At 67.2% G+C, this 113,063-nt stretch carries 102 protein-coding genes and 1 pseudogene (2 of these 103 running past the window's edge); 60 read left to right on the top strand and 43 right to left on the bottom strand.

Annotated features, from left to right (window positions below; all coding sequences use genetic code 11):
- Positions 1-260: the end of a FadR/GntR family transcriptional regulator gene (locus tag AC07O3_RS28155; protein WP_093076867.1), read on the top strand. The gene continues 511 nt to the left of window position 1, outside the view; 260 of the gene's 771 nt are visible here — the last part of the coding sequence; its start codon lies beyond the left edge, outside the window; its stop codon occupies positions 258-260.
- A gap of 75 nt (positions 261-335) precedes the next feature.
- Here AC07O3_RS28155 and ssb read toward each other — a convergent pair whose 3' ends face one another.
- Positions 336-890 (bottom strand): single-stranded DNA-binding protein, encoded by a 555-nt coding sequence (ssb, locus tag AC07O3_RS28150; protein WP_093053835.1) that lies wholly within the window; start codon positions 888-890, stop codon positions 336-338.
- A gap of 108 nt (positions 891-998) precedes the next feature.
- Between ssb and AC07O3_RS28145 the strand changes: the two genes are divergently transcribed.
- Positions 999-2,378 carry a chloride channel protein gene (locus tag AC07O3_RS28145; RefSeq protein WP_495340855.1) on the top strand — a complete coding sequence of 460 codons (1,380 nt, stop codon included), beginning with the start codon at positions 999-1,001 and terminating at the stop codon, positions 2,376-2,378.
- 18 nt (positions 2,379-2,396) lie between these two features.
- Positions 2,397-5,519 (top strand): excinuclease ABC subunit UvrA, encoded by a 3,123-nt coding sequence (gene uvrA, locus AC07O3_RS28140; protein ID WP_495340854.1) that lies wholly within the window; start codon positions 2,397-2,399, stop codon positions 5,517-5,519.
- A gap of 36 nt (positions 5,520-5,555) precedes the next feature.
- On the opposite strand, the gene AC07O3_RS28135 is transcribed toward uvrA, so the two are convergent.
- The 5 genes from AC07O3_RS28135 to AC07O3_RS28115 all read right to left on the bottom strand — a co-directional run bounded on the left by AC07O3_RS28135 (position 5,556) and on the right by AC07O3_RS28115 (position 10,960).
- A complete protein-coding gene (locus tag AC07O3_RS28135) occupies positions 5,556-6,044 on the bottom strand; it encodes a type II toxin-antitoxin system VapC family toxin (RefSeq protein ID WP_495340853.1) in 489 nt (162 codons plus the stop codon).
- Positions 6,041-6,811, bottom strand: a complete 771-nt coding sequence (locus AC07O3_RS28130; protein WP_426391191.1) for a hypothetical protein — start codon at positions 6,809-6,811, stop codon at positions 6,041-6,043. The genes AC07O3_RS28135 and AC07O3_RS28130 overlap by 4 nt, the downstream gene beginning before the upstream one ends.
- 143 nt (positions 6,812-6,954) lie before the next feature.
- Positions 6,955-7,710 carry a GntR family transcriptional regulator gene (locus AC07O3_RS28125; RefSeq protein ID WP_093053825.1) on the bottom strand — a complete coding sequence of 252 codons (756 nt, stop codon included), beginning with the start codon at positions 7,708-7,710 and terminating at the stop codon, positions 6,955-6,957.
- Complete coding sequence (locus AC07O3_RS28120) at positions 7,707-9,476, bottom strand: glycerol-3-phosphate dehydrogenase/oxidase (protein WP_495340852.1); 1,770 nt, start codon at positions 9,474-9,476, stop codon at positions 7,707-7,709. Before AC07O3_RS28120 ends, AC07O3_RS28125 begins: the two co-directional genes overlap by 4 nt.
- On the bottom strand, positions 9,473-10,960 hold the full coding sequence (locus tag AC07O3_RS28115) for an FGGY family carbohydrate kinase (RefSeq protein ID WP_495340851.1): 1,488 nt from the start codon (positions 10,958-10,960) through the stop codon (positions 9,473-9,475). The genes AC07O3_RS28120 and AC07O3_RS28115 overlap by 4 nt, the downstream gene beginning before the upstream one ends.
- Positions 10,961-11,141: 181 nt before the next feature.
- On the opposite strand from AC07O3_RS28115, the gene AC07O3_RS28110 reads away from it, so the two are divergent.
- From AC07O3_RS28110 to AC07O3_RS28055, 12 genes are all read left to right on the top strand, one after another.
- Entirely contained in the window at positions 11,142-12,188 is a 1,047-nt protein-coding gene (locus AC07O3_RS28110) for a substrate-binding domain-containing protein (RefSeq protein WP_093076861.1), read from the top strand.
- Positions 12,185-13,708, top strand: coding sequence for a sugar ABC transporter ATP-binding protein (locus AC07O3_RS28105; RefSeq protein WP_495340850.1), 1,524 nt, complete (start codon positions 12,185-12,187; stop codon positions 13,706-13,708). The genes AC07O3_RS28110 and AC07O3_RS28105 overlap by 4 nt, the downstream gene beginning before the upstream one ends.
- Positions 13,705-14,742 (top strand): ABC transporter permease, encoded by a 1,038-nt coding sequence (locus tag AC07O3_RS28100; RefSeq protein WP_489014768.1) that lies wholly within the window; start codon positions 13,705-13,707, stop codon positions 14,740-14,742. The genes AC07O3_RS28105 and AC07O3_RS28100 overlap by 4 nt, the downstream gene beginning before the upstream one ends.
- An 11-nt stretch (positions 14,743-14,753) precedes the next feature.
- Positions 14,754-15,734, top strand: a complete 981-nt coding sequence (locus tag AC07O3_RS28095) for an aldo/keto reductase (RefSeq protein WP_495340899.1) — start codon at positions 14,754-14,756, stop codon at positions 15,732-15,734.
- Between the two features lie 46 nt (positions 15,735-15,780).
- On the top strand, positions 15,781-16,632 hold the full coding sequence (locus AC07O3_RS28090; RefSeq protein ID WP_093053811.1) for a class I fructose-bisphosphate aldolase: 852 nt from the start codon (positions 15,781-15,783) through the stop codon (positions 16,630-16,632).
- A gap of 190 nt (positions 16,633-16,822) precedes the next feature.
- Positions 16,823-21,532 carry an Ig-like domain-containing protein gene (locus AC07O3_RS28085; RefSeq protein WP_495340849.1) on the top strand — a complete coding sequence of 1,570 codons (4,710 nt, stop codon included), beginning with the start codon at positions 16,823-16,825 and terminating at the stop codon, positions 21,530-21,532.
- A 157-nt stretch (positions 21,533-21,689) separates the two neighbouring features.
- Positions 21,690-21,929 carry a F0F1 ATP synthase subunit C gene (atpE, locus tag AC07O3_RS28080; protein ID WP_012745530.1) on the top strand — a complete coding sequence of 80 codons (240 nt, stop codon included), beginning with the start codon at positions 21,690-21,692 and terminating at the stop codon, positions 21,927-21,929.
- 155 nt (positions 21,930-22,084) lie between these two features.
- The gene (locus AC07O3_RS28075; RefSeq protein WP_093053805.1) at positions 22,085-23,290 is read left to right on the top strand and encodes an ABC transporter substrate-binding protein; all 1,206 of its coding nucleotides are present in this window, start codon (positions 22,085-22,087) and stop codon (positions 23,288-23,290) included.
- 128 nt (positions 23,291-23,418) lie between these two features.
- Positions 23,419-24,339 carry a branched-chain amino acid ABC transporter permease gene (locus tag AC07O3_RS28070; protein ID WP_495340848.1) on the top strand — a complete coding sequence of 307 codons (921 nt, stop codon included), beginning with the start codon at positions 23,419-23,421 and terminating at the stop codon, positions 24,337-24,339.
- Positions 24,336-25,319 carry a branched-chain amino acid ABC transporter permease gene (locus AC07O3_RS28065; RefSeq protein ID WP_093053799.1) on the top strand — a complete coding sequence of 328 codons (984 nt, stop codon included), beginning with the start codon at positions 24,336-24,338 and terminating at the stop codon, positions 25,317-25,319. The genes AC07O3_RS28070 and AC07O3_RS28065 overlap by 4 nt, the downstream gene beginning before the upstream one ends.
- Positions 25,316-26,071 carry an ABC transporter ATP-binding protein gene (locus tag AC07O3_RS28060; RefSeq protein ID WP_495340847.1) on the top strand — a complete coding sequence of 252 codons (756 nt, stop codon included), beginning with the start codon at positions 25,316-25,318 and terminating at the stop codon, positions 26,069-26,071. The genes AC07O3_RS28065 and AC07O3_RS28060 overlap by 4 nt, the downstream gene beginning before the upstream one ends.
- On the top strand, positions 26,068-26,799 hold the full coding sequence (locus tag AC07O3_RS28055) for an ABC transporter ATP-binding protein (protein ID WP_495340846.1): 732 nt from the start codon (positions 26,068-26,070) through the stop codon (positions 26,797-26,799). The genes AC07O3_RS28060 and AC07O3_RS28055 overlap by 4 nt, the downstream gene beginning before the upstream one ends.
- A gap of 55 nt (positions 26,800-26,854) precedes the next feature.
- Here the strand turns inward: AC07O3_RS28055 and AC07O3_RS28050 are convergent, their stop codons facing one another.
- The 5 genes from AC07O3_RS28050 to AC07O3_RS28030 form a co-directional block, all read right to left on the bottom strand.
- Positions 26,855-27,466: a methyltransferase domain-containing protein gene (locus tag AC07O3_RS28050; RefSeq protein ID WP_495340845.1), complete on the bottom strand. Its 612-nt coding sequence runs from the start codon at positions 27,464-27,466 to the stop codon at positions 26,855-26,857.
- 160 nt (positions 27,467-27,626) lie between these two features.
- Positions 27,627-29,084: a SulP family inorganic anion transporter gene (locus tag AC07O3_RS28045; RefSeq protein ID WP_093076849.1), complete on the bottom strand. Its 1,458-nt coding sequence runs from the start codon at positions 29,082-29,084 to the stop codon at positions 27,627-27,629.
- A 236-nt stretch (positions 29,085-29,320) separates the two neighbouring features.
- A complete protein-coding gene (locus AC07O3_RS28040; protein ID WP_097200534.1) occupies positions 29,321-30,034 on the bottom strand; it encodes an SDR family oxidoreductase in 714 nt (237 codons plus the stop codon).
- A gap of 218 nt (positions 30,035-30,252) precedes the next feature.
- Positions 30,253-30,705 carry a lysozyme inhibitor LprI family protein gene (locus AC07O3_RS28035; RefSeq protein ID WP_143047744.1) on the bottom strand — a complete coding sequence of 151 codons (453 nt, stop codon included), beginning with the start codon at positions 30,703-30,705 and terminating at the stop codon, positions 30,253-30,255.
- Positions 30,702-31,193 (bottom strand): glycoside hydrolase family protein, encoded by a 492-nt coding sequence (locus AC07O3_RS28030; RefSeq protein WP_093175371.1) that lies wholly within the window; start codon positions 31,191-31,193, stop codon positions 30,702-30,704. The genes AC07O3_RS28035 and AC07O3_RS28030 overlap by 4 nt, the downstream gene beginning before the upstream one ends.
- Positions 31,194-31,241: 48 nt before the next feature.
- Here AC07O3_RS28030 and AC07O3_RS28025 point away from each other — a divergent pair, with 48 nt between their 5' ends.
- Positions 31,242-31,436, top strand: a complete 195-nt coding sequence (locus AC07O3_RS28025; protein ID WP_495340844.1) for a hypothetical protein — start codon at positions 31,242-31,244, stop codon at positions 31,434-31,436.
- A 23-nt stretch (positions 31,437-31,459) separates the two neighbouring features.
- Here AC07O3_RS28025 and AC07O3_RS28020 read toward each other — a convergent pair whose 3' ends face one another.
- The 9 genes from AC07O3_RS28020 to gtdA all read right to left on the bottom strand — a co-directional run bounded on the left by AC07O3_RS28020 (position 31,460) and on the right by gtdA (position 40,405).
- Positions 31,460-32,068 (bottom strand): glutathione S-transferase, encoded by a 609-nt coding sequence (locus AC07O3_RS28020; RefSeq protein WP_495340843.1) that lies wholly within the window; start codon positions 32,066-32,068, stop codon positions 31,460-31,462.
- 39 nt (positions 32,069-32,107) lie between these two features.
- On the bottom strand, positions 32,108-32,998 hold the full coding sequence (locus AC07O3_RS28015) for an acyl-CoA thioesterase (protein WP_093175377.1): 891 nt from the start codon (positions 32,996-32,998) through the stop codon (positions 32,108-32,110).
- 90 nt (positions 32,999-33,088) lie between these two features.
- Positions 33,089-33,778, bottom strand: coding sequence for a hypothetical protein (locus tag AC07O3_RS28010; protein WP_495340842.1), 690 nt, complete (start codon positions 33,776-33,778; stop codon positions 33,089-33,091).
- A 54-nt stretch (positions 33,779-33,832) separates the two neighbouring features.
- The gene (locus AC07O3_RS28005) at positions 33,833-35,188 is read right to left on the bottom strand and encodes an FAD-dependent oxidoreductase (RefSeq protein ID WP_495340841.1); all 1,356 of its coding nucleotides are present in this window, start codon (positions 35,186-35,188) and stop codon (positions 33,833-33,835) included.
- Positions 35,188-36,168 (bottom strand): Bug family tripartite tricarboxylate transporter substrate binding protein, encoded by a 981-nt coding sequence (locus AC07O3_RS28000; protein WP_093053766.1) that lies wholly within the window; start codon positions 36,166-36,168, stop codon positions 35,188-35,190. Before AC07O3_RS28000 ends, AC07O3_RS28005 begins: the two co-directional genes overlap by 1 nt.
- Positions 36,169-36,252: 84 nt before the next feature.
- The gene (locus tag AC07O3_RS27995) at positions 36,253-37,230 is read right to left on the bottom strand and encodes a Bug family tripartite tricarboxylate transporter substrate binding protein (RefSeq protein WP_495340840.1); all 978 of its coding nucleotides are present in this window, start codon (positions 37,228-37,230) and stop codon (positions 36,253-36,255) included.
- Positions 37,231-37,286: 56 nt separating this feature from the next.
- A complete protein-coding gene (locus AC07O3_RS27990; RefSeq protein WP_093053760.1) occupies positions 37,287-38,549 on the bottom strand; it encodes a 3-hydroxybenzoate 6-monooxygenase in 1,263 nt (420 codons plus the stop codon).
- Positions 38,550-38,573: 24 nt separating this feature from the next.
- Positions 38,574-39,278 (bottom strand): fumarylacetoacetate hydrolase family protein, encoded by a 705-nt coding sequence (locus AC07O3_RS27985; RefSeq protein WP_495340839.1) that lies wholly within the window; start codon positions 39,276-39,278, stop codon positions 38,574-38,576.
- A gap of 65 nt (positions 39,279-39,343) precedes the next feature.
- Complete coding sequence (gene gtdA / locus AC07O3_RS27980; protein ID WP_495340838.1) at positions 39,344-40,405, bottom strand: gentisate 1,2-dioxygenase; 1,062 nt, start codon at positions 40,403-40,405, stop codon at positions 39,344-39,346.
- A gap of 121 nt (positions 40,406-40,526) precedes the next feature.
- Here gtdA and AC07O3_RS27975 point away from each other — a divergent pair, with 121 nt between their 5' ends.
- From AC07O3_RS27975 to AC07O3_RS27950, 6 genes are all read left to right on the top strand, one after another.
- Entirely contained in the window at positions 40,527-41,423 is an 897-nt protein-coding gene (locus AC07O3_RS27975) for a LysR family transcriptional regulator (protein ID WP_495340837.1), read from the top strand.
- Positions 41,424-41,535: 112 nt separating this feature from the next.
- Positions 41,536-41,985 (top strand): acyl-CoA thioesterase, encoded by a 450-nt coding sequence (locus AC07O3_RS27970; protein WP_093053749.1) that lies wholly within the window; start codon positions 41,536-41,538, stop codon positions 41,983-41,985.
- Between the two features lie 97 nt (positions 41,986-42,082).
- On the top strand, positions 42,083-42,562 hold the full coding sequence (locus tag AC07O3_RS27965; protein ID WP_495340836.1) for a phasin family protein: 480 nt from the start codon (positions 42,083-42,085) through the stop codon (positions 42,560-42,562).
- A 146-nt stretch (positions 42,563-42,708) separates the two neighbouring features.
- On the top strand, positions 42,709-43,431 hold the full coding sequence (locus AC07O3_RS27960) for a TetR/AcrR family transcriptional regulator (protein ID WP_495340835.1): 723 nt from the start codon (positions 42,709-42,711) through the stop codon (positions 43,429-43,431).
- A 5-nt stretch (positions 43,432-43,436) separates the two neighbouring features.
- Positions 43,437-44,276 (top strand): hypothetical protein, encoded by an 840-nt coding sequence (locus tag AC07O3_RS27955; protein WP_495340834.1) that lies wholly within the window; start codon positions 43,437-43,439, stop codon positions 44,274-44,276.
- A 67-nt stretch (positions 44,277-44,343) separates the two neighbouring features.
- Positions 44,344-44,601, top strand: coding sequence for an acyl-CoA-binding protein (locus AC07O3_RS27950; protein WP_007835415.1), 258 nt, complete (start codon positions 44,344-44,346; stop codon positions 44,599-44,601).
- Between the two features lie 21 nt (positions 44,602-44,622).
- Here the strand turns inward: AC07O3_RS27950 and AC07O3_RS27945 are convergent, their stop codons facing one another.
- From AC07O3_RS27945 to AC07O3_RS27930, 4 genes are all read right to left on the bottom strand, one after another.
- Positions 44,623-45,537, bottom strand: a complete 915-nt coding sequence (locus AC07O3_RS27945; RefSeq protein WP_426391168.1) for a DNA/RNA non-specific endonuclease — start codon at positions 45,535-45,537, stop codon at positions 44,623-44,625.
- 55 nt (positions 45,538-45,592) lie between these two features.
- Positions 45,593-45,832 (bottom strand): hypothetical protein, encoded by a 240-nt coding sequence (locus AC07O3_RS27940; RefSeq protein WP_143042575.1) that lies wholly within the window; start codon positions 45,830-45,832, stop codon positions 45,593-45,595.
- Between the two features lie 8 nt (positions 45,833-45,840).
- Complete coding sequence (locus AC07O3_RS27935; protein WP_495340833.1) at positions 45,841-47,259, bottom strand: S8 family peptidase; 1,419 nt, start codon at positions 47,257-47,259, stop codon at positions 45,841-45,843.
- 297 nt (positions 47,260-47,556) lie between these two features.
- On the bottom strand, positions 47,557-48,795 hold the full coding sequence (locus tag AC07O3_RS27930) for a CaiB/BaiF CoA transferase family protein (RefSeq protein WP_495340832.1): 1,239 nt from the start codon (positions 48,793-48,795) through the stop codon (positions 47,557-47,559).
- 253 nt (positions 48,796-49,048) lie between these two features.
- On the opposite strand from AC07O3_RS27930, the gene AC07O3_RS27925 reads away from it, so the two are divergent.
- The 7 genes from AC07O3_RS27925 to AC07O3_RS27895 all read left to right on the top strand — a co-directional run bounded on the left by AC07O3_RS27925 (position 49,049) and on the right by AC07O3_RS27895 (position 57,146).
- Positions 49,049-49,939, top strand: a complete 891-nt coding sequence (locus AC07O3_RS27925) for a helix-turn-helix domain-containing protein (RefSeq protein ID WP_093076831.1) — start codon at positions 49,049-49,051, stop codon at positions 49,937-49,939.
- A gap of 110 nt (positions 49,940-50,049) precedes the next feature.
- Positions 50,050-50,970: an ABC transporter substrate-binding protein gene (locus AC07O3_RS27920; RefSeq protein ID WP_093053723.1), complete on the top strand. Its 921-nt coding sequence runs from the start codon at positions 50,050-50,052 to the stop codon at positions 50,968-50,970.
- Positions 50,971-50,995: 25 nt separating this feature from the next.
- Positions 50,996-52,507, top strand: a complete 1,512-nt coding sequence (locus tag AC07O3_RS27915) for a sugar ABC transporter ATP-binding protein (RefSeq protein WP_495340831.1) — start codon at positions 50,996-50,998, stop codon at positions 52,505-52,507.
- Positions 52,508-52,603: 96 nt separating this feature from the next.
- Positions 52,604-53,584 (top strand): ABC transporter permease, encoded by a 981-nt coding sequence (locus tag AC07O3_RS27910; protein WP_093053717.1) that lies wholly within the window; start codon positions 52,604-52,606, stop codon positions 53,582-53,584.
- 36 nt (positions 53,585-53,620) lie between these two features.
- A complete protein-coding gene (locus tag AC07O3_RS27905; RefSeq protein ID WP_093053714.1) occupies positions 53,621-54,751 on the top strand; it encodes an alcohol dehydrogenase catalytic domain-containing protein in 1,131 nt (376 codons plus the stop codon).
- A 13-nt stretch (positions 54,752-54,764) separates the two neighbouring features.
- Positions 54,765-56,291: an FGGY-family carbohydrate kinase gene (locus AC07O3_RS27900; protein WP_495340830.1), complete on the top strand. Its 1,527-nt coding sequence runs from the start codon at positions 54,765-54,767 to the stop codon at positions 56,289-56,291.
- A gap of 117 nt (positions 56,292-56,408) precedes the next feature.
- On the top strand, positions 56,409-57,146 hold the full coding sequence (locus AC07O3_RS27895; protein WP_426391158.1) for an SDR family oxidoreductase: 738 nt from the start codon (positions 56,409-56,411) through the stop codon (positions 57,144-57,146).
- A 12-nt stretch (positions 57,147-57,158) separates the two neighbouring features.
- Here the strand turns inward: AC07O3_RS27895 and AC07O3_RS27890 are convergent, their stop codons facing one another.
- From AC07O3_RS27890 to AC07O3_RS27880, 3 genes are read right to left on the bottom strand one after another with little or no spacing between them, the layout of a single operon-like run.
- Positions 57,159-57,476: a polyhydroxyalkanoic acid system family protein gene (locus AC07O3_RS27890; RefSeq protein ID WP_093053707.1), complete on the bottom strand. Its 318-nt coding sequence runs from the start codon at positions 57,474-57,476 to the stop codon at positions 57,159-57,161.
- Positions 57,469-58,593 carry an aminopeptidase gene (locus tag AC07O3_RS27885; RefSeq protein ID WP_495340829.1) on the bottom strand — a complete coding sequence of 375 codons (1,125 nt, stop codon included), beginning with the start codon at positions 58,591-58,593 and terminating at the stop codon, positions 57,469-57,471. The genes AC07O3_RS27890 and AC07O3_RS27885 overlap by 8 nt, the downstream gene beginning before the upstream one ends.
- Positions 58,590-60,653 carry a molybdopterin-containing oxidoreductase family protein gene (locus AC07O3_RS27880; protein ID WP_093053701.1) on the bottom strand — a complete coding sequence of 688 codons (2,064 nt, stop codon included), beginning with the start codon at positions 60,651-60,653 and terminating at the stop codon, positions 58,590-58,592. Before AC07O3_RS27880 ends, AC07O3_RS27885 begins: the two co-directional genes overlap by 4 nt.
- A 51-nt stretch (positions 60,654-60,704) precedes the next feature.
- Between AC07O3_RS27880 and AC07O3_RS27875 the strand changes: the two genes are divergently transcribed.
- Complete coding sequence (locus AC07O3_RS27875) at positions 60,705-61,832, top strand: ABC transporter substrate-binding protein (protein WP_093053698.1); 1,128 nt, start codon at positions 60,705-60,707, stop codon at positions 61,830-61,832.
- A gap of 22 nt (positions 61,833-61,854) precedes the next feature.
- Here AC07O3_RS27875 and AC07O3_RS27870 read toward each other — a convergent pair whose 3' ends face one another.
- The 4 genes from AC07O3_RS27870 to AC07O3_RS27855 all read right to left on the bottom strand — a co-directional run bounded on the left by AC07O3_RS27870 (position 61,855) and on the right by AC07O3_RS27855 (position 65,943).
- Complete coding sequence (locus tag AC07O3_RS27870; RefSeq protein WP_495340828.1) at positions 61,855-62,949, bottom strand: M14 family metallopeptidase; 1,095 nt, start codon at positions 62,947-62,949, stop codon at positions 61,855-61,857.
- The gene (locus AC07O3_RS27865; RefSeq protein ID WP_489014817.1) at positions 62,946-64,148 is read right to left on the bottom strand and encodes a M20 aminoacylase family protein; all 1,203 of its coding nucleotides are present in this window, start codon (positions 64,146-64,148) and stop codon (positions 62,946-62,948) included. The genes AC07O3_RS27870 and AC07O3_RS27865 overlap by 4 nt, the downstream gene beginning before the upstream one ends.
- An 87-nt stretch (positions 64,149-64,235) precedes the next feature.
- Positions 64,236-64,733 (bottom strand): nucleoside deaminase, encoded by a 498-nt coding sequence (locus AC07O3_RS27860; protein ID WP_097200559.1) that lies wholly within the window; start codon positions 64,731-64,733, stop codon positions 64,236-64,238.
- Positions 64,734-64,752: 19 nt separating this feature from the next.
- Entirely contained in the window at positions 64,753-65,943 is a 1,191-nt protein-coding gene (locus AC07O3_RS27855) for a glycerophosphodiester phosphodiesterase (RefSeq protein WP_495340827.1), read from the bottom strand.
- A gap of 105 nt (positions 65,944-66,048) precedes the next feature.
- On the opposite strand from AC07O3_RS27855, the gene argE reads away from it, so the two are divergent.
- The 11 genes from argE (at position 66,049) to AC07O3_RS27800 (ending at position 79,380) form a co-directional block, all read left to right on the top strand.
- Positions 66,049-67,215 carry an acetylornithine deacetylase gene (gene argE, locus AC07O3_RS27850; protein WP_093053687.1) on the top strand — a complete coding sequence of 389 codons (1,167 nt, stop codon included), beginning with the start codon at positions 66,049-66,051 and terminating at the stop codon, positions 67,213-67,215.
- Positions 67,208-68,473 (top strand): DUF445 domain-containing protein, encoded by a 1,266-nt coding sequence (locus AC07O3_RS27845; protein ID WP_495340826.1) that lies wholly within the window; start codon positions 67,208-67,210, stop codon positions 68,471-68,473. The genes argE and AC07O3_RS27845 overlap by 8 nt, the downstream gene beginning before the upstream one ends.
- Positions 68,474-68,586: 113 nt before the next feature.
- On the top strand, positions 68,587-70,239 hold the full coding sequence (locus tag AC07O3_RS27840) for a Vgb family protein (RefSeq protein WP_495340825.1): 1,653 nt from the start codon (positions 68,587-68,589) through the stop codon (positions 70,237-70,239).
- 140 nt (positions 70,240-70,379) lie between these two features.
- Positions 70,380-71,153, top strand: coding sequence for an MHYT domain-containing protein (locus tag AC07O3_RS27835; RefSeq protein ID WP_093053681.1), 774 nt, complete (start codon positions 70,380-70,382; stop codon positions 71,151-71,153).
- 99 nt (positions 71,154-71,252) lie between these two features.
- Positions 71,253-72,863, top strand: a complete 1,611-nt coding sequence (locus AC07O3_RS27830; protein ID WP_495340824.1) for an acyl-CoA carboxylase subunit beta — start codon at positions 71,253-71,255, stop codon at positions 72,861-72,863.
- A complete protein-coding gene (locus tag AC07O3_RS27825; protein WP_495340823.1) occupies positions 72,860-74,809 on the top strand; it encodes an acetyl/propionyl/methylcrotonyl-CoA carboxylase subunit alpha in 1,950 nt (649 codons plus the stop codon). The genes AC07O3_RS27830 and AC07O3_RS27825 overlap by 4 nt, the downstream gene beginning before the upstream one ends.
- Before the next feature lie 34 nt (positions 74,810-74,843).
- A complete protein-coding gene (locus tag AC07O3_RS27820) occupies positions 74,844-75,743 on the top strand; it encodes an SDR family oxidoreductase (protein ID WP_495340822.1) in 900 nt (299 codons plus the stop codon).
- 27 nt (positions 75,744-75,770) lie between these two features.
- The gene (locus AC07O3_RS27815) at positions 75,771-76,931 is read left to right on the top strand and encodes an acyl-CoA dehydrogenase family protein (RefSeq protein ID WP_495340821.1); all 1,161 of its coding nucleotides are present in this window, start codon (positions 75,771-75,773) and stop codon (positions 76,929-76,931) included.
- Positions 76,932-76,938: 7 nt separating this feature from the next.
- Entirely contained in the window at positions 76,939-78,114 is a 1,176-nt protein-coding gene (locus tag AC07O3_RS27810; RefSeq protein WP_093053669.1) for an acyl-CoA dehydrogenase family protein, read from the top strand.
- 107 nt (positions 78,115-78,221) lie between these two features.
- A complete protein-coding gene (locus tag AC07O3_RS27805; RefSeq protein WP_093054241.1) occupies positions 78,222-78,983 on the top strand; it encodes a slipin family protein in 762 nt (253 codons plus the stop codon).
- Between the two features lie 94 nt (positions 78,984-79,077).
- Positions 79,078-79,380 carry a Dabb family protein gene (locus AC07O3_RS27800; protein ID WP_307616018.1) on the top strand — a complete coding sequence of 101 codons (303 nt, stop codon included), beginning with the start codon at positions 79,078-79,080 and terminating at the stop codon, positions 79,378-79,380.
- On the opposite strand, the gene AC07O3_RS27795 is transcribed toward AC07O3_RS27800, so the two are convergent.
- Entirely contained in the window at positions 79,365-80,294 is a 930-nt protein-coding gene (locus AC07O3_RS27795) for a LysR family transcriptional regulator (protein ID WP_093076801.1), read from the bottom strand. The two genes, AC07O3_RS27800 and AC07O3_RS27795, sit on opposite strands and share 16 nt — an antisense overlap.
- 124 nt (positions 80,295-80,418) lie before the next feature.
- Here AC07O3_RS27795 and AC07O3_RS27790 point away from each other — a divergent pair, with 124 nt between their 5' ends.
- From AC07O3_RS27790 to AC07O3_RS27780, 3 genes are read left to right on the top strand one after another with little or no spacing between them, the layout of a single operon-like run.
- Positions 80,419-81,405: a Bug family tripartite tricarboxylate transporter substrate binding protein gene (locus AC07O3_RS27790; protein WP_093076799.1), complete on the top strand. Its 987-nt coding sequence runs from the start codon at positions 80,419-80,421 to the stop codon at positions 81,403-81,405.
- Positions 81,406-81,439: 34 nt separating this feature from the next.
- Complete coding sequence (locus AC07O3_RS27785; RefSeq protein WP_495340820.1) at positions 81,440-83,113, top strand: carboxylesterase/lipase family protein; 1,674 nt, start codon at positions 81,440-81,442, stop codon at positions 83,111-83,113.
- 28 nt (positions 83,114-83,141) lie between these two features.
- Positions 83,142-84,539 (top strand): dipeptidase, encoded by a 1,398-nt coding sequence (locus tag AC07O3_RS27780; RefSeq protein ID WP_495340819.1) that lies wholly within the window; start codon positions 83,142-83,144, stop codon positions 84,537-84,539.
- Between the two features lie 19 nt (positions 84,540-84,558).
- Here AC07O3_RS27780 and AC07O3_RS27775 read toward each other — a convergent pair whose 3' ends face one another.
- Positions 84,559-85,833, bottom strand: coding sequence for a DEAD/DEAH box helicase (locus AC07O3_RS27775; RefSeq protein ID WP_489014845.1), 1,275 nt, complete (start codon positions 85,831-85,833; stop codon positions 84,559-84,561).
- 41 nt (positions 85,834-85,874) lie between these two features.
- Between AC07O3_RS27775 and AC07O3_RS27770 the strand changes: the two genes are divergently transcribed.
- From AC07O3_RS27770 to AC07O3_RS27750, 5 genes are all read left to right on the top strand, one after another.
- Entirely contained in the window at positions 85,875-86,249 is a 375-nt protein-coding gene (locus tag AC07O3_RS27770; RefSeq protein WP_495340898.1) for a translation initiation factor Sui1, read from the top strand.
- Positions 86,250-86,256: 7 nt separating this feature from the next.
- On the top strand, positions 86,257-86,493 hold the full coding sequence (locus AC07O3_RS27765) for a DUF3820 family protein (RefSeq protein WP_093053658.1): 237 nt from the start codon (positions 86,257-86,259) through the stop codon (positions 86,491-86,493).
- 181 nt (positions 86,494-86,674) lie between these two features.
- The gene (rbp, locus tag AC07O3_RS27760) at positions 86,675-87,085 is read left to right on the top strand and encodes an RNA-binding regulator (RefSeq protein WP_093076793.1); all 411 of its coding nucleotides are present in this window, start codon (positions 86,675-86,677) and stop codon (positions 87,083-87,085) included.
- Positions 87,086-87,285: 200 nt separating this feature from the next.
- Positions 87,286-87,774, top strand: a complete 489-nt coding sequence (locus tag AC07O3_RS27755; protein ID WP_093053650.1) for a tripartite tricarboxylate transporter TctB family protein — start codon at positions 87,286-87,288, stop codon at positions 87,772-87,774.
- 12 nt (positions 87,775-87,786) lie between these two features.
- Positions 87,787-89,298: a tripartite tricarboxylate transporter permease gene (locus AC07O3_RS27750; RefSeq protein ID WP_495340818.1), complete on the top strand. Its 1,512-nt coding sequence runs from the start codon at positions 87,787-87,789 to the stop codon at positions 89,296-89,298.
- Between the two features lie 64 nt (positions 89,299-89,362).
- Here the strand turns inward: AC07O3_RS27750 and AC07O3_RS27745 are convergent.
- Positions 89,363-89,467 (bottom strand): annotated as a pseudogene (locus AC07O3_RS27745) (sulfite exporter TauE/SafE family protein); the annotation flags it as partial.
- Positions 89,468-89,842: 375 nt separating this feature from the next.
- Between AC07O3_RS27745 and AC07O3_RS27740 the strand changes: the two are divergent.
- Both AC07O3_RS27740 and AC07O3_RS27735 read left to right on the top strand, forming a co-directional pair.
- Positions 89,843-91,081 (top strand): ammonium transporter, encoded by a 1,239-nt coding sequence (locus AC07O3_RS27740; RefSeq protein ID WP_093053644.1) that lies wholly within the window; start codon positions 89,843-89,845, stop codon positions 91,079-91,081.
- Positions 91,082-91,099: 18 nt separating this feature from the next.
- A complete protein-coding gene (locus AC07O3_RS27735; protein ID WP_093053641.1) occupies positions 91,100-91,402 on the top strand; it encodes a hypothetical protein in 303 nt (100 codons plus the stop codon).
- A 35-nt stretch (positions 91,403-91,437) separates the two neighbouring features.
- On the opposite strand, the gene AC07O3_RS27730 is transcribed toward AC07O3_RS27735, so the two are convergent.
- The 5 genes from AC07O3_RS27730 to AC07O3_RS27710 form a co-directional block, all read right to left on the bottom strand.
- Positions 91,438-93,111 carry a thiamine pyrophosphate-binding protein gene (locus AC07O3_RS27730; protein ID WP_495340817.1) on the bottom strand — a complete coding sequence of 558 codons (1,674 nt, stop codon included), beginning with the start codon at positions 93,109-93,111 and terminating at the stop codon, positions 91,438-91,440.
- 25 nt (positions 93,112-93,136) lie between these two features.
- The gene (locus AC07O3_RS27725) at positions 93,137-94,366 is read right to left on the bottom strand and encodes a pyridoxal phosphate-dependent aminotransferase (RefSeq protein WP_495340816.1); all 1,230 of its coding nucleotides are present in this window, start codon (positions 94,364-94,366) and stop codon (positions 93,137-93,139) included.
- On the bottom strand, positions 94,363-95,262 hold the full coding sequence (locus tag AC07O3_RS27720) for an amino acid ABC transporter substrate-binding protein (RefSeq protein WP_495340815.1): 900 nt from the start codon (positions 95,260-95,262) through the stop codon (positions 94,363-94,365). Before AC07O3_RS27720 ends, AC07O3_RS27725 begins: the two co-directional genes overlap by 4 nt.
- Before the next feature lie 102 nt (positions 95,263-95,364).
- On the bottom strand, positions 95,365-96,903 hold the full coding sequence (gene amaB / locus AC07O3_RS27715) for an L-piperidine-6-carboxylate dehydrogenase (RefSeq protein ID WP_495340814.1): 1,539 nt from the start codon (positions 96,901-96,903) through the stop codon (positions 95,365-95,367).
- 127 nt (positions 96,904-97,030) lie between these two features.
- The gene (locus AC07O3_RS27710) at positions 97,031-97,450 is read right to left on the bottom strand and encodes an MAPEG family protein (protein WP_495340813.1); all 420 of its coding nucleotides are present in this window, start codon (positions 97,448-97,450) and stop codon (positions 97,031-97,033) included.
- A 95-nt stretch (positions 97,451-97,545) separates the two neighbouring features.
- On the opposite strand from AC07O3_RS27710, the gene AC07O3_RS27705 reads away from it, so the two are divergent.
- Positions 97,546-98,205, top strand: coding sequence for a hypothetical protein (locus AC07O3_RS27705; RefSeq protein ID WP_495340812.1), 660 nt, complete (start codon positions 97,546-97,548; stop codon positions 98,203-98,205).
- Between the two features lie 10 nt (positions 98,206-98,215).
- Here AC07O3_RS27705 and AC07O3_RS27700 read toward each other — a convergent pair whose 3' ends face one another.
- Positions 98,216-99,082, bottom strand: a complete 867-nt coding sequence (locus AC07O3_RS27700; RefSeq protein ID WP_093053620.1) for an IclR family transcriptional regulator — start codon at positions 99,080-99,082, stop codon at positions 98,216-98,218.
- 217 nt (positions 99,083-99,299) lie between these two features.
- Here AC07O3_RS27700 and AC07O3_RS27695 point away from each other — a divergent pair, with 217 nt between their 5' ends.
- From AC07O3_RS27695 to AC07O3_RS27665, 7 genes are read left to right on the top strand one after another with little or no spacing between them, the layout of a single operon-like run.
- Positions 99,300-100,373 carry an ABC transporter ATP-binding protein gene (locus tag AC07O3_RS27695; RefSeq protein ID WP_093053617.1) on the top strand — a complete coding sequence of 358 codons (1,074 nt, stop codon included), beginning with the start codon at positions 99,300-99,302 and terminating at the stop codon, positions 100,371-100,373.
- The gene (locus AC07O3_RS27690; RefSeq protein ID WP_093053615.1) at positions 100,370-101,233 is read left to right on the top strand and encodes an ABC transporter permease; all 864 of its coding nucleotides are present in this window, start codon (positions 100,370-100,372) and stop codon (positions 101,231-101,233) included. The genes AC07O3_RS27695 and AC07O3_RS27690 overlap by 4 nt, the downstream gene beginning before the upstream one ends.
- Before the next feature lie 4 nt (positions 101,234-101,237).
- Complete coding sequence (locus AC07O3_RS27685) at positions 101,238-102,032, top strand: ABC transporter permease (RefSeq protein WP_093053612.1); 795 nt, start codon at positions 101,238-101,240, stop codon at positions 102,030-102,032.
- 3 nt (positions 102,033-102,035) lie between these two features.
- The gene (locus AC07O3_RS27680; RefSeq protein ID WP_495340811.1) at positions 102,036-102,347 is read left to right on the top strand and encodes a (2Fe-2S)-binding protein; all 312 of its coding nucleotides are present in this window, start codon (positions 102,036-102,038) and stop codon (positions 102,345-102,347) included.
- Positions 102,344-103,747, top strand: a complete 1,404-nt coding sequence (locus AC07O3_RS27675; RefSeq protein ID WP_495340810.1) for an FAD-dependent oxidoreductase — start codon at positions 102,344-102,346, stop codon at positions 103,745-103,747. The genes AC07O3_RS27680 and AC07O3_RS27675 overlap by 4 nt, the downstream gene beginning before the upstream one ends.
- A complete protein-coding gene (locus AC07O3_RS27670; protein WP_426391136.1) occupies positions 103,744-104,886 on the top strand; it encodes an NAD(P)/FAD-dependent oxidoreductase in 1,143 nt (380 codons plus the stop codon). The genes AC07O3_RS27675 and AC07O3_RS27670 overlap by 4 nt, the downstream gene beginning before the upstream one ends.
- Before the next feature lie 27 nt (positions 104,887-104,913).
- Entirely contained in the window at positions 104,914-105,963 is a 1,050-nt protein-coding gene (locus tag AC07O3_RS27665) for an ABC transporter substrate-binding protein (protein ID WP_495340809.1), read from the top strand.
- Between the two features lie 4 nt (positions 105,964-105,967).
- On the opposite strand, the gene tet is transcribed toward AC07O3_RS27665, so the two are convergent.
- The gene (tet, locus tag AC07O3_RS27660; RefSeq protein ID WP_495340808.1) at positions 105,968-107,200 is read right to left on the bottom strand and encodes a Tet(A)/Tet(B)/Tet(C) family tetracycline efflux MFS transporter; all 1,233 of its coding nucleotides are present in this window, start codon (positions 107,198-107,200) and stop codon (positions 105,968-105,970) included.
- Positions 107,201-107,268: 68 nt separating this feature from the next.
- On the opposite strand from tet, the gene tetR reads away from it, so the two are divergent.
- Positions 107,269-107,958 (top strand): tetracycline resistance transcriptional repressor TetR, encoded by a 690-nt coding sequence (gene tetR, locus AC07O3_RS27655; RefSeq protein WP_093053596.1) that lies wholly within the window; start codon positions 107,269-107,271, stop codon positions 107,956-107,958.
- On the opposite strand, the gene AC07O3_RS27650 is transcribed toward tetR, so the two are convergent.
- Together AC07O3_RS27650 and AC07O3_RS27645 are read right to left on the bottom strand one after the other, a co-directional pair.
- Positions 107,900-109,537: a GMC family oxidoreductase gene (locus tag AC07O3_RS27650; RefSeq protein WP_093053593.1), complete on the bottom strand. Its 1,638-nt coding sequence runs from the start codon at positions 109,535-109,537 to the stop codon at positions 107,900-107,902. The genes tetR and AC07O3_RS27650 overlap by 59 nt on opposite strands.
- 8 nt (positions 109,538-109,545) lie before the next feature.
- Positions 109,546-113,063, bottom strand: partial view of an alpha-2-macroglobulin family protein gene (locus tag AC07O3_RS27645; protein WP_495340807.1) — the 3' portion only. It continues 2,185 nt past the right edge of the window; 3,518 of the gene's 5,703 nt are visible here — the last part of the coding sequence; its start codon lies off the right edge, out of view; its stop codon occupies positions 109,546-109,548.

Genomic DNA, 113,063 nt, shown 5'->3' with positions numbered 1-113,063 from the left:
TCGCCTTCATGTGCCGCTTTCTCAACGACCTGCTGCGCGACCTCATGGTCTACAAGAATGCGTGGGAGCACCGCCACTTCGGCGAAGCCAACCTGGGCTTTCACACCAGGCTGCTGCAGGCCTTCCGCGATGAGGATGCCGACGCCGTGCACCGCCTGATGACCGAGCACATGGTCGATGCCGAAACGCACATGCACGAAATGGAAGTGCACGTCGGCGTGCAGCAGTTGCTGATGCCCGCGGGTCGGCGCCACGCGTGACTGGCCTGCCCAAATAGAAAGAGCCGCTCCCTTTCGGGAAGCGGCTCTTTGCTTGTGAACCTGCGAAGGTCCGGATCAGAACGGAATGTCGTCGTCCATGTCGTCGAAGCCCGACGACGACTTGGCCGGTGCCTGGCGCGGAGCCGGCGCCGCAGCGCGCGGAGCGGCTGCCGGCGCGCGCGGGGCGTAACCGCCGCCACCACCACCGCCATTGCCGCCTTGCGAATAACCACCGCCGCCACCCTGCGAGTAGCCGCCGTCGTCCTCGGGACCGCCCGACGGGCCGCCCTGGCCCTGACGGCTGCCGAGCATCTGCATCTGGTCGGCGCGGATCTCGGTGGTGTACTTTTCGATGCCGTCCTTGTCGGTCCACTTGCGCGTGCGCAGGCTTCCTTCGACATACACCTGCGAGCCCTTGCGCAGGTACTGGCCGGCGATTTCGGCCAGGCGGCCGTTGAAGACGATGCGGTGCCACTCGGTGGCTTCGCGCATTTCGCCGCTTTGCTTGTCTTTCCAGCGATCGGTGGTGGCCACTGTGACGTTCGCGACCTGGTCGCCGCTCGGGAAGGTACGCATTTCGGGGTCGCGCCCCAGATTGCCGACGACGATGACTTTATTGACCGATGCCATATGCACTGCCCCTGATAAGTAGATGAAGGAGGAGGTTGAGAAGAACCCTCGATTGTGCCCCAAGGCGATCGGCCGCACTCCCGCCAAGTGCCAGAATGGGCCTCTCCGATGAACCGCGAACCAGACTTTTTCGAGCATCTGCGCGCCGAGCTGTCGAACGGCCGCGTCTGGCTCGACCGGGCGATCGTGCTGGGCTACGCCATCGCAGCCGGGCTGTTCGTGGTGGGCTTCACGCTGGCCAGCGACTGGGTCTTTGGCGAATTCCACCGCTTCTACGCCGCCTGGCCCTGGGCGGTGCTGCTGACGACACCGCTGCTCACGGCCGGCATCGTCTGGTTCACATTGCGCTTCTTCCCCGGCGCGGGCGGTTCGGGCATTCCGCAGATCAAGGCGGCCCTGAATCCGGCCCTGCCCGAAGAGCGGCGCTTCGTTTTTGCCTCGCTGCGGCTCACGGTCGCCAAGATCGGGCTGGGCGCGGCGGGCTTCGCGGCCGGCCTTTCGATCGGGCGAGAGGGGCCTTCGGTCCAGGTGGCGGCGGGGGTCATGCAGCATGCGCGCCGCTGGCTCTCGCCCAACACCACCATCGATGGGCGGGCGCTGCTGGTTGCCGGCGGTGCAGCGGGCATCGCGGCAGCCTTCAATGCGCCGCTGGCGGGCGTGGTCTTCGCCATCGAGGAGCTGTCGGGCCGGCTCGAGGCGCGCTCCAGCGGCCTGATCATCACGGCCATCGTGCTGGCGGGCCTGGTGGCGGTGTCGGCCTTCGGCAATACCAGCTACTTCGGCGTGATCCGTGTACCCCGGCTGGGCTGGGACGTGCTCGGACCCGGCCTGCTGGTCACCCTGCTGAGCGGCGCGGCCGGCGGGCTGTTCGCGCGGCTGCTGATCGCCTCGCTCACGGGCGCGTCCGGGCGCTTCAACCGCTGGCGGGCGCGCTTTCCGGTGCGGTTCGCGGCCTGCGGCGGGCTGGCCGTGGCCGTCATCGGGCTGGCGACGGGCGGCGTCACCTTCGGCGCGGGCTCCGAGGCGGTCAAGCAGATGCTGCAGGGCCACGACGAGCTCACGCCGCTCTACACCGTGCTCAAGTTCATCGCCACCTGGCTCACGGCCTGGTGCGGCGTGCCGGGCGGCATCTTCGCGCCGTCGCTGTCGATCGGCGCGGGCATCGGCGACGCTGTGGCCCGGCTGGCCAGCAGCGACCAGGGGCCGGCGCTCATCGCCATGGGCATGGCCGGCTTCCTGGCGGCGGTGACGCAGGCACCACTCACCGCCTTCATCATCGTGATGGAGATGGTCGACGGCCACTCGATGGTGCTGAGCCTGATGGCCGCGGCCATGCTGGCCAGCCTGGTCTCGCGGATGATCAGCCGCCCGCTGTACGACACGCTGGCCGAGCACATGGTCGGCCGGGCCATAAGCAGTACGGGCAGCAGGGGCAGCACCGAGCCGGTGCATCCGCCCAAGCCTGCAGAGCCCGGCCACTCGCCATGAAATGCGCGGCGGTCTATCATGTCCGGTTGCCCTCGGACGATCGCCCCCTTGAATTCAATATCCACTGAAGACACCGCAGCCGACGCCGAAAGCGCACGCGATGCGGAGCGCGAACGCGCCACCTACCTCGGCGCAGTGCTCGCACAGCAGCGCATCAGCATCCGCGGCGCGCGCACCCACAACCTGAAGAACGTCGATCTCGACATCCCGCGCAACAAGCTGGTGGTGATCACCGGCCTGTCGGGCTCGGGCAAGTCGAGCCTGGCCTTCGACACGCTGTATGCCGAAGGGCAGCGGCGCTACGTCGAGAGCCTGTCGGCCTATGCGCGGCAGTTCCTGCAGCTCATGGACAAGCCCGACGTCGACGTGATCGAGGGCCTGTCGCCCGCCATCAGCATCGAGCAGAAGGCCACCAGCCACAACCCGCGCTCCACCGTGGGCACCGTGACCGAGATCCACGACTACCTGCGCCTGCTGTACGCCCGCGCCGGCACGCCCTACTGCCCCGACCACCACCTGCCGCTGCAGGCGCAGACGGTCTCGCAGATGGTCGATGCCACGCTGGCATTGCCCGGCGAGCCGCGCCTGATGATCCTGGCACCCGTGGCGCGCGAGAAGAAGGGTGAGTTCCTCGAACTCTTCGCCGAGATGCAGGCGGCCGGCTACGTGCGCTTTCGCGTGGACGGGCAGACCTACGAATACAACGACCTGCCCAAGCTCAAGAAGACCGAGAAACACGACATCGACGTGGTCATCGACCGCCTGCGCGCGCGCGCCGACATGCAGCAGCGCCTGGCCGAGAGCTTCGAGGCTGCGCTGCGCCTGGCCGAAGGCCGCGCCATTGCGCTCGAACTGGGCGCCGAAGGTGCGGCTGATAAAGAGCACCTGTTCAACGCCAAGTTCGCCTGCCCGATCTGCCACTATTCGCTGTCGGAGCTGGAGCCGCGCCTCTTCTCGTTCAACTCGCCCGTGGGCGCGTGCCCCAGCTGCGACGGCCTCGGCCACCGCGAGGTGTTCGATCCGGCGCGCGTGGTGGCCTTTCCTTCGCTGTCGCTGGCCAGCGGCGCCATCAAGGGCTGGGACCGCCGCAACGGCTATTACTTCAGCATGATCGAGAGCGTCGCGAAGCACTACAAGTTCGACGTCGACGCGCCCTTCGAGTCATTGCCGGCCTCGGTGCAACAGGTACTGCTGCACGGTTCGGCCGCCGAGGAGATCAAGTTCAACTACACCATGGAATCGGGCAACTTCGCGGGCAAGAAGCTCACGAAGAAGCATCCCTTCGAGGGGATCATCCCGAACATGGCGCGGCGCTACCGCGAGACCGATTCGGTGATGGTGCGCGAAGACCTCGCGCGCTTTCGCAATCTGCAGCCCTGCCCCGATTGCGGTGGCTCGCGCCTTCGCCCCGAAGCGCGCAACGTGTTCCTGGTCGACGAATCGAACCGCCCGGCCGACGGCAGCGAACCGCCGCGCATGGCGATCTTCGAGCTCAGCCGCCTCACGCTGCGCGATTCGCTCGCGTGGTTCCATACGCTCAAGCTGCGCGGCGCCAAGGCCGACATCGCCGACAAGGTGGTGCGCGAGATCGGCCTGCGCCTGAAATTCCTGAACGACGTGGGCCTGAACTACCTGAGCCTGGACCGCAGCGCCGAGACGCTCTCGGGCGGCGAGGCGCAGCGCATCCGGCTTGCGTCGCAGATCGGCTCGGGCCTCACAGGCGTGATGTACGTGCTCGACGAGCCCAGCATCGGCCTGCACCAGCGCGACAACGACCGGCTCATCGGCACGCTGAAGCATCTGCGCGACATCGGCAACAGCGTGATCGTGGTCGAGCACGACGAGGACATGATCCACGCCGCCGACCACGTGATCGACATGGGCCCCGGCGCGGGCGTGCACGGCGGGCGCGTGATGGCGCAGGGCACGTATGCCGAGGTTTCATCCAACCCCGACTCGCTCACCGGCCAGTACCTGTCGGGCACGCGCAAGATCGAAGTGCCGAAGCACCGCACCGCATGGCTGCCCGTGGTGAACAAGCCTGCATTCAACGAAGGCAAGAAGGCCTCGCGCTTTCCGCCGAGCCCCGCAGCCGAACGCCGCGCCGCACGCGAGGCCGCTCACCTGGCCACGCAGACCGACCTGCAGGAAATTCGCGTCGTCGGCGCCACCGGCAACAACCTGAAGAACGTGAGCGTCGCCTTCCCGGTCGGCCTGCTGACCTGCGTGACGGGCGTCTCGGGCTCGGGCAAGTCGACGCTGGTGAACGACACGCTCTACACCGCCGTTGCGCGCACGCTGTACCGCGCGCACGAAGAACCGGCTGCGCACGAATCGGTCGAGGGCATCGAGTATTTCGACAAGGTCATCAACGTCGACCAAAGCCCCATCGGCCGCACGCCGCGCAGCAACCCGGCTACCTACACGGGCCTGTTCACGCCCATCCGCGAGCTGATGGCCGAGACCAACACCGCGCGCGAGCGCGGCTACGGCCCGGGCCGCTTCAGCTTCAACGTGGCGGGCGGGCGCTGCGAGGCCTGCCAGGGCGACGGCGTGGTGAAGGTCGAGATGCACTTCCTGCCCGACGTGTACGTGCCCTGCGAGGTCTGCCACGGTCAGCGCTACAACCGCGAGACGCTGGAGGTGCTCTACAAGGGCAAGAACATCGCGCAGATCCTCGAGATGACGGTAGAGACCGCGCACGAGTTCCTGAAGGCCGTGCCGACCATCGAGCGCAAGCTGCGCACGCTGCTCGACGTGGGCCTGAGCTACATCAAGCTCGGCCAGTCGGCCACCACGCTGTCGGGCGGCGAGGCGCAGCGCGTGAAGCTGGCGCTGGAGCTCAGCAAGCGCGACACCGGCCGCACGCTGTACATCCTCGACGAGCCGACCACCGGCCTGCACTTCGCCGACATCGAGCTGCTGCTGAAGGTGCTGCACCAATTGCGCGACGCGGGCAACACCATCGTCGTGATCGAGCACAACCTCGACGTCATCAAGACGGCCGACTGGCTCATCGACATGGGCCCCGAAGGCGGTGCCGGCGGCGGCATGGTGGTGGGCGAAGGCACGCCGGAAGACATCGCGGCGAACGAGGCGAGCCACACGGGGCGGTATCTGAAGCGGCTGCTGACAAACTGATTGAACGATGATTGAGCACTGACGCTCAATCACGACTCAAACGCGAAGGTCGCCCAGGAGTCCTCGTTGGCCATTGTCAAACCAGGCGGAGTCGAAGCCGTCGGCCAACAAGATCGGCTTCACGACGCTGGTACCAGCGTCGTTCAGTCTGCGTAGGTACTTCACCAAAGTTTGAGCATCCTCTGTGAGGATATGCGTCAACGATTCGCAGATTGCCTGGGCGATCAGCTTGATGTCGTCCTTGACGGCACTTCGATCATCGTTGCCATCTCTCTTGAGATCGCGCATCAGCAACCCTGCGGTCATGGCGTGGTCGATGTTGAAAGGGAGCACTTCGAAATTGCGCAAGGGCAAATCGGTCACTGCTTGCTTAACCTGGAATTCCGAAGCCGCAATTGCCGATAGATACAGCGGTACGCCGCGCTTCAGGGCTTCTCGAAGATAGCTGACCGCAGCTTGATGATGAGCACGCGTCGGATCGGCTAGCGAGATCAGGTAGCTCGTGTCGAGCAGAATCGCGCTCACTCCTTGCTTCCCCGAAGCTCGTCGATCCAAGCACCCGCATCAGGCACATCGCGCCATGCCTTGGCCCCGCGTTGAGTCAAACGATCCAGGTCTTTTTCATCGAGCCGGCTCTCGTGCTCGACGAACTCCAAGAGCTTGGCGCCTCGATACTCGCGTGTCATGACGTTGTATTCCGCAACGATCCGGATCATCGCTGGCTTGTAGAGACGATTGACTTTTTCATCTCGCAGCATTTCACGGGCTGCATCAACCAGCAATGCCTTGCCGTCCGGCAGACGAATGTGGGCGTTGGGCTTTGCATGGCCACCCATGTCTTCGATTTCACCGCGCACATAGCGCTCGACACGTACCCACTGATCCGCATCGTCGGCCCTGAAGTCGGATTCGGCACTGATCACGATGGCAGCGGGCAGAAAATCCGCTGCAATACTCACGCGCCATCGACGACCGCCGCGCGCGCCTTTTTGCCAGCGCTCGATCACCGCGCGTCGCTTCAAGCCGACGCCATCCATCTCTTGACCGTTGGCGAGCTTTCGCAGATCGTTCAGCAAGACAGGATTGGCCGTAGGCGCCGTGCGAATGGCCAGCGATCCTTTTTCGATAGAAATATCGAGCGCGTTGGTATCGACGTCATTGCCGTCGCCGCGAAGAAATTCATCCACGTCCCGGGTAAAGCTGCGCAGCACGGACAGGGGCACTCGGTCGGGCGAGATTTCATATCCAGCCGACTCATCGTGCAAAGCTATCAGCAACTCTTGGGCTTCCATCGGTTCATTCTAGGGGTCGAAGCAATTTCCTTGTAGGGGGCCGTCCAAGGCGCATGCGGCCAATCGAGGCACGAATACGCAGGCACCATCAGTTGTTCGCCCTCCCAGGCCTCGCGCAACGCCGCGAAGAGCTGAGTACCACCTCAGGTCGTCGTCTGCACGTGCAGGCGGCTGGTCTTGCAGCGGTGGAGCGCGCGGTAGTGTTCCAGCGGCCGGCCATTGGCACCGTAGGCGATCGATTCGATGCGCAGCAGCGGCTCGGGCTGCGGCAGGTTGAGCAGCTGGCAGGTCTCGGCGTCTGGCAGCACCGCATCGATCCAGCGTTCGGCGCGCACCAGGCGCAGGCCGTACTGGCGGCGCAGCACGTCGTACAGCGAGCGGTCGTCCAGGCGCGTGCGATGCAGGCCCGGCGCAAGGTCGGCGGGCACCACGGTTTCGACCAGCAGGCGCAGCTCGCCGTCCACGCTGCGCAGGCGCTTCAGCGCGACCACCTGCGTGTCATCACTCAACCCAAGTGACGCGGCTTCCTGCTCGGTGGGCGCGCGCAGTTCCTGGGTGAGGATCTGCGTGCGCACCGAGCGGCCCTTGCGCTCCATCTCGTCGGAAAAGCCGAGCACGGTCGAGACGAAATCCTCGTCGCGCTCGCGTGCCGACACGAACGCGCCGCGTCCCTTGATCTTGTAGATGAGGTTGTTGCGCACCAGGTCGGCCAGCGCCTCGCGCACCACGATGCGCGAGATGCCGAACTGCTCGCCGAGCTCGGCTTCGGACGGCAGCTTGGCGCCGATGGGCAGCGCGCCCTGCAGGATCTGCAGTCGAAGCGCATCGCGGAACTGGGCCCACAGGGGCGACTCGGAGTCGCGGTCGAGCACGGTCGAAGTTTCGGTCGAAGAGTTCACGTTGAGGGCTGGCCCAAGGCCTGAGGAGTCATCAATGATGCATCGAAAGACGGCGGCGCATTGGCCACCACCGGCGAAAGCCGCACGCCGTGGCGCTCGCGCAGGGCGGCGGAGCAGGCTTGCAGTTCGTGGTGTGCCTGCGCAGCGTCCCAGCCGAGCGCCTCGGCTGCGATGCCAGCCATTTCAGCCAGCGCGGCATCGGTGACGAGCCCGCGAATCGCCAGCAGCGTGCGGCGGATCACGAGGTCGTCGAGATGGACCACGCCGGTTTCGAGGCAGAGGAACGAGAGTTCGGCAACCGAGTAATCGGGCGCGTGCTGCAGCGGCACGTCGCCCGAGGCACCGAGGCGCTGCGCCAGCGGCAGCGCCTTCGATCCGTAGCGGCGCAGCAGCACCTGTGCGCGCGTGCGGCCCAGGCCGGAGGTGGCAACCATGCGCTCGACGAAGCGCTCCGTCGCCTGTGCATCGGCAGGCAGCTCCGCACCACCGCCGATGGGCAGCAGTTCGGTCGATGCGGTGCGCGGGCGGCCCAGCTGCTGCAGCACTTCGTTGGTGGCTTCTTCAGCAAGTGCACGAAAGGTCGTCCACTTGCCCCCGACGAGGCCGACGATGGGAATGTCTCGCGTCGCATTCGGCGGGTCGAGCACCACCGAGTGGTCACGCGAGATCTGCCCCGGCTTGTCGGCGTCGGAGCGTGCGAGCGGCCGCACGCCGACATAGGTGTAGACCACGTCGCCGCGCCCGAAGGAGAGGTTCGGGAACACCTCGGCCAGCACGTCGAGCAGGTAGTCGACCTCTTCGGGCTCCGTGCCGATCTGGTCGGGGTCATCCACCGGAATGTCGGTGGAGCCCACCAGCACGCGGTCGAGAAAGGGATAGACGATGCAAACGCGCCCGTCCACCGCCTCGAAGTAAGCCATGCGGCCTTCGAGTGCATCGCGCAGCGCGGGGTGGTCGAGCACGAGGTGCGAGCCCTTCGTGCCCATCACGCGCGAGCCCGCGCCGCCGAGCACGGCCGTGCTGCGGTCGAGCCACGCACCGCTGGCATTCACCACGGTGTCGGCCGTCACTCGCACCAGCGCGCCGGTGATCTCGTCGCGCAAGGTGAGGATGTTGCCCGCGCAGCCCATCACGCGGCAGTAGTTGGCGGCGGCCGAGCGCGGCTGGTCGCGGCAGGCGTCGCCGATGAGTTCGAGGATCAACCATTCGGGGTGGCTGATCCATGCATCGAAGAAGGTGGCGGTCCAGCGCACCGCGGCGCGGAACAGGCTGCGGTCGTTCTGCGGCACGCGGCTGATGCGGTGGTTGGGCATCACGCGCTGGCGGCGGCCCAGCAGGTCATAAAGGCGCAGGCCCGCCGCCACGGCCAGCAGGCCGCGCGTGCGTTGCGGCGGCGTGCGGCCGAAGAACTTGAGTGCACTGCTCATCAGGCCGCCGAAGAAGCTCGACAGCGGCACCACCGTCTTCAGCGGCTGCACCAGGTGCGGCGCGTTGCGCAGCAGCAGGTTGCGCTCGCGCGTGGCTTCGGCCACCAGCGAGAAGCTGCCGTTCTCCAGGTAGCGCAGGCCGCCGTGGATCATGCGCGAGGGCGCGCTACTGGCACCCGCGCTGAAGTCGCCCTTGTCGACGATGAGGCAATCGACGCGCTGCAGGCACAGGTCGCGGAACACGCCGACGCCGTTGATGCCGGCGCCGACGATCACTGTCGAGAAATGACGATCCGCCAGCGAAGCCGGACGCACGAAAGGCAGTTGCCAGGCGCTCATTTCGCAGCTCCCGACAGATGGGAAAACACAGGAGACATGGTGTCGATCAGTTCGTTGAAGCCGGCGTTGAAATCGGCATGGGCGCGTGCCTCGGCGGCATCGGGTTCGACCGTGTCGCAGGGCGCGAGCAAGGCGCTGCCCTGCGCGGCGTGGTCGATGCCTTGCGACATGGCTGCGTAGATGGCTGCGCCGCGCGCGCCGGTTTCGTCGTCGGCGCAGCGTTCGACCGGATGAGCCAGGAAGCCGGCGAGCAGGCGCACGAGGCGCGTGTCGCTCGCACCGCCGCCGAGCACGGTCGATGCGGACACGGGCAGGCCGCAGGCTGCAAGGCGCGCGGTGTGCCGCGCGTGCAGCGCGGCGACCGAATCGACCACCGCGCGCGCCATGTCGCCGCGTGTGTGGTGGCTCTTGAGCCCGACGAAGCCCGCCGTCACGCCGCCACCGCCGTTGACGAAGGGCAGGAAGCGCAGGCCGCCCGCGCCCAGCGGCACCGACATCGCCAGGTCGACGACAGCGCGCGAATCGGGCAGCCCGAGCACGCCGGCCAGCCATGCGATGTTGGCCATCGACGACGGACTGTTCTCCATGTAGAGCCGCTTGTCCTCGCGGCCGAAGTTCACGACGGCGGCAACGTCGGGCTTGGGCTCGATCACCGGCCCGATCACCGCGTTCACGCACCACGTGCCGAAGACCGACACCGCGCGGGCACGCCCTTCCGCGCAGATCGCGGTCATCGAGGCGAGCAGGTCGATGGCGCCCATCGCCACGGGGATGCCGGCGGGCAGGCCGCACAGCGCGGCTTCGGAAGGCCGCAGCTTGCCGACGACCTCGCCGCTCGGCACCAGCGGCCCGAAGACGTGCGGCCCGAGGTCCGCGATGCCCGATGCATCGAAGGCCGCCTGCGACCACGTGCCCGTTGCGATCGACACCAACCCGGCAGTGCTTGCATCACTGGCATCGGTCGCGATCTCGCCTGTCAGCAGAAAGCCGAGATAGTCCTTCGCGAACAGCAGCCGGCGCACCGCGCCGCGCTGCACGGCATCGGTGCCCAGCAACTCGGCCGCGATCACGGTGGGCTGCCCCGGCCACGGCCTGCAGCCGACATCCGCGAACAGAGCATCGCCATGGCCCAGTGAGAGCGAACGTGCACGCGCATCGGCGCGCTGGTCGGTCGACGCCACGGCCCGCCCGCCGACGAGCTCGTTGCGCGCATCGAGCGCATAGAGCCCCGCGCCGTGGCCCGTGCAGCCGATGGCGCGGACCTCGGCCGCGCGGGCGCCGAGCTGGTGGGCGACGTCGCGCAGCACGTGGGTCAGGGCCGCGCGGATCGCCGTCGCGGCCACTTCGCATCCCCCTCCAGGCAGCCGGTCGTGCGGCAGTGGCATTCGGGACAGGGCGATGGAGCGGCCGCTCCCGGCTTCGAGGGCCAGGGCTTTCAGGCTGCTCGACCCCATGTCGATGCCGATCAGTATGTTTGGCTTCATGTCATAACAGCTTCGGCGGAATAAAAGCGCGTTGCCAGTAGCGTTTCCCCTAGTTATCCCGTCAAACGGGCAGCGCGTACATTCTAGCCTGTCATAACAACTGTCGTGACGCAGAGGATCAAAGCGCTGCCCTGAAAAGCAGCATTGCAAGCTGAGCCCACCCAACGTGAGGAGACAAAAAATGAGGCGTAATTTCCTGAAGTCCGCCGCGGCAGCCGGCATCGGCCTGGCCGGCGCCAGCGCATTCGCGCAGCAGCAGGCCGCGGCACCCGCCGCGGGCGGCGGACTGCGTGGCAACCCCAGCGACGTCTACGTGATGAACGTGATGGTGTCGGGGGTCGAGTACTGGTTTCCGGTCTACGAAATGATGAAGCAGCTCGGCCGCACGCTGGGCGTTCGCACCCGCTACACCGGCACGCCGGAGTACGACGTGAACAAGCAACTCGCGTCCTTCGAGCAGGAGCTGGCGCGCAAGCCTGCCGGCATCCTGCTGCACCCGATGAACCCCGACCCGTTCATCGAGCCCATCAATCGCGCGGCGGCGATGGGCATCCCGGTCGTCACCTTCGCGGCCGACTCGCCGAACTCCAAGCGCACCTCTTTCATCACGTCCGACAACGACCGCGAAGGCACGCAGGCCGCTGACGCCATCGCCGCATCGCTGGGCGGCAAGGGCGAATACGCCGTGCTGGAGAACCCAGGCCAGGACAACCACGACCGCCGCATCGCCGCCTTCGTGAACCGCATGAAGGCCAAGCACCCGGGCATGAAGCTGGTCGGCCGCGCCGCCAGCAACCAGGACCCCAACAAGGCCTACCAGGCGGTGTTGAGCCTGGCGCAAGCCAACCCGAACCTGGGTGCCCTCTTCATGCCCGAGGCCAACTCGGCGCTCGGCGCGGCGCAGGCCAAGGTCGAGACCAAGAAGAACATCAAGGTGATGTGCTGCGACGTGAACGCCAAGATCCTCGACATGATCAAGTCGGGCGACGTGTTCGGCGCCATCAACCCGAACCAGGGCATGCAGGGCTACATGGGCATGATGATGCTGTTCCTTGCGAAGAACCCGACACTCATCGACCCGATGAACGACGCCAAGCGCAACGGCACCAACCCGATGGCCGTGCCCTTCCTGGACAACGGGCTCGCGGTGGTCAGCAAGGCCAATGCCGACGACTTCTACTGGGACAAGTACCTCGCCCGCCGCGGCACCAAGGGAATCGGCGAGTGAACGCAGTGAGCGCATTGCTCGAACTGAAAGGGATCAGCAAGCGCTTCGGCGCTTCGCGTGCTCTCTCGGGCGTGGACTTCTCGCTGCACCGCGGCGAGATCCACGCCCTGTGCGGCGAGAACGGCGCGGGCAAGTCCACGCTGATGAACATCATCGACGGCATCCACCAGCCCGACGAAGGCACGATCTCGCTCGACGGACAGAAGGTCGTCATCGACGGCCCGGCGCATGCGATGCGCCTGGGCATCGGCCTGGTGCACCAGGAGATCGCCCTGTGCGGCGACGCCACCGTGGCCGAGAACATCTTCATGCCGGAGATCAACGCCGGCAAAACAGCGTGGATGAACTACGCGAGCCTCAACGAGCGCGCCGCCAAGGTGCTGCAGCGACTGGGGCAGGACATCGATCCTTCCGCGCTGGTGAAGGACCTGAGCATTTCCACGCAGCAGCTCATCGAGATCGCCAAGGCGCTCACGCTGAACTGCAAGGTGCTGATCCTCGACGAACCGACGGCCGCGCTGACCGACAACGAATCGGCCGCTCTCTTCAGGGTGCTGCACGACCTCAAGGCGCAGGGCATCGGCATCATCTACATCAGCCACCGCATGGCCGAGATCTTTGCGCACGGCGACCGCGTCACCGTGCTGCGCGACGGGCACGACGTACACAGCGGCCCGCTCGCCGAGCTGAACGCCGACGACCTGGTGCGCCGCATGGTCGGGCGCGACCTGGGCAACTACTACCCGCCGAAGCAGGAAGACAGCAGCTCGAATGAACACGTGCTCGAAGTGAGCGACATCGCCGACGGCGAACGCGTGCACGGCGTGTCCTTCACGCTGAAGCGCGGCGAGATCCTCGGCATTGCGGGCCTGATGGGCGCCGGCCGCAGCGAGCTCGCCGAAACCGTGTGCGGCCTGCGCCCCGCGCGGCGCGGCACCGTGCGCCTGCGCGGCAAGCAGCTCACGATCCGCAAGTACAGCGACGCATTGCGCGAAGGCATCGCCTACCTCAGCGAAGACCGCAAGGCAGCCGGTGTGTACCTCGACTTGCCCATTGCGCAGAACATCGCATCGATGGCGCTGAAGCGCGTCAGCTCGCGCTTCGGCCTGCTTCAACGCTCGGCCGAACACAGGCTGGCAGTGGAGCTCGGCACCAAGCTCAAGCTGAAGTCCGACGGGGTCGACATCGACGTGGCGAGCCTGTCGGGCGGCAACCAGCAGAAGGTGGCCATCGCCAAGCTGCTGGCCACCAACCCCTCGGTGCTGCTGATGGACGAGCCCACGCGCGGCGTGGACGTGGGCGCCAAGTCGGAGATCCATCACATCCTGCGCGAGCTGGCCAACCAGGGCGTGGGCGTGATCGTGATCTCTTCGGAACTGCCCGAGATCATCGGGCTGTGCGACCGCGCACTGGTGATACGCGACGGCCGGCTGGCCGGCGAAGTGCAAGACAACGAAATGACGGAAGAGGTGCTGCTGCGGCTGGCCTCCGGACTTTGCGAAGAGGAAACGACAGCATGAACTACCCGGCACAACTCGATGCGGGGGCCGCCCCAGGCCTCCAGCCGCGACCACAGACTGGAGGAGGAGGAGGCCCCGTGAAACCCGCCAGCAAACTCGGCAGCATGCGCGAGATGGGCCTGTTGCTCATCATCGCGGCGCTGTGCGTGGGCATGAGCTTCGCGTCGCCCTACTTCCTCACCTGGGACAACGTGCGCGCGATGCTGCTGTCGTTCTCGATCGAGGGCATCGTGGTGGTGGGCATGACGATCCTGCTGATCGTCGGCGGCATCGACCTGTCGGTGGGCTCGGTCGTGTGCTTCGCGATGGTGGTCACGGGCAAGCTCTTCCTCATGGGCTTCGACCCATGGACGGCGGGGCTGGTGGCCATCGGCGCAAGCGCGCTGATCGGCGCGATGATCGGCGGCTGCGTCACGCGCATCGGCCTGAACCACTTCATCGCCTCGCTGGCCTTCATGGTGATCGTGCGCGGCCTGTGCCTGGCGCTCACGCAGGGCACGCCGCAGTCGCTGTTCTCGCTGCCGGCCGAGTTCAAGTTCATCGGCCAGGGCACTCTCTTCGGCATTCCGGCCGTGATCCTGATCTTCCTGGCGATCGTGGTGGCAAGCGACTTCGTGCTGCGCCGCTCGACCCTGCTGCGCCGTGTGTTCTACACGGGCAGCAACGAGAAGGCCGCGCTGTACTCGGGCATTCGCGTGGGCAACGTGAAGTTCTGGGTCACGGTGCTGTGCTCGGCCTCGGCCGGCCTGGCCGGCGTGATCTACACGGCCCGCTTCGGCGCCGCCACGCCCACCTTCGGCATGGGCATGGAGCTCAACGTGATCGCCGCCGCGGTGATCGGCGGCGCCAGCCTCAAGGGCGGCTCGGGCACGGTGCTGGGCGCGGTGCTCGGCCTGGCTCTGCTGTCGGTGGTGACCAGCTCGCTGATCCTGCTCGACGTGTCGCCTTACTGGCAGGACGTGATCAAGGGCCTGATCCTGCTCGCGGCCGTGACCATCGACCACCTCATGAACACGAGAAAGACCAAGCGATGAACAACGCATCGATGAAGAAGACCACGCTCGGCCCCTCGGGCATCGAATGCTCGGCCATCGGCCTGGGCACCTGGGCCATGGGCGGCTGGATGTGGGGCGGCGGGGACAACGCCGCCGCCGTGCTGGCCATACAGGCTTCGCTAGACGCGGGCGTGAACCTGATCGACACCGCGCCGGCCTACGGCCTCGGGCGCTCCGAGAGCATCGTCGGCACCGCGCTCAAAGGCCGCCGCCACGAAGCCGTGATCGCCACCAAATGCGGGCTGGTGTGGCACACGCAAAAGGGAACGCACTTCTTTGAAGAAGACGGCCACCCGGTGTACCGCTACCTCGGACGCGAGTCGATCATCCACGAGGCGGAAGAGAGCCTGAAGCGCCTGCAGACCGACTACATTGACCTCTACATCACGCACTGGCAGGACAGCACCACGCCGGTCGAGGAGACGATGAGCACGCTGCTCGAACTCAGGAAGCAGGGAAAGATCCGCGCCATCGGCGTGAGCAACGTGAGCCCCGAGACGCTCGCCGAGTACCTGCGCTACGGCCCGGTCGACGCGGCGCAGGAGCGCTACAGCCTGATCGACCGCGAGATCGAGCAGACGCTGGTGCCGCTGTGCAGCGAGAACAACGTGGCGGTGCTGGGCTATTCGTCTCTGGCGCTCGGCCTGCTCGCCGGCCCCATCGACCCCGAGCGCAAGTTCAACGGCGACGACCAGCGCGCGAGCAACCCGCGCTTCAGCGCCGGGAACCGCGGAAAGCTCAAGGCCTTCTTCGAAGAGATCGAGCCGCTGCGCAAGCAGCTCGAATGCTCGTTCGGCCAACTGATGATCGCGTGGACGCTGGCACGCGGCAGCGTCTCGGTGGCGCTGTGCGGCGCGCGCGTCAGCAAGCAGGCCATCGAGAACGCGGGCGCCGGCTCGGTGCACCTGCGCGACGACGCGCTGCAGCTCATCGACACGGCGGCCAGCAGGCATCTGCTCGCGCTGGCCTGACCCACCTTTTCTGTCCCACAACCAAACAAGCAAGGATCCCTTTCGTATGTCGAAGGACAAGACCGCACGCCTGAACCGGCTGCTGAACAACGGGCGCTGCCTGGACATCGCGCTCGACCACGGCGTGTGCAACGAGCCCTCGTTCCTCAACGGGCTCGAGGACATGCCGGCGGTGATCGACAAGCTGGTCGCCGCCGGCCCCGACGCCATCCAGCTCAACTACGGCCAGGCCGACCTGCTGCAGGACCGCCCCGGCCGTGACAAGCCCGCGCTGGTGCAGCGCATCGACATGGGCAACCCCTACAACGCCACCGCGCACCGCGTGATGTGGGCCGTGCTGCAGAACGAGCATGACCCGGTGCTGCCGGCCGTGCAGCGCGACGCCGCCTGCGTGGTCGTCAACCTGTTCATGCTGCCCGACGAGCCCGACCTGTTCCGCCAGTGCGTGCAGAACATCGCGCGCGTGCGCGCCGACTGCGACCGCTACGGCATGCCGCTGATGATCGAGCCGCTGGTGATGCAGTCGCCCACGCCCGGCAGCCGCTACATGGTCGACGGCGACGCAGAGAAGATCGTCACGCTGGTGCGCCTGGCGCGCGAGATGGGCGCCGACATCGTCAAGGCCGACCCGACCAGCGACCCGGCCGACTTCCACCGCGTGGTACAGGCCGCGCGCTGCCCCGTGCTCGTGCGCGGCGGCGGGCGCGAGGACCTGCAGCAGGTGTTCGCGCGCTCGCGCGTGCTGATGGACGAAGGCGCCGTCGGCATGGTGTACGGGCGCAATGTGTACCAGCACGCCAATCCGTCGGCGGTGGTCGATGCGCTGATGGCCATGATCCACCGCGGCGCGAGCGCCAAGGAGGCGTGGGACATCTATGAATCGGGCGGCGTGAAATGAGCTGACGCCACCCGACCAAGGAGAGAGCGAGAGAGGGAAGAAGAGGAAGCAAAGGCTGTACGGCGGGCGACGCATGCGTCGCCCGCCGGGGTGCGTCCTGCGCGCGAGCTTTTGCCAGAAGAAAAAAGACGGAGCGAGTTGGCCGAGAAAAAGGGTTCCCCTGCGGACTTCAAACAACCTGGAGGCAACGATGAAAATCCGGTATTACTTGATGGCGTTCCTGCTGCCGTTCGTCACGCTGCTGACGCACGCGGCAATCACCGGGGTCAGTCCGATGACGACCCTGAACAACATGGCGGCAGCGGTTTCCGCGGCCGTCGCCGACCCGCTCCCGCTGCAGGGGCCGGGCCTGGGCAACCTCACCTACACGTCGGCCGAGCTGTTCAAGCCGGTGTCGATGATCACCAGCCCCGCGCACCCGCTCGATCCGGCGCACAGCAGCGCCTACGAATCGCGCGAGGTGCCCGCCACCTACCCGGGCCGCAAGGACTACGGCATGAACGCGGGCATCATGGTCAACGGCTACTTCCTCACCTCCTTCGCGCCGGACAGCGGCCTGGGCCCGGGCGGCTTCCTGCTGTACGACGTGTCGAACCCGCGCCAGATCCAGCTGGTCAAGAAGATCTACGAACCCGAGGCCCGCACCAAGGAGTTCCGCGAAACGCACTCCTTCGGCACCGCGAAGATCGGCGGCAAGACGTACGTGGTGCTGCCCAGCATCAACGGCGTCGAGTTCTGGGACTTCACCGACGTCAACGACATCAAGCAGGTGAAGAAGCTGGCGCTGCCCGGCGTCAACGGCGGCGACTACGAGAACGTGGCCTGGCAGCTCTGGTGGCAGGCACCCTACCTGTACGTGGCGTCGGCGGGCCGGGGCATCTTCATCGTCGATGCCGGGGACCCCGCGAACGCCGTGATCGCGAACCGCGGCGCCGGCAAGCCCAATCCGGTACCCACCGGCGAGCTCGGCGGTTTCCGCATCGGCCCGATCTTCACGATGGGCAACCACATGGTGCTGACCGCGATGGAAAGCAACGGCGGCTTCGCGAGCCTGGACATCTCCGATCCGCTCAACCCCAAGGTGCTCGATTCCATCGTGGGCACCACGCCGTTCTACTACGCGACCTGCTTCGACGGCAGGAACCTGCATGCCTCCGCGCGCAACAGCGGCGCCAGGATGTACAGCTACGACCTGAGCGACCGCTCGCACTTCGTGGCCGAGGACAACCGGCTCGTCATCGACGAACAGCTGTACTGCGCCACGCAGGACAACTACGTCATCCAGGGCGCGCAAACCCGCATCCACAAGGTCGACGTGAGCAATCCGCTCAACCACGTGGAGGTGGGCCGAGGCAGCATCCTGCGCGAGGACGACCCGAACTTCACGCATTCGGACAACGGCCAGGTCGCGATGTTCGGCAATCTCGTCTTCGTGGGCAACGACCATGGCTCGGGCAGCGGCTTCGTCGTGCACTCGGTGGACCCCGACACCACGAAGCCCGAGGTCAAGCAGGTCTCGCCCGCCAACGGAGCGAAGCAGCAGGCGCTGACATCGCGCATCGGCCTGGGCATGACGGACAACATCCGGCCCGAGAGCGTGAACTCCAACACCTTCATCGTGCGCCCAGTCGGCGGCAACACGCTGGCCGGCACCTACAGCGTGCAGCTGGGCATCATCAACTTCCACCCCGACCAGCCACTCTCGCCCGGCACCAGCTATGAAGTGTTCCTGCCGGCCAACGGCGTGAAGGACTATGCGGGCAACGCCATCGGCGCGGACTACAAGTCGACCTTCAACACCGGCAACGCGACCGACATCAACCTGATGCACTACTGGACGCTGGCGGGCAACCTCTCCGACCAGATCGGCGCCAACAACGGCACGCCCGCCGGCGGCGACGCGTTCGAGAGCATCGGCATGAACTTCGCGAACCGCACCACCGGTGTGCCGCTGAAGAACGACAGCGTGGCCACCGTGCTCGGCGGCACCGCGTCGCTGAGCTTCTACATGAAGACCACGCAGGCGGGCGGACCCAACTCGTGGACCGCGCCCGGCATCTTCGGGCGCGACCAGTCCGGCGGCGCGGACGACGTGTTCTGGGGCTGGCTCGACAACGGCGGGCGCATCAAGCTGTCGATCGGCAACGATGCGGGCACCACCTCCACCGCAGCGGTGAACGACGGCGGCTGGCACCACGTGGTGATGACGCGCGACGCGGCCTCGGGTGCGCAGGCCGTGTACGTCGATGGGGTGAAGACCACATCCACAGGCCCCACCGGCAACAAGGGCCTGTCGAACAAGTTCAACCTGCTGGGCCAGATCCAGGGCAATGCCGCGCTCTTCAAGGGCACGCTGGCGGAGGTGCGCGTCTACGGCCGCGTGCTCAACGACAGCGAGGTGAGCACGCTGCGCGGCCAGGCCATCATCGGCGACCCCGGCATCGGCGGCGGACCGAAGATCGTCAACGGCCAGCTGGTGTTCAACCCGGCCACGCTGGGCAGCAGCGGCGCGCAGTTCCGCTGGAACTTCGGCGACGGCACGCAGACTGCCTATTCGAGCCAGCCGAACTACACCTACACCTACACGCGCCCCGGCCACTTCACGGTGACGCTGACGGTGAAGGACAGCAGCGGCCGCGAGACCTTCTACACCTACAACCTCACGGTGATCGTTCCGACCACGGCGCGGGCGCCCACGCACACCACCAACATCGCAGGCGACGCGAACTCGGTGTATTCGGTCAACCCCGACAGCGGCACGGTCGCCGCGATCAACGCGCAGACCCTGGCCAAGCTCTGGGAGACCCGCGTAGGCGATGAGCCGAAGACGCTGGCAGTAGGCCCCGACGGACGCATCTGGGTCACGGTGCAGGGCGAGGACAAGCTGGTCGCGCTCAACGCGGCAGACGGCGCCATCTCCGCCACCGTGGCGCTCGCCTACGGCAGCGGCCCCTACGGCGTGGCCTTCACGCCCGATGGTGCGAAGGGCCTGCTGACGCTGGAGAGCAAGTCGGTGCTGATGAGCTTCGACCCGAACAACGGCGCCACAACCGGTGCGGTCGCGCTCGATGGCGCGCTGCGCGGCATTGCCGTCAACTCCGACTCGCAGGTGGCCTACGTCACGCGCTTCAAGTCGAAGATGACGGGCGGCCAGCTGCACAGGGTGAACCTGCAGAGCATGAGCGCCATGACCACCATCGCGCTGCCGGTGGACACCACCACGGTGGACACGGAGAGCCGTGCGCGCGGCGTGGCCAACTACCTGAGCCAGGTCGTGATCTCGCCGGACGGCAAGCGGGCAGTGCTGCCTTCGAAGAAGGACAACATCGTGCGCGGCAAGTTCAGGGACGGCAACAACCTGGTGCACGACCAGACGGTGCGCTCCATCCTGTCGCAGGTCGACCTGCAGGCGGCGGCGGAGAAGTTCGACGAGCAGATCGACTTCGACGACCGCGCACCGGCGCGCGCCGCGCTGTTCTCCGCGTCGGGCGACTACCTGTTCGTTGCGCAGATGGAAGGCAACCGCGTCGCCATCGTCGATCCGTACAGCCGCTCGGTGCGCGGCGAGATCAACGCCAGCAGCGCGCCGCACGGCCTGTACCTGGACTCGGCGCGCAAGCGGCTGTTCGTCAACAACTTCCTGGCGCGCTCGGTGTCGGTGCACGACGTGGCCTCGGTGCTGAGTTCGGAGACCAATGCCCCGACCTTCCTGCAGAACGTGTCGACGGTGGCGCAGGAGCCGATGGCGGCCGCGGCGCTGCGCGGCAAGCAGGTGTTCTACAACGCCTCCGACCGACGCATGAGCAAGGACAACTACATCTCCTGCGCGAGCTGCCATGCGGACGGCGGCGACGACGGCATGGTGTGGGACTTCACCCAGCGCGGCGAGGGCCTGCGCCGCACCATCAGCCTGCAGGGCCGGCGCGGCATAGGCCACGGCAAGCTGCACTGGACGGCCAACTTCGACGAAGTGCAGGACTTCGAGAACGACATCCGCAACGAGTTCGGCGGCACCGGCTTCCTGACGAATGCGGACTTCGCCGCCACCTCCGACCCGCTGGGCGCGCCCAAGGCCGGCAAGAACGCGCAGCTCGACGACCTGGCGGCCTACCTGGGCTCGCTGAGCAAGTTCATGCGCAGCCCGGCGCGCAACGCGGACGGCAGCCTGAGCGTGGATGCGACGCGCGGCCAGACGCTGTTCAGCTCGGCGCAGTGCGTGACCTGCCACTCGGGCGGCACCTTCCGCGACGGCCTGCGACACGACGTGGGCACGATCCAGGCATCGTCGGGCAAGGGCATGAACCAGCCGCTGGCGGGCGTGGGCTTCGACACGCCGACGCTGTCGGGCACGTGGAACACCACGGCGTTCTTCCACAACGGCCAGGCGGCCACGCTGCAGGACGTGCTCACAAGCGGCCACGGCAACGCCAACAGCCTGCCGGGGGCCGACCAGGTGGCGATCCGCGAGTACGTGCGCTCGCTCGACACCGCACCGGCCGTCGTCGCGCGCATCCGCTCCGACCTGAACCCCACGATGTGCGTGAACATCAAGGGCGCGGCGACCACCAGCGGCACGACCGCCGTGCAATGGCCGTGCGGCAACGCCGGCAACGAGAAGTTCACGGTGAACAGCCTGACGGGCGGCTACGTGCAGTTCGTGGCAGAGCACAGCGGCCTGTGCCTGGCGCAGAACGGCACCGCGACGACGAATGCGCCGGTGGTGCAGCTGGCGTGCACCGCCGGCGACACGACGCAATGGAGCCTGGTCGGCGGGACGGTTCGCAACCGCGCATCGGGTTCATGCCTCGATGTGCCGAACGGCTCGACGACGCAGGACACGGCACTCATCACGTGGACCTGCAACGGCGGCAACAACCAGAACTGGACCCAGTTGCCCTGAGGCTCTGACGCTCCCCTGAAAGCCGGCCGCTTCTTGCGGCCGGCTTTTTTTCGTGCAGCCCATGACCTCCCACGTCATGGACCGTGCGCACCCTCTCTGGGAAAGTACCTCCATCGAATCAATCGATCAATCAACCAACCAACCAGGAGAAAACACCATGACCGGCTTCAACATCCTTCCCCTCGCAGTCGCCCTGCTGATCGGCGTCGCGGCCCTCGGCTCCTGCCTCGGCATCGGACTGGTCGGCCAGAAGTTCCTGGAAAGCACTGCGCGCCAGCCCGAGCTGGTCGACACGCTGCAGACCAAGTTCTTCCTGGTGGCGGGCGTGACCGACGGAGCCTTCATCATCGCCACCGGCATCGGCCTCTGGTTTGCCACCGCCAACCCCTTCGGCTGAGCAGGAACGAGACGGCGCACTGGCACCATTCGTGCTAGCACTGTTGACACCGAATTGTTTACAGTTAAAGTATTTAGCTATCAACGGTTTGATGTCGCCGGTGCCGCATGGGGCGGTACCGGTGCGTTGTTTCATCTTTCCCTGCCGGAGAACCCATGAGCCACCTGCCCCCGAAGTCGCCCGCGCTGCCGCGCACCCTGCTTTCGCTGCTGCTGTGCGGCGCAGCCCTCGGTACCGCGGTGTCGGCCGCTGCCGCACCCGTCAAGGTGGGCCTGGCCCTCGACATCTCGGGGCCATTCGCGGCATTGGGCGCCGAGGCGCGCGACGGCTTCGCGCTGGGCATCAAGCAGCTGGGCGGCAAGCTCGGTGGGCAGGACGTCGAATTCGTGCAGGCCGACATGGCCGGCAGCCCCGACCAGGCCAAGCAGCTGGTCGACCGCATGATCCAGCGCGACAAGATCGACATCTTCAGCGGGCCCATCGGCTCCAACGTGGCGCTGGCCGTAGGCCCCACGCTCTTCAACGCCAAGGTGCCGTACCTCTCGGCCAACGCCGGCCCGAGCCAGTTCGCGGGCGCGCAGTGCAATGCCTATTTCTTCGGCACCGCCTACCAGAACGACCAGTTCCACGAGGCCGCCGGCAAGTTCGCGCAAGACCGCGCCTTCAAGAAGATCGTGCTGATCGCCCCCAACTACCCGGCCGGCAAGGATGCCCTTGGCGGCTTCAAGCGCCAGTTCAAGGGCCAGGTGGCCGACGAGCTCTACACCAAGCTCGGCCAGATCGACTACGCCGCCGAGCTCGCGCAGCTGCGCGCGGCCAAGCCCGACTCGATCTATTTCTTCCTGCCCGGCGCGATGGGCATCAACTTCATCAAGCAGTTCGTGGGCGCGGGCCTGTCGAAGGACATCACGCTCGTGACCAGCGGCTTCTCGGCCGACGAGGACGTGATCGGCGCCGTGGGTGACCCGATGCTCGGCCTGTTCAACACCTCGCACTGGGCGCACGACCTCGACAACGCCGCCAACAAGGCCTTCGTGGCCGCGTTCCGCAAGGAATACAACGGCCGCTACCCGTCGGTGTACGCCGCGCAGGCCTACGACGCGATCCTCGCGATGGACGCTGCCGTGAAGCAGTCCGGCGGCAACGCGCAGAACCGCGAAGCCGTGGTGGCCGCGCTGAAGAAGGCCAACTACGCGTCGACGCGCGGCAACTTCAAGTACGCGAACAACCACTTCCCCATCGAGAACTTCTACCTGCGCGTGATCGGCAAGGATGCGCAGGGCAAGGTCACGAACAAGCTGATCAACACGGTTCTCACGAACTACGGCGACAGCTACGCAGACAAGTGCCCCCTGAAATAGGCTCGCCCCCAGGCTTCGCGCACTTCGTGTCGCTTCTCCTTCCCCCTACCGGGGGCAACACCTGAGGCCCGGCAAAGCCGGTTCCTCGGTGTTCCTCGAATGAAAACGCGAGCAATCCTTGTGATCCTATGAGTGGAATTCTTGTTCTCGAGCAGCTGCTCAACGGCCTCGGCTACGGGCTGATGCTGTTCCTGCTGGCTGCGGGGCTCACGCTGGTGTTCGGCATCATGGACGTGCTGAACCTCGCGCATGGCTCGCTCTTCATGGCCGGCGCATACGTGGCGGCCGAGGTGCACACGCGCACCGGTTCGTTCGCGGCGGCCATCGTCATCGCGGTGGCGGTCACCGTGGTGGTGGCGCTGCTGCTCGAAGTGCTGCTGATGCGCCGCCTCTACACACGCGACCACCTCGCGCAGGTGCTGGCCACCTTCGGCGTGATCCTGGTCGCCGACGACATCGTGACGATGGCCTGGGGCCCGTCGCCTGTGATGGCGCCGACGCCGGCCGCGCTCTCGGGGCCGGTCGAACTGATGGACGGCCTGCCCTACCCGGCCTATCGCCTCGTGATCCTCGTCGGCGGGCTGCTGGTGGCGCTGGCGCTGTACCTGCTGGTGAACCACACGCGCATCGGCATGCGGGTGCGCGCGGGCGCCTCCGACCGGCCGATGGCCGAGCTGATGGGCGTGCGCGTGGGCCGCATCTTCAACGGCGTGTTCCTGCTGGGTGCGGCGCTGGCCGCGCTGGCGGGCGCGTTGATGGGGCCGATCGTCGCGGTGCAGGTCGGCATGGGCGAGGCCATCCTGATTCCGGCGCTCGTGGTGCTGGTGATCGGCGGCATCGGTTCGGTGCGCGGCGCCTTCGTGGCTGCACTGCTCGTGGGCGTGGTCGACACCGTGGGGCGTGCCTTCGTGCCGATGCTGCTGCGCGCCACACTGCCGCCGGCTACTGCAGCCGACCTGGGGCCGCTGTTCGCCGAAGTCGCGATGTACGCGCTGATGGTGGTGGTCCTCATCTTCCGGCCCTCGGGCCTTTTCTCGGCACGCGCATGAAGTCCTCACGCTACATCGGCCTCGGGCTGCTCTTCGTGCTGCTCGCGGCGTTTCCGCTGGTCGCGCCTGTCTTCGGGCTCGAGTTCTACATCGGCTTCGTGCGGCGCGTGCTCATCGTGGCGCTGGCTGCCGCGAGCCTCAACTTCATCCTCGGCTTCGGCGGCATGGTGGCGCTGGGGCACGCGGGCTTCATCGGCGTGGGGGCGTACACGGTGGTCGCGCTCAGCGACGCGGGCGTGATGTCGGCGTGGGTGATGTGGCCGCTGGCCGCGCTCGTGGCCGGCCTCGTCGCGGCGCTGATCGGCACGGTGGCGCTGCGCACGCGCGGCGTGTACTTCATCATGACCACGCTGGCCTTCGCGCAGATGCTGTATTTCGTGGTGGTGTCGCTGCGCCGCTATGGCGGCGACGACGGCTACACGCTGATGTCGCGACCCACGCTGCTGCCGGGGCTGGACCTGGGCAATGAAGCCAACTTCTACTGGGTGGTGCTGGCGATCGTGGCGCTCGCGCTCTGGTGGCTGCACCGTGCGACGCAATCGCGCTTCGGCCATGCGCTGATGGGCATCCGCGACAACGAGACGCGCATGCGGGCGCTGGGCTATCCGGTGTTCCGGCTGCAGCTGGTGGCGTTCGCGATTGCAGGCGCCATCGCGGGGCTGGCCGGTGCGCTGCTCGCGGGCGGCAACGGATTCGTGAGTCCGGCGACGATGCACTGGACGCAGTCGGCCACGCTGCTGGTGATGGTCGTCATCGGCGGGCTGGGGCGCAGCTGGGGCGGGCCGGTAGGCGCTGTTGTCTGGCTGTTGCTCGAAGAGGCGTTGAAGCAGCACACGGAGCATTGGCATATGCCGCTGGGGTTGTTGCTGATCGCTGTTGCGTTGTGGGCACCCAAAGGGCTTGCCGCCCTCTACAAGCGCCGCTTGCCCCTCACCCCAACCCTCTCCCCGGAGGGGCGAGGGAGTAAGACGACACCATGAGCCTTTTCAGAATCGAAGGGTTGGTCAAGCGCTTCGGCGGACTGCTGGCGACCGACCATGTGAACCTCACCGTGGAGCGCGGCGAAGTGCATGCGCTGATCGGGCCGAACGGCGCGGGCAAGACCACGCTGGTGAACCTGATCACCGGCCTGCTGAAAGCCGATGCCGGCCGCATCCTGCTCGACGAAGCCGACATCACGAAGCTGAAGGATCATCAGCGCGTGGCCGCCGGCATGTCGCGCTGCTTCCAGGTGACGCGCGTGTTCCCCAAAGAAACCGTGCACGACAACCTCATGCTCGCAGCGCAGGCCCATGCGGGCACCAGCCTGCGCTTCATGGCGCCGCGCGCGAAGGAACGCGACCTCGTCGATCGTGCAGTGGCGCTTGCGGACCGCGTCGGCCTCGGCAGAGAACGCGAGCGCATCGCGGGCACGCTGCCGCACGGCGCGCAGCGCGCGCTCGACGTAGCGCTGGCGCTCGCGGCCGAGCCCAAGCTGCTGCTGCTCGACGAGCCGATGGCCGGCATGGGTCCGGACGAATCGGCGCGCATGGTGGAGCTGATCGAATCGCTGCGCGCATCGATGGCCATCCTGCTGATCGAGCACGACATGGACGCGGTGTTCCGCCTGGCCAACCGGCTCACCGTGCTGGTGCAGGGCAAGGTGCTGATGAGCGGCACGGCCGACGAAGTGCGGGGCCACCCCGACGTACAAGCCGTCTACCTCGGCACGGAAGCGGAGGGCCACTCATGAGCACGGCCAACACATTGCTCGAAGCGAAATCCATCGAAGCCGGCTACGGCGCGAGCCAGGTGCTGTTCGGCATCGACCTCGACATCCGCCCCGGCGAAGTGCTCGCACTGCTCGGGCGCAACGGCATGGGCAAGAGCACGCTGCTGAAGGTGTTGACCGGCACGCTCTCGCCGATACGCGGCAGCGTGCACTTCGGCGGCGCGGCCATCGGCGGCCCGAACAAATCGATGCGGCCCGACGCCATCGCGCGGCGCGGCGTGGCCATCGTGCCCGAAGGGCGGCATGTGTTTCCCAATCTCAGCGTCGATGAGCACCTGCGCGCCTTTGCAAGACCGCGTCCGGGCAGCGCGCCGCGCTGGACGCTCGACGCGCTGTACGGCCTGTTCCCTCGCCTGTCGGAGCGCAAGGCCAACGCGGGCAACCAGCTCTCGGGCGGCGAGCAGCAGATGCTGGCCATCGCCCGCGCGCTGTCGACGCACCCGCGCCTGCTGATCCTCGACGAAGCCACCGAAGGGCTGGCCCCGGTGATCCGCGAGGAGATCTGGCACTGCATTGCCACGCTCAAGGCCGAAGGCGAGGCGATCCTGGTGGTCGACAAGTACGTGCAGCGCCTGCTGCCGCTGGCCAACCGCCATGTGATCCTCGAACGCGGGCGCGTGGTGTGGCAGGGCGACTCGGCTGCGCTGGACGCCGACCGGTCGCTGTGGACGCGCTACCTGGGCGTGTAGGGCCTCCGTTCGCCCCCTGGTTCGCGCGGCTTCACGGCGTTCACGGCGCTGTGTCTCATTGCGGCCGAAGCGCGAGGAAGTAGACCCACGCTTCCTCGTTGCGGCCGATGCGCTCCATCTCCCAATGCGTGCGCAAGCCGGCCTCTCCAAGCTGCGCGGCGAACAGGTCTTTCGCCCAGTACACGGTGTGACAGTCGCCATTCGTCTCGCCTTCGCCGACTCGCATGGAGACCAGGAAGGCACCGCCGGGCTCGAGTGCGTCGAAGACCTTGCGCAAGATCGGGCCGATCTGCGCGCGATCGACATGAATCAGCACGCACATCGCGAGGATGGCGTTGTAGGGCCCGCCCAGCGCATCCGTGATGACGTCGAGCAGTTCGCCCTTCTTGCCGCGCTCCGCCTGCAGATCGAGAAATGCCTGTGCCGCATCGGTGCGCCTGACGACCCCGCCCAGGGACTCGATGAAGTCGGCGTCCCGCCCCGGACCGGAGCCGATCTCGAGCACGGTGCCGCCGGTGGGCACGAACTGCATCATCCGCCGCATCGCGTCCGCGATTTCGGGCTGCAGCGGGTGTTCGGCCACGATCGCGTTGTACTCGCGAGCAGAACCTTCGTAGGACTGGACGGTGCGGTGCGATTTCTCCAGCGCCTGTGCGGAGATTTTCATGAGCAGCCTTTCCGGCCCATCGGACATCCGGCGGGACCTGGATGGAAAGTCTAGGTCCAACGCGCCATCCGGCTCATGGGGAAAATTGCCTAGGCGCTGACCGGTGCCGTGGCGTGCGCGAGCCGCAGCGCGCGGGAAGGCACGGCGCCCGCCTGACCTTTCAGTCGGGCGCGGTATCGAGCTGCAGCACCAGGTCGCGGCTGGCCTGGTTCATGCCGGCCACGTCCACCACGCTGCCGTGCTTGCGCAATCGCTCGACCACTTTCTTCAGCGCGGCCACGGCGGTCACGTCCCAGAAATGTGCTTGCGACACGTCGATGCGCACCGCTGCACCGTCGATCTCGCGCACGTCGAAGGCGTCGACCAGCATGTCGGCGGAAGCGAAGAACACCTGGCCGGTGACGCGGTAGACGCGCGCGCCGTCGGCGTCCTGCGCTGCATGGACATGCAGCAGCCGCGCCACCTTGAATGTGAAGAACACGCCGCTGAGCATCACGCCCGTGGCCACACCCGCGGCAAGGTTGTCGGTGGCCACGGTGACGGCCACCGTGGCGAGCATCACCGCGCTCGACATGCGCGGATGCCGCACCAGCGTGCGCAGCGAGCCCCAGTCGAAAGTCGAGGCCGACACCATCACCATGATCGCGACCAGCGCCGCTACAGGCACCTGCGACACCCAGGGCTTGAGCAGCACCATGAGGATCAGCAGGAACGCGCCCGCGAAGAGCGTGGACAGCCGCCCGCGCCCGCCGTAGCGCACGTTGCTCACGGTCTGGCCGATCATTCCGCAGCCCGCAATGCCGCCGAAGAAGCTGGCCGCGACATTGGCCACGCCGAGGCCGCTGCACTCGCGGTTCTTCGAGCTCGGTGTGTCGGTCAGCTCATCGACCACGCTGGCGGTCATCATCGACTCAAGCAGCCCGACCATCGCGATGGCGAACCCCGGCAGCGCGATGATGCGCAAAGTCTCGAGCGTCAGCGGCACGTCGGGCAGCGCGAACGCCGGCAGCGCGCCGGGCAGTTGCCCGAGGTCGGCCACCGTCTTCAGCGGCAGCCCCAGCCAGTGGCCCACCAACGTCACCACCACGATGCACACCAGTGGCGAAGGCACGATCGTTGTGATGCGCGGCAGCAAATAGATGACGGCCAGCCCGAGCCCGACCATGGCCCAGGTCGCGGTGTTGGCACCGATGAAATGCGGCATCTGCGCCGCGAAGATCAGGATGGCGAGTGCGTTGACGAAGCCGGTACGCACGGACGACGAGACGAAGCGCATCAGCACACCCAGGCGCAGCAGGCCGAACACGATCTGCATTGCACCGGCGAGCACGCCGGCAGCCAGCAGGTACGGCAGGCCGTGCGCATGCACCAGCGGCGCGGCCACCAGGGCCACAGAGCCGGCCGCGGCCGACACCATGGCCGGCCGGCCGCCGGCGAAGGCTATGACGATGCCGATGACGAAGGAAGCGAACAGGCCGACCGCCGGATCGACGCCGGCTACAAAAGAGAAAGCGATGACTTCGGGAATGAGAGCGAAGGTGGCGACGGCACCAGCCATGAGCTCGCGGGGAATGCTGGGGCACCACTCGGTGCGCAGGCGACTGTGGGAAGAAGACATGGAAAAAGAAAAGCAGCCCGCATGCCACCGGCAAGGCGGTGCGGGAGATGGCAGGACAAGGGCCGGCGTGCGACCCGTGCGCGTCGCGTCGGCCGAAGCCGCCGCGCATCACTGCGCTCGCGTCAAGGAGGCGTCGGCCGCGAGCAACCCGACTGCCGGCGGCGAATGGGAAAGCGGGGCATCCTCGGGCACATGGGCGAGATTGTAGAGAGCGGCCTGTCGCCGGCCGCCGGGCTTCACACCGAGCGCGTGATGCCGCCGTCCACGCGCAGGTTCTGCCCGGTGATGTAGCCGGCGCCCTCCGACGCGAGGAAACCGATCACGGCCGCGATCTCGCTGCTCTTGCCGTAGCGGCCCATGGGAATGCGGCCGCGGAATTCGGCCTTCTCGGGCAGGCTGTCGATGAAGCCGGGCAGCACGTTGTTCATGCGCACGTTGTCGGCCGCGTACTTGTCGGCAAAGAGTTTGGTGAAGGCTGCGAGGCCCGCGCGGAACACGCCCGATGTGGGGAACACCGGGTCGGGCTCGAAGGCGGCGAAGGTGGAAATGTTGATGATCGTGCCGCCGCCCTGCTTCACCATCAGCGGCGCAACGAGGCGCGCGGGGCGCACCGCGCTCAGCAGATAGACGTCCATGCCGCGGTGCCAGTCTTCGTCGGTGATGTCGAGGATGGGTGCGCGAGGGCCGTGGCCGGCGCTGTTGACCAGCACGTCGACGCGGCCCCACTGGGCAACGACCTTGTCTACGAGCCGCTTCAGGTCGTCGTTCGACTGGTTCGAGCCGGTCACGCCGATGCCACCCAGCTCGGCAGCCAGTGCCTCGCCCTTGCCCGACGACGAGAGGATGGCTACACGAAAGCCGTCGTCTGCGAGCTTGCGTGCTGCTGCGGCGCCCATGCCGCTGCCACCTGCGGTGACGATGGCTACTTTTTTCTGTTCTTCAGAAGACATCCGGGATTCCTTGGTTCATGCGGAGCCTGCATTTAGCCAAGGAATCGGGGCTCTTGCCATTCAGGCTCTTGTCTTGTTGTTCAGGGCGAGTGCGAATGACACCGGGTACTCCCCTCCGCGAATGTCCCCCGGCCTGCGGCCTCCTCCTTTATTTCGCTGCGGGGAGCACCCGGTGCCATTCGCACGTGGACGCGGCGCTTGTGCTGAACTCCAAAGGCTTACTGCTTGCAGGTGCGTTGACGTTCAACCTGTTTCGTCATCCGAACGATTTCGTGCTGAGCGCACATGGACTCCGCCGTCCGCTCAAGCGAACCACCGCCATAGTCCTTCGCCGCGCTGCGTTTGCATCCCTGGTCTCGCGCGACTTCCCAACGGGCGATCCTGGCTTCGAGCCGCTCCTTGCAGGCCGGCAACTGCTGCACCTTGCTGGCTACGGCGTGCTTCAGTTTCAAGTCGGCCGCAACGACATCTCGATACGCACAAATATTCATTGCTGATTGACTTACCTCGCAGCGAGACAGAAGGCCACGCAACTCGTCCTCGGATATCCCGGAGCGTTGCGCCAAGGCGGTCAATACCTCCTGAAAACCAGGCTCGTATCTCGCAGGAGAGGCTGCGGATGCTCCCGAGACTGCGAAGACGGCCAGCAGGGTAACGAATACGCGTTTCATCGTGTGGGCTGAAATGGGGATGTTTCCTCGCGCCGGCGGTTTGCCAGGCCCTGTGAACGAACAGCGCGAAGACGGCGGCCGCGAGCATCGCGGGGACGGACAAAGACGTTGCTGTTCATGTGCGTCACAACGTCTGCATTGGAACCCCGATTCGCAGCATCGAGCACTGACCGGGCGCCAGCGACACCAAGATTGAAGGTGTAGCTCACCAGCGCATCGAACTGGGCTTGTGTGAGTGCCTGGCGATTCACGTGCCTCCGCACGCCGGCCTCCGCCGTGTGCAGTCGGGTCGCCAACTGGGCATCGACTTGCGCCGCCGTTACCGGACGAACCAGTTCCTCGGCAGTGCAAGGACCAAGGTGCGCGAGGGCACCCACTCCAAACGTACAGTTGTTTGCCATGTCGTTGTAGTACTGGAGACGCACATCCTCGCGGCGGCGAAGTTCTGCGCGCCCACTGGCACTCATCGCCATATTTTCGTTGGCCATTCAAGCTCCCTTGTTGTGATTCCAAGGCCCGCGTTTTATCAACGCCTCATGACATGGCTCACCATCCGCTGGCACATTCCTGACACCTTCGCGAAAAACTGCGCGTTCAAGGCGCAACTGTCGTGCTGGCCGATCAACCGCCGCGTCCAACGATCACGTCGATGGTGTGCTCTGCGCAGCGAAATAAAGGAGGAGGCCGAAGGCCGGAGGACATTCGCGAAGCGGAGCACGCCGTCGGCGTGATCGCGCCCTGAATCGAACGGAACTCAGGCAGTGGGCAACGTCGCCTGCATCGACGCACGCTGGTTGAACGCCTCGAACCACTTCGCGCTGTTCGGCGCTTGAGCGCGCCAATCCACTGCGGGAAACCGGAAGTCCATGTAGCCCAACGCGCAGCCGAAAGCGATGGTGCCGATATCGACACGGTCACCGAACGAAGGCGCTGCCGTCTCGAGCCATTCGAGACCGGTACGCACCTTGGCGAGCTGACCGTCGGTCCAGTCGGCCCAGCGCAGCTCCTCGGGACGCAACACGCTCTCGTAGCGAGCGAGCAATGCGGCGCCAGTCATGCCGTCGGCCAGCGCCAGTTCGGTCAGGCGTGCCCAGCGCGCGGCGCCGTCTGCCGGAAACAGCTTGCCCGACTGCGTCGCGTTCAGGTACTCGCAGATCACGCGGCTGTCGAGCAGCACCTGGCCGTCGTCGGTGATGAAGGTCGGCACCTGGCCGAGCGGGTTCTTCGGAATGATGGTGGCGTCGCGCTTCACCGGGCCGGCCGCGCTCGGCAGCTTCTCGATGCGGTCTGCAATGCCGAGCTCGTGCGCCACGACCATGCACTTGCGCACGAAGGGGGAAGCGGGAGAGAAGAAGATTTTCATGGTGATGAGAGCTTGTGCTTCGGGCTTGCGCTGTTGTGACTACGCCGGCTTCCTGATGCGCAGCATGCCCTCCTGCGCGGCCGAAGCCACGAGCCGGCCGTCGCGCGCATAGAGGCTGCCGCGGCACAGGCCGCGCGCGCCGCCCGCGCTGGGCGAATCGAGCACGTACAGCAGCCAGTCGTCCATGCGGAAATCGCGGTGGAACCACATCGCGTGGTCGAGGCTCGCGGGGCGCACCTGGCCGCTCATGAAGCTCAGGCCATGCGGCAGCATCGCGGCGCGAAGCAGGCCGTGGTCGGAGGCATAGGCCAGCAGCGCGCGGTGCACCATCGGATCGTCGGGCAGCGGCGCGATGGCGCGCATCCAGATGGCGCTTTGCGACGCCGCCGGGCGCGGCAGCGGCGCCATCAGGTCTTCAGGGTCGACGCGGCGGTATTCGATGCCGTGCGGCTGTATTGCCTTGGAGCGCCAGGGCTCTGGCAGGCGGTCGCCGAGGGCGATACGCTGGTCGAGTTCGCTGACGAGGCCTTCGGGGCCGGCCACTTCGGGCATGTCGAACTGGTGCTCGACGCCTTCGTCCACGGTCTGGAACGAGGCCGACATTTCAAAAATGATGCGCTCCTGCTGGCGCGCCACCACATGGCGGGTGGTGAAGCTGCGGCCGTCGCGCACGCGGTCGACGCTGTACTCGATGGGGGCATGTTCGCCCGGCAGCAGGAAGTAGGCGTGCATCGAATGCACCGGGCGCTCGGCGCCGACCGTGAGGCTGGCCGCCATCAGCGACTGGCCCAGCACCTGGCCGCCGAACACGGCGGGCGTGCCGATGTCCTCGCTCTGGGCCAGGAAGCGGTCGCCGCCCAGTGGCTCGAGCTGCATGAGCGCGACGAGTTCGTTGACGAGGTGGGCGGCGGTGGCGGAATCGGTGGTCATCGGGGGAAGGCTGTCAAAACAGGGCAGAAAGCAACCCTGGACCATAGCAAAGGCCGCGCCCGCGGGCTGTCGCGGGCCGGTCAGCGGCTGCTATCTGAAGAAGCAGATGTCCATGAAGCGGGCCCGGCAGCTGTAGTCAGTGCCGCCCTGCACCACCGACAACGGCGCCCCGCCCAGCACCAGCGAGCCGTCGGCGGCGCGGGCCAGCGGCGTCGGCGCGGTCTTGTCGGCGGGGCCGCTGGCCGTTTCCTGCTCCACGTACTTGAGGTACTGCGTCCGGGAGAAGTCGACCGCCTCGTCCTGCTTCAGCACGCCGGCCTCGTAGCGGCGGCCCTTCACGCTGCCGAAGTAGCGCAGCGCCGGCCCGGTGCGGTCGCCGTATTTCACTTCGGTCTTCGCGAAGCCGGTCTGGATCAGGAAGGCCTGGTCGTCGGGTGTCAGGTCGGTGTCGAAGGCCATCAGCACGTACTGGCCTTCGAGGCTCTGGTTGCGCGCCACCTTCAACTCGCCGACCAGGGCGGGCGATATCTTGGTGCGCCCTTCCCACCGCAGGATGGTGGCCACGCCCGGGTCGCCGTCGAACACGTAGTGGTACTTCTCGCCGGCAATGACGAGCTTGCGGCCGTCCTTGCTCGCGAGAAAGCTCACCATCGCGTCCTTGCCATGAACGGGCTCGCCCTCGGGCGTGCTGGCGCAGCCCCACTGCATCAGGCCGAGCGCGGCGCATGAAAGAGCCAGGAAGCCGCGGCGCGCGGTGATCGACAACGAAAGAAGGTTCACGTTTCGTCCGGGGGTCGAGTTCATCTTGCCCCGGACTCTAGCGCGCCGCCGCTCTCAGCGGTCGAGGTCGGCGCCGTCGGCGAGCAGCTTTTTCTGCAGGGCCGGCACATCGACCTTCGCGAAGGCCGTGCTGCCCAGCGACGCTGCCGCCGTGCCCGCGGCCTGCCCCATGACGAAGCAGCCGCCGCTCGCGCGCGCGGCCGACTGGCCTTCGTGCGTCATCGATGCGCAGCGGCCGGCCACCAGCAGGTTGTCGAGCGTCTGCGGCACCAGCATGCGCCAAGGCAGGTGGTTGTAGGCGTTGGCTTCGTCGCGCGGAAAGGCCCATTCGATGCGGCCGTCTGCGTGCATTTCCATCGGCCAGGCATTCAGGCCGATGTTGTCGTCGAACTTCGCCGAGCCCAGGATGTCTTCGCGCCCGAGCGCGTAGAGCCCCTGGATGCGCCGCGTCTCGCGGATGCCGACTTGCGGCGCGATCTCCACGATGGACGACTGCGCGAAGCCCGGCACCTCGGCCTTCAAAAACTTGAAGTACTCGCTGATCTGGCGGCGGCCTTCGAGCTCGCCCTCGGTGAGCTCGCGCGCATCGACGCCGTTCATCGCGCGGCCCTGGGCGTTGCGGATCTGCGTGACGTTGGCGCGCCATTCGCGCGGGTCCTTGTTGGGCCGCAGGATGGCGCCTTCGCGCGGAAACTTGTAGACGCCCGGCTTCTGCTGTTCGGTGCGCGCCATGTAGTCGTTGATGGCCTTGAACTCGCCCACCGCTTCCAGTGCGGCCGGCGCGTCGACCTGGCCGATGCGGAACATGGTGGTCGGGAACAGCCCGCTGCCGTGTCCGTCGCCCACCTCGAAGGGCACGCCGGCAAAGGCCGCCACGTCGGCGTCGCCGCTGGCGTCGATGAAGGCGTTGGCGCGGATGGCCTGGCGGCCCGACTTGGTCTCGACCACCAGCGCCGCGATGCGGCTGCCCTCGCGGATCACCGCGGCCGCGTACGCATGGAACAGCAGCTTCACGCCCGCGGCGTCGAGCAACTGGTCGGCGGCCAGCTTGTAGGCCGAGGTGTCGTACGAGCGCACGCAGATGCGCCCGCCCATGCCGTTCTGCGGCTGGTTCATGCCGTTGAGGCCGGCGATGCGGTCGATCAGCTCGTCGACCACGCCGTGCACCAGCTGCGTCATCTCGCCCTTGCGCTTGCCGTACAGGCCCGCGAAGTTGGTAACGCCGCCGGCCGTGCCCATGCCGCCGAGAAAGCCGTAGCGCTCCACCAGCAGCGTGTTGGCACCGTGGCGTGCAGCGCTCACGGCAGCGGCGATGCCGGCGGGGCCGCCGCCGACCACCACCACGTCGTATTCACCGAACACCGGCAGCTCGCGCGCCGGTTCATGCAATGTTGTGGAAGACGTAGTCATCACTGGAGCTTGATTCCGCGTGCGGAAATGATCTTGGTCATGATCGCCGCCTCTTCGTTGACGCGCGTGCGCATCCCGTCCGGCGAGGTGCCCACGGCCTGCCAGCCCTGCTCGAAGAGCTTGCGGCGCACGTCCGGGTTCTTCATGACCACTTCGAGTTCGCGGCTGATGCGCGCCTGCGCCGCCTTCGACAGGTTGGCCGGGCCGAGCAGCGCCACCCACACTTCGAGATTGAAGTCCTTCACGCCGGCTTCCGACAGCGGCGGGATCTCGGGCACCAGCGCGCTGCGGCCGCCCGTGAGGCCGATGGCCTTGAGCTTGCCGGCCCTGATCTGCGGCATGGCCACGCCCGGCGGGATCAGGCCCATCTGCACCTGGTCGCCCAGCATCGCGGTAATGACCTGCGGGTTGCCCTGGTAGGGCACGTGCTCGGGCTTGAAGCCGGGCACGCGGGTCTTGAGCAGTTCCATGCCCAGGTGCCCGACCGAGCCGATGCCCACCGAGCCGTAGTTCCACTTGTCGCCGGCCTTGCGGCCCTCGTCGAAGAAGGCGGTGCCGGAGGGCAGGTTGTTCTGCGCCACCAGCACCAGCGGCGCGGTCGCGATCAGCGACAGGTAGGTGAAGTCTTTCACCGGGTCGTACGGCAGCCTGGCGTACAGCATCTTCGACGACGTGAGGTTGCCGTTGATGACGATGCCCAGCGTGTGGTCGTCGGTGGCCTTGGCCACCTGGTCGGCCGCGATGTTGCCCGAGGCGCCGGCCTTGTTGTCGACCACGATCGGCTGGCCCAGCGCCTTCGACAGCGGCTCGGCGATGGTGCGCGCCGCGATGTCGGGCGTGGAGCCGCCCGGGAAGCCCACGAGCAGGCGGATCGGCTTGGTCGGCCAGGCGGCATTCTCTGCATTGGCGCTCAGCGGCAGCGCGGTGGCGGCGGCCGCCAGACCGCAGGCAATCAGGAGAGCTCTCTTGGTGGCTTGCATGAAAAGAAGTGTGAAAAAGTTGTCAAAAACTAAAGAGGGCCAGCTTAACTGTCGAGCAAGACACCGGGCAAGCCACGCCCCCCGCTATTCGAGGCTGATGTTGCCCCTGCGCACCAGCTCGCCGTACACCTTCGACTTGGCCTCGGCATTGCGCTCGATTTCCTCTGGCGACCAGGCCAGCGGCTCGAAGGCGAAGGTGTCGAAGCGGGCGCGGATCTCGGGGTCGGCGATGACCTTGGCCACGTCGGCATTGATCTTCGCCTTGATGGCTGCCGGCACACCCTTGGGCGCGAGCAGCGACACGAACGAATTCACCTCCAGCGAAGCCGGGCCGCCGGCCTCGGCCATGGTCGGCACGTCGGGCATCTGCGGGATGCGCTTGGGCGCCGCGATGGCCAGGTAGCGCAGCTTGCCGGCCTTGTAGATGCCCTGGCTCGACGGAATGCTCGCGAAGCTCCAAGGCACCTCGCCCGCACCCACGTTGGAGAACAGCTGCGACACCTCGCGGTACGGCGCGTGGCGCATGTGGATGCCAGTGAGCGCCTCGAGCTGCTGCGCGCCCAGGTGGCCCGGGCTGCCCACGCCCCACGAGCCGTAGACGATGCCGTCGGGGTTGGCCTTGGCGGCGGCGATCAGGTCGCTCATGCTCTTCCACTTCGAGTCGGTGCCCACGGCCACGAAGAAGGGCGTGCGAAAGAGCGACGCCACCGGGTCGAAGTGCTGCAGCGTCACGAAGTTGCGCGACTTGTACAGGTGCGGCAGCGCGGCGATGTGCTCGCTGTCGAGCTGCAGCAGCGTGTAGCCGTCGGGCGCGGCGCGGCGGGCCTGGTCGATGGCGATGAAGCCGCCGCCACCGGGCTTGTTGTCGATCAGCACGCGCTGGCCCCACAGGCGCGAGAGCTTGTCGGAGACCAGGCGCAGCACCGCATCGGGGCCGCTGCCAGCCGCGAAGGGGGTGACGAGGGTCACGGGCTTGTTGGGGAAGTCGCCGGCTTGCGCCATGGCGCCTGTCGCCGCCGTCAGGGCGAGGACGCCTGCCAGAAGTGCGCGCGAAAAGTTCATGTCTTGTCTCCTGGGCCTGGGGCCTCGATGGTTATGAATGTTGGAAGCAACGGGTGTCAGTGCAGCGAAAGCGCGGCGGCCATGGCGGCCGCTTCGGCAGATGGCCGCAGCGCCTCGGGCGCATCGTCCAGGCAATGCTCGGGCCGCCAGGCGTAGAGCCATTCGACCGCATCGTAGAAACGCTCGGGTGAGCGGCCGACCCACAGGCTGTTGCGCACGAGGCGCTCCACGCCCTTGGCGTGATACAGCCGCCCCATCTCGCGCACCGACAGCACCACGCGCGCCGTGCGGGCGATGCGTGCAGCTTCATAGAGCTTGAACGCGGCGGTCATGTCGAAGCCGCAGGCCTTCACCGCCTCGCCGAGCGTCACCGCGTCTTCGAGCGCCATGCACGCGCCCTGCGCGAGGTACTGCATCATGGGATGCGCCGCATCGCCCAGCAGCGTGGCCGGGCCCTCGCTCCAGCGTTCGACCGGATCGCGGTCGGCGGTGCTCCAGCGGCGCCACGAGGTCGGGCGGTCGAGCAGCTGGCGCGGGCGCGCATGCACACCCTCGAAGTACGAGAGCACTTCTTCCTTGCTGCCGTCGGTCACGCCCCACTCCTCCTGCTCGCGGCTGTGGAATGTGACGACCAGGTTGTATTGCTCGCCATGGCGCAGCGGGTAGTGCACCAGATGGCAGTTGGGGCCGGCCCAGACCACGGGCGCGTTCCAGCGCAAGTCGGCCGGCATGTCGGCCGCAGGCACCACGGCGCGGTAGACCACGTGGCCCGACACGCGCGGCGCATCGCCGATGAGTTTGCTGCGCACCACCGACTTCACGCCGTCGCAGCCGACGATGGCGTCGGCCTTGAACTGCCGGCCATCGCTCGTGACGGCAGTGACGCCCTGACCGCCCATATCGATAGCCTCGACCTGCGCCGAGGTGTGGAAGCGGATCAGCGGATGCTGCTTCACCGCCTCGTGGATCGCGCCATGCAGGTCGGCGCGATGGCTCACCGCATAGGGATTCCTGAAGCGCGCGCGGAAGGCTTCGCCGACCGGCACCGAAGCCACTTCGCCGCAATCGACCGCGTCCATCATCACCAGCCTGTCGGTGAACACCGAGCCCCGGCGCACCGCCTCGCCCACGCCCAGCGCGTCAAGCGCGGCGAAGGCATTGGGGCCGAGTTGCAGGCCGGCGCCGATCTCGCCGATGGTGGCGCTCTGTTCGAGCAGGTCGATGGAAACACCCAGGCGCGCGAGCGCCAGCGCCGCGGCCATGCCGCCGATGCCGCCGCCGACCAGCAGCACGGTGGGAGGGTTCTTCGATGGGGTCATGGCGGGCCTGTGCGATGAAGGAAATCAGTCGATGTGCACAGTCAGCGACGGCAGGCGGTCGATGCTCACCTTGATCGTCTGGCCGGGCTTCACCGCGCCCACGCCTTCGGGCGTGCCGGTGAATATCAGGTCGCCGGGCTGCAGCGTGAACAGCGTCGACAGATTGGCGATGACTTCGTTCACCGACCAGATCAGGTGCGTGATGTCGCTGCTCTGGCGCACCTGGCCGTCGACTTCGAGCACGATGGCGCCGGCGTTGATCTCGCCCACGTCGGCCAGCGTGCGCAGCGGCGCGATGGGCGCGGAGAAGTCGAAGGCCTTGCCGATTTCCCATGGGCGGCCCTGCTCGCGCATCTTCATCTGCAGGTCGCGGCGGGTCATGTCCAGGCCCACGGCGTAGCTGTGGATGTGGCTTGCGGCCTGGTCGACCGGAATGTTCTTGCCGCCCTTGCCGATGGCAACCACCAGCTCGGCTTCGTAGTGGTAGTTGCTCGTGAGCGGCGGGTAGGGAATGGACGCGCCTTTGCCGTCGAACACCGGCACCACGGAAGCGTCGTCGTTCGGCTTGCAGAAGAAGAAAGGCGGTTCGCGGTCGGGGTCGAAACCCATCTCGCGTGCATGGGCCGCGTAGTTGCGGCCGACGCAGTAGACGCGGCGCACGGGGAACTGCTGGTCGGAGCCCACGATGGGCAGGCCGACGATGGAAGGAGGCGTGAAGACGAAGGACATGAAGGCTCCTGCCGCGCGTGGCGGCACACGGTCGAACAAAAAAAGAAAAGAAGGGTCGCCCGGGTTCAGGCGTCTTCGAGAAAGGCTTCGCGCAGGATGCCCATGGCCTGCTGCACCGGGCGATCGGAAAAGCTGAAGAGCACGCTGTCTTCGCCTGGCGACGACAGCCGAAGCGGCGCCCACGAAGGCACCACGAAGGTGTCGCGCGGACCGAACTCGAAGCGCTGGCCGGCGATCTCGGCCGTGCCGTGGCCTTCGACCACGCTGTACACCGCGCCATCGGTCGCGCGGTGCGTCTTGCCCGCGAAGCCCTTTGGCAGCAGTTGCAGGTTGGTCGAGATGGTCGGCATCGGCGAGCCGCCCGTCAGCGGGTTGATGTAGCGCAGCTTGTGGCCCAGCCAGGCGTCGGGCGCTTCCTGCGTCTGCAGTTGCGCCAGCGCCTCGCGGCTGCGTGCGTAGGGGTAGTTGAAGATCGGCGAGGTGGCCGATGCGTGGTCGTGCCGCACCGGCACCATGTTGTGGCCGAAGCGCGCGAGGCTGTTGCCTTCGGGGCGCGACACGTGCTGCACCTTGGCGTCGTCGTTCTCGGCAAAGCCGGCGTCGAAGAAGCGCAGCATCGGAATGTCGAGCCCGTCGAGCCACACCACGGGCTCCACTGTGCCGCCGATGCCTTCGTTGCCATGGTCGTGCCAGGCCCATGAGGGCGTGATGATGAAGTCGCCGGGGTACATGGTGGTGCGTTCGCCGCCCACCGTGGTGTAGGCGCCCTTGCCGTCGACGATGAAGCGCAGCGCCGACTGCACGTGGCGATGCGAAGGCGCCACCTCGCCCGGCATGATGAGCTGCAGGCCCGCGTAGAGCGACTGCGTGATCGACGAGTTGCCGGGCAGCGCCGGGTTCTCGAGCACCAGCACGCGGCGCACGGCCTCTTCGGCGGTGATGAGCTCGGCCGACTCCATCAGCAGCGGACGGATCTCGTCGTAGCGCCACAGCGCGGGCACGCAGGGCGTCTGCGGTTCGCGCGGCACCAGCGCGTGCAACGATTCCCACAGCGGCGTGAGGTTCAGCGGGCGGATGCTGGCGTAGTAGTCGCGGCGTTCTGCCGCATTGGAAGGCGCGGGTTTCATGGCGTGGGTGTCTCCGTGGCGGCATTGTTGAGCCGCACCACTATTTCCTCAAGACCGATAGCCAATACACGGAATTCGAAATTTCGATAATGGTGCCTTTCACCGTACGCAGGAGCCCCCGATGTCCAAGCTCGATCTCGAATGGCTCGCCGTGTTCGACGAGGTCTACAAGACCGGCAACGTCTCGAAGGCGGCCGAGCGGCTGGGCATGGCGCAGGCCGCGGCCAGCACCGCGCTGAACAAGCTGCGCGCGCACTTCGACGACCGCCTGTTCACCCGCACCGCCCAGGGCATGCAGCCCACACCGCATGCCGAGCGCATCTATCCGAACCTGCGCGAGGCGCTGGCCCAGTTGGCTCAGGCCCAGGGCAACCGCAGCAGCTTCGAGCCCGCGCAGGCGCAGCGGCGCTTTCGCATCTGCATGACCGACATCAGCGAGGTGGTGCTGCTGCCCGGCCTGCTCGACCACCTGCGGCGCGCGGCGCCGGGGGTGCATATCGAGACCGAGATCATCTCGACCATCAGCGGGCGCCGCCTGCAGGACGGCGAGGTCGACCTTGCCGTGGGCTTCATGCCGCAGCTGGACGCGGGCTTCTACCAGCAGACGCTGTTCATGCAGAACTTCGTCTGCCTGGCGGCGCAGAACCATCCGCGCATCGGCGCGAAGCTCACGCGCAAGCGCTTCGAGGCGGAGGCGCATGCGGTGGTGTCGACCTCGGGCACCGGGCACGCCATCGTCGACACGACCATCGCGCGGCTGGGCCTGAAGCGCGACGTGGTGGTGCGGCTGTCGAGCTTCCTGAGCGTGGCGCGCATCGTGGCGCACACCGAGCTGATCGTGGTGGTGCCGCGCATCCTCGGCAAGGTGCTGGCCACGCAGGAGCCGGTGAAGCTGCTGGAGCCGCCCTTCATGCTGCCGGCCTATGCGGTGAAGCAGCACTGGCACGAGCGCTTCCATGCCGACCCGGGCAATGCCTGGCTGCGGCGCACCCTGGCCCAGCTGTTCAGCGGCAGCTAGCGGCCGACTGACTGAGCGTGCATGCCCGGACGACGGGCGGCATCCGCAAGCGTGCGCCCGCTCGCATAATCGCGGCTCCCCACCCCATAGCCATATCCGAAAAGGCGGCCCCATGTCTTCGATCACCCTGCGTTTTCTCGCCGAGCCCAGCACCGTCAACTTCGGTGGCAAGGTCCACGGCGGCACGGTCATGAAGTGGATCGACGAGGCCGGCTACGCCTGCGCGACCAGCTGGGCCAAGCGGTATTGCGTCACCGCCTTCATCGGCAGCATCCGCTTTCACCGGCCGATCATGATCGGCGACCTCGTCGAGGTGGAGGCCCGCTTGGCCTACACCGGCAACACCAGCATGAACATCTCGGTCGAGGTGCGCAGCGGCGACATGAAGGGCGGCTCGATGGAAAAGACCACCGAATGCCTGATCGTGTTCGTCTCGGTCGACTCGCACGGGCGGCCGCTGCCGGTCGAGGCCTATGTGCCCGGCACGCCCGGTGAAATGGCCCTGGCCGAGCGCGCGAAGGCGCATCTCGACGCGAGCCGCGCGGCGGGCGCAACGCCCTGAGCCTTCCCGGGGAGGCTTGGCCTCATAGACGCGAAGCTCTAATGGGAAGCACGTCGAACGGCTAGAGTCGGCCGATTGTTTGCAAAGGAACATTCGCATGGCTACCCAGGACGACGACAGCAACGGCAAGGCCGCAGACCGCATCAAGGATTCCGCCCAGCAGATCTGGCTCGCCGGGCTCGGCGCCTTCGCCAAGATGCAGCAGGAAGGCAGCAAGGCCTTCGAGGCGCTGGTCAAGGACGGCGCCGGCATGCAGAAGAAGACCCAGCAGGCCGCCGAGGAAACCCTGTCCCAGGCCCAGCAACGCATGGCCGGCTTCGCCAGCGAGTTCGGCACCAAGGCCGCGGGCCAGTGGGGCAAGCTGGAGAACATTTTTGAAGAACGCGTGGCGCGCGCCCTCGAAAAGCTCGGCATCCCCAGCGCCGCCGACATGGCTGCGCTGCAGGCGCGCGTCGAGGCGCTCGAAGCACAGCTGAAGAAACCGCAGGGCGCCACTGCCGCTCCCCGCAAGACCGCGGCCCGCAAGACGGCCGCGCCGGCCGCCAAGAAAACCTTGCGCCGCAGCAAAGCCGGCTGAGCCAGCCCGCGCCGTCTGCCGACCGGTCGGTATTGCGGCACTGCACAAAAAATCAGCGCGGCAAAACATGTCCCGCACCGTTCATGGTGCGGTGCACATGCGCTAGAGTGCCCCCAAGAGACCACGAGACAACCGGGGGCACCGACATGGCAAAGAAGGCGCCACGCCGCACGGCGCAACGCATCCTCGAAGCCGCATTGGATCTGTTCAACCGCTTCGGGGAGCCGAACGTCTCGACCACCCTGGTGGCGGGCGAACTCAACATCAGTCCGGGCAACCTGTACTACCACTACCCGGCCAAGGAAGAGCTGATCAACAAGCTCTACGAAGCCTACGAGATCGAGCTCAACGAACTGCTGCACGCGAGCGAAGGCGTGCACGACGTGGAGGACGCGTGGTTCTTCATGCACAGCCTGTTCGAGCTGATCTGGCGCTACCGCTTTCTCTACCGCGACCTCAACGACCTGCTCAGCAAGAACCGGCGGCTGGAAACCCAGTTCCAGCTGGTGCTGAAAAACAAGGCACGCGCCATCCGCCAGCTGATCGCCGGCCTGAGCCGCGCCGGCCACCTCGAGATCGACGCGCACGAGGTCGACACGCTCGCGCAGAGCATGGTCGTGGTGCTGACCTACTGGCTCAGCTATGAATACGTGCGCAACCCGCGCGAGGCGCTGGAGCCCGCGCATGCGCAGGGCGCGCTGATGCGCGGCGGCCACCACACCCTGCACCTGCTCGCGCCCTACCTCGGGCGGGAACAACGGCGGCATCTGCTGACACTCAGCAATGCCTACAACGGCGAAGATTCCAGCAACAGCGGTGCCGGCAGCAGCGCCGGCGCCGCGGCTTCCCCGGTCGATATGGCGGTCTAGCAACCATGCCCCACCCCGATTTCAAACCGCTCTCGCTGATGCCTGCCAGCCCGCTTGCCACCGCCGACGCGGCCCCCTGGACGCCCCTGCCCTGGGCCGACGTGCCCCGCTTCGATGCCCGCAGCGTGCTGCTCCACTGGCCGCGCCTGCATGCCGGCCACGAGCTGCCGCTGCCGGCCGAAAGCTCTGCGCTCGCCGAAGGCTGGGCGCTGTACCACAGCGGCGAATTCGAACGCGCCGCCGCCATCGGCCTGCTGCAGGGCGCCGAAGGGTTGGCGCTGGCCAACCAGGCGACCGCGATCTACGCCAACTACGTCGAACCGCGCGAGGCCGTGCGGCTCGCGATGTTCCGCCAGGTGATCGAGCGCGCGAGCGCGCAGGCCGCTGCCGAGCCCGAGAACTGCCAGGCGCTCTACTGGCAGTCCTACGCACTGGGCCGCTACAGCCAGGGCATCAGCGTGGCGCGTGCGCTGGCGCAGGGACTGGGCAGCAAGCTCAAGGGAGCGCTGGAGCGCGTGATCGAGCTGCAGCCGCGGCACGCGGACGCGCACCTCGCGCTGGCTTCGTTCCACGCCGAGGTGATCGACAAGGTCGGTGCGCTGGTCGGGCGCATGACCTACGGCGTGCGTGCCGAGACCTCGCTCGAACTGTTCGAACGCGGCCTCGAACTGCACCCCCATTCGGCCGCCGGAATGATGGAATACGCCCGCGCGCAGCTGATGCTGCACGGCGAATCGCGCACGGGCGAGGCAACGCGGCTATATGAAAGAGCTGCAGGGCTGAAGCCGGCCGATGCGCGGGAGCGGCTCGATGTGGAGCTGGCGCGGGCGGGGCTGAAGGACTGAATCTGGTACCACCGGGTACCGCGCAATTTAAGATGCACGGTTTCCGCTTTTCTTCAATTCGACCGCCATGTCTGATCTCAACGCCCAATTCGAAGCCGCCCAGGCCAACTCCAAGCTGCTCGCCGAGCGCCCCGACAACCCGACGCTGCTGAAGATCTACGGCCTCTTCAAGCAAGCCACCGAAGGCGACAACACCGCCAAGAAGCCCAGTTTCAGCGACATCGTCGCGCGCGCCAAGTGGGACGCGTGGACCGCCCAGAAGGGTGCGAGCGCCGACGAGGCCAAGCAGAAGTACATCGACCTGATCGAATCCCTGCGCGGCTGATCGACCGCGCCTTCGCGCCAGTCAGGCCGGAAGCTTCGTATCAGCGTAGCGCCGGATGGGCTGGACGAACGCGATGTCGACGCCATCGAGCACGTCACGCCCTTCGAGGCTTTCGAACTTGAGCCCGGTCTCTGCTTCGATGAACGCGAGCGGACGCTGCGAGGTTTCGAAGTCCTCGAGGTCGCGCGCCACTCCTGAATCGAGATAGGTGCCCTGGCTCATCAGGTAAGCGATGGCGCTCAGCTCGCCCGTCGCCTCGCTGATGAAGGCCACCACCTTCCAGAAGTCCCGCGGAATCTGGATGCCGAATCTCTCCGGGTCGTCCGACCGGAGGATCGGGCCCGTGAAGACGCTGATGCGCTTGTCGTCGCCCTGGGCGTTGCCGAGGATGTAGTCCTCTAGATCGCCCCACAGCCCATCGTTGAAAGGCTGCCATTGCGGGCAGGCGTTGGTGGCAAAGAAGGTGTCGATGTTGGCCCGCTGCGCCGTTGCCAGCGAGCCCCAGTTCGGGTCCTGCCTGCGCGTCATGTGGCCGCGGGAAAATTTCTTGTCCTGCTCGGGGCCGTAGGCCTCCCGCAGCATCTGGTATTCCTTCTTGATGCGGCCGTCGTAGTTCCAGGTGTCGTGACGCGGAACGTTCTTCGACTTCGACCCGTCGATGTTGCACGCCGAGTAAAGCGGCACGCGCCGGGAAATGCATTGCACCGTGCTGAAGTGCTGGTACTTGAGTTCGAAGGAGCCGTCTTCGAGCTTTGCGATGTCGTCCATGGAGATGGCGTCGCCCATCGACGGCAGTTCCACTCGGTTGGCGTCCCCGAAGAACTCTGGTGCGTAGCCTTCACGGCCCCTGAAGAACTCAGGTGGCTTCGGCGTTGCGGCGACGCGCTGGATTCCGGCCCATGAATTGCTCACGACCTGGATGTCTGTATCGGACATGAAGCTCCCTATCCAAAAAACTCCATGACCACCAGCGGCCGTGGGCGCCTTGCGGCTATTTCGCGAGCTTGGCGCGTGCGTTTTTCAGATTGAAGACAGGCTTGCGGATTTCCGCGAAGCTAGGCTGGGACACGGCCCATTCCGGGTTCTGCTCGAGCGCCGCCAGCTGCTCCTCGTCGAGCTGGGCTTCCACCAGGGTGCTCGTCTTTGGCGTGAGCACCGCGCCCGGCACGCTGCGGCGCAGCCGTGCTTGCGCCGACAATTTCTTGCCGGGGCTGCCTGTGTAGGTCAACACGACGCTTGTCACTTCAGAACTCCAAAACCTTCATATTCGGCCGGCCAACCCACCTTTTGCGCTGTCTGAGACAGCATCTTGACGATGGCGTCGGCCTTTTCAGGACCGTCAGGCATGTTAAGCAGCTTCGAATTCCCTGACAACAGACGGGCCGCCATGCCCGAGGAGTACGGCGTGGCCATCGAGGTGCCGGACATCATTGCGTACTTTTCGCCCGGAAACGTCGACAGCACCGCCACGCCGGGGCCGATGAAATCGGTCGAAAGCCCGTAGTTCGAGAACTCGGCGACAAACTCTTTCTTGCGGCGGATCTCGCTCTCCTGAAAGCTCTCGGGGCAATCGGCCGGAAATGTCCCGTCGCGCCCCAGCGCACCGACGGCCAGGGTGTGGCTGTACCGGGCCGGGTAGCGCAGCAGGGGCTGGCCGTCGTTGCCGGTGGCCGCGAACACCACGACGCCGGCATCGCGCGCCTTCTGGAGGATGTCCGGCATCTCCGGCATCGGCTCCAGGCTGCCCATGCTGATGTTCACGATGTTGCAGCCGTCACTGATGGCGCGTTCGAGCGCGCTGGCAATGTCGGTCGATTTCGCGCGTCCACGCTCGCCGGTCTTCGGGCAGACCCGGTAGGCCAGCAGGCGGCAGGCCGGCGCTAGGCCATAGATGCCGGTGGCGGCCGCTTTCTTGCCCGCGATGATGCCGGCGACGTGGGTCCCGTGCCCGATGCCGTTGTCGAGAAAATCCGCGGCATTCTCGCCAGTGACGAAACAGCCGCCGCCCGCCACGGCGATGTCCGCATGCGGCCCGACGCCGCTGTCGATCACGCCGACCGTCACGCCCGCTCCGGCCTGGGGGTCGTATGGCGCGTAGTTCGCCAGCAGCTGGAAGCTGTCGGGCACCAGCGGCGTGGCCTGCACGTTCAATCGCTTCGGTGCCGCGACCCGGTCGAATCCCTTGATGAAGACCGACCAGTGCGTGTGTTCCGGCTCGACCAGGATCATTTCCACCCGCGGGTAGAGCACCGGAATTCCCAGGCTCGCGATTCCCTTGCTGTCGGTCACCGCGGGCACGTGCGCGCCGTCCCAATCGACGAGCGCCTTGACCCGGACGCCCGGCACGGGCTTGCCCTGCGGGTCCGCAAGATGCAGCTCGAAGCTCTTGACCTTGGCCCCCGGCGCGACCTGGATCGCGCTGGAATCCAATTCATCGCTCAGCGGCCGGATGTACTGGAGGTAGGCCCATGCGGCAGGTGCAACCCGCAGCCCTGGCGTGTTGCGGCGCATCGCCAGCAGGGCGGACGAGTTGGCCTGCATCACGGACACGTCGTCGAGCTGCTTGATGAGCTTCATCCGGGGAATGCCGCGACCCTCCACTCTTTGACCGAGCGCCTCTGCCGCGTTGCCGAGATTGATTGCGCTCAGTGCCGCCATCTCTGCACCGCCAGCCACGGCGCTCCTGGAGGGCCACACGATGACGTCGTCGGAGAACTTGGGCTCCACGGCCACGCGGCGCAGACGCAGTTGCTGCAGCAGGTGTTCCACCTTCTCGCAGTCCGATTTCGACAAGTCCCATTTCGCAGTCCCGTAGACGCGTTCGGTTTCACGCGCAGGGGTGCTGCTGTTCCGCTTCGGGGCTTCCTGTCGCCTGTTCGCTGCTGCCATGGACTCTCCTTGTTGCCCGGTTTATCGCACGGAGGCCATTTCAGGCCCATGAATGGCCCGTATCGGCTAGCCCACTATTCCGCGCTCGTGCAGCGCGGCGATCTGCTCGGCGCTCAGGCCGATTTCCCTCAGCACCGCATCGGTGTCCGCGCCCAGCGCCGGCGCGTTGTGCCGGTGGCTGGCCGGCGTGAGCGAGAGCTTGGGCACGAAGCCGGGCACTGCGAGCGCGCTGCCGTCGGCCATCTGCACCTGCTGCAGCATGCCGCGCGCGGCGTAGTGCGGGTCGGCCGCGATGTCGGCGATCGTGTAGATGCGCCCGCCCGGCACATGCGCCGCGTCGAGCGCGGCCAGCACCTCGTCGACGGTGTGCTGCGCGGTCCAGTCGCCGATGGCGGCGTCGAGCATCTCGACCTGCGCCACGCGGCCGGTGTTGCCGGCCAATGAAGGATCGGCCGCGAGGTCGGGCCGGCCGATGCACGCCATGAGCCGGCGAAAGATGCTGTCGCCGTTGCCCGCGACGATCGCGTAGCCGCCGTCCGCGCAACGGTACGCATTGGTCGGCGCAATGCCTGGCAGCGCGCTGCCGGCCGCCTCGCGCACCGCGCCGAATTCGCCGTACTCGGGCAGCAGGCTTTCCATGCAGTTGAAGACGGCCTCGTAGAGCGCCACGTCGACCACCTGTCCCTTGCCCTTCGGATATTCCGCACTCACCGTCGCGTGGCGGTGCTGCATTGCCATCAGCACGCCGATCACGCCGTGCAGCGAGGCCAGCGTGTCGCCGATCGACACGCCCACGCGCACCGGCACGCGCCCCGGCTCGCCAGTGAGGTGGCGCAGCCCGCCCATGGCCTCTGCCACCACGCCGAAGCCGGGGCGGTCGCGGTACGGGCCGGTCTGGCCGTAGCCGCTGATGCGAAGCATCACGAGCGCAGGGTTGGCGGCCAGCAGCTCGTCGGGGCCGAGGCCCCAGCCTTCCATCGCGCCGGGGCGGAAGTTCTCGATCAGCACGTCGGCCTCGGCCGCGAGCTTGCGCACGACGGCCTGCGCCTCCGGTTCGCGCAGATCCAGCGCCAGCGAGCGCTTGTTGCGCGACTGCACCTGCCACCAGACGGAGGTGCCGTCCTTCAGCAGCCGCCAGGTGCGCAGCGGATCGCCCGCGCCGGGCGGCTCGATCTTGATGACCTCGGCGCCGAAGTCACCCAGCGTGCGCGCGGCGAAAGGCCCGGCGATGAGCTGCCCGAGCTCGATGACCTTGAGGCCGGCCAGCGGGCCCGCTGCCGGAGGGGAGGAGCTTGTTGTCGTCATGACGCCAGAGTGTGCCCGGGCCTGCCGGGGCGGGAAAACACCTATGAATTCTTGACTCCGCGAATCCGGCGCTTTCCGCAGCGCAGCAAATACCGCCCTCGCCCCCTCCTCTCCCCGAGGAGAAAGGAGTTTGCTGCGGCGCAATGCATGGCGCGGCATCGGCCATCCGGGCCTCCCCGGAAGTCAAAAAAGTATCGATTCCCGGCGCCATCTCTGGTTGTTGGCATCGGGAGCGGTTCGTACAGTCCGCCCCATGCAACCCGACCTGGAAATCGTTGAAGTCCGCGGTGACGAATCGTTCACCTGCTGGGCGCACGGCTACCCGTACCGCACGGTGCGCTGGCACTTCCATCCCGAGTACGAGATCCAGCTGATCGTCGAGACCCAGGGCGTGTATTTCGTGGGCGACCACGTCGGCCATTTCGAGCCGGGCAACCTCGTGCTGATGGGCCCCGACCTGCCGCACAACTGGATCAGCGACGTGCCCGCAGGCCAGAGCGTCGAGCGGCGCGGCATCGTGATCCAGTTCCCGGCCGGGCTGATGCAGAACATGGCCGGCACCTTTCCCGAGTTCGAGCGCATCGCGCCGCTGCTGGCCGAATCGGGCTCGGGCCTGCTGTTCTCGGTGGAGACCGCCGCCGCGGCCAAGCCGATCATGGAATCGCTGCTGCAGGCGCGCGGCCTGCGCCGCGTGATCCTGCTGCTGTCGCTGCTCGAACTGCTGGCCGACGGCAACGACCGCCAGCGCCTGGCCAGCCCCGCGTTCAAGCCCGACCCCAAGGCTTTCATGTCGCACGCAATCAACAACGTGCTGGCGCACATCGCGGCCAACCTCGGCGACGACCTGCGCGAGCCGATGCTGGCCGAGCTGGTAGGCCAGAGCCCGAGCGCATTTTCGCGATCCTTCCGCAAGCACACGGGCCAATCGTTCGTGCGCTACGTGAACCGGCTGCGCATCAGCCGCGCCTGCGAGCTTCTCACCAACAGCGAGAAGCCGGTGCTCGACGTCTGCATGGACGTGGGCTTCAACAACGTGTCGAACTTCAACCGGCAGTTCCTGCTGCACAAGCGCATGCCGCCGACCAAGTTCCGCAATTTCCATCGCATGCAGGCCGCGGCCTCGCGTGCCGCCAACCCGCCGTAGCCGGGCTTGCGTGTTCCCCGTGTCGTCACCGGCGCGGCCCTTCGGGCACCGCGTGGGGCGAGCCTTTGTCCGCGTTTTTCGACAGTCACAAACCCAAGGAGACAGCCACCATGAAGAACATCCTCAAAGCCACCGCCCTTACTGCCGCACTGGTCTGCGGCGCATCCGCCGCGCAGGCGCAGGCCCCGAAGCAGCCGCTGCGCATCGGCATGACCTTCCAGGAGCTCAACAACCCTTACTTCGTGACGATGAAGCAGGCGCTCGAAGAGGCCGCAGCCAGCATCGGCGCGACCGTGGTCACCACGGACGCGCGGCATGACGTGGCCAAGCAGATCGGCGACGTGGAAGACATGATCCAGAAGAAGGTCGACATCCTGCTGCTGAACCCGACCGACTCCACCGGCGTGCAGTCGGCCGTGCGCTCGGCCAAGAAGGCGGGCCTCGTGGTGGTGGCGGTGGACGCCAACGCGCAGGGCCCGGTCGATTCCTTCGTCGGCTCGAAGAACACCGACGCCGGACGCCTTGCCTGCGAATACCTGGCAAAGAGCATCGGCGAAAAAGGCGACGTGGCCATCCTCGACGGCATTCCCGTGGTGCCGATTCTGGAGCGCGTGAAGGGCTGCCGCGAAGCACTCGCCAAGTACCCCGGCATCAAGGTGGTGAGCACGCAGAACGGCAAGCAGGAGCGCGCCACCGCGCTCACCGTGACCGAGAACATCCTGCAGGCCAACAAGGATCTGAAGGGCGTTTTCAGCGTGAACGACGGCGGCTCGATGGGCGCGCTCGCGGCCATCGAAGCCAGCGGCAAGGACGTGAAGCTCACCAGCGTGGACGGCGCACCCGAGGCCATCAAGGCCATGCAGAAGCCGGGCTCGAAGTTCATCGCCACCACCGCGCAGTACCCGCGCGACCAGATCCGCCTGGCCATCGGCATCGCGCTGGCCAAGAAGTGGGGTGCCAACGTGCCCGCCGCGGTGCCGGTCGACGTGAAGCTGATCGACGCCGAAGGCGCGAAGACCTTCACCTGGTAACCGACGCCAGAAGCAGCGCACGGCCATGAACGACACCGCCGAAATGCTGAGGCTCGAAGGCGTCTCGAAGAGCTTTCCGGGCGTGAAGGCACTCGCGGGCATCGACCTCTCGATCCGCAAGGGCGAAGTGCACGCGCTGCTCGGCGAGAACGGCGCGGGCAAGTCGACGCTGATGAAGATCCTCGGCGGCATCTACCAGGCCGACGAGGGGCGCATCTTCATCGAAGGCAGCGAGCGGAAGTTCGCGGGCTACAACGATGCGATTGCTGCCGGCATTGGCATCATCTTCCAGGAGTTCAGCCTCATCCCGTACCTGAACGCGGTGGAGAACATCTTTCTCGGTCGCTACCTGAAGAACCGTTTCGGGCTGATGGACAAGGCGGCGATGAAGCGCTCTGCGCAGGCGCTGTTCGACGAGCTGGGTGTGCAGATCGACCTCGGCGTACCGATCTGCCGGCTCTCGGTGGCGCAGCAGCAGTTCGTGGAAATCGGCAAGGCGCTGTCGCTGAAGGCGCGCCTGCTGGTGCTCGATGAGCCGACCGCCACGCTCACACCGAACGAGGCCGGCCACCTGTTCAAGATCATGCGGGAGCTGCGCGCCAAGGGCGTGGCGATGATCTTCATCTCGCATCACCTCGACGAAATTTTCGAGGTGTGCGACCGCATCAGCGTGCTGCGCGATGGTGCCAATGCGGGGCATGCCGAGGTGGGCGCGACCGATGTGGATGCGCTGGTCGAAATGATGGTGGGCCGCCGCATCGAACACAACTTTCCGCCGAAGCCGGTGCCCGCGCCGCGCGGGCGCAAGGTGCTCGAAGTGCCGCACATCCAGCTAGCGAAGGGCGGCCCCATCAACGCCTTCGATCTGCATGAAGGCGAGATCCTCGGCTTTGCGGGGCTGGTCGGTTCGGGCCGCACCGAGTTGGCGCTGGGCATGATGGGCGCCGACCGCGTGCACCGCAAGACAGTGCTGCGCAACGGCAAGCCTGTGCGCCTGGACGACCCGACGCAGGCGCTGGAAAACGGCATCGGCCTGCTGCCCGAAAGCCGCAAGGTCGAAGGGCTGATCACCGACTTCACGATCCGCTTCAACATCTCGCTGAACAACCTCGGCAGGCACCGCAGCGCGGGGCTGGTGAGCCAGGCGTCGGAGAAGCAGGCGGCCGGTGAACTCTCGCGCCGCGTCGGTGTGAAGGCGCCGAACATCGAGACGCGCGTGGCCACGCTGTCAGGCGGCAACCAGCAGAAGGTGGTGATCGCGCGCTGGCTCGGCCACGCCTCTGAAGTGCTGATCTTCGACGAGCCCACGCGCGGCATCGACGTAGGTGCCAAGGCCGAGATCTACAGCCTGATGCGCGAGCTCACGCAGCAGGGCAAATCGATCGTGATGATTTCGAGCGAGCTGCCCGAAATCGTCGGCATGTGCGATCGCGTTGCTGTGTTCTCGGGCGGGGCCATCGTGGCGACGCTCGAAGGCGACGCAATCAACTCGGGCGACATCATGCGTCACGCTACTTCATCCGGGGGCGCTCAATGACTGCGACAGAGATTTGTTCGGGGCGCGATCACGCCGACAGCGCCCACTGTGCACAGGGCATCCCGTCTTCGCGCAATACCCAGTGGAGCACATGAAATGAACGCAACCGCAACCCACCCCACACCACCGGCACCTGCAGGCGGCTTCTTCACCCAGCTGCGCCGCTCCACAGCCTTCCTCCCGCTGGTAGGCCTGGTCGCGATCTCGGTCTTCATGATCGTCGCGACCGACAACTTTCTCTCCTGGGGCAACCTGCAGAACATCGCGCTGCAGTCGTCGATCAACGCGATCATCGCGGTGGGCATGACGGCCGCGATCCTCACCGGTGGCATCGACCTTTCGGTGGGCGCGGTGGTGGCACTGTCGGGCACGTTGGCCTCGGGAATGATGGTGCAGTTCGGCCTGCCGCCGATGCTGGCCGTGCCGCTCGGCCTGGCCGTTGGCGTGGTGATCGGCCTGTTCAACGGCTATTGCGTAGCCTACCTGCGCATGCCGCCGATCATCGTGACGCTGGCCACCATGGGCATTGCGCGCGGCATTGCGCTGATCTACACGGGCGGCTATCCCATCGACGGGCTGCCCGATTCTTTCGCCTTTCTCGGCGGCGGCGTGCTGGCCGGCATCAAGGTACCGATCCTCATCATGCTGGCGACCTACCTCGTGGCCTACGTGCTGCTGAACATGGCGCCGTTCGGCCGCTACGTGTATGCCATCGGCGGCAATGAGGAAGCCACTCGACTCTCGGGCGTGCGCGTGTCGCGCTACAAGCTGCTCGTGTATGCGCTGAGCGGGCTGACCGCCGCCATCGCCGGCATCGTGCAGGCAGCGCGCGTGACCAGCGGACAGCCCGGCGTGGGCGTGGGCTTCGAGCTCGACGCCATCGCAGCCGTGGTGATGGGCGGCACATCGATTGCCGGCGGGCGCGGCGCCATCGTCGGCACGCTGGTCGGTGCGCTGCTGCTGGGCGTGCTGAACAACGGCCTCAACATGATCGGCGTGTCGCCGTACCTGCAATTGATCATCAAGGGCGGGATCGTCCTGCTCGCCATCTTCATCAGCCGCGAAGCCAAGCGCTGACTTCGCAACAGACACATTCCCCACTCCCCCCACCTCATGTCTTATCAAAAGCTCCAGCCCGGTACGTCCGGCGCCATCGCACAACTCGCTTCAATGCAGGCCGTCGTCTGCCATGGCCCGAAGGACTATCGCCTCGAAACCGTCGACATGCCGGCCATCGGCCCGAACGAGTTGCTGATCTCCATCGCCGCCTGCGGCATCTGCGCCTCCGACTGCAAATGCCACTCGGGCGCGAAGATGTTCTGGGGCGGCGACGGCCAGCCCTCATGGGTCAAGGCGCCGGTCATCCCCGGCCATGAATTCTTCGGCTACGTCGAAGCCCTGGGCGAAGGCGCGGGCGAGCACTTCGGCGTGGAGAAAGGCGACCGCGTGATCGCCGAGCAGATCGTGCCCTGCGGCAAGTGCCGCTTCTGCACTTCAGGCAAGTACTGGATGTGCGAAGTGCACAACATCTTCGGCTTCCAGCGCATCGTGGCCGATGGCGGCATGGCCGACTACATGCGCCTGCCGCCGACCTCGCGCGTGCACAAGATCCCCGACGGCATTTCGCTGGAAGACGCGGCCATCATCGAGCCGCTGTCCTGCGCGATCCACACGGTGAACCGCGGCGACATACAGCTCGACGACGTGGTGGTCATCGCCGGCGCCGGCCCGCTGGGGCTGATGATGGTGCAGGTCGCGGCGCTGAAGACGCCGAAGAAACTCATCGTGATCGACCTCGTGCCGGAACGACTGGCGCTCGCCAAGCAATACGGCGCCGATGTCGTCATCAACCCCAAGACCGAGAACGCAGATGCCATCGTCAAGGGTTTGACCGAAGGCTACGGCTGCGACGTGTACATCGAGACCACCGGCGCCCCCATCGGCGTGACGCAGGGGCTGGACATGATCCGCAAGCTCGGCCGCTTCGTCGAGTTCAGCGTGTTCGGCTCGGAAACGAGCGCCGACTGGTCGATCATCGGCGACCGCAAGGAGCTCGACGTGCGCGGTGCGCACCTGGGGCCCTACTGCTACCCCGTTGCCATCGACCTGCTGGCGCGCGGCTTGGTCACCTCGCAGGGCATCGTCACGCATGGCTTTCCGCTGACCGAATGGGAGCGCGCCTTCGCGCTGGCAAACTCGCTGGATTCCATCAAGGTGCTGCTCACGCCGCAGCCCCGATCCTGAGAGACAACACACCATGAAATACGTGATCGGCGTCGACATCGGCACGCAGAGCACCAAGTGCCTGTTGGTCGGCATCGACGGCAAGGTGCATGCGCAGGCGAGCGTGGCCTACCAGCCCGAGACGCCGAAGCCGCTGTGGGCGCAGCAGGACTGCGCCGTGTGGTTCGACGCGGTGTGCGAGAGCGTGCGCATCTGTGTGGCCGGCAGCGGCGTCGTGCCGTCGGACATCGCAGCGATGTGCGTGAGCAGCCTGTACGGCGGCGCGGGCATTCCGGTCGACGAGCAGATGCAGCCGCTGCACCCTTGCCTGATCTGGATGGACCGCCGCGCCACCGCCGAGGTCGCATGGGTGAACGCGAACGTGGAAGTGCCACGCCTCGAAGCCATCACCGGCAACGGCGTCGACAGCTACTACGGCTTCACCAAGATCCTGTGGGTGCGCGAGCACCTGCCCGATGTGTGGGCGAAGACGCGCCATTTCCTGCCACCCAACAGCTATATCAATTGGCGGCTCACGGGCGAGCTGGCCGTCGATCACAGTTCCGCCGGCAACATCGGCGGCGTGTACGACGCGGCGCGCCGGCAGTGGTCCGAAGAGGCGATGCAGATGCTCGGCATTCCGTCGCGCATGATGCCGCCGCGCCTGGTCGAGTCGAGCGAGGTGGTCGGCGGCCTGAGCGCCGAATGGGCCGCGAAGCTCGGCCTTGTCGAAGGCATGCCGCTGATGGCGGGCGGCGTCGATGCAGCGGTGGCCACCTTCTGCGCGGGTGTCACCGGCAGCGGCGACCACGTGGCGATGATCGGCACCAGCATGTGCTGGGGCTTCGTGAGCCCCACGGTCGATGCACGGCACAAACTCATAACGATGCCGCACGTGTACAGCGGTGCGGACCGCAGCTATGTATTCGGCGGCGCGATCACGGCGGGTGCAGCCATCACGTGGTTCCGCGAAGCCTTCTGCCAGGCCGAAGTGGCAGAGGCGGCGCGCACCGGCGAAGATGCGCACGCACTGATCGAGCGCAAGGCCATCGACGTGCCACCCGGTGCGGAAGGCCTCGTGTTCCTGCCCTACCTCATGGGCGAGCGCAGCCCGATCTGGGACGCGCAGGCCAAGGGCGCCTTCATTGGCCTCTCGCTCGCGCACAGCCGGGCGCACCTGTACCGCGCGGTGCTCGAAGGCGTGAGCTTTGCACTGCAGCACAACATCGAGGCGGGACGCCAGAGCGGGCAGCCGCTGGACGACCGGCTGATCGTGGTCGGTGGCGCGGCGCACTCGGACCTTTGGATGCAGATCGTGGCGGACATCACGGGCTACCCGGTGTTCACCATCGAGCAAGAGGTCGAGGCCGCGCTCGGTGCGGCAATGCTCGCGGCATTGGGCGCGGGGCTGGTCGATGCGGCGACGGCCGAGCGCGGCTGGATCACGCTGGTGGAGCGGGCGCGGCCCGAACCCGCGGCACAGGCTGTGTATCGCGAGCGCTTCGAAATCTACAAATCGCTTTATCCAGCGTTGCGTGATGCGATGCATCGGCTGAAATGACTGCTCGATGCGATCTGGAGCGAAATAAAGAAGGAAGCCGCAAGCCGAGGGACATTCGCGGAGGGGAGCACCCGGTGTCATTCGCACGCACCCCGAACGAACACTGAAGCAACTGACATGACAACCTCCTTCAACTTCTCCGGCCAACGCGCACTGGTGACCGGCGCGAGTAGCGGCATAGGCCGCGCAGTGGCAATGCGACTCGCGCAGTCCGGCGCAAAGGTCACAGCCGTGGGACGCAACGCCGCGGCACTGGAGACGCTGCACGCCGAAGCCGGCTGCACGCCACTCGTGCTCGACGTGGCCGACGCACCCGCCCTGGAGCGTGCGCTTACCGCGTTGCAAGCATTCGACCTCGTAGTGAACTGCGCCGGTATCGCACTGCTCGAATCCGCTGTCGAAATGAAGGCCGAAAGCTTCGACACCGTGATGGCCGTCAACGCACGTGCCGCAGCACTCGCGGCCTCACGCTGCGGCAAGGCCATGATCGCGGCCGGCATACGCGGCAGCATCGTCAACGTGTCGAGCCAGGCCTCGCTGGTCGCACTCGACGCGCACCTCTGCTACTGCGCCTCGAAGGCCGCGATGGACGCCATCACGCGCTCGCTGTGCCTGGAGTTCGGGCCGCACGGCATCCGCGTGAACAGCGTGAACCCGACCGTCACGCTCACGCCCATGGCCGAACAGGCCTGGGCCGACGCGGACAAGAGCGCTGCCGCCCTCAGGAACATTCCGCTGGGCCGCTTTGCGCAAGTGGAGGAAGTGGTGGCGCCGATCCTCTTTCTGCTGAGCGATGGCGCGTCGATGGTGAGCGGCGTGGCGCTGCCGGTGGACGGCGGCTACACCATCGTCTGAAGCCGAAGTCTCTCAGGCGAGACGGGTGCCGCCACCCCGGGGGGATTCGAGCAACGCGTCGAGGTTGCGCGTGATCTTCTGCTCGATCATTTCGCTGAAGCTGCTGAACAGGAAACCCAGCGTCGCGTCGAGCGTGAAAGTGCTGGCCGTGACCTCGACGGTGCCGTCGATGCCAGCGCGCGTGAAGGTTGCCACGTCGCGGTCTTCGCCCTTGGTGTAGACGCATTCGAGGCCAAACTCCTGCTCGGCCTGCTTGATCCACTGGCGTGCGGCGACGCGCGCCCCGGCGATGCCCAGCGTGTGGTTGCGTTCGATATGGATGTCAGGCACCGTGATCTCCGTTTTTTTGTTCCGGGCTGGAATGGGTTTGCATGATGCCGGTCGCCGCCTGCAAGGCACTGCGGCGTTCTTCCGTGGTCGGCAGCGCGGCGATGCGCCGGACCTCAGTGTAAAAGCGCGGCCAGTCGTGGCCTTCGCGCTCGAAGAGTTTCTCGAAGCTGGGCACGAGATCGTCGTAGGCGCCCTGCGCGCCGAAGGCCGCGTTGTTGGCGCGCGCCACCCAGGCGTCGTACGCGTTGCGGCGGGGGCCGGACCAGCCCTCCTTCAGCTTCGCGTAGCGCTCGCGGAAATCGGCCATGGCCGCCTGCTTCATGACCTCGACCTTGGCCCAGTCCTTGGCCTTGGCTTCGGGCGATTCGTAGACCTGCGTCAGCGCGCGGCGGGTGTTGAGCGCCAACGCCCGGAAGTCCTGGCGCTGCCCATCGAACAGCGCGTACTCGCGGCGGGCCTGCTCGCCGGCTTCGCGCTGCAGCCACATCGCCCCGCCAATGCGCTCGACGGCCGTGGCGTACGACTCGTTGAACACCGTGTCGCCAGCCACGTAGAGCACCTGGTGCGCCAGTTCGTGGAACACGATGCGCGCGAGCTCGCCCTCGGGGTAGCCGATGAAGGTGGACAGCAGCGGGTCGCCGCCGGCCCAGTTCATCCAGCCCAGCGTGGAGTACGCGGGCACGGGGTACACGGCCACCTCCAGATCCTGCTTCTTCTGCGCCTCGGCTTCGGCCTTGGCCGCGTCCTCGCTGTAGTAGCCGCGGTAGCCCACGCAGCCCGCCACCGGGAAGCACCAGCTCTTGAGCGTGAGCGAGTACGGCGGCGCGGCCACCACGTTCCACACGGCGGCGGGGCGGTGCAGGTCGGCATACGACTTGTAGCTGGCGTTGTCGGGCAGGCCGAGTTCGGCGGAAGCGAAGCGGCGGATGCGCTGCGTGAGTTCGAGCTTGGCCTTCAGCGGCGCGGACACGGCCGGGTCGGCCAGCCACTCGGGCACCGGCTTGGCGGCCCGCATGATGCCGATGTGGCCGCTGGCGGATTGCCAGTAGTAGCCGAGGTCGGCGCAGCCGGTGAGCAACAGCGCGCCGGCCAGCGCAAGCGCGGGGAGAGGCCTCACGCCTTTTCGACCTCGACGAGGCAGTCGTAGAACGTGGGGCCGCGGCCGATGTCGGTCAGGCGCTGGCTGGTCAGCTCGTTGACGTTGGTGCCGTCCATGCCGAGCTTGCGCCACCAGATGCCCATGCCGTGCACCACGCCCTGCCGCGCACGGCGCGAGACCTCGGCGCGGCAGCGGTGCTCGCCGCGCTTGTTGAACACGCGCACCATCGCGCCGTCCTCGATGCCGCGTGCGGCGGCGTCGGCCTCGTGGATTTCGAGCAGCGGCTCGACCTCGATGGCGCGCAGGCTCGTCACGTTGACGAAGGTGGAGTTGAGGAAATTGCGCGCCGGCGGCGAGATCATGGCCAGCGGAAATTCGGTCGAACTGCCGGCCGGCTCCCAGTTGGGCACGTGGTCGGGCAGGCCGCCGATGCCCATGGCTTCGAGGCGCGCGCTGAAGAATTCGCAGCGGCCCGAAGGCGTGGGAAAGCTGCCTTCGGCAAACGGCGCCTCGGGCAGCTTCACGCTGGTGAAGCCCTGCGCCAGCAGCTCGGGGAAGTCGATGGCGTTGTCGGCAAAGGCGGTGCGGCACAGCGTCTCGTCGGAATCCGAGAAGCAGGACTCCGTAAAGCCCATGCGGCGCGCCAGCTCGCGAAACACCCAGGCGTTGCTGCGGGCCTCGCCGCGCGGTGCCACGGCCGGGCGGTTCAGCAGCACGTCGGTGTGGCCGTAGCTGCAGTGAATGTCCCAGTGCTCCAGCTGCGTGGTGGCGGGCAGCAGGTAGTCGGCGTAGTCGGCTGTGTCGGTGCGGAACTGCTCCAGCACCACGGTGAACAGGTCTTCGCGCGCGAAGCCCGCCGCCACCTTGGCCGACTCGGGCGCCACCGCCACCGGGTTGCTGTTGTAGACCACGATGGCCTCCACCGGCTTGGCGGTGTCCAGCAGCGCGTCGCCGATGGTGCTCATGTTGATGGTGCGCGGCTTGCGCCCGGCCAGCAGGTCGGGGCGCTGCAGCGCGGCGCGGTCGACCGGGTAGTGGCCAGAGCTGCTCAGCAGCAGGCCGCCCGCGCGGTTGCGCCAGGCGCCCACCAGAGCCGGCAGGCAGGCGATGGCGCGGGCGGCGTTGCCGCCGCCGCGCACGCGCTGCATGCCGTAGTTCAGGCGGATCGCAGCCGGCTTGGTGGTGCCGTAGGCCCTGGCCAGCGACACGATCTGCTCTTCGGGAATGCCGCAGACTTCGGCCGCGCGCGACGGCGGCCATTGCAACGCGCGCTCGCGCAGTTGCTCCCAGCCCAGCGTGTGGCTGGCGATGTAGTCGTGGTCGAGCCAGTCGTGCACGATCAGCTCGTGCATCAGGGCCAGCGCCAGCGCGGCGTCGGTGCCGGGCAGCAGCGCGATGTGCTCGTCGCACTTGTCGGCGGTTTCGGTCTTGCGCGGGTCGATGCACACCAGCCGCGCGCCGGCGCGCTTGGCGGCCTGGGCGTGGCGCCAGAAATGCAGGTTGCTGGCGATGGAATTGCTGCCCCAGATCAGGATCAGCCTGGCTTCGGCGAAGAATTCGATGCGCATGCCGACCTTGGCGCCCAGCGTGTAGACCATGGCTTCGCCGCCGGCCATCGAGCAGATGGTGCGGTCCAGCAGGGTGGCGCCCAGCTTGTGAAAAAAGCGCCGGTCCATCGACTCGCCCTGAACCAGCCCCATGGTGCCCGCATAGCTATAGGGGACAATAGCTTCGGGTTTTCCCTGTAATACTCGAAGATGCGCGGCGATGTCGTCCAATGCGGCTTCCCAAGACACCGGCTCGAACTGGCCGCTGCCCTTGGGGCCGACACGTTTCAGGGGCTGCACCAGCCGTTCGGCATGGTCGTTGCGTTCGATGTAGCGTGACACCTTGGTGCACAGCACGCCACCGGTGTGCGAGTGGGCGGCATTGCCCTGCAGCTTGACGGCCACGCCGTCCTTGACGGTTGTAACGAGCGCGCAGGTGTCCGGACAGTCGTGGGGACAGGCGCCCAGCACGGTGGTCGTTACGGGCTGGGGAGGCGCTTCTTCGAGCAAGGTATCCGGTGCGTGGGCCATCGGGCGAGTCTAATTTGTGCGCGAGTCAGAGCGCGGGAGTGGGTTTTCATCATGTTGAATCGACGTCATTTTTCTTTGGCCGCAGGCGCGGCCGCCACGCTGGGGAGTTTCGGCATTGCGCGGGCACAAGGCGACACGCCGCTGGTGCTGGGCCAGTCGGCAGCGTTCACCGGTCCGGCGGCGCAGCTGGGCATCCAGTTTCACCAGGGCGCCAAGCTGTTCCTGGACCAGTACAACGCCCAGTCGGGGCACCGCGACGTGGTCATCAAGAACCTCGACGACGGCTACGAGCCCGACCGCTGCGCGGCCAACACGCAGAAGCTGATCTCGGAAGACGTGTTCGCGCTCTTCGGCTACATCGGCACGCCGACCAGCCTGGCGGCGCTGCCGCTGGCGGTGAAGGACAAGGTGCCGTTCGTGGCCCCCTTCACCGGCGCGATGTCGCTGCGCGAGCCCTTCCAGAAGAATGTGTTCCACCTGCGCGCCTCGTACAACGACGAGACGGCGCTGATGGTGAAGCAGCTCACCCACCTGGGCCTGAAGAAGATCGCGGTCTTCTATCAGAACGACGCCTACGGCAAGGCCGGGCTCGACGGCGTGACGCTGGCGCTCGGCGAGCAGCAGCTCAAGCCGGTGGCGCTGGCCACGGTGGAGCGCAATTCGTCCGACGTGGCGCAGGCGGTGAAGACCATCGTGGCGGCGCGGCCCGACGCAGTGGTGCAGGTGGGTGCATACAAGGCCTGCGCGGCCTTCATCCGCGAGGCGCGCAAGGCGGGCTACGGCGGCACTTTCTTCAACATGTCTTTCGTCGGCACGCAGGCGCTGGCGGACGAGCTGGGCAAGGACGCGGCCGGCGTGATGGTGACGCAGGTGGTGCCCTCGCCCTACAACCAGGCCAATGCGCTGGCGCGCGAGTTCACCGAGGCGGTACGCAAGGCCGGCGGCGGCGCGAGTGCCAATTTTTCGAGCATGGAGGGCTACCTGGCCGCCAAGGTGCTGACCGAGGGCCTGCGCAAGGCCCCGGGCAAGCCCACGCGCGAGAGCCTGATCGCGGGGCTGGAAAGCATCGACCGCCAGCAGTTTGGCGGGTTCGAGGTGTCGTTCTCTGCCAAGAACCACGTGGCATCGAAGTTCGTCGAGCTCTCGATGCTGACTGGGGATGGGCGGGTCAGGACTTAGGGGCTTGTGCTGACCGATCAGGTCAGCCGCTGAGCCCGTCAGCAGCCTGGAACATCGCCTGCCGCGCCTGGCTGACGATCTGCCCGCGCCAGGCATCGGTGTCCGTATAGAACGCTTCCAGCATCCGAGCACGGATACCGTCGGCCAGGTCGGCCGGCGCCTGGGGGTGCTTGTGCAGCCAGTGGTCGGCACGCAGCGCGCCGGTCACTTCGAGGATCGGCAGCGTGCCGTATTCGAGCGCGATGCCGGTGTACTCTGCCTGCGGGCACTCCTCGTAGACGGAGTCCCACATCAGCCCGCGCAGCAGCGCCGAGGTCGAGGAGCCGTCGTAGATCGAGGTGACGGGCGCGGCGGGCGTGCCCCACCACGCATTGGCGCGCGCATAGGCGACCTTGTCGTCGCGGCAGGCGAAGATGCGTTCGCCCAGACCGTTCGGGCCCAGCCCCGTGTGCAGGTCGATCCAGGCAATGCGCTTCGCGTTGCCCGCGTGCCGCTTGAGCACGCCGCGGAGGGTCTTGTTGCTCCAGGTCGGCGCCTTGCCGCCGAAGAACAGGCCATCGTCGAACTGGTATTGCCCGCTGGTCACGGCCGCCTGGTAGGCAGTGGCGCCGTGCTTTGCGATCCACTTGTCCACCGCCGCCTGGTTCTCGGGCGTGGGCGGCCAGGTGGCGGGCAGCAGCAGGTCGTGCAGCTTGGCATACGGCTCGTTGACCGGCACCGGCTTCGAGAAGTCGATGAAGTTGCGGTTCAGGTCGACGTTCTCGTGCGTCACGCGCCGGCCGTAGGAAAAACCGTGCGGGTTGAGCGCATGCACGTACAGCACCGCCACGCCCTGTGCCTTGGCCTTCTCGCGCCATTCGGCGTCGTGCAGCGCGAACACCTGCACGCCGCTGCCGCAGTGGCCCTCGGCGCCATGGCAGGCGCTGCTGACGATCAGCAGGTTCTGCGCATTCGCGTCGCCGTCGAGCGCGACGTCCATCGACAGGTCTTCGCCGTCGCGCCCCTTGAGCGGGTGCGCATGCGGCTCGACCGTGAGGCCGGCGCTCACGCAGCCTTGCAGGAACTTCTGGCGCGCCTGGGCGTAGCGCGGCGAAAAGGCCTCTGCGATGCCGATCATGTCGCTGCGCCGCCGGGCTTGAGGAACTGCTCGGCGATCTGCACCCAGCAGGTGGCGCCCAGCGGGATGAGGTCGTCGTTGAAGTCGTAGCTGGCGTTGTGCAGCGTGCACGGGCCTTCGCCGTGGTGCACGTCGCGGTGCGTGCCGTCGCCGTTGCCGATGAAGGCATAGGCGCCGGGCTTGGCCTGCAGCATGAAGGCGAAGTCTTCGGAAGTCATGGCGGCCTCCTGCTTCAGCACGTTCTCGGGGCCGACGATGCCGCCCATCACGCGGCGCGCGAAGTCGGCTTCGGCCTCGGTGTTGATGGTGGGCGGGTAGTAGCGCTCGAAGCGGAAGTCGCAGGTGGCGTCGTGCGCCGCGCAGATGTGGTCGCAGACCTGCTTCATCTTCGCCTCGATCAGGTCGAGCACCTCCAGCGAGAAAGTGCGCACCGTGCCCGACAGCTCGCAATTGTCGGGAATCACGTTGTTGGTTTCGCCGGCGTGGATGGTGGTGACCGAGATCACGGCCGAATCGGTCGGCTTCATCTTGCGCGTGAGGATGGTCTGGAAGGCCTGCACGATCTCGCAGGCGATAGGCACCGGGTCGATGCCCGTATGCGGCAGCGCGGCATGGCCGCCCTTGCCGATCACGTTGACGTGGAACTTGTTGCCCGAGGCCATCACCGGCCCGGGGCTCACGGCGAACTGGCCCGCTTTCATGCCGGGCCAGTTGTGCATGCCGAACACTGCATCCATGGGGAACTGCTCGAACAGCCCTTCCTTGATCATTTCGCGGGCGCCGCCGCCGCCCTCTTCCGCGGGCTGGAAGATCAGGTAGACGGTGCCGTCGAAGTTGCGGTTCTTCGCCAGGTGCTGGGCGGCCGCCAGCAGCATGGCCGTGTGGCCGTCGTGGCCGCAGGCGTGCATCTTGCCGTGGTGCTTGCTGGCGTGGGCGAAGGTGTTGAGCTCGGTGACGGGTAGCGCGTCCATGTCGGCGCGAAGGCCGACTGCGCGGCTGCTGGAGCCATTCTTGACGATGCCCACCACGCCGGTGGTGCCCAGGCCACGGTGAATGGGAATGCCCCATTCGGTGAGCTTGCCTGCCACCACGTCGGCGGTGCGGACTTCCTGGAAACAGAGTTCGGGGTGGGCGTGGAGGTCACGTCGGACGGCGGCGATGCCAGCCGCCTGCGTGACGAGCGAGTCGATGAGTTTCATGGCGTGGACGTCTCAAAATGCCAGTCTATCCACTCTGGCGTTTCGAGGCACCACCAAAAATGCGCACCCCGCGTGCGCACCCGGGGTTCAGTGCCCGGCGGTCCAGAAGCCGACGTGCGGCGCGGAGGCTTCCTCTTCGAGCAGCGGCCCCACCACCTCGACGCGCCGCTGCCCGCGCGCAAAGACCTCGCGGCAGGGGAGCGAAAAGGTCGGGTTTTCGGGGTGGTCGCCGGTCAGGCCGAGCAGCGCATGCTCTGAAAGCGCGTAGACCACGCGGCCGATGTTCGTCCAGTAGATGGCGCCCGCGCACATGCAGCAGGGCTCGGCGCTGGTGAACAGCGTGCAGCGCGCGAGCTGCTCGGGCGTGAGCAGGCGCGCGGCCTGCGCGGCGGCGGCCAGCTCGGCGTGCTGCGTGGGGTCGCCCTCTGGCGGCATCGAGTTGTTGCCCGCAGTGACGACGACCTCGCCATGCTCGTTCGCCACCAGCGCGGCAAAGGGATGGCGCCCACGCGCCTTCGACTCGTCCGACAGGCGGATGGCCATGCGCAGCAGTTCGAGGTCGCGCGGCGACAGGTCGGTGGTCATGCCTGGACGATGCCTCCGCTCAGCGGCCGATGCTCTTCAGGTAGTCGGCGCGCGCAGCCAAGGCGGTGTCGGTGAAGTCGGTGAACACGCCATCCACACCGAGCTTGTAGTACACGCCGTATTCGTTCTTGCCGTCCTTGTTGTAGTCGGACGCCAGGCGGCGCGACTCGTTGCGGAAGGTGAATGGGTGCACGAACAGGCCAGCCTTGTGCGCATCGGCAATCAGCGAGGTGGGCGCTGTGGAGGTGGCATCGGCGTCGTTGATCTTGCCGTCCTTGTTGACGTCCACCGGCTTGCCGTCGGCGCCGATGGTGCCCTTGATGCTCACGATGTAGCGCTTCCACGGGCCGATGCCGTCGGCGTAGGTCTTGATCTCGGCCAGGCCTGCGGGCGTGACCATGGCGTCGAAGTTGCGCTTGTCGCCGGCCTTGGTCCAGTCGTAGGGGCGGTCGCTGGGCACGGCGAAGGTCACGGCGCCGGTCTTCAGGTCGACGCTGTCGCCGTCGATCAGCTGGATGAGCCGGGTGTTCAGGCCCTTGCTCTTCATGTACTTCAGGCTGCCGGGCTCGAAGGACTGCACGTAGATGGGCGCGGTCTTGCTGTTCCAGCCGGCCGCGTTGATGGCGGCGATGACCTTGTCTTCCAGGGGCAGGCCCAGGTCGCGGAAGTAGGTCGGGTTCTTGGTCTCGGGGTAGATGGCGATGGTGCGGCCGGTTTCCTTCGACTTGGCCTTGGCGAAATCGATGATCTCCTGGAACGTGACGATCTTGAACTTGCCGTTGAATTCCTGCGGACGCTCGGCGTCGGTGGAGATGCCGCCCAGGGTCTTGATCTCGGCCAGCGTGAAGTCGTTGCTGAACCAGCCGGTCTGGGTCTCGCCGTCGATCTTGATGGTCTTCTTGCGCGAGGCGAAGCGGGGATGCTTGGCCACGTCGGTGCTGATGGCGAGGTTGGGGTCGTGGCGGGCGATGAGCACGCCGTCCTTGGTGGAGATCAGGTCCATCTCGATCACGTCGGCGCCGAGCTCGATGGCGCGGGCATAGGCTTCGAGCGTTTCTTCCGGCAGGTAGCCGGATGCACCGCGGTGGGCGATGACCAGCGGCGGGTTGCCGTCGAGCGTCAGCAGCTTGTTGCTGGAAGGTCCGGTGGTGCCGCAGGCGGCCACGCAGAGGGCGGCGGTGGCGGTCAAGGCGATCTGAAGGGTGCGCATGGTGCTGGTTTCTCCGTCCAAAAGAAGAGGGGCAGCGTACCCGCTTCGCGTGAAGGCTTCGACATCCGCGCACGCGCGGCGCCGACTTCCGGGAGAATGTGTTGCATGCTCCACACGCTTTCCCCCCAAAGCCTGCTGCTGGCCCAGACCCTGGTGCGCATGAACACCGTCAGCGCCAACAGCAACCTCGAACTGATCGACTTCGCGCAGAGCCACCTCGCGGCCCTGGGCGTCAAAAGCCGCATCACCTACAACGCCGAACGCACCAAAGCGAACCTGTTCGCCACGCTGGGCGAAGGCAAGCCAGCCGGCGTGATCGTCTCGGGACACACCGATACGGTGCCCTGGGACGGACAGGACTGGAGCGTCGACCCGCTCTCCGCCGTGGTGCAGAACGAGCGCCTCTACGGGCGCGGCTCGGCCGACATGAAGAGCTTCATCGCCATCGCGCTGGCCAATGCCCATCGCTTCCTCGAGAGCGACTCGCCTTTCGCGGTGCACTTCGCCTTCAGCTACGAGGAAGAGATCGGCTGCTTCGGCGTGAAGGAACTGATCGCCGACATGCGCGACGCCAACATCAAGCCTATCGCCTGCATCGTGGGCGAACCCACCAGCATGGTGCCCGCCATCGCGCACAAGGGCGTGTACCGCTACAAGTGCTGCGTGCGCGGCAAGGAAGCGCATTCCTCGCTCACGCCGAAGTCGGTCAACGCCATCGAAATGGCGGCCCGGGTGATCGGCAAGGTGCGCGACATGGCGGAAGACTTCGAGCGCAACGAGCCCCGCTACGAGGGCTTCGACGTGCCTTTCAGCACCGCGAGCGTGGGCCAGTTCCACGGCGGCATTGCCGACAACGTGGTGCCGCGCGACGCCGAGTTCCGCTATGAATTCCGCGACCTGCCGACCGCCGACGCCAAGCGCATGCAGGCCGACGTGGTGGCCTACGCGGGCAGCATCGAACCGGCGATGAAAAAGGTCGCGCCCGACGCGGGCTTCAGCTTCGAGACCATCTGCGAGATTCCGAGCTTCCTTGGCGCGGCCGACAACCCGATCACCAAACTGGCGCAGCGCCTGGCGGGCGAAGAACGCACCACGCTGGTGGCCTTCGGCACCGAAGCGGGCCTGTTCAAGAACGCCGGCATCCCCACCGTGGTGTGCGGACCCGGCAGCATCGAGCAGGCGCACCAGCCCGACGAATTCGTGAGCCTCGAGCAACTCGCGCGCTGCGAGCTGTTCATGGAACGTCTCGCGTCCACGCCCGCCATTGGCTGAACCCGCAGAAAACGGCGGCGATGCGCTGGGGCGCATGAAGCGCGTCGCGCTCGGCCTGCTGTGCGGCGCGGCGTTGCTCTACGCAGTGGCGAGCGCGCTTCATGCGCAGCACCCGGCCTGGGGCTACGTGGCCGCCTTTGCCGAAGCCGCGATGGTCGGCGCCATTGCCGACTGGTTCGCGGTGGTGGCGCTGTTTCGCCATCCGCTGGGCCTGCCGATTCCGCACACCGCGATCATCCCGAGCAACAAGGACCGCATCGGCGCCAAGCTCGCGGGCTTCATCTGCGACAACTTCCTGAGCACCGAACAGGTGCTCGGCAAGCTGCGGCAGTTCGATGCGGCCGGGCGCATCGCCGACTGGCTGGCACGCCCCGCCAGCGGCGAGAAGCTCGGCGAATGGGGCGTGGCCGCCACGCGCTACGGGCTTTCGGCCTTCGACGACGAACGGGTGCGCGACTTCATGGGGCGTGCCGCCGCAGCCGGCCTCGAAAAAATTGACCTCTCGCGCCTGACGGGCCAGGCGCTCGATGCGCTCACCGCCGGCGGGCGCCACCAGGCCCTGCTCGACGACGTGCTGCAGCAGGTAGCCGGCCTGCTTGAAGGCGACGAGGTGCAGGCGCACATCACCGAGGCCATTGCGCGCGAGATCAAGACGCTGCGCTACGTGGGCCTCGACCAGGTGGCGGCCAAGCTGGCCACGCGCAAGATCGTCGCGGCCGTGGCGCGCACCATCGGCGAGCTCGCGGCCGAGCCCGACCATCCGATGCGCAAGCGCTTCGATCACTTCGTCGACGACTTCGTGGTGCGCCTGAAGCTCGACCCCGAGTTCCAGCAGCGCGGCGAGCAGATCCGCGCCGAGCTCATCGCGCACCCCGCCCTCGGCGACTACCTGCACGGGCTGTGGGGCGAGCTGCTGGCGTGGCTGCACGACGACTTGGGCCGCGACGACTCGGCCATCCGCCAGCGCCTCGCCTCGATGGCCGGCGCGCTGGGCACGCGGCTGCAGGGCGACGAAGCCATCCGCCGCTGGATCAACGAGCAGATCGAGGCCGCCGCGCCGCTGGCCATCGAGCGCTACCGCGAAGACATCCGCCGCTACATCGAGGAACGCGTCGGCGAGTGGAACGCGCAAGAGATGACGCTCGAACTGGAACGCCACATCGGGCGCGACCTGCAGTTCATCCGCATCAACGGCACGCTGGTGGGTGGGCTGGTGGGGTTGCTGATCCACACGGTCACTCAGCTGCTGCGCGGCTGAACGGGCTCGGGTAATCCACAGCGGACGAAAGTCCGCATAGTGTCTCCGGAGAGACTTTGCGGCCCCTTTCGCCTCCTAGACTGCTTCGCGCATCAACAAGAGGAGAAAACGCCATGCCCTGTCGAAGCAGCCTTCGCGCGGTCGCGCTGACCGCCACCCTCGCCCTGATGGGCGCCTGCAGCACGGTCGCGCCGCCATCGCCTGCCACGCGGCCAGCATCGTGGGCCGCTCCTGAAGCGCTGGTCGCCCCGTCGTCCTTCTCAGGCGTGCACGGGCTGGCCATCGACGCGAAGGGCCGGCTGCTCGCGGGCTCGGTCGTCGGCAACACGCTGTGGGAGGTCGACCGAAACACCGGCGCGGCCAAGGTGCTCATCGACGCGCCCGAGGGCCAGGCCGACGACATCGCCGTGGGTCCGAAGGGCGAACTGGCCTGGACCAACTACCTCATGGGCATGCTGCGCTACCGCGAGAGCGACACCGCCCCGATGCGCGTGCTGGCCAAGGACCTGCCCGGCCTCAACTCGCTCGACTTCGACCGCCGCAACGGCAAGCTCTACGCCTCGCAGGTGTTCCTGGGCGACGCGCTGTGGGAGATCGACCGCGAAGGCCAGAAGCCGCCGCGGCTCATCAAGAAGGACATGGGCGGCTTCAACGGCTTCGAGGCCGGCCCCGACGGCATGCTCTACGGGCCGCTGTGGTTCAAGGGACAGGTCGTGAAGATCGACCCGGCGAACGGCAACATGACCGTGATCGCCGACGGCTTCAAGATCCCGGCCGCCGCCAACCTCGACGGCAAGGGCAACCTCTGGGTGGTCGATGCGCGCAGCGGCGAGCTGGTGAAAGTAGACCTCGCCACCGGGCGCAAGACGGTCGCAAAGCAGTTGCGGGCCTCGCTCGACAACCTGGCCATCGCGCCGGACGGCACGATCTACGTGTCGAACATGGCCAACAACGAGGTGCAGGCCTTCAACCCCGCCACCGGCGAACTTCGCACGCTCACCAGCGGCAAGGTGGCGGTGCCGGCCGGCATGAAGATCGACGGCAACGACCTGTGGGTGGCCGACGTCTTCGGCTTCCGCCAGGTCGACGTGCGCACGGGCGAGGTGCGCGACGTGTTCCGCATGCAGCGCGAGCCCGATCTCGACTACCCGTTCGCAGTGGGGCTGTCGCCAAAACTCTTTGCGCTGAGTTCGTGGTTCACGGGCACGGTGCAGCTGGTCGACCGGCAGACGCTGAAGACCGTAGAAACCATCCACGGCCTGAAGGCACCGTTCGACGCCATCCCCATGCCCGACGGCAGCGTGATCTACGCCGAAATAGCTACCGGCAGCATCACCCGCGCCAGCGGGCCGAAGTTCACTGAAAAGTCAGTGCTTGCTAGCGGCCTGAACGGCCCGGTGCAGATGATCGTCGGCCAGGACGGCGCGCTCTACGTGACCGAGGCGGCCGGCAAGCTGCCGCGCATTCCGCTGGACGCCAGCGCGCCGTTGCGCACCGTGGCTGACGGGCTGGCGCTGCCCGAAGGCGTGGCGCAAACGCCGTGGGGCAGCTTCATCGTGGCCGAGAGCGCGGCGCGGCGGCTGGTGGAAATCGCCCCCGACGGCACGCGCCGCACGGTCGCCGAGAACCTGCCGATCGGCCTCGCGCCCGGCCCCGGGCTGCCTCCGCCCTACGTGGTCACGGGCGTCGCCGTGGGACGCGACGGCACGATCTACATGTCGGCCGATCGCAACAATGCGATATATCGAATTCGCCCCGTAAGGTAGCGTAACAATAAGTGTAAATTGGAGTTTACTTTTAAAAACAAATATTACAGACTGCGCGGGACGTCTTGTGGCGTCCCGATTGCATCCGGTAGTCGGGAGGTCTGCGAGGCGCTCTTTTCCTGAACTTGAAAGGACATCGCATGACTCCGCTCGTCGTAGGCCAACTCCTGTCGCCCGAGTACTCCCTGGGCATGGTGGCGCTCTCCTTCCTGATCTCATTCGCGGGCTCGCTGGTGGCCCTCATCTGCGCCGGCCGCATGGTCGGCGCCGACGGCAAGCCCAACCTCGCCGTCGTGGCCTGCGCCGCGGTGGCGCTGGGCGGCATCGGCATCTGGTCGATGCACTTCATCGGTATGCTGGCGTACCGCCTGCCGGTGGCCATTTCGTACAACATGCCGCTCACGGTGGTGTCGCTGGTGGCGGCCATCCTGATCTCCGGCATTGCGCTGTACATGGCCGGTGGACGGCGCAAGTTCAGCAAATCGGGCTGGCTCGCCGGCAGCCTGCTGGCCGGCATCGGCGTCTGCGTGATGCACTACATGGGCATGTTCGCGATGAGCATGCGCGCTTCGATGAACTTCGACCTGGCCGTGGTCGGGCTGTCGGTGCTCATCGCCGTCACCGCCGCCGCGGCCGCCCTGTGGCTGGCGTTCAACCTGCGCAAGTTCTCGCACAAGGTCGCGGCCGCTGCCGTGATGGGCGTGGCGGTCTGCACCATGCACTACGTGGGCATGAGTGCGGCCAGCATGGTCTGCATCGCAGCCGCGCCCGCCGACGCGCTGGCCATCGGCGGCAGCTACATGGGTCTCACGGTGTTCGGCACGGCCGGCGCGGTGCTGATCTTCATCTACTGGGTGGTCACGGGCAGCAGCCTCGACGCCCCCGTTGCCGCGCCACGCGCGCGCGCCAGCTGATGACCGGCTGACGACCAGCTAGTAGGCGCAAGCGGGCGCGGCGCCCGCCCCCTAGAGTCTGTGCAGAGCGAAAACAAGCGACCTGCCCAGACTCTTCCCATGCCCGTCATCGAATCCCGGCTGCAAGCGGCCAGAGACACCTTCCAGGCCAACCGCACCGGCATGCTCGCGCTGCTCGACCAGGTGCGCGCACACGAGGCCCGCGCCGTCGCGGCCTCCGGCGCCTCGGCCGAGCGTTTTGCCAAGCGCGGGCAGCTGCTGCCGCGCGAGCGCATCGCGCTGCTGCTCGACACCGGCGCGCCCTTTCTGCCGCTGGCCTCGCTCGCGGGGCTGGGGCAGGACAACCCCGATCTGGCCAAGAGCGTGCCCGGCGGAGGGTTGATCTCCGGCATCGGCCAGGTGTCGGGCGTGCGCTGCATGGTCAACGCCTCCGACTCGGGCATCGATGCCGGCGCGCTGCAGCCCATGGGCCTCGACAAGCAGCTGCGCGTGCAGGAGATCGCGCTCGAAAACAAGCTGCCCTACGTGCAGCTGGTGGAAAGCGCCGGCGCCAATCTCATGCACTACCGCGTGCAGGACTTCGTGCGCGGCGGCAACATCTTCCGCAACCTCGCGCGGCTGTCGGCCGCGGGGCTTCCGGTGGTGACGGTGACGCACGGCTCCTCGACCGCGGGCGGCGCCTACCAGACGGGCCTGTCCGACTACATCGTGATGGTGCGCGACCGCACGCGGGCCTTTCTCGCGGGGCCGCCGCTGCTGAAGGCCGCCACCGGCGAGATCGCGACCGAAGAAGAACTGGGCGGCGCGGTGATGCACACGCACATCTCGGGCCTCGGCGACTACCTGGCCGAAGACGACCGCGACGCCATCCGCATCGCGCGCTCGATCCTCGGCGGCATCGACTGGGCGCGCAACGAAGCGCCGCGCCAGTTCATGCCGCCGCGCTACGACGCCGAGGACCTGCTCGGCATCATGCCGAGCGACGGACGGCGGCCGGTGGACATGCGCGAAGTCGTCGCGCGCATCGCCGACGGCTCCGAGTTCCTGGAGTTCAGCGAGCACTACGGCAGCGCCACCGTCTGCGGCCACATCCGGCTCGAAGGGCATGCCGTGGGCATCGTCACCAACAACGGCCCTATCGATTCCGACGGCGCGACCAAGGCCACGCACTTCATCCAGGCCTGCTGCCAGACGCGCACGCCCATCGTCTACCTGCAAAACATCACGGGCTACATGGTGGGCCGGGCGCACGAGGAGGCCGGCATCATCAAGCACGGCGCGAAGATGATCCAGGCCGTGACCAACGCCACCGTGCCGCAGATCACGCTGCACTGTGGCGCCTCTTATGGCGCGGGCAACTACGGCATGTGCGGGCGGGGCTTCGCACCTCGCTTCTGCTTCTCGTGGCCCAACGCGCGCACAGCGGTGATGGGCGGCGAGCAGGCGGCGAAGACCATGGCCATCGTCATGGAGGCGGGCATGGCACGCAAGGGTGCGGTCGACCACGCGAAGATCGATGCGATGCAGCAGCAGATCGTCGAGCGCTTCGATCGGCAGATGAGCGTGTTCACCACCAGCGCGCTGCTGCTCGACGACGGCGTGATCGACCCGCGCGACACGCGTGCGGTGCTGGCGGAAGTTCTTTCCGTGTGCCGCGATGCCGATGCGCGCGTGCCGCAACCCATGCAGTTTTCGGTGGCGCGGCCATGAACAGTGCATTCCGCAAGATCCTGATCGCGAACCGCGGCGAGATCGCGGTGCGCGTGATGCGCACGGCGCGCGCGATGGGCTACCGCACGGTGGCCGTGTATTCCAGCGCCGACGCGGATGCCGAACATGTGCGGCAGGCCGACCAGGCCGTGTGGATCGGCGAATCTCTGCCCGCACAGAGCTACCTGAACATCGCCGCGATCATCGAGGCCGCGCGCACCAGCGGTGCGGATGCAGTGCATCCGGGCTACGGCTTTCTCGCGGAGAACGCAGCGTTCGCACAGGCCTGCCGAGACGCGGGGCTGGTCTTCATCGGACCGTCGCCGGAAGCCATTCGCGCGATGGGCGACAAGGCCGGCGCCAAGCGGTTGATGCAGGCGGCGGGCGTGCCGTGCATTCCGGGCTACCAGGGCGAAGACCAGGGCACGGAGAAGCTGGCCGCAGAGGCGGCGCGCATAGGCTGGCCCGTGATGATCAAAGCGACTGCGGGCGGCGGCGGGCGCGGCATGCGGCTCGTGACATCGGCCGACGACTTCACCGGACAACTGCATAGCGCGCAGTCCGAAGCGCTCAACGCGTTCGGCGATGCCACCGTGATCCTGGAGCGCGCCATCGTCGCGCCGCGCCACGTCGAGGTCCAGGTATTCGCCGACCGGCACGGCAACGCCATCCACCTTGGCGAGCGCGACTGTTCGGTGCAGCGGCGGCACCAGAAGGTCGTCGAGGAAGCGCCCTCGCCGGCGGTGTCCGACGCACTGCGCGAACGCATGGGCACAACCGCCGTCGCCGCGGCGAAAGCCATCGCCTACGAAGGCGCGGGCACGCTCGAATTCCTGCTCGACGCCGAAGGCCAGTACTGGTTCATGGAAATGAACACGCGCCTGCAGGTGGAGCACCCGGTGACCGAAGCGGTGACGGGTCTCGACCTCGTCGAGCTGCAACTGCGCGTCGCGGCCGGCGAGCCCTTGCCGCTCGCGCAGCAGGACGTGCGCATCACCGGCCACGCGATCGAAGTGCGCCTGTGCGCCGAAGATCCGCAGCAGGGCTTCATGCCGCAGAGCGGCACGCTCGCGGCGTGGCGGCCCTCTGCCGCGTTGCGCACCGAACACGCCTTGCGTGACGGCGCCGCCGTGCCGCCCTTCTACGACTCGATGATCGCCAAGCTCGTGGCGCATGGCCGCACGCGCGAGGAAGCCCGGCACCGGCTGATCGCGGGCCTGCAGGACACGGTGACGCTCGGCATCTCGACCAACCAGCAATTGCTGCAGCGTGTGTTGTCGCATGACGTGTTCGCAAGCGGTGCTGCTACGACCGCCTTCATCGGCGATCACCTCGACGCTCTGCTCGCCACCGATGCGGCGAACGACGCCCGCGCCGCATTGCTCGCTGCTCTGCTGCTCCAGTTGGGCGAGCGTGGCTGGCCCTCGCCGCTCGCACACACGCTGCCCAACGCCCTTCGCTTCGCGCTCGACGGCACGGTACACGCGGCCCGGGTGACGCCGCGCGGCGCTGGCCGGTTCGACATCGCACTGGACAACGACGCACCCGCGCAGCTCGCATTGCTCGCACTGCCCGGCGACGGCAGCCTCCGCTTCTCGTGCGGCGGCCTGTCCGAACAGGCCTTCGTCGTGCGCCAGCCCGACCGCGTGGATTTCCACTTCCGCGGCCAGTCGTTCCAGCTGGAGAACCTCACGCACGTAGCGGTGCTCCGCACCGACGGCACCGCCGGCGACGGCCTGCTGCGCGCATCCATGAACGGCCGCGTGATCGCCCTGCTGGTGGCCGAAGGCGATGCAGTCGCCGCAGGCCAGCCGCTCGTCACGCTCGAAGCGATGAAGATGGAGCACGTGCACTGCGCGCCGCGTTCCGGTCGTGTCGCACTGCATGTCGCGGTGGGTGCGCAGGTGGCTGCGCGCCATGTGGTCGCACAAGTTGCCGACGCGTGACGCTCTTCAAGACAAGTTTCCGAAAGTCCTCCGCATGAATGCATCCTCCCGCTACCGCTCCGTCTTCGCACCCGGCCTGTTCAGCGGACAGGTCATCGTCGTCACCGGCGGCGGCTCCGGCATCGGCCGCTGCACAGCGCACGAACTCGCGGCGCTCGGCGCGCAGGTGGTGCTGGTCGGCCGCAAGCCCGAGAAGCTCGACAAGGTACGCGCCGAGATCGAAGCCAGCGGCGGCAAGGCCAGCACACAGGCCTTCGACATCCGCCAGGAAGAAGCGGTGCGCGCGGCCATCGCCGCCATCGTCGCAGCGCACGGCCGCATCGACGGCCTCGTCAACAACGCCGGCGGCCAATACATCACGCCGCTCGCCGCCATCTCGGCCAAGGGCTGGGAGGCGGTGATCCACACCAACCTCACGGGCGGCTTCCTGGTCGCGCGCGAGTGCTATGTGCAAAGCATGCAGGCCAACGGCGGCGCCATCGTCAACATCGTGGCCGACATCTGGGGCTCCATGCCCAACATGGGCCACAGCGGCGCGGCGCGCGCCGGCATGGTGAGCTTCACCGAAACGGCGGCCGCCGAATGGGCCGTGAGCGGCGTGCGCGTGAACGCGGTGGCGCCGGGCTACATCGCATCGAGCGGCATGGACCACTACCCGACCGAAGCCGGCGACATGCTGCGCGCCATGCGCAACACGGTGCCCGCGGGCCGCTTCGGCAACGAGGCCGAGACCTCTGCCGCCATCGCCTTCCTGCTGAGCCCCGCGGCCAGCTTCATCAGCGGCAGCGTGCTGCGCGTGGACGGCGCACGGCCGCAGGTGCGCATGGGCTGGCCGATGGAGATTCCCGATGCGCAGACGCAGCAGCGCGCGGCGGTGCGGCCTTTCGATGGCTTCCATCTCGCGCAGACGCCGCGCGTGTTCCAGGACAAGTAAAGAACGAACGACCGGAGACAAGACACCATGCAGTACACCCACGAACACCTCGAGATCCAGAAGACGCTGCGGCGCTTCATCGACGACGAGATCAACCCGCACGTGGACGAATGGGAGGCGGCCGAGATCTTCCCCGCGCACGAGGTCTTCAAGAAGCTCGGCAATCTCGGCATGCTGGGCCTGAACAAGCCCGAGTCCTTCGGCGGCGCCGGGCTCGACTACTCGTACGCGATGGCGATGGCCGAGGCGCTGGGCCACATCAGCTGCGGCGGCGTGCCGATGGCGATCGGCGTGCAGACCGACATGTGCACGCCGGCGCTCGCGCGCTTCGGCAGCGACGAACTGCGCCGCGAGTTCCTGGCCCCCGCGATCGCCGGCGACATGGTCGGCTGCATCGGCGTGAGCGAGCCCGGCGCGGGCAGCGACGTTGCGGGCCTGAAGAGCCATGCGCGCAAGGACGGCGACGACTACCTCATCAGCGGCCAGAAGATGTGGATCACCAACAGCCTGCAGGCCGACTGGATGTGCATGCTTGTCAACACCAGCGACGGCCCCGTGCACCGCAACAAGTCGCTCGTGATGGTGCCGATGGACAGCCCTGGCATCGAGAAGGCGAAGAAGATCCGCAAGATCGGCATGAATTCGAGCGACACCGGGCTCATCTACTTCGACAAGGTGCGCGTGCCGCAGCGCTACCGCGTCGGCGAAGAGGGCCAGGGCTTCGTCTACCAGATGCAGCAGTTCCAGGAAGAGCGCCTGTGGGCGGCCGCAAGTTCGCTCGAACCGATGGAAGACTGCATCGCGCAGACCATCGAATGGGCGCAGCAGCGGCAGATGTTCGGCGCCACGCTGGCCGACCAGCAGTGGGTGCAGTTCAAGCTGGCCGAACTCAAGACCGAGGTGGAAGCACTGCGCGCGCTCACCTATCGCGCCTGCGACCTGCATGTGCAGGGCGAGGACGTGCTCGAACTGGCCTCGATGGCCAAGCTCAAGACCGGCCGCCTCACGCGGCAGGTGTCCGACACCTGCCTGCAGTTCTGGGGCGGCATGGGCTTCACGCTGGAAAACCGCGTTTCGCGGCTGTACCGCGACGGGCGGCTGGGCTCCATCGGCGGCGGCGCGGACGAAGTGATGCTCGGCATCCTTGCGAAGACCATGGGCATCGCCAAGCGGCCGCCGCGCGGTTGAACACAGCATGGACGCCGAACTGCAAGCCGACCGAGTCGCGCTCGCCGATACGGTGCGGCGCTTTGCCGAAAGCGAGATCGCGCCGCATGTGCAGGCGTGGGACGACGCGGGTGAGTTTCCACGCGCGCTCTACGCGCGGGCCGCCGAACTCGGCCTGCTGGGCCTGGGCTATCCGGAAGAACTCGGCGGCACGCCCGCCTCGTATTCGCTGAAGCTGCCGGCGTGGGTCGCGCTCGCGCGCCATGGCAAGAGCGGCGGCGTGCTCGCGAGCCTGTTCTCGCACAACATCGGCCTGCCGCCCGTGGTGCTGCATGCAAGCGACGCGGTGCGCCAAGAAGTCGTGCCGCCGGTGCTGCGCGGCGAGAAGATCGCAGCGCTTGCCATCACCGAGCCCGGTGGCGGCTCCGACGTGGCCTCGTTGCGCACTACTGCAAGGCGAGAAACAGACGGCGACGGCGACCACTACGTAGTCAACGGCGAGAAGACCTTCATCACCTCGGGCATGCGTGCCGACTGGATCACCGTGGCCGTGCGCACTGGCGAAGGGCGCGGCGCGGGCGGCATCTCGATGCTGCTGGTGCCGGGCGACACGCCGGGTCTTTCGCGCACGCGCCTGTCGAAGATGGGCTGGCTGTGCTCCGACACCGCTACGCTGCACTTCGACAACGTGCGCGTGCCGGCGCGCTACCTCCTCGGGAACGAGGGCGAAGGCTTCCGCATGGTCATGGGCAACTTCAACGGCGAACGCATCGGCATCGCGGCGGGCACGCTGGGTTTCTCGCAGGCCTGCCTCGACGAGGCGCTGGCCTGGGCGCGCGAGCGCAAGACCTTCGGCGCTGCGCTCATCCAACACCAGGCGGTGCGCCACAAGCTCGTCGACATGCAGATGCGCATCGCCTCCACCGAGGCCTGGATCGAGGCGGTATCGGCCGAGGGCGACGCGCTCGAAGCGGCGGGGCGCTTCAATGCACCCGAATGGGTCGCGCAGATCTGCATGCTCAAGAACCACGCGACGCAGACCATGCAGTTCTGCGCCGACCAGGCGGTGCAGATCCTCGGCGGCATGGGCTTCATGCGCGGCACGGTGAGCGAGCGCATCTACCGCGAGGTGAAGGTGATGATGATCGGCGGCGGGGCCGAAGAGATCATGAAGGAGCTGGCGGCCAAGCAGATGGGCTGGTAGCCGCAAGCCTTTCTTTGCCGGCCTTTCTTTCTTCGTGCCGCGAGGAACGCCGCCGCGCGCCGGGTGTCCAACCATCCAGCGCTTTCGCTGGGTTGCAGGAGACCAACATGCTCTCTCTCACCTCCGGCATCGGCGCCGTCATCATTGTTCTGCTGGCGGTGCTGCTGTTTTCAGCGGTATGGATCTTCCGGGAGTACGAACGCGGCATCGTGTTCACCCTCGGGCGCTTCTCGAAGGTTTCGGGGCCGGGTCTGGTGCTCGTGATACCGGCCATCCAGCAGGTGGTGCGCGTCGACCTGCGCACCGTGGTGCTCGAAGTGCCGACGCAGGACGTGATCTCGCGCGACAACGTGTCGGTGAAGGTCAGCGCGGTCGTCTACTTCCGCATCGTCGATGCCGAGAAGGCCATCATCCAGGTGAAGGACTTCTTCAACGCCACCAGTCAGCTGGCCCAGACCACCCTGCGCTCGGTGCTCGGCAAGCACCAGCTCGACGACATGCTGGCCGAGCGCGAGAAGCTCAACCTCGACGTGCGCGAGTCGCTGGACGTGCAGACGGCTTCATGGGGCATCAAGGTGTCGAACGTGGAGATCAAGCAGATCGACCTCACCGAATCGATGGTGCGCGCCATCGCGCGGCAGGCGGAGGCGGAACGCGAACGCCGTGCCAAGGTGATCCACGCCGAGGGCGAGCTGCAGGCTTCGGAGAAGCTGTTCCAGGCCGCGCGCGTGCTGGCGCAGGAGCCGCAGGCCATTCAGCTGCGCTACCTGGAAACGCTCACGGTGATCGGTGCCGACAAGAACACGACCATCGTGTTCCCGTTGCCGATGGATCTGATCTCGAGCTTCCTCGGCAAGCAGCACGCATAGCGGCGCGCAACGCGCGGAAGCGGAAAACTGTTCTTCACGCGCGAAGGCCTGCAACGCATGGCCTTTCGCGAGGCGCCTGCTTACCATCGTGCGCATGTTCAAGCACATCGTGATGTGGGACCTGCGTGGCGACACGCCGGAAGAAAAGACGCAGGCCCGCCAGCTGCTCAAGCACAAGTTCGAATCGCTGCGCGGCCAGATCCCGGGCCTGCTGCACATCGAAGTGGGAGTTGATGCGAGCCGCGCAAGCTATGCCTGCGACGTGGTGCTCTACAGCGAGTTCGACAGCCAGGCCTCGCTCGACGGCTACGCCACGCACCCTGCACACCTGCGCATTCGCGAAGAACTGGGCGACCTCCGCGTCGCGCGGCACCAGGTCGATTACGCGGCAGACTGATCGGCGCTGGCCTGCGCGAGCCCAACGCAGAACTCGCGCACCAGCCGCAGCGCAGGCGCCTCGGTGCGGCCTTCGAGCGTGACGAAGGCGAACTGCGCGTTGAGCCCCGCAGCAGGCTCCACCTTCAACTCGGCCAGTTCGCCGCTGTCCTGCAGCGCGCGGGTGGCAGCGAGCACGCCCAGGAAGATCGCGTCGGTATTGCGCACGGCATCGATCAACGCGCCGATGTCTTCCGACGACACATGCAGCCAGCGCTGCGGGCTCGCATCGCTGCCGTAGCGCTCGACCAGGATGCGCGCCACGTCGTCGCTGACCATCGTCGAGACCACCGGGTAGCGCACGAGGTCGTCGAAGCGCACGGGCTTGCCGCGGCCCTTCGCGAGCAGGGGATGGCCGCGCCGGCAGACGAAGCCGGAGCGCAGCGTCGGCAGCACATCGATGTGCAGGTCCTCGCGCGGTGACACCGCCCGGTAGGTGAGCACCAGCGCGTCGAGCGTGCGCGTGCGCAGCGCCGCCAGTTGCAAGTCAGGCCCGCCGCCGTGCAGTTGCAGGCCCACGCGCGGGTGGTTGCGCAACATGTGAGTCAGCAGCGGCGACGAGAACAACGCTCCCGGCGCGGCGCCAAGCCCCAGCCGTACCAAGCCGGCCTGCCCGTCGGCCAGCAGCGCGGCGGCGCGCTTCAGTTCGTGCGTCTCCATCGAGATGCGCTTGGCGCGGGCCAGCACCATCGCACCGAAGGGCGTGAGCTCGTTGCGCTTGCCGACACGGTCAATCAGCTGCATGCCGAGTTCCTGTTCGAGCATCTGGATGCTGCGGCTGAGCGCCGGCTGCGTGAGATGCACTTTCTCGGACGCGCGGCTGAAGGAGCCGGTTTCGGCGAGCGCGAGCAGGTGGTCGAGTTGCTGGAGGTTCATGGTGGGCCGTCCGTTGTCATACGTATGAGGCGTACTCATGGTAATGACAAAAACAATGCATTGGACAGATATACCGCTGATTCCTAGCATCCATCGCGTACTACTTTGGACCAAGGAATTTCCCATGAAGCGGTTCGGTCAATGGCTTTGCGCGCTGGCTTTTCTAGGCTGCGGCACGGTGGCGATGGCGCAGGCGCCCTACCCCTCGAAGGTCGTCACGATGATGGTTCCCTATCCGGCGGGCGCGGCCAGCGACTTCACCGCACGGGCGCTGAACGAGCTGATCGGCAAGGAACTCGGCGGGCAGGTGATCGTCGAGAACATCGGCGGCGCGACCGGCGCCATCGCTGCGGGCAAAGTGCTGGCAGCGCCGGCCGACGGCCACTACCTGTTCCAGGGCTCGCCCAACGAGCTGATCCTGTCGGGGCTGGTCAACAAGAGCACGCGCTACAAGCCAGAGGACTTCCAGTGGATCGCGCCGGTCGCCACCTCGCCGCTGGTGCTGGTGGTCAACAGCCAGCTGCCGGCCCACTCGCTCGATGAATTCGTGGCGCTGGCGCGCTCGCGCAAGGACGCGCCGCTGAGCTACGGCACACCGGGCGCCGGCACGCTGTACCACCTGCTCGGCGAGCTCTTCGTCAAGCGCACCGGCGCGCCCGTCACGCACGTGCCCTACAAGGGCGGCGCGCCGATCATTCAGGACCTGATCGGCGGGCAGATCGACTTCGCGTTCATGCCCTACCAGGCCTTCTATGCCGACTACGTGAAGCAGGGGCGCCTGCGCGTGATCGGCTCGCTGTCGCCCGGCAAGCGGCTGCCCGCGCCCTTCGACACGCTGCAGACCAGCGCGCAGAGCAAGGACATGAAGGACTTCGACTTCGGCATCTGGACCTCCTACATGGTGCGCAAGGGCACGCCGCGGCCGGTGGCCGAACGGCTCAACGCCGCGATCGCCGCCGCGCTGAAAAACCCGCATGCGCGCGCGCAGCTGGAGTCGCAGGCCAAGACCGTCTTCGAGCCGATGAGCCTGGAGGCGGGAGAGAAGTTCTACGCAGCCGAGATTGCGCGCTACCGCGACCTCGTCAAGACCATCGGCTACGAGTCGCCCTGAGCCCCCATTCCATTCCAAAACAAGAGGTGCATCCATGAAGACGAGACAAATCAATGGCCTGGCGCTGGTGGTCGCGCTGTCGCTCTCGGCGTGCGGCGGCGGTGGCGGCGGCACGGGTTTCAGCGGCATCGCGCTGCCACCGGCCGCGGGCCCCGCACCGGTGGCACCCGCACCTGCGCAGGACGACCTCACGGTCGCGGTCACCACTGAAGGCAAGGTCGCGGGCAGCGCCGGCGCGAACATGGTGTCGTTCCTCGGCATTCCCTACGCGCAACCGCCGGTGGGCGCATTGCGCTGGGCGCCGCCACAACTGCCGGCCGCACATGCGGCAACGCTGCAGGCCAAGGCCTTCGGCAATGCGTGCCCGCAGGCACCCGGCGCGGTGTCGTCATCGATCGCCGAAGACTGCCTCTACCTGAACGTGTGGAAGCCGGCGGGCACGAAGCCCGGCGACAAGTTGCCGGTGGTCTTCTACATCCATGGCGGCGCGTTCACGCTGGGTTCGGGCGAGATGGGTCCGAGCCCGCTGGCGAGCCGCGGCGTGGTCGTCGTCAGCATCAACTACCGGCTGGGCGCGCTCGGCTACCTTGCGAACAAGGCGCTGCGCGCGGCCAACAAGGACGGCAGCCTCGGCAACTTCGCGGTGATGGACCAGTTGGCCGCGCTCGGCTGGGTGCAGAAGAACATCGCGGCCTTCGGCGGCGATGCGGGCAACGTCACGCTCTGGGGCACTTCGGCGGGCGCAACACAGAGCTTCTCGCTGCTGCAGTCGCCGAAGGCCAAGGGACTGTTCCAGCGCGCGGTGATGCAAAGCGGCGGCGCGGCCGAGTACTCGAACCCGAGCATGGACACCTCGCTGGCAGTCGGCGATACCGCCGTGCAGAACCTCGGATGCAGCGCCGCCACCGACATTGTCGCCTGCCTGCGCGCGCTGCCTGTGTCGGCACTGCTCGCGCAGGGCGGGCTCAAGTGGCGGCCCACGGTCGACGCGCAGGTCATCACGCAGGTGCCCGCCCGCGCCTTCGCGACCGGCAACTTCAACCAGGTGCCCGTGATGATCGGCGGCGTGTACGACGAGGGCACGCTGTTCGTCGACACCAAGTTGAGCGCAACCTACTACCCGCTGTACCTGCGCGGGCTCGCGCCGGCCGGCTACGACACCACGGCCATCGAGGCGGCCTACCCGATCAGCAACTACGCCGTGCCGGCGCAAGGCATCGCGCGAGCCATGGGCGACGCGATGTACGCCTGCGGCAACAGCGCGCGGCGCGATGCGCTCGCGGCCTGGGTGCCGGTGTACGGCTGGGAGATGACCGATCCGCAGCTGTCGTTTCCGGCGAGCCCCACGGCCTTCTACTACGGCACGGCGCACGGCATGGACAGCTACTACCTCACTGGCACGGTCGATGCGCTGCCCGGCTATCCGTACTACGACCCCGGCAGCGCCACGCCCGACGTAGCCACCACGGCACAGCGCAAGGCGCTGTCGGCACAGATGGTCGCGTACCTCCTCAACTTCGCGAAGAACGGCGACCCGAACGGCGACGGCCGCAACGTCGCGACGCGCTGGCCGCGCTCCATGGGGCCGTCGGACCGCGCGCTGATCGAGTTCGCCTACCCCGCCGTCAAGACATCGAGCAACGCGTTCGAGCACACGCACAAGTGCGACACGCTGTGGGGACCGGACGTGTTCCCGCCGATGTACTGACTGACGAACCAACCGCACCCACTCATCCATGAACGAACAACAAGTCATCGACCACCTCGACGCCCGCCAGCCGGAGATCGTGAGCTGGCTCAAGGCCTTCCTGCGCATCCCGAGCGTGAGCGCCGACCCGTCCTTCGCACCGGGCATGCACGAGGCCCGGCGCCTTCTCATCGAACGGCTGCAGCAGATCGGCCTGGCCGGCGTGCGCCTGCTCGACGGCGGCGGCGAGCCAGCCGTTTACGGCGAATGGAACGGCGCGCCCGGCCAACCCACGCTGATGATCTACGGCCACTACGACGTGCAACCCGCCGATCCCGTCGGGCAGTGGCGCACGCCGCCGTTCGAGCCGACGGAGGTGGACGGCCGGCTCTACGGGCGCGGCACTTCCGACGTGAAGGGCTCGACCACGATCGCGCTGGAGGTGATCGCCTCGTTCCTCGCGGTGCAGGGCCGGAGCCCGGTGAACATCAAGGTGTTCCTCGAAGGCGAGGAGGAAACCGGCAGCCCCTCGCTGCGAACCATCGTCGAGCGCCACCGCGCGCTGCTGCAGGCCGACGCAGTGCTGTCCGCCGACGGTGGGCGCGCGAGCGCGGAGGTGCCGACGATCAACACCGGCGCGCGCGGCAACGCGCAGCTCGAAGTGCGGTTGCGGACCGCGAGCAAGGACCTGCATTCCGGCCGCTACGGTGGCAGCGTGCGCAACGCACTGCACGAGATGGCGCGACTGGTCACATCGCTGCACCATGCGGATGGAGGCGTGGCGGTCGAAGGCTTCTACGAGGGCGCGATATCGCTCAGCGCCAGGCAGCGCGCCGACACCGCGGCTTTTCCGTACGACGAAGCCGCGTTCTTCTCGGATGTCTGCGGCAGCGCGCACGGCGAGCCCGGCTACACCGCGCGCGAACGCGTCACGCTGCGGCCCGCGCTCGACGTCAACGGCCTGTGGGGCGGCTACACGGGCAGCGGCGGCAAGACCATCGTGCCTTGCGAAGCGACCGCCAAGCTGACGACGCGCGTGGTCGCGGGGCAGAACCCGGGCGCCGTGATCCACGCCGTGCTGCGCCACCTGCAGCGGCACTGCCCGCCCGGCTGCACGCTCGACATTGTGGCGATGAACGACGGCTCACCGGCATCCACCCTTGCGCCGGACCATCCGCTGGTGCGCGCGGCCGAAGCAGTGCTCGAACGAGAGAGCGGCCGGCGTCCGATCCACGTGCGGCTCGGCGCGAGCGTGCCGGTGACTTCGATCTTCAAGGAGATGCTGGGCATCGACACGCTGATGTTCGGCTTCAACCTGCCCGATGAAGACGTGCATGCGCCGAATGAGTTCTTCAGACTGGCTTCAATCCAGCAAGGGACTCGGGCGTGGACGTTGCTGCTCGCTGAGCTGGCGAAGCATCGGCCGGCGTCTTTTCACGTCGGCTGAAGCCTGACGAAAGACTTCGTCAGCGCCCTTCGCCGTCGTCGCTCGGCTGCGCAGCCTTCGCCGCCGCACGCAGCTTGTCTTTCTTGCTCGGCCGCTTGCCCTTGATGCCCCCGGTGCCCGACGCATCGACCAACGGCACCGCCACTTCCGTCGGCTCAAAGCCTTCGACGCGCTCACGCGGCAGGCTCAGCCCCTGGCGCTTTTCGATCAGCCGGAAGTGCGCCTCGGTCGACGCGCTCACGAAGCTGATCGCAAGGCCGCTCTCTCCTGCGCGCCCCGTGCGGCCGATGCGGTGGATGTAGTCGGTCGGCGAGCGCGGCAGGTCGTAGTTGATGACCACGGGCAGCTGCGCGATGTCGATGCCGCGCGCCGCGAGGTCGGTGGCGATCACCACGTCCCAGCGGCTCTGCTTGAACTGCGAAAGGATGTCGGTGCGCGTGCCCTGCGCGATGTCGCCGTGGAAGGGCACTGCGTAGATGCCGTTCTTGTAGAGCTTCTCGGCCACGATCTGTGCCGCGTGCTGTGTGGCGACGAAGACAAGCACGCGGTCCCATTCGTTCTCGTGCTGCTTCAGCAGATGGCGCAGCAGCTGCGTGCGACGGGCGGCGTCGACCTCGATCACGCGCTGCACGATGTTCGGCTCGGTGCCGGGCTCGCCCTGCACGTCGACGACGGCCGGGTCGTGCAGCATGCCATCTGCCAATGCCTGGATGGCGCTCGGGAAGGTGGCGGAGAACAGCAGGTTCTGGCGCTGCTTGGGCAGCAGCGCGAGGATGCGGCCGAGTTCTTCGGCAAAGCCGAGGTCGAACAGGCGGTCGGCCTCGTCGAGCACGAGCATCGACACGGCATCGAGCTTCAGCGCGTTGTGCTCGACCAGGTCGAGCAGACGGCCGGGAGTGGCAACGACGATGTCGGCGCCGCCGCGCAGGCCCATCATCTGCGGGTTGATCGACACGCCGCCGAATGCGACGACGATCTTCAGGCGCTCGGGCAGGTGCTGCGCCAGGCTGCGCATGGTTTCGCCGACCTGGGCCGCGAGTTCGCGGGTGGGCACGAGCACCAGGGCACGCACGCGGCGCGACGAGCCCTGCGCGCGTTCAGCGCCCAGGCGCTGCAGCAGGGGCAGGGAAAATGCTGCGGTCTTGCCGGAGCCGGTCTGCGCCGAGCCCCGCACGTCGCGACCTTGCAGAATCGCGGGGATGGCCGCGGCCTGGATGGCGGTCGGCGCGGCGTAGCCGCTTTGGGCGGCAGCCTGCACGAGCGCGGGGATCAGGCCCAGTGAGTCGAATGGCATGTAAGCAGACAGAGAGAGAAGAGACGAATCGAATGTCGACGATGAAACAGCAGCGCAATCAGTCCGGCAGCGCCCTGGTGTACTCCACCGAGGCGGGCGGGCGCATGTGCCCCGACTGCGGGGAGCCGGTGGCCCAGTGCCGCTGCAAGGAACTCAAGGCGCGCGTACCGGCCACCGACGGCATTGTGCGTGTATCGCACGAGACCAAGGGGCGCAAAGGCAAGGGCGTGACGGTGGTCAAGGGCGTCGCGCTCGATGCGGCGGCGCTCACGGCACTCGGCAAGCAGCTGAAAACGGCCTGCGGCTCGGGCGGTACGGTGAAGGACGGCGTGATCGAAATCCAGGGCGACCATCGCGAAACAGTGATTGCCGCACTCATGAAGCAGGGCCACACGGTCAAGCGGGCGGGAGGCTGAGCACGCGATGAAACCTGAAGACCTGCAGCGGCTGGTGACGCTCGAAATGCCTTTTGGCAAGCACAAAGGCACGCTGATTGCCGATTTGCCCGGAAATTACCTGACGTGGTTTGCACGCGAGGGTTTTCCCTCGGGGGAAATAGGCCGGCTACTCCATTTGATGCATGAAATAGACCACAACGGGCTCTCGGACCTGCTGAAACCGTTGCGAAACCGCCCGTCGCGCCGGGATGTTTCTCAATAACACACGATTTCGCCACGTTTTTTGCAATTAGGGCTGGATAATCCGGCCTACGTGTCTGTGAGCTTTGTCTCCCGTGCACGTAATTCGGTGATCGGTCAGTTTCGCGCCACAGCGCATTTTGTTTGTTGTGATTCTGGGACTCCATCGCTTTGTCTTGTTGGTTTGAATTAGGAGTCCCTCAATGGGCAAGAAACTCTACGTAGGCAACCTCGCCTACTCCGTGCGTGACAACGACCTGGAACAAGCCTTTGGCGAGTTCGGCGCAATCGTCAGCGCCAAGGTCATGATGGAACGTGACACCGGCCGTTCGAAGGGCTTCGGCTTTGTCGAAATGGGTTCGGATGCTGAAGCACTCGCAGCCATCGAAGCCATGAACGGCCACTCGCTGCAGGGCCGCGCCCTGACGGTGAATGAAGCCCGTCCGATGGAAGCTCGTCCCCCCCGTACCGGTGGTGGCGGCGGCTACGGCGGTGGTGGTGGTGGTGGCGGCTACGGTGGTGGTGGCGGCGGCGGTTACGGCGGCGGCGGCGGTGGCCGCAGCGGTGGTGGCGGCGGTTACGGCGGCGGCGGCGGTGGTCGCGGCGGCTACTAAGCCCTTCCCTCCAGAGCCTTCGGGCTTCTGAATGAAAAGCTCCTTCGGGAGCTTTTTTCGTTTGTGGCCCTCTGTGGCGCAGGGGGCGTCGAGGGAGAACCCTAGCCCTGCGGTAAGCATTTGTCCGTACCGGGCAGGTCAGCCAACGGTCAGGCCCGCAGAACGACCCTCACCCTTCCATACAAGAGGGGCGAGACGACATGCGCATCAAGAGTCAGGCTGACTTCTTTTCAGGAGTCATGTTCACCACCGTGGGGGGCGCCTTTGCGATAGGCGCGACCACCTACACCATCGGCGACGGCGCCCGCATGGGGCCGGGCTACTTCCCGCTCATGCTGGGCATCCTGCTGGCCATCCTCGGGGCCATCATCATGTTCCAGGCACTGGTGGTCGAAACCACCGACGGCCACCCGATCGGCAAATGGGCCTGGAAGCCGCTGGCCTTCGTGCTCGGCGCCAACCTGGCCTTCGGCGTGCTGCTGGGCGGCCTGCCCAGCATCGGGCTGCCGGCCATGGGGATGATCATCGCGATCTACGCGCTCACGATCATCTCGAGCATGGCGGGCGAGCACTTCAAGCTGCGCGACGTGCTGATCCTCTCGACCATCCTGGCGGCTGGCAGCTACGTGGCCTTCATCTGGGCACTGAAGCTCCAGATCCAGGTCTGGCCCACTTTCATTTCGGGCTGAGGAGCGCACACCATGGACCTGATCCACAACCTTTCCATCGGTTTCGGCGTTGCCTTCACCTTCACCAACCTGCTGTACTGCCTGCTGGGTTGCATCCTGGGCACGCTGATCGGCGTGCTCCCGGGCATCGGCCCGGTCGCAACCATCGCGATGCTGCTGCCCGCCACGTACGCGCTGCCGCCCGTGTCGGCGCTGATCATGCTGGCCGGCATCTACTACGGCGCGCAGTACGGCGGCTCGACCACGGCCATCCTGGTTAACCTGCCAGGGGAGTCGTCCTCGGTGGTCACCTGTATCGACGGCTACCAGATGGCAAGGCAGGGCCGCGCAGGCCCGGCGCTCGCCGCGGCCGGCCTCGGCTCGTTCTTCGCGGGTTGCGTCGGCACGCTGATCCTGGCCGCCTTCGCGCCGCCGCTGACCGAGCTGGCTTTCAAGTTCGGTCCGGCCGAGTACTTCTCGCTGATGACGCTGGGCCTGATCGGCGCCGTGGTGCTGGCTTCGGGCTCGCTGCTGAAGGCAGTGGCGATGATCGTGCTCGGCCTGCTGCTGGGCATCGTGGGCACCGACGTCAACTCGGGTGTCGCGCGCTACAGCTTCGACATTCCGGAGCTCACCGACGGCATCGGCTTCGTGGTGATCGCCATGGGCGTGTTCGGTTACGGCGAAATCATCGGCAACCTCTCGCAGCCCGACGACGAGCGCGAAGTGTTCACGCACAAGGTCAAGGGCCTGTGGCCCACCAAGGACGACTTCAAGCGCATGCTGCCCGCGGTGCTGCGCGGCACGGCCCTGGGTTCTGCACTGGGCATCCTGCCTGGGGGCGGCGCGCTGCTGGCCTCGTTCGCCTCGTATGCGCTGGAGAAGAAGATCCGCATGCGCCCCGGCGAAGTGCCCTTCGGCAAGGGCAACATCCGCGGCGTGGCATCGCCCGAGTCGGCCAACAACGCCGGTGCACAGACTTCCTTCATCCCGCTGCTGACGCTGGGCATTCCGCCCAACGCGGTGATGGCGCTGATGGTGGGCGCAATGACGATCCACAACATCCAGCCGGGCCCGCAGGTCATGACCAGCAACCCCGAGCTGTTCTGGGGCCTGATCGCCTCGATGTGGATCGGCAACGCGATGCTGATCATCCTGAACCTGCCGCTGATCGGCATGTGGATCAAGCTGCTGACGGTGCCCTACAAGTTCCTGTTCCCCGCCATCGTGCTGTTCTGCGCGATCGGCGTGTACTCGACCAACAACAACACCTTCGACGTGTGGATGGTGGCGGCCTTCGGCTTCATCGGCTACCTGTTCATCAAGCTGCGCACGGAGCCTGCGCCATTGCTGCTGGGCTTCATCCTCGGGCCGATGATGGAAGAGAACCTGCGGCGCGCGCTGCTGCTGTCGCGCGGTGCGTGGAGCGTATTCATCACCCGGCCGCTGTCGGCGGGGCTGTTGGTGGCGGCTGCGCTGCTGCTGGGCATCGTGCTGCTGCCCGCAATCAAGGCCAAGCGCGAGGAAGCCTTCGTCGAGGAGTGAGCGCTCCGGTCCCTGTAAGAAGCCCCCGCTCCGGGGGCTTTTTTCATTTGGGGCCTTTGCTCGGGGTGCCCCAAATAGACGCGCTCTTGTTGGTGCCCGGCAGGGTCGCCGGCGGTGCGCCCGGAAACACGGCGAGCAGCGAGGCGCCCGTTACCACCAGCATTTCCATAGGGGGAGGACTACCCCACCCGTGGCGCTATCAAAAAAGGAGCTGAAGATGCAGGTGTATCAAGTCATGCAGGCATAAAAAAGGCGCCGACCAGCGGCGCCTTTCAAAGTCAAACACGGCATCTCGTACGGAGCCTTTGAAGCATTTTTATTGTTGCTTGGGGATTGTCTCCTCGGACCCTCGGCAGCACGAGCAGGGCCCGTTCGCGAGTGGGCAGACTTTAGGGTGCGCACCGCCTCAGTGCATTGGGAATTACCCGCTTTGCCTTACCGAGAAAGCCCGATTTGCGAACCAAAGTGTTTCTGATAGTTAACGATGTGGCACGACTTGTGCACGCAGCACCAAGGTCCATCACTTCAAGAAGAAGAAACGGTCATGGCCCTGGCTCCGCACGCCTCCATCAACGCGGCAGACACCGCATGGATGATGACTTCGACCGCGCTGGTGCTGCTGATGACGCTGCCCGGCATCGCACTCTTCTATGCGGGCATGGTGCGCCGCAAGAACGTGCTGGCCACCATGGCGGGGGTGGTGGCGATAGCCGCGGCGGTCTCGCTGACCTGGTTCGCGGTGGGCTATTCGCTGGCCTTTACCGAGGGCTGGCCCTGGCTGGGCGGCACCGGGCGCTTCTGGTTCTCGGGCTTCGAGTACCTGAAGGAGGCCGGGCAGGTGGCGGTGAGCCACGTTGCGCCGAACGTGCCTGAGTCGGTCTACGCGATGTTCCAGCTGACCTTCGCGATCATCACCACCGCACTGGTGCTTGGCGCTTTTGTCGAGCGCATGCGCTTCTCGGCGATCCTGTGGTTCGCGCTGCTCTGGAGCGTGCTGGTGTACGCACCTGTCGCGCACTGGGTGTGGGAGCCGGGCGGCTGGCTCGCGCAGATGGGCGCGCTCGACTTCGCCGGCGGCTCGGTGGTGCACGTCAACGCGGGCATCGCGGGGCTGGTGTGCGCCTATGCGCTCGGGCCGCGCAAGGGCTACGGGCGCGAGGCCTTCGAGCCCTACAGCCTGGCGATGACGATGACGGGCGCGGGCCTGCTGTGGGTAGGCTGGTTCGGCTTCAATGCGGGCTCGGCGGTGGCGGCCGACGGGCGCGCGGGCCTGGCGATGCTGGTGACGCACATCGCGGCGGCGGCCGGCGCCATGAGCTGGATGCTCGGCGAATGGATCGTGCGGCGCAGGCCTTCGCTGCTGGGCCTGTGCTCGGGCCTGGTGGCGGGGCTGGTGGCCATCACGCCGGCAGCCGGCTTCGTCACGCCGCTGTCCGCGCTGGCCATCGGCGCGATCGCGGGGCTGGCCTGCTACTGGGGCGCCACCGGGCTCAAGCACCTGCTTGGCGCGGACGACTCGCTCGACGTGTTCGGCGTGCACGGCATCGGTGGCATCGTGGGCGCGCTGCTGACGGGCGTGTTCGCCGATGCGCGCATCTCGGGCGCCACGGGCGACGTGCTGACGCAGGCGATCGCCGTCGGCAGCGTGGCTATCTACAGCGCAACGGGGACGGCGGTGGTGCTGTTTCTGGTGCACATCATGGTCGGGTTGCGCGTCGATGCCGACAGCGAGGTGCTGGGCCTCGATCTTGCACAGCACAGAGAACATCTCGGGAGTAGTTGACCCACCGACGGAGGAACCATGCCATCCATGTCCGAAAGCGAACGCATCGCCCTTGCTGCCCGCCTTCACGTGGCGCTGCGGCGAAAGCATGGGCGCGTGACCGACACCGAGTGGATGGCGACCAATGCCGAGTACGCGGCCGAGATCGTGCGCATGACGCGCGCGCACGCTGCTGACACCAAGGACGAGGAGCTCTACCAGTTGGCGACACGGCTGGAGCAGGCGATGGAGCCGCTGGCTCGCGCTGCGCGGTTGGCGGCGCGGCAGCCCGATGGGACGCCGCCTACGCCGCCGCCTCGCTATGTGGGTGGGTTGCGCTGAGTCTTTTCGGGGTGCGTGCGAATGACACCGGGTGCTCAGCTTGCAGCCAGCGCTGCCTTGCGAATCGACTGCAGGGTGCTTCCCGGGGTGATCGCCTCCGGGTCCAGCAGGCAATGCAGGATGGCCGGCTTGCCGCTGGCACGCGCACGAGCCAGCGCGGGGCCGAATTCTTCGGTGCTGGTCACGCGTTCGCCGTGGCCGCCGAACACTTCGGCATAGCCGCGAAAGTCCGGGTTCTTCAACTGCGTGGCGCTGATGCGACCGGGGTAGTGCTTTTCCTGGTGCATGCGGATCGTGCCGTACATGGCGTTGTCGAGCAGCACCACGATGATCGGCAGGCCGTACTGCACGGCCGTCGCGAATTCCTGGCCGTGCATCATGAAGTCGCCATCGCCCGCGAACACGACCACTTCGCGCTGCGGCCACAGCCGCTTGGCGCCGACGCCGGCCGGCAGGCCGTAGCCCATCGAGCCGCTGGTGGGCGCAAGCTGGCTCGCGTAGGAGCGGAAGGGCCAGAAGCGGTGCACCCAGGTGGCGAAGTTGCCCGCACCGTTGCAGAAGATGGTGTCGGCTGGCAGCACTTCGCGCAGGTGCTGCATGACCTCGCCCATCTGCAGCGGGCCGGGAATGCGGATGGGAGCCGGGTCGCTCCAGCGCAGGAAGTCTTCGCGGGCGGTCTTCGTTTCTGCCTGCCAGGCCGGCGTTTGCGCGGGGCGCAGCGTGGACACGGCTTCCGCGAAAGCCTGCGGCGTGGCGTGGATGCCCTGCGCCGGACGATAGAGCTTGCCGAGCTCGTCGGCGTCGGCGTGCACATGCACCAGCGCCTGCTTCGGCTGCGGAATCGCCAGCAGCTCGTAGCCCTGCGACGGTACTTCGGACAAGCGCCCGCCGACCAGCAGCACGAGGTCGGCGTTGCGGATGCGCTCCAGCATGCGCGGATTGGCGCCAAGGCCCAGGTCGCCCGCATAGCAGGGGTGCTCGGCCGACATCAGCATCTGGCGACGGAACGAGCAGTACACGGGCAGCGAGAACGCGGCCGCGAAATCCGCGAACTGCTGCGTGGCCTTCTCCGACCAGCGGCTGCCGCCCAGGATGACCACCGGGCGCTGCGCCTGCGACAGTCGCTGCTGCAGCTCTGCGAGTTGCGCTGCACCGGGATGGGTTTCGGTCACCGCGTAAGGCTGCGCGTCGGCCACCGTCGCAGCCTCGGTCAACATGTCTTCGGGCAGCGCGATCACCACCGGCCCGGGCCGGCCCGAGGTTGCGACATGGAAGGCACGCGACACCAGCTCAGGCACCCGTGCCGGATCGTCGATCTGCACCACCCACTTTGCCATGGTGCCGAACACCGCGCCGTAGTCCAGCTCCTGGAAGGCTTCGCGGCCCAGCGCATCGCGCGCGACCTGGCCGACGAACAGCAGCAGCGGCGTCGAATCCTGGTGCGCGATGTGCACGCCGGCCGCCGCGTTGGTGGCGCCCGGTCCGCGCGTGACGAAGCACACGCCCGGCTTGCCGGTGAGCTTGCCCTGCGCCTCGGCCATCATCGTCGCGCCGCCTTCCTGGCGGCACACGGTCACGTCGATGGATGCGTCATGCAGCGCATCGAGCACGGCGAGAAAGCTTTCGCCGGGCACGCAGAACAGCTGCTTGACGCCGTGGGTGATGAGCTGGTCGACCAGGATCTGGCCGCCGGTGCGGGGTGAGGTCATGCGGTTTCCAATGAAATGAAGGAGGTCATTCGAGCGCGGCGCAGGCAGCGATGATGCGCGCGCACGCCTCTTCCAGCTGCGCCATCGACGTCGCATACGAAATGCGGAAGTACGGCGCCAGCCCGAACACGCTGCCCGGCACCACTGCCACCTCGAAGTCCTGCAGCAGGTAGCGGCAGAAGTCGCTGTCGGTCTGCAACAGCGCGCCGCCGCGGGTGCGCTTGCCGAGCACGCCGGCGCAGCTCGCGAAGGTATAGAACGCGCCTTCCGGCACGCGGCAGCGCAGCCCCGGCGCGCGGTTCAGCGCGGCGACCACGAAGTCGCGCCGCGCCTGGAAGTCGGCGCAGCGCTCGGCCACGATGTCCTGCGGCCCGGTCAGCGCCTCGATGGCAGCGGCCTGGCTGATGGACGAGGGACACGAGGTCGTCTGGCTCTGCACCACGGCCATGGCCGCGATCAGCGCGCGCGGCCCGGCGCCGTAGCCCACGCGCCAGCCGGTCATCGCGTAGGCCTTCGACACGCCGTTGATGGTCAGCGTACGTTCGCGCAGGCGCGGCTCCACGGCCACCGGCGTGGCAAACGCCAGCCCGTCGTAGAGGATGTGTTCGTAGATGTCGTCCGCCAGCACCCAGACTTGCGGATGGCGCAGCAGCACCTCGCACAGCGGTTTCAGCTGCGCTGCGCTGTAGGCCGCGCCGGTCGGGTTCGACGGCGAATTGATGAACAGCCAGCGCGTGCGCGGTGTGATGGCCGCTTCGAGCTGCGCGGCATCGAGCCGGAAACCGTTCTCCCCGGTACACGCCACCGGCACCGGCACGCCGCCGCAGATCTGCACGATGTCGGCGTACGAAGTCCAGTACGGCGCGGGCAGGATCACCTCGTCGCCGGGGTTCAGGCTGGCCATCAGTGCGTTGAAGATCACCTGCTTGGCGCCTGCGCTCACGCTGATTTCGTCGAGGGCGAAGTCGAGCGCGTTGTCGCGCTTGAACTTGAGCTGCACCGCCGCCTTCATCGCCGGGCTGCCGTCGAGCACCGTGTAGCGCGTGTCGCCGCGCCCTATGGCGCGCACCGCAGCCTCGCGCACGTTCTGCGGCGTGTCGAAGTCAGGCTCGCCCGCGCCCAGCACGATCACCGGACGACCCGCGCGCTTGAGCGCGTTCGCGTTGTCGGTGATGCGCAGGATCTCCGAGACGCCGATGGCGCGCACGCGCTGCGCCGGCTGAAAAGCGAGGGAGGCAACGGTATCTGCTGTCACTTGGCGTAGGCCTCCAGTGGCTTGTCGTTGGGTTCGAGCATCAGCTGCTTCAGCGCCGCGCTCATCGGCAGGTTCAGGCTCGTGTTCTTCGGCGGAATGGCGGCCACGAACCACTTGGTGTAGATCTTCTCGAGGTCGCCGCTCTTCATCATTCGGCGCAGCGAATCGTCCACCGCGGTCTTGAAGGCCGGGTCGTCCTTGCGGAACAGCAGCGCGATCGGCTCCGAGCCCAGCGCGTCGCCCACGATGCGATAGGCCGCGGGGTTCTTCGAGTTCGCGATGATCCCGGCCAGCAGGTTGTCGTCGAGCACGAAGGCTTCGGCGCGGCCCGACTCCATCAGCAGGAAGCTTTCGAGGTGGTCCTTGCCGAGCATGGTGTTGTACGAGACGTTCTGCGCGCGCTCGCGCTTGCGCAGCAGCTGCACCGCAGTGGTGCCGGTCGATGCCGAGACGTTGCGGCCCGCGAGCTGGTCGAGCGTGGTGATGCCCGAATCGACCTTGGTGGCCATGCGCACTTCGCTCACATAGGTGGTGAGCGCGAAGGCCACTTGCTGCTGGCGCGCGGTGTTGTTGGTGGTGGGGCCGCAGCCGATGTCGAGCGTGCCGTTCTGCACCAGCGGGATGGTGTTCTGCGCGGTCACGGCCATGTATTCGAGCTTGGCCTGCGGTGCGATGTCCTTCAGCACGCGCTCGCACAGCTCGACGTGATAGCCCACGTACTTGTCGCCCGCGCCGAGCATGTAGGCCATGGGCGGCGAGGCTTCGCGCACGCCGAGCACGACCTTGCCGCTGGTCTTGATCTTGTCGAGGGTGCCGGTGGCCGGGGTCTGCGCGCTGGCACCGAATACGAATGCAAGCAGCGTGGCGGCCGCGATTCTCTTGAAGGGAATGCTCATGATCTCTGTCTCCTGGTTATGGTTTTTGGTGAATGCATGCAGCCGCCCGCCTGCCGCCGCAGCCAAACGCTGCGCGGCAAGCTCGAACGAACCGGGAGGCGATCAGTCGCCGATGTCGAAAGTCACGCCTTGCGCGAGCGGCAAGGCGGTGGAGTAGTTGATGGTGTTGGTGGCGCGGCGCATGTACGCCTTCCAGCTGTCGGAGCCGGCTTCGCGCCCGCCGCCGGTTTCCTTCTCGCCGCCGAAGGCGCCGCCGATCTCCGCGCCGCTCGGACCGATGTTGACGTTGGCGATGCCGCAGTCCGAACCCGCGCTCGACATGAAGCGCTCGGCCTCGCGCATGTTCAGCGTGAAGATCGACGACGACAGGCCCGCGCCCACTGCGTTGTGCAGTTCGATGGCTTCGTCGAGCGTGCTGTAGCGCACCACGTACAGGATGGGCGCGAAGGTCTCGCGCAGCACGGGGCCCTCATGCGACTTCAGCTCGACCAGCGCGGGGCGCACGTAGTAAGCGTCCTTGGTGCCGATGCCTTCGACGCGCTGGCCGCCGTGCACCTTTGCGCCGATCTCGCGGCATTCACTGAGCGCCTTCTGCATGCCGTCGAAGGCCGCGCGGTCGATCAGCGGGCCGACCAGCGTGCCGGCCTCGCGCGGGTCGCCGACCTGCACGTTGCCGTAGACCTTGGCGAGCTTGGGCACCAGCTGGTCGTACACGCTCTCGTGCACGAACAGGCGACGCAGCGTGGTGCAGCGCTGGCCGGCCGTGCCCATCGCCGCGAAGGCGATGCCGCGCAGCGCGAGGTCGAGGTCGGCCGAGGGCGTGACGATGGCAGCGTTGTTGCCGCCGAGTTCGAGAATGGCGCGGGCAAAGCGTGCGGCCAGCTTCGGCCCCACCTGCCGGCCCATGGCGGTCGAGCCGGTGGCCGAGAGAATCGGCACACGGTGGTCGTCGACCAGCACCTCGCCGACGTCGCGCTGGCCCAGCAGCAGGCCGAGCAGGCCTTCGGGCGCATCGCCGAAGCGTTCGATGGCGCGCTGCGCGATGGCGTGCACGGCCAGCGCGGTCAGCGGCGTTTTTTCAGACGGCTTCCACACCACCGAGTCGCCGCACACCAGCGCCAGCGCCGCGTTCCACGACCACACGGCCACCGGAAAGTTGAAGGCCGAGATCACGCCGCACACACCCAGCGGGTGCCAGGTTTCCATCATGCGGTGCTCGGCGCGCTCGGTGGCCAGCGTGAGGCCGTAGAGCTGGCGCGAGAGGCCGACGGCGAAGTCGCAGATGTCGATCATTTCCTGCACCTCGCCCGCGCCCTCGGACGGGACCTTGCCGGCCTCCAGCGTGACGAGCAGGCCCAGGTCGCGCTTGGCGGCGCGCAGTTCTTCGCCCAGCAGCCGCACCAGCTCGCCGCGGCGCGGCGCCGGCACGTTGCGCCAGGCCTTGAAAGCCTCGTGCGCACGGCCGATGGCAGCGGTGGCCTCTGCCGGCGAGGTCTGCGGCACCTGCGCAATCACCTCGCCGCTGACGGGCGAACGCACCGTCAGCTCGCCGCCGGTGTGGGCCTCGGGGGGCACGCCCAGACGCTGCAGCAGCTGCTCGACTTCGGTGGCGACGGAGGGGGAGGTGTTGGCTTCGGACATGGACGCGCTCCGGGAAGGAGGAGAAAGGAGGACCCGGTCAATATCTGCGAATCCCGCGCGCTTGCCTAGTGAAAATATGGAAGGACCTGATGCGTTTCAGGAATGAACTCGCACGGTTCATGTGCGCCTAGCGCACCAACCGGGTGGCCGCCATCACCCACAGCACCACCAGCACGCCGTTGCTCGCGGCGAACAGCACCAGCCGGTGGATCACGTGGTTGTAGGTCAGGTGCACCACGCTGTGCAGCGCGCGCAGGCCGACATACGCCCAGGCCAGCCAGATCGCCGTGGGCGTGGGCAGCACCGCTACATAGAAGAGCAGGCACACCACATAGAACAGCACCGGCAGCTCCAGCAGGTTCATGTAGTTGCGATTCGGGATGCGCACGGCGTCGGGCACCGCCGCCGATTCGCCCAGCTTGAAATCGATGCCCTGGACCTCGCGGCGCCGCACGGCGCGGATGCGCACGATGGGGATGAGCAGCAGCACCAGGCCGGTGAGGCCGGCGAGGGCGAATACGGGGTAGAGGATCGAGGGGTTGTTCATGGATGGGGCTCCTCGCGCGCATTGTCGTGTCAGGCGGAAGAGTCGAACTGGCCTGTTCGGCGACTGAAGGCGTAGTCGAAATTGCAAGGGCGGACATGGATCCGCCGCTGCCGAATCAGGCAACATCAGGCATGCACTCGGAATTCGAACAAGAAATCGTGATCCTGACGGGGGCCGAAGTGGTGCGCCGCCGCACCGGCATGTACTTCGATGTCCATGATCGCGATGTCGCTGCGACGCTTGCCCTGCAGGCCCTCTGCCATGCCATCGACGATGCGATCGACGGTCGATGCACACAGATTTTTCTGAAGATCGACGGCGCGGAAATCGACGTGCGCTACGACAGCGGCATGCCTCTCGAGCCCGACGCGCAGCATCCGAACTGGACGGTGGCGCAGATATTTCTCACGATCCATGCCGCCTGCCATTCGCGCAAACGTCATCTGGAGGTGGGTTCGGAGTTCTGCCGGATTGGGATCGCGGTACTGAACGCTGTCTGCAGCGAACTCACGGCGGAGATCAGGGACGGTGGAAAGCAATTGCGGCTGTGCTTCGAGCAAGGAGAGTTGCGGGAAGAGGCCCCGATTTCGGCCACCCAGGAAGCCGACGAAACGCGGCTGCATTTCGTGCTCGATCCGTCAATACTTCCGGACAACCGGCCCGGCGAAGACGCATTGCGCCGTGCCCTGCACGATCTGCACTCCCGATTTCCGGGCCTGAAGATCGAGATGGAATACGCATCCGCAAGCGATTGAAGCGAATCGCTCAGCCCGGCCCGGGCGCCTCGGGCAACGAAATCTTCTGGCTCGCCGGCGACCCCGCCAGGCTCTGCGCCGGCCTCCTCAACGTCGCATCGAACGGATTGATCTTCGGCCCGATGGCCGCAGCCTCGCGCTTGAGCAGTTCGACCACCGTCGGCATGCGGTCTGCATTGAGCCGGTCGGCAATCGTGCCCACGCTCAGTGCCGCCACGGCACGCCCCTCGCGGTCGAGGATCGGCACGGCCACGCCCGCCATGCCTTCGAGCAGGCCCGTGTTGCGCCCCGCGTAGCCCGCCTGCCGCACGCGCTCGATCTCGGTGCGCAGATACACCTCGTCGTACACGCCGTACTCGCGCACGCGTGAGAGGTTGAAGCGGATCACCTCTTCGCGCTCGGCCTCGGGCAGGAAGGCCAGGATCGCCAGCGCGCCCTGCCCCACGCCCAGCGCGATGCGCCCGCCGATGTCGCCGGTGAACGAGCGAATCGGGAACGGCCCTTCGCTGCGGTCAAGGCACACCGCGTCGAAGCCACTGCGCGCCAATAGAAAGATGCTGTCGCCCAGGCTCGCGCACAACCGCAAGAGCACCGGCCGGCAAATGGAGCGCAGGTCGCCCGGGTTGCCAGCGCTCGCTGCCAACGCGAAGAAGTCGATGCTCAGCCGGTAGAGCTTGCTGCGCTCGTCCTGCTCGACCATGCCTTCGGCCATGAGCGATTGCAGCAAACGGTGCGTGGTGGCCTGCGTGAGGCCCACGGAACGTGCGATCTGGGTCACGCGGCCGCCTTCGGCCTGCACCGCGCCGAGCGCGCGGATCACCGAAAAGACGCGCGGCACGCCGCCGCTGGCCGCCGGCGACGCCGAAGAGGTCTCCATACCTTGCTCCTGTGGAATCCGATGTATCAATCGCAGCCATCATATTCCATTGATCGGAATAAATTGAAGAAAGATTCTGATTAATGGAATACCCGAGGCGATCTGGCGCAATCGTTGCAATAGAGTGAATTAAGAGCAGCAAGCTGTCCGTGGCCCGCACCAAGGTGAAACAAGGGGCCTGAAGCCATCTTTTCGCCCCCGAAGAAAGGCCCGTTCCATGTCATTCCTCCGGCTTACCGACGTGACCAAGTTCTATGGCGCCACCCGCGCGGTGTCGGCCATGAGCCTCACTGTGGAAAAGGGCGAGTTCGTCTCGCTGCTCGGCCCCTCGGGCTGCGGCAAGACCACCACGCTGCAGATGATTGCGGGCTTCGAGGCCGTGAGCAGCGGCCGCATCGAGCTCGCGGGCAAGGACATCACGCATGCCAAGGCCAACACGCGCGGGCTGGGTATCGTGTTCCAGACCTACGCCCTGTTCCCGCACATGACGGTGGCCGACAACGTGAGCTTCGGCCTCGAGATGCGCAAGATGCCCAAGGCCGAGCGCATCGAGCGCGTGAAGCAGGCGCTGGCTCTGGTGCACCTCGAAGCGCATGCCGGACGCTACCCGCGCGAGCTTTCGGGCGGCCAGCGGCAGCGCGTGGCGCTGGCGCGCGCGCTGGTGATCGAGCCGCCGGTGCTGCTGCTCGACGAGCCGCTGTCCAACCTCGACGCCAAGCTGCGCGAGGAAATGCAGTTCGAGCTGCGCCAGATCCAGCGCAAGGTCGGCACCACCACGGTGATGGTCACGCACGACCAGAGCGAAGCCATGTCGATCAGCGACCGCGTGGTGGTGATGGAAGGCGGCTGCGCCACGCAGATCGACCATCCGCAGCGCGTGTACGAACACCCGAGCACGCGCTTCATTTCCACCTTCGTGGGCAAGGCCAACCTGCTGGACTGCCGCGTGTCGAACAGCGGCGCCACGCGCACCTGCGTCGAGGTCGGCGCGCTCTCGCTCGACGTGGACGACACGGGTTTCAGCGTCGACGCCGCCGCGCTGCTGAGTGTGCGGCCTGAAAAGCTGCAGCTGGTGCCGCCGGGCCAGGGCCGCCTCGACGGCGAAGTGCAGGAGCGCTTCTTCCTCGGCAGCCAGTGGCTCTACCGCGTGGCCACGTCCGTCGGCGATCTCACGGTGCTGAGCCCCAACGACGGGCGCGAAGCGCTCGAAGAAGGCGGCCGCACGGGCCTCGACTGGCCGGCGCACTGCATGCGGCTGCTGCCAGCGGAAGAAAAGGCTGTCGCGGCATGAGCAGCGTATTGAAGAGCAAGGCCACGCCCTGGTGGCTCTCCGGCCCGGCGCTGCTGCTGTTCACAGCGCTGCTGCTGGTGCCGCTCGCGCTCACGGCTGTGCTGTCGTTCAACGTGTACGACCCGGCCACCGGCCCCAAGTCCGGCGAGTTCACGCTCGCGCACTACGCGCTGGTGTTCTCCGACTCGTACTACCTCGGCATCTTCTGGCGCACCTTCTGGGTCTCGGCCCTTGTCACGCTGATCTGCGTGCTGGTCGGCGCGCCCGAGGCCTATGTGCTGAGCCGCATGCGCAACCCATGGCGCTCGGTGCTGCTGCTGGTGGTGCTGGCGCCGCTGCTGGTTTCTGTGGTGGTGCGTGCCTTCGGCTGGAGCATGCTGCTGGGCCCCGAGGGCGCGGTGAACGGGCTGCTGGGCCTGCTCGGCATCGGGCCAGTGAAGATCCTCTACACCAGCACGGCCGTGGTCATCGCGCTGGTGCACGTGATGCTGCCCTTTATGGTGATCCCGGTGTGGACCTCGCTGCAGAAGCTCGACCCGGGTGTCGAGAACGCAGCGCTCTCGCTCAACGCCACGCCCTTCACAACGCTGCGGCGCATCGTGCTGCCGCAGGTGATGCCGGGCATTCTCTCGGGCAGCCTGATCGTGTTCGGTCTTGCTGCGAGTTCGTTCGCCATTCCGGGGCTGCTGGGCGGGCGGCGCCTGAAGATGGTGGCGACCATCGTCTATGACGAATACCTCAGCGAGCTCAACTGGCCGCTGGGTGCAGCCGTGGCGCTGGTTCTGCTGGTGGCCAATCTCGTCGTGATGCTGAGCTACAACCGCCTGGTAGAAGGCCGCTACAAGAAAGCGCTGGGCTGAAGCGATGAACAAGAACGGCCCCATCGCCCTCGCGTTCAACGCGCTCGTCATCGTCTTCATGCTGGCGCCGCTGGTGGTGGTGTGCATCGTGGCATTCACGCCCGAGAACACGCTGACCATTCCGACCACGCACTTCTCGCTGCGCTGGTTCAAGGCAGTGTTCGCGCACCCCGACTTCATGCAGTCGTTCTGGAACAGCCTGTGGCTCGCACTGAGCTCGGCCACCATCGCCACGCTGCTCGCGGTGCCGGCGGGCATGGCGATCACGCGCTACGAGTTTCCGGGACGCAACTTCCTCAACGGCCTGTTCCTGTCGCCGCTGATCGTGCCGCACCTGGTGCTGGGCGTGGCGCTGCTACGGCTGTTCGCCCTGGTCGGCGGCACGGGCAGCTTCGGCTGGCTGGTGATGGCGCATGCGCTCATCGTCACGCCCTACACGCTGCGGCTGGTGGTGGCGGCGCTGGTGGGCTTCGACCGCAGTGCCGAGCAGGCTGCGCTGTCGCTGGGCGCGAGCCAGGCCACGGTGTTCCGCCGCATCACGCTGCCGATGATTCTGCCGGGCGTGACGGGCGGCTGGATGCTGTCGTTCATCAACAGCTTCGACGAAGTGACGATGTCGATCTTCGTCACCGCGCCGAGCACGGTGACGCTGCCGGTGCGCATGTACATGTATGCGACCGAGTCGATCGACCCGCTGATGGCGGCGGTGTCTGCGCTGATGGTGGCGATCACGGCCTTCGCGATGGTGCTGCTCGACCGTGTGTACGGGCTGGACCGCGTGCTGGTGGGGCGCAGATAAGCAATGACGACAACGACAACTTCGAACGCCCTGCTTCACCGCGTGGCCGAGACCACCGGGCGCGAGACCGTGCCCTTCACCCTCGACGGCGCACCCGCGAGCGCACTGGCCGGCGACACCGTGCTCACGGCCGTGCTCACGCAATGCGCCCAGCTGCGCCGCAACGAATTCAGCAACCTGCCGCGCGCCGGCTTCTGCATGATGGGCGCCTGCCAGGACTGCTGGATCTCCACCGGCGAAGGCGAACGGCTGCGCGCCTGCTCGACCTTCATCGCGCCCGGCATGGCGCTGGTCACGGGAAGGAATGGCGCATGACGACGGCAAGCGAAATCCGCCCCGCGATCGTCGGCGCCGGCCCGGCCGGCGTGCGCGCGGCGCAGACGCTGGTGGCGCATGGCCTGCGGGCTGTGGTGATCGACGAGGCGTCGCGCGCCGGCGGGCAGATCTATCGCCGTCCGCCCGCCAGCCTCTCGCAACGCACCGCGCGAACGCTCTACGGCTTCGAGTCGAAGCGCGCCGATGCCGTGCACTCGGCCTTCGATGCACTACAGGGCCGCATTGACCACCACTCCGACAGCCTCGTGTGGAACGCACAGGACCACAAGCTCGACGTGATGCACAACCCCACGTGCAGCACCCGTCGCGTGCCCTACAGCCACCTCATCGTTGCGACCGGCGCCACCGACCGCGTGCTGCCGGTGCCGGGCTGGACGCTGCCCGGCGTCTACACGCTCGGCGGCGCGCAGGTCGCGCTCAAGTTCCAGGGCTGCGCCATCGGGCGCCGCGTTGTGTTCCTGGGCACCGGGCCGCTGCTGTATCTGGTGGCGTACCAGTACGCGAAGGCCGGCGTGGAAGTGGCTGCGGTGCTCGACACCGCGCGCCTCGCCGACCAGATCGCCGCCACGCCCGCGATGCTGACGCAGCCCGCCGTGTTCGCGAAGGGCGTGTACTACGTGGGCTGGCTCCGCGCGCACGGCGTGGCGCTGCACAGCGGCGTGCGGCCGCTGCGCGTGCTCGGCGACGAGGCGCAGGGCCGCGTCACCGGCGTGGCATGGCAAGACGGCAACGAAGAACGCACACTGGCCTGCGATGCCATCGGCTTCGGCTACGCGCTGCGCTCCGAAACGCAGCTCGCCGACCTGCTCGGCTGCCGCTTCGACTACGCGCCGATGCACCGCGCCCACCTGCCGGTGCGCGATGCGGCCGGGCGCTCCAGCGTCGAGGGCGTGTACCTCGCGGGCGACGGCGCCGGCATCATGGGCGCGGACGCGGCCGAGTGGGCAGGCGAACGCGCAGCACTGGCGCTGCTGGCCGACAGCGGCGTAGCGGTCGACACAGCACGCGCCGCCGAACTCGAACGCAAGCTCGGCAAGCTCGCCGGATTCCGCCAGGGCCTCGAACGCGCCTTCCCCGTGCCGCAGGACTGGGCCGCGCACGCGAGCGACGATCTCGTGATCTGCCGCTGCGAAAACATCACGGCCGGCACGCTGCGCCAGACTGTCGCCACCAACGGCGCCGGCGAGATGAACCGCCTGAAGGCGCTGTCGCGCGTCGGCATGGGCCGCTGCCAGGGGCGCATGTGCGGCGTGGCGGCGGCGGAGATCCTCGCGCATGCCACGGGCCAGCCGCTGCAGCAGGTCGGCAGGCTGCGCGGGCAAGCGCCGATCAAGCCGATTCCGATCATGCTCGTGCCCGCGGAAGGAGCTGGCGCATGAGCACCATCAAGAAGCTGCAGACCGACGTCGCCATCGTCGGCGGCGGCATCGTCGGCTCTTCTGCCGCGCTGGCCTTGCGCCGCATGGGCCTGGGCGTGGTGCTGCTGGAGCGCGATCTTTGCGGCTCGCGCTCCAGCGGCGTGAACTTCGGCGGCGTGCGCCGGCAGGGCCGGTCATTGAGCCAGCTGCCGCTGACGCAGCGCGCGCACCGCATCTGGGGCCAGCTGCCCGAACTGCTGGGCACCGACGGCGAATACATCCGCTCGGGCCATTTCAAGATCGCGCGCAGCGAATCGGACATGGCCTCGCTCGAACGCTACCGCGCGCTGAGCAGCGACTTCGACCTGGGCCTCGAGCTGATCTCCGGCGCGCGCCTGCGCGAGCAGTGCCCCTGGCTCGGCGCGCGCGCTGTGGGCGGCTCGCTGTGCGCGGAAGACGGGCAGGCCAATCCGCGCCTCGTGTCGCCGGCCTTCGCGCTCGCGGCGCAGCGCGCGGGCGCGCAGATCTTCGAGCGCCACAAGGTCGACGAGGTCGCGCATGACGGCGCCATGTTCATGGTGCGCAGCGGCAACGCGCTCGAGGTGCAGGCGCCCGTGCTGCTCAACTGCGCGGGCGCCTGGGCCGGCGCCATCGCCAGCCAGTTCGGCGAGACGCCGCCGCTGCGCGCGCGCAGCCCCGTGATGGCGGTGACCGAGCCGGTGCCGCACTTCATGCAATGGAGCCTTGGCGTGGAAGGCGGCGGCATCTACTGCCGGCAGGTGGCGCGCGGCAATCTCGTGCTCGGCGGCGGCACGGGCATCACGCTCGATGCCGAACGCGCGCGCGCCGAGCGCGACGCCATCGCCACGCTCGCGATGCAGGCCGTGGAGCTGTTGCCCGTGCTGCGCCATGCGCACATCATCCGCACCTGGGGCGGCACCGAAGGCTACCTGCCCGACCGCGAACCGGTGCTCGGGCCCAGCCGCACCACGCCCGGCCTGTTCCACGGCTTCGGCTTCTCGGGCGCGGGCTTCCAGATCGGCCCGGCCGCCGGCGAAGTGCTGGCCGAGCTGGCGCGCGACGGGCGCACCGAGACGCCCATCGACGCCTTCGCCATCGAGCGCTTCGACGAACAACCCCTTACCGTTTCCCCCACCTGAACCTGAACCTGATTGGAGAGCATCGCCATGTACCGCATCGCCAAGTCCCCCCGCTTTCTCCTCCTTGCCGCGCTGCTCGCAGCCGCCGGCAGCGCCAGCGCGCAGACCAAGACCATCTACATCGGCATGAACGGCGGCACCATGGAGAAGGCGTACACGCAGTACGTCTTCCCGGCCTTCGAGAAGGCCTACGGTGCCAAGGTGGTGGTGGTGCCCGGCACCTCGTCCGACATCCTCGCGAAGGCGCAGGCCAACAAGGACAAGCCGCAGATGCACGTGATGTTCCTGGACGACGGCGTGATGGTGCGCGCCATCGGCATGGGCCTGTGCCAGAAGCAGAAGCCCAGCCAGTCGCTCAGCGAGATCTACCCGGCCGCGCGCTTCAAGGACGACATGGCCAGCGGCGTGAGCCTGGGCATGACGGGCCTTGCCTACAACGCCAAGATGTTCAAGGAAAAGGGCTGGGCCGCGCCCACCTCGTGGATGGACCTGGCCGACCCCAAGTTCAAGGGCAAGGTGGTGTTCCAGTCGATGTCGTCATCGTCCTTCGGGCTGCACGGCTTCCTGATGTTCAACCGCATCCAGGGCGGCAACGACAAGAACGTGGAGCCGGGCTTCAAGGCCTGGCCCACCACCATCGGGCCGAACGTGCTGGAGTACATCCCGAGCTCAGCCAAGCTCTCTGAGATGGTCCAGACCGGTGAAGCGGCGATCTTCCCGCTGACGCCCACGGCCGTTGCCGCACTCAAGACCAAGGGCATTCCGGTCGAGTACGCACCGCCCAAGGAAGGCGCGGTGGTGCTCATGGTCGGTCAGTGCGTGATCGCCAACAACAGCGAGCCCGAGCTGTCGCAAAAGCTCGCCGAGTTCCTGCTGAGCCCGTTGGCGCAGGCCAACGTGCTGCAGTACGGCGCGCAGATCCCGACCAACCCCAAGGCCCCGGCCGTGGGCGAAGGCGCGGCGCAGGTGGCGGACATCAACAAGTGGATGAAGACGGCCGTCACCATCGACTGGGAAAGCATCAACGCCAATCGCCCGGCATGGAACGCGCGCTGGAACAAGACGATCGAGAAGTGATTCGTCAGCCCTGCGCGGCGGCTTGCTTGGTCCTGCGCAGCAGCACCGGCAGGCACAGCAGGTAGAGCGACGCTCCCGCCAGCCACACGATGCCCGGAAAGCGCGTGCGGAACGCGAAGTAGAGCGGGCTGATGAGCAGCGGGCCGAACACCGCGGCCAGGCTGGTGATGCTCGCGAGCACGCCCTGCAGCCGCCCCTGCTGCGCCTCGCCCACGCGCGCCGAGAGCGTCGCCTGCAGCGCGGGTGCGCAGACGCCGCCCATGCACAGCAGCGGCAGCAGTGCGATCACCATCCAGCCCTGCGTGGCGAAGGCGATCAGCGCATAGCCCGTGCCGTCGGCGATGGTGCCGACGGCGATGGCTGCGCGTTCGCCCCAGCGCTCGACCAGCGGACCCGCCACGAAGCCCTGCACCAGCGCATGGAGCAGGCCGAAGACCGCCAGCGAGAGGCCGACCATGGTGCCGTTCCAGGCGTAGCGGTCCTGGCCGTAGAGCACCCAGGTCGTGCCGGCGACTTCGCCCACCAGCACGAGCAGCAGGAACACGCCGAGCAAGGGCAGCAGCGCCGGAAAGCTCCCGGCCCAGCGCAGCGGCGCGAGCGGATGCAGCACGCCGCGGTCGAAGGGCTGCGACGCGAGTACCGGCGGGCGCGACTCGCGCAACACCAGCAGACCCACGAGAAAGGTCACACCATTGAGCAGTGCGGCCGCGATGAACGGCAGCCGCACGCCGTGGTCGCCGAGCACGCCGCCGATCGCCGGCCCGGCGATGAAGCCCAGGCCGAAGCAGGCGCCCATGCGGCCGAACCAGCGCGCGCGCTGGTGCTCGGGCGTGAGGTCGGCGATGGCGGCGGAGGCCACGGCGGTGCTCGCGCCCGTCATGCCCGCGATCGCGCGGCCCACGAACAGCATCCACAGCGAGGGCGCGAAGGCCATGAAGAGCGCGTCGACAGCCGCGCCCAGCACCGAAGCCAGCAGCACCGGCCGGCGGCCGAAGCGGTCGCTCAGTGCGCCGAGCACGGGCGCGCAGAGGAACTGCATCAGCGCATATAGCGAGAGAAAGGCACCGAAGTGCCAGCCTAGGTCGCCGGTGTGGCCGACCTCGCGCAGCAGGCTCGGCACGATCGGCATGACCAGGCTGATGCCGATGGCGTCGAGCGTGACGATCGCGAGGATCACGAACTGCGCGTGGCGGCCGTTCGTCGCGAAAGAAGTTGAAGAACTGTTGGAATTTATCATTGATAAGGAATTATCAGCGATAAATTCCAGGCTGTGAAGTACCCGCACGAACTGGCATCGACATCGACATGAAACTGGACCGCGAAGTGATCCTCGAGGCAGCGCTCGCACTGCTCGACGAGGTCGGCATGGACAAGCTCAGCACCCGGCTGCTGGCCGAGCGGCTCGGCGTGCAGCAGCCCGCGCTGTACTGGCATTTCAAGAACAAGCGGGCTCTGCTCGACGCGATGAACAGCGAGATCCTGCACCGCGCCCACGAGCGCAAGCTGCCGCTGCCTGGCGAGACCTGGGACGGGTTCCTGCGCGAGAACGCGCACAGCTTCCGCCGCGCGCTGCTGGCGCGGCGAGACGGCGCGCGGCTGCATGCCGGCTCCGAGCCCGATCCGGGCGACCTCGACATGGTCGAGGCCCAGCTCGCGGCCGTGGTCAACCTGGGCGTGCCGGCGACGCAGGCGATGACGCTGCTGATCGCGCTGGGCCGCTACACCGTGGGCTGCGTGCTGGAAGAACAGGCGGCGCCGCCCGACGCGGAGATGCGCCAGCAGGCGCTCGATGCCGCCGCGGCCTCGCGTCCGCTGCTGGCCGAGGCGTTCGCCCACTACCGCCGGGCCGGGCCCGACGCGCTGTTCGAGATCGGCGTCGACCTGATGCTCGAAGGCGCGAAGGCGCGCCTCGCGGGCAAGGGCCAGGCCGCCGAGGCTAGCCCCCGGCCCCGCCGAGAATCCAGCCGGCGGCCTTCTCCGCCATCATCAGCGTAGGGCTGTTGGTGTTGCCGCTGGTGATGGTCGGCATCGCGCCCGCATCCACCACGCGCAGGCCCTGGATCCCGCGCACCCGCAGCTGCGAATCGAGCACGGCCATCGGGTCGCTCCCGGCACCCATCTTCGTGGTGCCCACCGGATGAAAGATGGTCGTGGCGATGTCGCCGGCCAGGCGCGCCAGGTCCTCGTCGGTCTGGTACTGCACGCCGGGCTTCCACTCCTGCGGCTTGTACTTGGCAAGCGCAGGCTGCTCGGCGATGCGGCGCGTGACGCGCAGCGAATCGGCCGCCACCTTGCGGTCTTCGTCGGTGCTCAGGTAGTTGGGCGCGATGGCCGGCGCGTCTTCGAATCGCTTGCTCTTGATGCGCACCGAGCCCCGGCTTGTCGGGTTGAGGTTGCACACGCTCGCGGTGAAGGCCGGAAAGCTGTGCAGCGGATCGCCGAAGGCGTCGAGCGACAGCGGCTGCACGTGGTACTGCAGATTGGGCCATTCGCGATCGGGCGAGCTGCGCGTGAAGGCGCCGAGCTGCGACGGCGCCATGCTCATCGGGCCGCTGCGCTTGAGCAGATATTCGAGGCCGATCTTCGCCTTGCCGACCATCGACGAAGCCATCACGTTGAGCGTGGGGGCGCCCTCGATCTTGTAGACCGCGCGGATCTGCAGATGGTCCTGCAGGTTGGCGCCGACACCTGGCGCGTCGAGCACCACGTCGATGCCGTGCTGGCGCAGCAGATCGGCCGGGCCGATGCCCGAGAGCTGCAGGATCTGCGGCGAGCCGATGGCACCCGCGCTCAGGATCACTTCGCGCGTGGCGTGCGCGGTGGTCATCTCGCTGCCGTTCCACACCTCGGCGCCGGTGCAGCGGCGCGTGCCGTCGGGCAGCGTCTCGAACAGCAGGCGCGACACCTGCGCGCCGGTCCAGAGCTCGAAGTTGGGCCTGCCATAGCAGGTCGGGCGCAGGAAGGCCTTGGCGGTGTTCCAGCGCCAGCCGTTCTTCTGGTTGACCTGGAAGTAGCCCACGCCTTCGTTGTTGCCGCGGTTGAAGTCGGCGGTGTGCGGCACGCCGGCCTGCGAAGCGGCTTCGGCAAAGGCGTCGAGGATGTCCCAGCGCAGGCGTTGTTTCTCGATGCGCCACTCGCCGCCGGCGCCATGCATTTCGTCGGCGCCGAGGTAGAAGTCCTCGTGCTTCTTGAAGGCCGGCAGCACGTTCTGCCAACGCCAGCCTTCGTCGCCGGTGAGATCGGCCCAGTGCTCATAGTCGCGCGACTGGCCGCGCATGTAGATCATGCCGTTGATGCTGGAGCAGCCACCCAGCGTCTTGCCGCGCGGGTAGCGCAGCACGCGGCCGTTGAGGCCAGCGTCGGGCTCGGTGCTGTAGAGCCAGTCGGTACGCGGATTGCCGATGCAGTACAGGTAGCCCACCGGAATGTGGATCCAGTGGTAGTCGTCCTTGCGGCCCGCTTCGATGAGCAGCACGCGCTTGCTCTTGTCGGCACTGAGCCGGTTCGCCATGAGCGAGCCGGCGGTGCCCGCGCCGATGATGATGTAGTCGAAGGTGTTGTCGTTGTCTCTCATCTTTTTTCTCAGGGTTTCACGGTCATGGTCTGGGCGGTGCCCTCGCCGAAAACTTCGGGTGCGTACATGGCCTCCACGCGCACCGGGGGCAGCTTGAAGTCGCCCGCGTTGTTCAGCCGCACGGTGTATTCCACGCGCCAGTTGCCGCGCGGCACGTAGCGGAAGTACGCACGGTAGCTGTCGGTGGCGCGTTCGATGTAGCTGGGCCAGGCCCAGCCCTCGCTGGTCTCGCCGCGCTGCGCGAGATTGCTCTCGCGGCCCAGGCCGCGGCCGAGCTGGCTCGCGCCCGAGGGCACGGCGTCGCGCACCACCACCCAGGTCTGCTCGGCGGTCGATTCGAGGTCCAGCCGCACCCGGTAGACGTCGCCCACCGACCACTGGCCTTTGCGCTTCTGCTCGACCGGCGTGACGCTGCGGCGTACCACGAGACCGTTGGCGACGGGCTGCGTGTTGCGCACTGCTGCCAGCGTGCTGATGGTGGCCCATGGCTTGCCGCTGCCTTCGTGGCGCAGTTGCAGCGTGCCTTGCGCGCCTTGGGCTGGCCAGGGCAGCAGCACACTCGGAGCCTTGGCATCGGTCCACGCCGCATCGCGCGTGGCGCGGCCCAGCGTGGCACGCGTCACGCCATCGACCGGGCCGGCTTCGAACTGCTGCTGGAAGCGGCGCAGCGCGACCGTGCTCCAGGCATTGCCGGTGGTGGTGCTCCAGCGGCCGGCGCTCTGGCGGCCGACCAGCCCTTGCGTGATGAGCGGCGCATCGGCCTTCCAGCTTGCGTCGGTCTCGGCCCATTGCTGCGCGAGCAGGGCCATGCGCGCGGCGGTGCTGTCGCCGCTCCACATGAACCACCACCAGTGCAGCGACGATTCATCGCGCCAGCGCAGGCGCGTGCCCTGCACGTCGAAGCGGCTGCGCAGTTGCGCGCCGGCTTCCTTCAGCGCAGCATCGCGCTCGGCATCGGCGGGCATCGCCATGAGCGCGCGCGACCAGTCGACCAGCGACTGGGCCGAGAGCGCGTCGAGCGCCTTGGGCTTGACCACGATCTTCGCGCGGCCATGCTCCACCAGCGTGGCCTGCGCGGCGAGCTGCTGCGGCTCCAGGTAATTGCGCGGCGCCCAGTCTTGCGCGGCCAGGCGGCCTTGAAGCAGGGCATCGAGCGCATCGAGCATCTGGCGGCGCGGGGCTTCGGGCACAGGCCAGCTCTTGGCGTGGGCGAGGTCGAGCAGCTGCACGGTGAGCATCTCGCTGCCGGGCAGCGAGGACTCGGGGAAGTAGCGCGCCAGGCCCTTGCCGTCGATGTACTTGGGCAGCTGGGCCATCAGCCGGTCCCAACTCGCGCGGTCGTCGAGCGACACGTAGCGCGAGCTCTGCTGCTCGAGGCAGCTGTACGGGTACTGCGCCATCCAGCGCGTGGATTCGGCCAGCGCTGCATCCACGAGGCTGGACTGCAGCGCCACGCGCACGCCGCCTGTGAGCGGCACGGCATCGCGCGGTTGCACGACGGGCACCGCGCCCGCGTCGGCCACCGACAGCAGCGTCGACTGGCGCACCGTGGCGGTCAGTGCTGGCACCACGCGCTGCGTGATCTCCAGCGCGTCGCTCTCTTCGCCGCCCTGCGCACTGATGCGCCAGCGCAGCGTGCCGGCGCCACCGGGCACGGCCACGGGCCACAGCACTTCCTGCGTCTGGCCGGCCGCAAGCTGCACGCGGCGCTCGATCTTCAGGCCGCGCGCGGCCAATGCATCGGCGGGCACCACATCGCGTGCGCCGGACCATTCGCCATTGGGCTCGACGACGGCCTCGGCCTTGAGCACCACGGCAAGCGGCGACGCGCCGGTGTTGCGCAGGCTGAGCTTCTGCACGATGGCATCGTCCGCGCGCAGCAGCTCGGGCAGGCCGCTGAAGATCTGCAGCGGCTGCGTGCTGGTGATGGTGGTTTCGCCCTGGCCGAACTGCGCCTCGCCCGCACTGGCGATGGCGACGATGCGGAACTGGGTGAGTGCGTCGTTGAGCGGGACGGTGGCGCGGGCTATGCCTTGGGCGTCGGTGCGCAGGTCGGTGCGCCAGAGGATGAGCGAGGAGAGGTCCGTGCGCGGGGGCGGCTCGTCCGGCGCGTCCGGCTTCGAGGCGCGCATCGCGGCGGCCGCGACCGGGGCCGGAGCGCCCGGTACGGCGCCGAACAAGCCGCGCGCGGCCTCGTCGTCCGGCCGGTGCTGCGGCTGCAGACCGAGCTCGACCCGGCGCAACAGGCGGGCATCGAGCGCCGTGCTGGTGACCGAGTTGCCGCGCGCCGCGAACATCGCCCGGGCCAGCGCCCAGGTGCCATTGGGCTTGAGCGCCAGCAGGGCCTGGTCCACCGCGACCAGTGTCACGCGCGCGCCCCCCACGGGCTGGCCGGCGACATCGCGCACCGCGATTTCCATCGGCAGCTGCGTGCGCGGCCGCGCCGTTGCAGCCTCGGGACGCAAACCGACGGAAAGCGTCCACGCGTCGGGACGCACCGGCACCTCCGCGCGCTGCACGCTCGCCAGCGGTGCGTCCTTGCCTGCGTCCTGCAGCGGATACACATAGCGCGCCGCCAGATGCACGTTGGGCGCATGTTGCGCAGTCAGCGGCAGTTCGATGCGCTGCGCCATCGCGGTGATCGCATGCACGCTGGCTGCCATCACACCTTCGCGTTCCACGGTGAGCAGCAGGTTCGCCGGCAGACGCTCGGGACGCGCGATCACGATGGCGGTCTCGCCAGGGCCGAAGGCCGGTCCGTTCTCCAGCTGCAGCGCTGAACGGGCCAGCGCCTCCTGCCAGCCCAGTGTCCAGCGGTACTGCAGCATGTTGGTGCGCACGACGGCGCGGCTGTGCTTCAGGCTGCTGGCGCTCGCGCTGAACAGCCATTGCTCGGGCACCTGCTGGCCCGACACCGCGGCGGGTAACTGCCACTCGCAGGCCCACCGCCCTTGCGCGTCGGTGCGGGTGCTGCACACATCCACCTCGGGGCCGAGGTCGGTGATTCGCGTCTGTCCGTTGTTCCAGTTCCGCTGCACCGGCTTGACACGCACGCTCACGGGTTCGTCGGCCACCGGCCGGTTCTGGTCGTCGAGTGCAATGCCTTCGATGGCCTGCGGCCGATCCCGGTCTTTCGCCCGCACGCGCAGGCCGAGCTTCATGCGGTCGGGCCACAGCATGGTGCTGGCGCCGACGGTCTGGGTTTCGCCGTTGGGGTCCTGGAACTTCAGCTCGGTCTGCAGCAGCATCGGCCGTTCCAGCGATGGCGTCTTGAGCCGCAGTTGCGTCCTGCCGGCGGCATCGAGCTTCGTGGCCTGCGGTGGAATGGACGGCGGCATGGCAGGCACGGCATCGAGCGTTTCGTCGTAGAACGCGTAGCCGGGCTGCGGACCTTGCACCTGGCGCGCCCAGCCCTGCTGCACGGTCACCGGCAGCCCGGCCGCGGCGCCGCCGGCGAAGTAGCTCAGCCGCGCATCGACCACCGCGAGTTGAGCGTCGCGCTCCCACAGCGCCTTGGTGCGCAGTT

It is taken from the genome of Variovorax sp. GW821-FHT09D05, assembly GCF_059416325.1.
Note: the sequence above shows the minus strand (reverse complement) of the source record. Positions and strands in the feature narration are given on the sequence as shown.

Coding starts and splice junctions, on each gene's coding strand:
- AC07O3_RS28005 (WP_495340841.1), bottom strand. CDS start 35,188: ATGACTACGTCTTCCACAACATTGCATGAACCGGCGCGCGAGCTGCCG.
- AC07O3_RS27870 (WP_495340828.1), bottom strand. CDS start 62,949: ATGATCGGCATCGCAGAGGCCTTTTCGCCGCGCTACGCCCAGGCGCGC.
- AC07O3_RS27900 (WP_495340830.1), top strand. CDS start 54,765: ATGAAATACGTGATCGGCGTCGACATCGGCACGCAGAGCACCAAGTGC.
- AC07O3_RS27910 (WP_093053717.1), top strand. CDS start 52,604: ATGAACGCAACCGCAACCCACCCCACACCACCGGCACCTGCAGGCGGC.
- AC07O3_RS27905 (WP_093053714.1), top strand. CDS start 53,621: ATGTCTTATCAAAAGCTCCAGCCCGGTACGTCCGGCGCCATCGCACAA.
- AC07O3_RS27810 (WP_093053669.1), top strand. CDS start 76,939: ATGGACGCCGAACTGCAAGCCGACCGAGTCGCGCTCGCCGATACGGTG.
- tetR (WP_093053596.1), top strand. CDS start 107,269: ATGAAACTGGACCGCGAAGTGATCCTCGAGGCAGCGCTCGCACTGCTC.
- AC07O3_RS27965 (WP_495340836.1), top strand. CDS start 42,083: ATGGCTACCCAGGACGACGACAGCAACGGCAAGGCCGCAGACCGCATC.
- AC07O3_RS27670 (WP_426391136.1), top strand. CDS start 103,744: ATGAGCACCATCAAGAAGCTGCAGACCGACGTCGCCATCGTCGGCGGC.
- AC07O3_RS27880 (WP_093053701.1), bottom strand. CDS start 60,653: ATGGCCCACGCACCGGATACCTTGCTCGAAGAAGCGCCTCCCCAGCCC.
- AC07O3_RS28045 (WP_093076849.1), bottom strand. CDS start 29,084: ATGTCTTCTTCCCACAGTCGCCTGCGCACCGAGTGGTGCCCCAGCATT.
- tet (WP_495340808.1), bottom strand. CDS start 107,200: ATGATAAATTCCAACAGTTCTTCAACTTCTTTCGCGACGAACGGCCGC.
- AC07O3_RS27935 (WP_495340833.1), bottom strand. CDS start 47,259: ATGGCGGCACTGAGCGCAATCAATCTCGGCAACGCGGCAGAGGCGCTC.
- AC07O3_RS27820 (WP_495340822.1), top strand. CDS start 74,844: ATGAATGCATCCTCCCGCTACCGCTCCGTCTTCGCACCCGGCCTGTTC.
- AC07O3_RS27765 (WP_093053658.1), top strand. CDS start 86,257: ATGAAACCTGAAGACCTGCAGCGGCTGGTGACGCTCGAAATGCCTTTT.
- AC07O3_RS27770 (WP_495340898.1), top strand. CDS start 85,875: ATGAAACAGCAGCGCAATCAGTCCGGCAGCGCCCTGGTGTACTCCACC.
- AC07O3_RS28040 (WP_097200534.1), bottom strand. CDS start 30,034: ATGTCTTCTGAAGAACAGAAAAAAGTAGCCATCGTCACCGCAGGTGGC.
- AC07O3_RS27865 (WP_489014817.1), bottom strand. CDS start 64,148: ATGAAACTCATCGACTCGCTCGTCACGCAGGCGGCTGGCATCGCCGCC.
- AC07O3_RS28025 (WP_495340844.1), top strand. CDS start 31,242: ATGACATGGCTCACCATCCGCTGGCACATTCCTGACACCTTCGCGAAA.
- AC07O3_RS27840 (WP_495340825.1), top strand. CDS start 68,587: ATGCCCTGTCGAAGCAGCCTTCGCGCGGTCGCGCTGACCGCCACCCTC.
- AC07O3_RS27755 (WP_093053650.1), top strand. CDS start 87,286: ATGCGCATCAAGAGTCAGGCTGACTTCTTTTCAGGAGTCATGTTCACC.
- AC07O3_RS28095 (WP_495340899.1), top strand. CDS start 14,754: ATGAAGAAGACCACGCTCGGCCCCTCGGGCATCGAATGCTCGGCCATC.
- AC07O3_RS28065 (WP_093053799.1), top strand. CDS start 24,336: ATGAAGTCCTCACGCTACATCGGCCTCGGGCTGCTCTTCGTGCTGCTC.
- AC07O3_RS27825 (WP_495340823.1), top strand. CDS start 72,860: ATGAACAGTGCATTCCGCAAGATCCTGATCGCGAACCGCGGCGAGATC.
- atpE (WP_012745530.1), top strand. CDS start 21,690: ATGACCGGCTTCAACATCCTTCCCCTCGCAGTCGCCCTGCTGATCGGC.
- AC07O3_RS28050 (WP_495340845.1), bottom strand. CDS start 27,466: ATGAAAATCTCCGCACAGGCGCTGGAGAAATCGCACCGCACCGTCCAG.
- AC07O3_RS27920 (WP_093053723.1), top strand. CDS start 50,050: ATGAAGAACATCCTCAAAGCCACCGCCCTTACTGCCGCACTGGTCTGC.
- AC07O3_RS28055 (WP_495340846.1), top strand. CDS start 26,068: ATGAGCACGGCCAACACATTGCTCGAAGCGAAATCCATCGAAGCCGGC.
- AC07O3_RS28085 (WP_495340849.1), top strand. CDS start 16,823: ATGAAAATCCGGTATTACTTGATGGCGTTCCTGCTGCCGTTCGTCACG.
- AC07O3_RS27695 (WP_093053617.1), top strand. CDS start 99,300: ATGTCATTCCTCCGGCTTACCGACGTGACCAAGTTCTATGGCGCCACC.
- AC07O3_RS28120 (WP_495340852.1), bottom strand. CDS start 9,476: ATGAGCGCCTGGCAACTGCCTTTCGTGCGTCCGGCTTCGCTGGCGGAT.
- AC07O3_RS28110 (WP_093076861.1), top strand. CDS start 11,142: ATGAGGCGTAATTTCCTGAAGTCCGCCGCGGCAGCCGGCATCGGCCTG.
- AC07O3_RS27830 (WP_495340824.1), top strand. CDS start 71,253: ATGCCCGTCATCGAATCCCGGCTGCAAGCGGCCAGAGACACCTTCCAG.
- AC07O3_RS28070 (WP_495340848.1), top strand. CDS start 23,419: ATGAGTGGAATTCTTGTTCTCGAGCAGCTGCTCAACGGCCTCGGCTAC.
- AC07O3_RS27800 (WP_307616018.1), top strand. CDS start 79,078: ATGTTCAAGCACATCGTGATGTGGGACCTGCGTGGCGACACGCCGGAA.
- AC07O3_RS27990 (WP_093053760.1), bottom strand. CDS start 38,549: ATGACCCCATCGAAGAACCCTCCCACCGTGCTGCTGGTCGGCGGCGGC.
- AC07O3_RS27705 (WP_495340812.1), top strand. CDS start 97,546: ATGGATCCGCCGCTGCCGAATCAGGCAACATCAGGCATGCACTCGGAA.
- AC07O3_RS28060 (WP_495340847.1), top strand. CDS start 25,316: ATGAGCCTTTTCAGAATCGAAGGGTTGGTCAAGCGCTTCGGCGGACTG.
- AC07O3_RS28000 (WP_093053766.1), bottom strand. CDS start 36,168: ATGCAAGCCACCAAGAGAGCTCTCCTGATTGCCTGCGGTCTGGCGGCC.
- AC07O3_RS27945 (WP_426391168.1), bottom strand. CDS start 45,537: ATGTCCGATACAGACATCCAGGTCGTGAGCAATTCATGGGCCGGAATC.
- AC07O3_RS27780 (WP_495340819.1), top strand. CDS start 83,142: ATGAACGAACAACAAGTCATCGACCACCTCGACGCCCGCCAGCCGGAG.
- AC07O3_RS27665 (WP_495340809.1), top strand. CDS start 104,914: ATGTACCGCATCGCCAAGTCCCCCCGCTTTCTCCTCCTTGCCGCGCTG.
- AC07O3_RS27930 (WP_495340832.1), bottom strand. CDS start 48,795: ATGACGACAACAAGCTCCTCCCCTCCGGCAGCGGGCCCGCTGGCCGGC.
- AC07O3_RS28015 (WP_093175377.1), bottom strand. CDS start 32,998: ATGACCACCGATTCCGCCACCGCCGCCCACCTCGTCAACGAACTCGTC.
- argE (WP_093053687.1), top strand. CDS start 66,049: ATGCTCCACACGCTTTCCCCCCAAAGCCTGCTGCTGGCCCAGACCCTG.
- AC07O3_RS28090 (WP_093053811.1), top strand. CDS start 15,781: ATGTCGAAGGACAAGACCGCACGCCTGAACCGGCTGCTGAACAACGGG.
- AC07O3_RS27685 (WP_093053612.1), top strand. CDS start 101,238: ATGAACAAGAACGGCCCCATCGCCCTCGCGTTCAACGCGCTCGTCATC.
- AC07O3_RS28035 (WP_143047744.1), bottom strand. CDS start 30,705: ATGAAACGCGTATTCGTTACCCTGCTGGCCGTCTTCGCAGTCTCGGGA.
- AC07O3_RS27740 (WP_093053644.1), top strand. CDS start 89,843: ATGGCCCTGGCTCCGCACGCCTCCATCAACGCGGCAGACACCGCATGG.
- AC07O3_RS27995 (WP_495340840.1), bottom strand. CDS start 37,230: ATGAACTTTTCGCGCGCACTTCTGGCAGGCGTCCTCGCCCTGACGGCG.
- ssb (WP_093053835.1), bottom strand. CDS start 890: ATGGCATCGGTCAATAAAGTCATCGTCGTCGGCAATCTGGGGCGCGAC.
- AC07O3_RS28115 (WP_495340851.1), bottom strand. CDS start 10,960: ATGAAGCCAAACATACTGATCGGCATCGACATGGGGTCGAGCAGCCTG.
- AC07O3_RS27970 (WP_093053749.1), top strand. CDS start 41,536: ATGTCTTCGATCACCCTGCGTTTTCTCGCCGAGCCCAGCACCGTCAAC.
- gtdA (WP_495340838.1), bottom strand. CDS start 40,405: ATGAAACCCGCGCCTTCCAATGCGGCAGAACGCCGCGACTACTACGCC.
- AC07O3_RS27700 (WP_093053620.1), bottom strand. CDS start 99,082: ATGGAGACCTCTTCGGCGTCGCCGGCGGCCAGCGGCGGCGTGCCGCGC.
- AC07O3_RS27730 (WP_495340817.1), bottom strand. CDS start 93,111: ATGACCTCACCCCGCACCGGCGGCCAGATCCTGGTCGACCAGCTCATC.
- AC07O3_RS28130 (WP_426391191.1), bottom strand. CDS start 6,811: ATGGAAGCCCAAGAGTTGCTGATAGCTTTGCACGATGAGTCGGCTGGA.
- AC07O3_RS28030 (WP_093175371.1), bottom strand. CDS start 31,193: ATGGCCAACGAAAATATGGCGATGAGTGCCAGTGGGCGCGCAGAACTT.
- AC07O3_RS27805 (WP_093054241.1), top strand. CDS start 78,222: ATGCTCTCTCTCACCTCCGGCATCGGCGCCGTCATCATTGTTCTGCTG.
- AC07O3_RS28075 (WP_093053805.1), top strand. CDS start 22,085: ATGAGCCACCTGCCCCCGAAGTCGCCCGCGCTGCCGCGCACCCTGCTT.
- AC07O3_RS27785 (WP_495340820.1), top strand. CDS start 81,440: ATGAAGACGAGACAAATCAATGGCCTGGCGCTGGTGGTCGCGCTGTCG.
- AC07O3_RS27815 (WP_495340821.1), top strand. CDS start 75,771: ATGCAGTACACCCACGAACACCTCGAGATCCAGAAGACGCTGCGGCGC.
- AC07O3_RS27690 (WP_093053615.1), top strand. CDS start 100,370: ATGAGCAGCGTATTGAAGAGCAAGGCCACGCCCTGGTGGCTCTCCGGC.
- AC07O3_RS27985 (WP_495340839.1), bottom strand. CDS start 39,278: ATGTCCTTCGTCTTCACGCCTCCTTCCATCGTCGGCCTGCCCATCGTG.
- AC07O3_RS27650 (WP_093053593.1), bottom strand. CDS start 109,537: ATGAGAGACAACGACAACACCTTCGACTACATCATCATCGGCGCGGGC.
- AC07O3_RS27835 (WP_093053681.1), top strand. CDS start 70,380: ATGACTCCGCTCGTCGTAGGCCAACTCCTGTCGCCCGAGTACTCCCTG.
- amaB (WP_495340814.1), bottom strand. CDS start 96,903: ATGTCCGAAGCCAACACCTCCCCCTCCGTCGCCACCGAAGTCGAGCAG.
- AC07O3_RS27675 (WP_495340810.1), top strand. CDS start 102,344: ATGACGACGGCAAGCGAAATCCGCCCCGCGATCGTCGGCGCCGGCCCG.
- uvrA (WP_495340854.1), top strand. CDS start 2,397: ATGTCCGGTTGCCCTCGGACGATCGCCCCCTTGAATTCAATATCCACT.
- AC07O3_RS27895 (WP_426391158.1), top strand. CDS start 56,409: ATGACAACCTCCTTCAACTTCTCCGGCCAACGCGCACTGGTGACCGGC.
- AC07O3_RS27950 (WP_007835415.1), top strand. CDS start 44,344: ATGTCTGATCTCAACGCCCAATTCGAAGCCGCCCAGGCCAACTCCAAG.
- AC07O3_RS27915 (WP_495340831.1), top strand. CDS start 50,996: ATGAACGACACCGCCGAAATGCTGAGGCTCGAAGGCGTCTCGAAGAGC.
- AC07O3_RS27955 (WP_495340834.1), top strand. CDS start 43,437: ATGCCCCACCCCGATTTCAAACCGCTCTCGCTGATGCCTGCCAGCCCG.
- AC07O3_RS28100 (WP_489014768.1), top strand. CDS start 13,705: ATGAACTACCCGGCACAACTCGATGCGGGGGCCGCCCCAGGCCTCCAG.
- AC07O3_RS28020 (WP_495340843.1), bottom strand. CDS start 32,068: ATGAAAATCTTCTTCTCTCCCGCTTCCCCCTTCGTGCGCAAGTGCATG.
- AC07O3_RS27860 (WP_097200559.1), bottom strand. CDS start 64,733: ATGACCACCGACCTGTCGCCGCGCGACCTCGAACTGCTGCGCATGGCC.
- AC07O3_RS27925 (WP_093076831.1), top strand. CDS start 49,049: ATGCAACCCGACCTGGAAATCGTTGAAGTCCGCGGTGACGAATCGTTC.
- rbp (WP_093076793.1), top strand. CDS start 86,675: ATGGGCAAGAAACTCTACGTAGGCAACCTCGCCTACTCCGTGCGTGAC.
- AC07O3_RS27720 (WP_495340815.1), bottom strand. CDS start 95,262: ATGAGCATTCCCTTCAAGAGAATCGCGGCCGCCACGCTGCTTGCATTC.
- AC07O3_RS27855 (WP_495340827.1), bottom strand. CDS start 65,943: ATGCGCACCCTTCAGATCGCCTTGACCGCCACCGCCGCCCTCTGCGTG.
- AC07O3_RS27680 (WP_495340811.1), top strand. CDS start 102,036: ATGACGACAACGACAACTTCGAACGCCCTGCTTCACCGCGTGGCCGAG.
- AC07O3_RS27975 (WP_495340837.1), top strand. CDS start 40,527: ATGTCCAAGCTCGATCTCGAATGGCTCGCCGTGTTCGACGAGGTCTAC.
- AC07O3_RS27710 (WP_495340813.1), bottom strand. CDS start 97,450: ATGAACAACCCCTCGATCCTCTACCCCGTATTCGCCCTCGCCGGCCTC.
- AC07O3_RS27775 (WP_489014845.1), bottom strand. CDS start 85,833: ATGCCATTCGACTCACTGGGCCTGATCCCCGCGCTCGTGCAGGCTGCC.
- AC07O3_RS27790 (WP_093076799.1), top strand. CDS start 80,419: ATGAAGCGGTTCGGTCAATGGCTTTGCGCGCTGGCTTTTCTAGGCTGC.
- AC07O3_RS27875 (WP_093053698.1), top strand. CDS start 60,705: ATGTTGAATCGACGTCATTTTTCTTTGGCCGCAGGCGCGGCCGCCACG.
- AC07O3_RS27735 (WP_093053641.1), top strand. CDS start 91,100: ATGCCATCCATGTCCGAAAGCGAACGCATCGCCCTTGCTGCCCGCCTT.
- AC07O3_RS28145 (WP_495340855.1), top strand. CDS start 999: ATGAACCGCGAACCAGACTTTTTCGAGCATCTGCGCGCCGAGCTGTCG.
- AC07O3_RS27750 (WP_495340818.1), top strand. CDS start 87,787: ATGGACCTGATCCACAACCTTTCCATCGGTTTCGGCGTTGCCTTCACC.
- AC07O3_RS27795 (WP_093076801.1), bottom strand. CDS start 80,294: ATGAACCTCCAGCAACTCGACCACCTGCTCGCGCTCGCCGAAACCGGC.
- AC07O3_RS27960 (WP_495340835.1), top strand. CDS start 42,709: ATGGCAAAGAAGGCGCCACGCCGCACGGCGCAACGCATCCTCGAAGCC.